Origin of the sequence: Pseudomonas soli (assembly GCF_021283165.2) — a bacterium.
GTDB lineage: Bacteria > Pseudomonadota > Gammaproteobacteria > Pseudomonadales > Pseudomonadaceae > Aquipseudomonas > Aquipseudomonas soli.
This window is the reverse complement of record NZ_CP128543.1, coordinates 2,200,639-2,313,835: the sequence shown is the minus strand read 5'-3', so window position 1 is coordinate 2,313,835 and position 113,197 is coordinate 2,200,639. Positions and strand designations below refer to the sequence as shown.

General features: G+C 64.3%; 103 protein-coding genes, 4 tRNA genes and 3 pseudogenes (2 of these 110 running past the window's edge). 67 read left to right on the top strand and 43 right to left on the bottom strand.

Annotated elements, in window-relative coordinates:
* Nucleotides 1–109, bottom strand: partial view of a hypothetical protein gene (locus LU688_RS10820; RefSeq protein ID WP_094010444.1) — the start only. Its footprint begins 722 nt before the window's first position; the window shows 109 of its 831 coding nt (coding positions 1–109); the start codon lies at nt 107–109; its stop codon lies off the left edge, out of view.
* 49 nt (nt 110–158) lie between these two features.
* Nucleotides 159–1,331: an MFS transporter gene (locus tag LU688_RS10815; RefSeq protein WP_038705829.1), complete on the bottom strand. Its 1,173-nt coding sequence runs from the start codon at nt 1,329–1,331 to the stop codon at nt 159–161.
* A 94-nt stretch (nt 1,332–1,425) separates the two neighbouring features.
* On the opposite strand from LU688_RS10815, the gene LU688_RS10810 reads away from it, so the two are divergent.
* Nucleotides 1,426–2,334, top strand: coding sequence for a LysR family transcriptional regulator (locus LU688_RS10810; protein WP_160290569.1), 909 nt, complete (start codon nt 1,426–1,428; stop codon nt 2,332–2,334).
* 48 nt (nt 2,335–2,382) lie between these two features.
* Here the strand turns inward: LU688_RS10810 and preA are convergent, their stop codons facing one another.
* The 3 genes from preA to hydA form a co-directional block, all read right to left on the bottom strand.
* Complete coding sequence (gene preA, locus LU688_RS10805; protein ID WP_094010446.1) at nt 2,383–3,657, bottom strand: NAD-dependent dihydropyrimidine dehydrogenase subunit PreA; 1,275 nt, start codon at nt 3,655–3,657, stop codon at nt 2,383–2,385.
* The gene (locus tag LU688_RS10800; protein WP_094010447.1) at nt 3,658–5,025 is read right to left on the bottom strand and encodes an NAD(P)-dependent oxidoreductase; all 1,368 of its coding nucleotides are present in this window, start codon (nt 5,023–5,025) and stop codon (nt 3,658–3,660) included.
* Nucleotides 5,026–5,188: 163 nt separating this feature from the next.
* Nucleotides 5,189–6,628, bottom strand: a complete 1,440-nt coding sequence (hydA, locus tag LU688_RS10795; protein WP_038705825.1) for a dihydropyrimidinase — start codon at nt 6,626–6,628, stop codon at nt 5,189–5,191.
* A 613-nt stretch (nt 6,629–7,241) separates the two neighbouring features.
* On the opposite strand from hydA, the gene LU688_RS10790 reads away from it, so the two are divergent.
* The 7 genes from LU688_RS10790 (at nt 7,242) to csrA (ending at nt 14,329) form a co-directional block, all read left to right on the top strand.
* A complete protein-coding gene (locus LU688_RS10790; protein WP_094010449.1) occupies nt 7,242–8,732 on the top strand; it encodes an NCS1 family nucleobase:cation symporter-1 in 1,491 nt (496 codons plus the stop codon).
* Between the two features lie 65 nt (nt 8,733–8,797).
* A complete protein-coding gene (locus LU688_RS10785; RefSeq protein ID WP_094010450.1) occupies nt 8,798–10,084 on the top strand; it encodes a Zn-dependent hydrolase in 1,287 nt (428 codons plus the stop codon).
* 186 nt (nt 10,085–10,270) lie between these two features.
* Nucleotides 10,271–11,029 carry a molybdate ABC transporter substrate-binding protein gene (gene modA, locus LU688_RS10780; protein ID WP_023631638.1) on the top strand — a complete coding sequence of 253 codons (759 nt, stop codon included), beginning with the start codon at nt 10,271–10,273 and terminating at the stop codon, nt 11,027–11,029.
* Nucleotides 11,029–11,709, top strand: coding sequence for a molybdate ABC transporter permease subunit (gene modB, locus LU688_RS10775; RefSeq protein ID WP_160290565.1), 681 nt, complete (start codon nt 11,029–11,031; stop codon nt 11,707–11,709). The genes modA and modB overlap by 1 nt, the downstream gene beginning before the upstream one ends.
* Nucleotide 11,710: 1 nt before the next feature.
* Nucleotides 11,711–12,802: a molybdenum ABC transporter ATP-binding protein gene (modC, locus tag LU688_RS10770; RefSeq protein WP_094010452.1), complete on the top strand. Its 1,092-nt coding sequence runs from the start codon at nt 11,711–11,713 to the stop codon at nt 12,800–12,802.
* A 58-nt stretch (nt 12,803–12,860) separates the two neighbouring features.
* Nucleotides 12,861–13,883 carry a DNA topoisomerase IB gene (locus LU688_RS10765; protein ID WP_094010453.1) on the top strand — a complete coding sequence of 341 codons (1,023 nt, stop codon included), beginning with the start codon at nt 12,861–12,863 and terminating at the stop codon, nt 13,881–13,883.
* Between the two features lie 251 nt (nt 13,884–14,134).
* Nucleotides 14,135–14,329 carry a carbon storage regulator CsrA gene (gene csrA / locus LU688_RS10760; RefSeq protein WP_023628788.1) on the top strand — a complete coding sequence of 65 codons (195 nt, stop codon included), beginning with the start codon at nt 14,135–14,137 and terminating at the stop codon, nt 14,327–14,329.
* A 77-nt stretch (nt 14,330–14,406) separates the two neighbouring features.
* Here csrA and LU688_RS10755 read toward each other — a convergent pair whose 3' ends face one another.
* The 4 genes from LU688_RS10755 to LU688_RS10740 all read right to left on the bottom strand — a co-directional run bounded on the left by LU688_RS10755 (nt 14,407) and on the right by LU688_RS10740 (nt 17,748).
* Complete coding sequence (locus LU688_RS10755) at nt 14,407–14,766, bottom strand: response regulator (RefSeq protein ID WP_094010454.1); 360 nt, start codon at nt 14,764–14,766, stop codon at nt 14,407–14,409.
* A gap of 4 nt (nt 14,767–14,770) precedes the next feature.
* Nucleotides 14,771–16,216, bottom strand: a complete 1,446-nt coding sequence (locus LU688_RS10750; RefSeq protein WP_160290566.1) for an ATPase domain-containing protein — start codon at nt 16,214–16,216, stop codon at nt 14,771–14,773.
* 6 nt (nt 16,217–16,222) lie between these two features.
* Nucleotides 16,223–17,383 (bottom strand): two-component system sensor histidine kinase NtrB, encoded by a 1,161-nt coding sequence (locus LU688_RS10745; protein ID WP_023628791.1) that lies wholly within the window; start codon nt 17,381–17,383, stop codon nt 16,223–16,225.
* Between the two features lie 80 nt (nt 17,384–17,463).
* On the bottom strand, nt 17,464–17,748 hold the full coding sequence (locus tag LU688_RS10740) for a hypothetical protein (RefSeq protein ID WP_031314446.1): 285 nt from the start codon (nt 17,746–17,748) through the stop codon (nt 17,464–17,466).
* A gap of 101 nt (nt 17,749–17,849) precedes the next feature.
* On the opposite strand from LU688_RS10740, the gene LU688_RS10735 reads away from it, so the two are divergent.
* The 3 genes from LU688_RS10735 to LU688_RS10725 all read left to right on the top strand — a co-directional run bounded on the left by LU688_RS10735 (nt 17,850) and on the right by LU688_RS10725 (nt 18,757).
* Complete coding sequence (locus LU688_RS10735; RefSeq protein WP_023628792.1) at nt 17,850–18,062, top strand: hypothetical protein; 213 nt, start codon at nt 17,850–17,852, stop codon at nt 18,060–18,062.
* Between the two features lie 91 nt (nt 18,063–18,153).
* Nucleotides 18,154–18,238 (top strand) — tRNA-Leu (locus tag LU688_RS10730).
* A 105-nt stretch (nt 18,239–18,343) separates the two neighbouring features.
* Complete coding sequence (locus LU688_RS10725; RefSeq protein WP_023628793.1) at nt 18,344–18,757, top strand: DoxX family protein; 414 nt, start codon at nt 18,344–18,346, stop codon at nt 18,755–18,757.
* Between the two features lie 15 nt (nt 18,758–18,772).
* On the opposite strand, the gene LU688_RS10720 is transcribed toward LU688_RS10725, so the two are convergent.
* Nucleotides 18,773–18,961: a hypothetical protein gene (locus tag LU688_RS10720; RefSeq protein WP_023628794.1), complete on the bottom strand. Its 189-nt coding sequence runs from the start codon at nt 18,959–18,961 to the stop codon at nt 18,773–18,775.
* 242 nt (nt 18,962–19,203) lie between these two features.
* Between LU688_RS10720 and LU688_RS10715 the strand changes: the two genes are divergently transcribed.
* Complete coding sequence (locus LU688_RS10715) at nt 19,204–19,896, top strand: polysaccharide lyase family 7 protein (protein ID WP_104444162.1); 693 nt, start codon at nt 19,204–19,206, stop codon at nt 19,894–19,896.
* Nucleotides 19,897–19,994: 98 nt separating this feature from the next.
* The gene (locus LU688_RS10710; protein WP_094010459.1) at nt 19,995–20,426 is read left to right on the top strand and encodes a hypothetical protein; all 432 of its coding nucleotides are present in this window, start codon (nt 19,995–19,997) and stop codon (nt 20,424–20,426) included.
* Nucleotides 20,427–20,656: 230 nt separating this feature from the next.
* On the opposite strand, the pseudogene LU688_RS10705 reads toward LU688_RS10710, so the two are convergent.
* Nucleotides 20,657–20,842 (bottom strand): annotated as a pseudogene (locus tag LU688_RS10705) (anti-virulence regulator CigR family protein); the annotation flags it as partial.
* A 244-nt stretch (nt 20,843–21,086) separates the two neighbouring features.
* On the opposite strand from LU688_RS10705, the gene LU688_RS10700 reads away from it, so the two are divergent.
* Nucleotides 21,087–21,896, top strand: a complete 810-nt coding sequence (locus LU688_RS10700) for an META and DUF4377 domain-containing protein (RefSeq protein ID WP_023628799.1) — start codon at nt 21,087–21,089, stop codon at nt 21,894–21,896.
* 66 nt (nt 21,897–21,962) lie between these two features.
* Here the strand turns inward: LU688_RS10700 and LU688_RS10695 are convergent, their stop codons facing one another.
* Both LU688_RS10695 and LU688_RS10690 read right to left on the bottom strand, forming a co-directional pair.
* Complete coding sequence (locus tag LU688_RS10695; protein WP_023628800.1) at nt 21,963–22,355, bottom strand: nuclear transport factor 2 family protein; 393 nt, start codon at nt 22,353–22,355, stop codon at nt 21,963–21,965.
* Nucleotides 22,352–23,002 (bottom strand): DsbA family protein, encoded by a 651-nt coding sequence (locus LU688_RS10690; RefSeq protein ID WP_094010460.1) that lies wholly within the window; start codon nt 23,000–23,002, stop codon nt 22,352–22,354. The genes LU688_RS10695 and LU688_RS10690 overlap by 4 nt, the downstream gene beginning before the upstream one ends.
* Nucleotides 23,003–23,113: 111 nt before the next feature.
* Between LU688_RS10690 and LU688_RS10685 the strand changes: the two genes are divergently transcribed.
* Nucleotides 23,114–24,007 (top strand): LysR family transcriptional regulator, encoded by an 894-nt coding sequence (locus LU688_RS10685; protein WP_201754832.1) that lies wholly within the window; start codon nt 23,114–23,116, stop codon nt 24,005–24,007.
* A gap of 23 nt (nt 24,008–24,030) precedes the next feature.
* Here LU688_RS10685 and LU688_RS10680 read toward each other — a convergent pair whose 3' ends face one another.
* From LU688_RS10680 to LU688_RS10670, 3 genes are all read right to left on the bottom strand, one after another.
* Nucleotides 24,031–24,246, bottom strand: a complete 216-nt coding sequence (locus LU688_RS10680) for a hypothetical protein (RefSeq protein WP_094010461.1) — start codon at nt 24,244–24,246, stop codon at nt 24,031–24,033.
* 162 nt (nt 24,247–24,408) lie between these two features.
* Nucleotides 24,409–24,846 (bottom strand): hypothetical protein, encoded by a 438-nt coding sequence (locus LU688_RS10675; RefSeq protein ID WP_143067521.1) that lies wholly within the window; start codon nt 24,844–24,846, stop codon nt 24,409–24,411.
* A gap of 197 nt (nt 24,847–25,043) precedes the next feature.
* Nucleotides 25,044–26,006, bottom strand: a complete 963-nt coding sequence (locus LU688_RS10670) for a DUF6242 domain-containing protein (protein ID WP_094010463.1) — start codon at nt 26,004–26,006, stop codon at nt 25,044–25,046.
* Nucleotides 26,007–26,804: 798 nt separating this feature from the next.
* Here LU688_RS10670 and LU688_RS10665 point away from each other — a divergent pair.
* Nucleotides 26,805–27,065, top strand: a pseudogene (locus LU688_RS10665) (site-specific integrase); the annotation flags it as partial.
* Between the two features lie 96 nt (nt 27,066–27,161).
* Here the strand turns inward: LU688_RS10665 and LU688_RS10660 are convergent.
* Both LU688_RS10660 and sohB read right to left on the bottom strand, forming a co-directional pair.
* Nucleotides 27,162–27,235: transfer RNA gene (locus tag LU688_RS10660), tRNA-Cys, on the bottom strand.
* 144 nt (nt 27,236–27,379) lie between these two features.
* Nucleotides 27,380–28,396, bottom strand: coding sequence for a protease SohB (gene sohB / locus LU688_RS10655; protein WP_094010465.1), 1,017 nt, complete (start codon nt 28,394–28,396; stop codon nt 27,380–27,382).
* A 199-nt stretch (nt 28,397–28,595) separates the two neighbouring features.
* Between sohB and LU688_RS10650 the strand changes: the two genes are divergently transcribed.
* From LU688_RS10650 to LU688_RS10635, 4 genes are all read left to right on the top strand, one after another.
* Nucleotides 28,596–29,309: a histidine phosphatase family protein gene (locus LU688_RS10650; protein WP_038705820.1), complete on the top strand. Its 714-nt coding sequence runs from the start codon at nt 28,596–28,598 to the stop codon at nt 29,307–29,309.
* 54 nt (nt 29,310–29,363) lie between these two features.
* Nucleotides 29,364–29,681: an SCP2 sterol-binding domain-containing protein gene (locus LU688_RS10645; RefSeq protein ID WP_023630010.1), complete on the top strand. Its 318-nt coding sequence runs from the start codon at nt 29,364–29,366 to the stop codon at nt 29,679–29,681.
* Between the two features lie 197 nt (nt 29,682–29,878).
* Nucleotides 29,879–30,946, top strand: coding sequence for a phosphotransferase family protein (locus LU688_RS10640; RefSeq protein WP_094010466.1), 1,068 nt, complete (start codon nt 29,879–29,881; stop codon nt 30,944–30,946).
* Between the two features lie 26 nt (nt 30,947–30,972).
* Complete coding sequence (locus LU688_RS10635) at nt 30,973–31,740, top strand: SDR family oxidoreductase (protein ID WP_046856224.1); 768 nt, start codon at nt 30,973–30,975, stop codon at nt 31,738–31,740.
* 58 nt (nt 31,741–31,798) lie between these two features.
* Here the strand turns inward: LU688_RS10635 and LU688_RS10630 are convergent, their stop codons facing one another.
* Entirely contained in the window at nt 31,799–32,620 is an 822-nt protein-coding gene (locus LU688_RS10630) for a class I SAM-dependent methyltransferase (protein ID WP_094010748.1), read from the bottom strand.
* A 135-nt stretch (nt 32,621–32,755) separates the two neighbouring features.
* On the opposite strand from LU688_RS10630, the gene LU688_RS10625 reads away from it, so the two are divergent.
* Nucleotides 32,756–33,796, top strand: coding sequence for a helix-turn-helix domain-containing protein (locus LU688_RS10625; RefSeq protein ID WP_160290568.1), 1,041 nt, complete (start codon nt 32,756–32,758; stop codon nt 33,794–33,796).
* A gap of 39 nt (nt 33,797–33,835) precedes the next feature.
* Here LU688_RS10625 and LU688_RS10620 read toward each other — a convergent pair whose 3' ends face one another.
* The 3 genes from LU688_RS10620 to LU688_RS10610 form a co-directional block, all read right to left on the bottom strand.
* The gene (locus LU688_RS10620; RefSeq protein ID WP_038705819.1) at nt 33,836–34,405 is read right to left on the bottom strand and encodes an SPOR domain-containing protein; all 570 of its coding nucleotides are present in this window, start codon (nt 34,403–34,405) and stop codon (nt 33,836–33,838) included.
* A gap of 154 nt (nt 34,406–34,559) precedes the next feature.
* A tRNA-Val gene (locus tag LU688_RS10615) sits at nt 34,560–34,636 on the bottom strand.
* 202 nt (nt 34,637–34,838) lie between these two features.
* Nucleotides 34,839–34,915, bottom strand: a tRNA-Val gene (locus LU688_RS10610).
* A gap of 202 nt (nt 34,916–35,117) precedes the next feature.
* Between LU688_RS10610 and LU688_RS10605 the strand changes: the two genes are divergently transcribed.
* Nucleotides 35,118–36,401, top strand: a complete 1,284-nt coding sequence (locus LU688_RS10605) for an NAD(P)/FAD-dependent oxidoreductase (protein WP_094010468.1) — start codon at nt 35,118–35,120, stop codon at nt 36,399–36,401.
* A 79-nt stretch (nt 36,402–36,480) separates the two neighbouring features.
* Here the strand turns inward: LU688_RS10605 and LU688_RS10600 are convergent, their stop codons facing one another.
* On the bottom strand, nt 36,481–37,224 hold the full coding sequence (locus LU688_RS10600) for a peptidase C39 family protein (RefSeq protein ID WP_094010469.1): 744 nt from the start codon (nt 37,222–37,224) through the stop codon (nt 36,481–36,483).
* Between the two features lie 328 nt (nt 37,225–37,552).
* Here LU688_RS10600 and LU688_RS10595 point away from each other — a divergent pair, with 328 nt between their 5' ends.
* Nucleotides 37,553–37,732, top strand: coding sequence for a hypothetical protein (locus LU688_RS10595; protein WP_081941225.1), 180 nt, complete (start codon nt 37,553–37,555; stop codon nt 37,730–37,732).
* Between the two features lie 96 nt (nt 37,733–37,828).
* Here the strand turns inward: LU688_RS10595 and LU688_RS10590 are convergent, their stop codons facing one another.
* Complete coding sequence (locus LU688_RS10590) at nt 37,829–38,581, bottom strand: TerC family protein (RefSeq protein ID WP_038705807.1); 753 nt, start codon at nt 38,579–38,581, stop codon at nt 37,829–37,831.
* Nucleotides 38,582–38,596: 15 nt separating this feature from the next.
* Complete coding sequence (locus tag LU688_RS10585; protein ID WP_023632245.1) at nt 38,597–38,836, bottom strand: hypothetical protein; 240 nt, start codon at nt 38,834–38,836, stop codon at nt 38,597–38,599.
* Between the two features lie 131 nt (nt 38,837–38,967).
* Here LU688_RS10585 and nhaR point away from each other — a divergent pair, with 131 nt between their 5' ends.
* The 3 genes from nhaR (at nt 38,968) to LU688_RS10570 (ending at nt 41,908) form a co-directional block, all read left to right on the top strand.
* Complete coding sequence (gene nhaR / locus LU688_RS10580; RefSeq protein WP_104444164.1) at nt 38,968–39,861, top strand: transcriptional activator NhaR; 894 nt, start codon at nt 38,968–38,970, stop codon at nt 39,859–39,861.
* A 72-nt stretch (nt 39,862–39,933) separates the two neighbouring features.
* Complete coding sequence (gene sstT / locus LU688_RS10575; RefSeq protein WP_160290867.1) at nt 39,934–41,145, top strand: serine/threonine transporter SstT; 1,212 nt, start codon at nt 39,934–39,936, stop codon at nt 41,143–41,145.
* 124 nt (nt 41,146–41,269) lie between these two features.
* A complete protein-coding gene (locus LU688_RS10570) occupies nt 41,270–41,908 on the top strand; it encodes a YceH family protein (RefSeq protein WP_038705805.1) in 639 nt (212 codons plus the stop codon).
* Between the two features lies 1 nt (nt 41,909).
* Here LU688_RS10570 and LU688_RS10565 read toward each other — a convergent pair whose 3' ends face one another.
* Nucleotides 41,910–42,101 (bottom strand): hypothetical protein, encoded by a 192-nt coding sequence (locus LU688_RS10565; RefSeq protein WP_023631521.1) that lies wholly within the window; start codon nt 42,099–42,101, stop codon nt 41,910–41,912.
* Between the two features lie 179 nt (nt 42,102–42,280).
* Between LU688_RS10565 and LU688_RS10560 the strand changes: the two genes are divergently transcribed.
* From LU688_RS10560 to LU688_RS10530, 7 genes are all read left to right on the top strand, one after another.
* Nucleotides 42,281–42,745, top strand: a complete 465-nt coding sequence (locus tag LU688_RS10560) for a nuclear transport factor 2 family protein (protein WP_046856235.1) — start codon at nt 42,281–42,283, stop codon at nt 42,743–42,745.
* A gap of 222 nt (nt 42,746–42,967) precedes the next feature.
* Nucleotides 42,968–43,246: a hypothetical protein gene (locus LU688_RS10555; protein ID WP_023631519.1), complete on the top strand. Its 279-nt coding sequence runs from the start codon at nt 42,968–42,970 to the stop codon at nt 43,244–43,246.
* The gene (locus tag LU688_RS10550; protein WP_104444165.1) at nt 43,218–43,976 is read left to right on the top strand and encodes an ATPase; all 759 of its coding nucleotides are present in this window, start codon (nt 43,218–43,220) and stop codon (nt 43,974–43,976) included. The genes LU688_RS10555 and LU688_RS10550 overlap by 29 nt, the downstream gene beginning before the upstream one ends.
* 78 nt (nt 43,977–44,054) lie before the next feature.
* A complete protein-coding gene (locus tag LU688_RS10545) occupies nt 44,055–44,660 on the top strand; it encodes a hypothetical protein (RefSeq protein WP_160290866.1) in 606 nt (201 codons plus the stop codon).
* 180 nt (nt 44,661–44,840) lie between these two features.
* Nucleotides 44,841–45,221, top strand: a complete 381-nt coding sequence (locus LU688_RS10540; protein WP_094010472.1) for a hypothetical protein — start codon at nt 44,841–44,843, stop codon at nt 45,219–45,221.
* A gap of 167 nt (nt 45,222–45,388) precedes the next feature.
* A complete protein-coding gene (locus LU688_RS10535) occupies nt 45,389–46,204 on the top strand; it encodes an isocitrate lyase/PEP mutase family protein (protein WP_038705803.1) in 816 nt (271 codons plus the stop codon).
* Nucleotides 46,205–46,431: 227 nt separating this feature from the next.
* The gene (locus LU688_RS10530) at nt 46,432–47,295 is read left to right on the top strand and encodes a sensor domain-containing diguanylate cyclase (protein WP_094010474.1); all 864 of its coding nucleotides are present in this window, start codon (nt 46,432–46,434) and stop codon (nt 47,293–47,295) included.
* Between the two features lie 61 nt (nt 47,296–47,356).
* On the opposite strand, the gene bla is transcribed toward LU688_RS10530, so the two are convergent.
* A complete protein-coding gene (gene bla, locus LU688_RS10525) occupies nt 47,357–48,232 on the bottom strand; it encodes a class A beta-lactamase (protein ID WP_081941224.1) in 876 nt (291 codons plus the stop codon).
* Between the two features lie 226 nt (nt 48,233–48,458).
* Here bla and LU688_RS10520 point away from each other — a divergent pair, with 226 nt between their 5' ends.
* From LU688_RS10520 to LU688_RS10505, 4 genes are all read left to right on the top strand, one after another.
* Nucleotides 48,459–48,776, top strand: coding sequence for a hypothetical protein (locus tag LU688_RS10520; protein WP_160290865.1), 318 nt, complete (start codon nt 48,459–48,461; stop codon nt 48,774–48,776).
* 96 nt (nt 48,777–48,872) lie between these two features.
* Nucleotides 48,873–49,256, top strand: coding sequence for a tautomerase family protein (locus LU688_RS10515; RefSeq protein ID WP_232887977.1), 384 nt, complete (start codon nt 48,873–48,875; stop codon nt 49,254–49,256).
* Nucleotides 49,257–49,390: 134 nt separating this feature from the next.
* A complete protein-coding gene (locus tag LU688_RS27945) occupies nt 49,391–49,684 on the top strand; it encodes a hypothetical protein (protein ID WP_371041473.1) in 294 nt (97 codons plus the stop codon).
* A gap of 174 nt (nt 49,685–49,858) precedes the next feature.
* Nucleotides 49,859–50,512 carry an HD domain-containing protein gene (locus tag LU688_RS10505; RefSeq protein WP_023632459.1) on the top strand — a complete coding sequence of 218 codons (654 nt, stop codon included), beginning with the start codon at nt 49,859–49,861 and terminating at the stop codon, nt 50,510–50,512.
* Nucleotides 50,513–50,519: 7 nt separating this feature from the next.
* Here the strand turns inward: LU688_RS10505 and LU688_RS10500 are convergent, their stop codons facing one another.
* A complete protein-coding gene (locus LU688_RS10500; RefSeq protein WP_023632458.1) occupies nt 50,520–50,981 on the bottom strand; it encodes an Lrp/AsnC family transcriptional regulator in 462 nt (153 codons plus the stop codon).
* Nucleotides 50,982–51,112: 131 nt separating this feature from the next.
* Between LU688_RS10500 and LU688_RS10495 the strand changes: the two genes are divergently transcribed.
* The 5 genes and pseudogenes from LU688_RS10495 (at nt 51,113) to glsB (ending at nt 55,825) form a co-directional block, all read left to right on the top strand.
* A complete protein-coding gene (locus LU688_RS10495; protein ID WP_094010477.1) occupies nt 51,113–52,348 on the top strand; it encodes a Zn-dependent hydrolase in 1,236 nt (411 codons plus the stop codon).
* Nucleotides 52,349–52,382: 34 nt separating this feature from the next.
* Nucleotides 52,383–53,588 carry a diaminopropionate ammonia-lyase gene (locus LU688_RS10490; RefSeq protein ID WP_160290863.1) on the top strand — a complete coding sequence of 402 codons (1,206 nt, stop codon included), beginning with the start codon at nt 52,383–52,385 and terminating at the stop codon, nt 53,586–53,588.
* Between the two features lie 96 nt (nt 53,589–53,684).
* Nucleotides 53,685–54,242: pseudogene (locus LU688_RS10485) on the top strand (HD domain-containing protein); the annotation flags it as partial.
* Between the two features lie 9 nt (nt 54,243–54,251).
* Nucleotides 54,252–54,758, top strand: coding sequence for a GNAT family N-acetyltransferase (locus tag LU688_RS10480; RefSeq protein WP_232887990.1), 507 nt, complete (start codon nt 54,252–54,254; stop codon nt 54,756–54,758).
* A 149-nt stretch (nt 54,759–54,907) separates the two neighbouring features.
* Nucleotides 54,908–55,825: a glutaminase B gene (glsB, locus tag LU688_RS10475; RefSeq protein ID WP_160290861.1), complete on the top strand. Its 918-nt coding sequence runs from the start codon at nt 54,908–54,910 to the stop codon at nt 55,823–55,825.
* Between the two features lie 95 nt (nt 55,826–55,920).
* On the opposite strand, the gene LU688_RS10470 is transcribed toward glsB, so the two are convergent.
* From LU688_RS10470 to LU688_RS10445, 6 genes are all read right to left on the bottom strand, one after another.
* Nucleotides 55,921–56,979: a ComEC/Rec2 family competence protein gene (locus tag LU688_RS10470; protein WP_094010479.1), complete on the bottom strand. Its 1,059-nt coding sequence runs from the start codon at nt 56,977–56,979 to the stop codon at nt 55,921–55,923.
* Between the two features lie 2 nt (nt 56,980–56,981).
* Nucleotides 56,982–59,702 (bottom strand): hypothetical protein, encoded by a 2,721-nt coding sequence (locus LU688_RS10465; protein WP_094010480.1) that lies wholly within the window; start codon nt 59,700–59,702, stop codon nt 56,982–56,984.
* A gap of 206 nt (nt 59,703–59,908) precedes the next feature.
* Complete coding sequence (locus tag LU688_RS10460) at nt 59,909–64,129, bottom strand: hemagglutinin repeat-containing protein (protein WP_232887978.1); 4,221 nt, start codon at nt 64,127–64,129, stop codon at nt 59,909–59,911.
* Between the two features lie 38 nt (nt 64,130–64,167).
* Nucleotides 64,168–65,877 carry a ShlB/FhaC/HecB family hemolysin secretion/activation protein gene (locus LU688_RS10455; RefSeq protein ID WP_094010482.1) on the bottom strand — a complete coding sequence of 570 codons (1,710 nt, stop codon included), beginning with the start codon at nt 65,875–65,877 and terminating at the stop codon, nt 64,168–64,170.
* Nucleotides 65,878–66,296: 419 nt separating this feature from the next.
* On the bottom strand, nt 66,297–66,989 hold the full coding sequence (locus tag LU688_RS10450) for a hypothetical protein (protein WP_104444169.1): 693 nt from the start codon (nt 66,987–66,989) through the stop codon (nt 66,297–66,299).
* Between the two features lie 12 nt (nt 66,990–67,001).
* A complete protein-coding gene (locus tag LU688_RS10445; protein ID WP_094010484.1) occupies nt 67,002–67,577 on the bottom strand; it encodes a hypothetical protein in 576 nt (191 codons plus the stop codon).
* A 154-nt stretch (nt 67,578–67,731) separates the two neighbouring features.
* Between LU688_RS10445 and LU688_RS10440 the strand changes: the two genes are divergently transcribed.
* The 6 genes from LU688_RS10440 (at nt 67,732) to LU688_RS10415 (ending at nt 75,119) form a co-directional block, all read left to right on the top strand.
* A complete protein-coding gene (locus LU688_RS10440; RefSeq protein WP_094010485.1) occupies nt 67,732–68,190 on the top strand; it encodes a GNAT family N-acetyltransferase in 459 nt (152 codons plus the stop codon).
* A gap of 169 nt (nt 68,191–68,359) precedes the next feature.
* Nucleotides 68,360–69,862 carry a glycine betaine/L-proline transporter ProP gene (gene proP, locus LU688_RS10435; RefSeq protein ID WP_023631310.1) on the top strand — a complete coding sequence of 501 codons (1,503 nt, stop codon included), beginning with the start codon at nt 68,360–68,362 and terminating at the stop codon, nt 69,860–69,862.
* A gap of 148 nt (nt 69,863–70,010) precedes the next feature.
* Nucleotides 70,011–70,466 (top strand): (2Fe-2S)-binding protein, encoded by a 456-nt coding sequence (locus LU688_RS10430; protein WP_023631311.1) that lies wholly within the window; start codon nt 70,011–70,013, stop codon nt 70,464–70,466.
* Complete coding sequence (locus tag LU688_RS10425; RefSeq protein WP_232887979.1) at nt 70,466–72,712, top strand: xanthine dehydrogenase family protein molybdopterin-binding subunit; 2,247 nt, start codon at nt 70,466–70,468, stop codon at nt 72,710–72,712. The genes LU688_RS10430 and LU688_RS10425 overlap by 1 nt, the downstream gene beginning before the upstream one ends.
* A 17-nt stretch (nt 72,713–72,729) precedes the next feature.
* Nucleotides 72,730–74,064, top strand: a complete 1,335-nt coding sequence (locus LU688_RS10420) for a c-type cytochrome (protein ID WP_094010487.1) — start codon at nt 72,730–72,732, stop codon at nt 74,062–74,064.
* Nucleotides 74,065–74,105: 41 nt separating this feature from the next.
* Nucleotides 74,106–75,119 (top strand): XdhC family protein, encoded by a 1,014-nt coding sequence (locus LU688_RS10415; protein ID WP_038705794.1) that lies wholly within the window; start codon nt 74,106–74,108, stop codon nt 75,117–75,119.
* Here the strand turns inward: LU688_RS10415 and LU688_RS10410 are convergent.
* The 3 genes from LU688_RS10410 to LU688_RS10400 are packed head-to-tail and all read right to left on the bottom strand — an operon-like array spanning nt 75,116 to nt 78,806.
* The gene (locus LU688_RS10410; protein WP_094010489.1) at nt 75,116–77,314 is read right to left on the bottom strand and encodes a xanthine dehydrogenase family protein molybdopterin-binding subunit; all 2,199 of its coding nucleotides are present in this window, start codon (nt 77,312–77,314) and stop codon (nt 75,116–75,118) included. The genes LU688_RS10415 and LU688_RS10410 overlap by 4 nt on opposite strands.
* Nucleotides 77,311–78,297: an FAD binding domain-containing protein gene (locus LU688_RS10405; protein WP_038705792.1), complete on the bottom strand. Its 987-nt coding sequence runs from the start codon at nt 78,295–78,297 to the stop codon at nt 77,311–77,313. Before LU688_RS10405 ends, LU688_RS10410 begins: the two co-directional genes overlap by 4 nt.
* Nucleotides 78,294–78,806 (bottom strand): (2Fe-2S)-binding protein, encoded by a 513-nt coding sequence (locus LU688_RS10400; protein ID WP_023629408.1) that lies wholly within the window; start codon nt 78,804–78,806, stop codon nt 78,294–78,296. The genes LU688_RS10405 and LU688_RS10400 overlap by 4 nt, the downstream gene beginning before the upstream one ends.
* 190 nt (nt 78,807–78,996) lie before the next feature.
* On the opposite strand from LU688_RS10400, the gene LU688_RS10395 reads away from it, so the two are divergent.
* The 6 genes from LU688_RS10395 to glpT all read left to right on the top strand — a co-directional run bounded on the left by LU688_RS10395 (nt 78,997) and on the right by glpT (nt 84,009).
* Nucleotides 78,997–79,584 carry a hypothetical protein gene (locus tag LU688_RS10395; RefSeq protein ID WP_023629409.1) on the top strand — a complete coding sequence of 196 codons (588 nt, stop codon included), beginning with the start codon at nt 78,997–78,999 and terminating at the stop codon, nt 79,582–79,584.
* A gap of 63 nt (nt 79,585–79,647) precedes the next feature.
* A complete protein-coding gene (locus LU688_RS10390; protein ID WP_023629410.1) occupies nt 79,648–80,202 on the top strand; it encodes a lipocalin family protein in 555 nt (184 codons plus the stop codon).
* 129 nt (nt 80,203–80,331) lie between these two features.
* Nucleotides 80,332–80,637, top strand: coding sequence for an NIPSNAP family protein (locus tag LU688_RS10385; protein ID WP_104444172.1), 306 nt, complete (start codon nt 80,332–80,334; stop codon nt 80,635–80,637).
* Nucleotides 80,638–80,774: 137 nt separating this feature from the next.
* Nucleotides 80,775–81,197: a DUF2231 domain-containing protein gene (locus tag LU688_RS10380; protein ID WP_023629411.1), complete on the top strand. Its 423-nt coding sequence runs from the start codon at nt 80,775–80,777 to the stop codon at nt 81,195–81,197.
* Nucleotides 81,194–82,480 carry a PQQ-dependent sugar dehydrogenase gene (locus LU688_RS10375; RefSeq protein WP_104444173.1) on the top strand — a complete coding sequence of 429 codons (1,287 nt, stop codon included), beginning with the start codon at nt 81,194–81,196 and terminating at the stop codon, nt 82,478–82,480. The genes LU688_RS10380 and LU688_RS10375 overlap by 4 nt, the downstream gene beginning before the upstream one ends.
* A 176-nt stretch (nt 82,481–82,656) precedes the next feature.
* On the top strand, nt 82,657–84,009 hold the full coding sequence (gene glpT / locus LU688_RS10370; RefSeq protein ID WP_023631748.1) for a glycerol-3-phosphate transporter: 1,353 nt from the start codon (nt 82,657–82,659) through the stop codon (nt 84,007–84,009).
* A gap of 141 nt (nt 84,010–84,150) precedes the next feature.
* Here the strand turns inward: glpT and LU688_RS10365 are convergent, their stop codons facing one another.
* On the bottom strand, nt 84,151–85,950 hold the full coding sequence (locus LU688_RS10365; RefSeq protein WP_094010495.1) for a glycoside hydrolase family 15 protein: 1,800 nt from the start codon (nt 85,948–85,950) through the stop codon (nt 84,151–84,153).
* Between the two features lie 243 nt (nt 85,951–86,193).
* Between LU688_RS10365 and LU688_RS10360 the strand changes: the two genes are divergently transcribed.
* Entirely contained in the window at nt 86,194–87,243 is a 1,050-nt protein-coding gene (locus LU688_RS10360) for a 3-oxoacyl-[acyl-carrier-protein] synthase III C-terminal domain-containing protein (protein ID WP_023630065.1), read from the top strand.
* Nucleotides 87,244–87,289: 46 nt separating this feature from the next.
* Here the strand turns inward: LU688_RS10360 and zwf are convergent, their stop codons facing one another.
* A complete protein-coding gene (zwf, locus tag LU688_RS10355) occupies nt 87,290–88,798 on the bottom strand; it encodes a glucose-6-phosphate dehydrogenase (protein WP_023630066.1) in 1,509 nt (502 codons plus the stop codon).
* On the bottom strand, nt 88,799–89,818 hold the full coding sequence (gene gnd / locus LU688_RS10350) for a phosphogluconate dehydrogenase (NAD(+)-dependent, decarboxylating) (protein ID WP_267302229.1): 1,020 nt from the start codon (nt 89,816–89,818) through the stop codon (nt 88,799–88,801).
* 161 nt (nt 89,819–89,979) lie between these two features.
* Between gnd and LU688_RS10345 the strand changes: the two genes are divergently transcribed.
* From LU688_RS10345 to LU688_RS10305, 9 genes are all read left to right on the top strand, one after another.
* Nucleotides 89,980–90,147 carry a DUF6026 family protein gene (locus LU688_RS10345; protein WP_023632543.1) on the top strand — a complete coding sequence of 56 codons (168 nt, stop codon included), beginning with the start codon at nt 89,980–89,982 and terminating at the stop codon, nt 90,145–90,147.
* 490 nt (nt 90,148–90,637) lie between these two features.
* A complete protein-coding gene (gene glgA / locus LU688_RS10340) occupies nt 90,638–92,197 on the top strand; it encodes a glycogen synthase GlgA (protein WP_094010496.1) in 1,560 nt (519 codons plus the stop codon).
* 14 nt (nt 92,198–92,211) lie between these two features.
* Nucleotides 92,212–93,954, top strand: coding sequence for a malto-oligosyltrehalose trehalohydrolase (gene treZ / locus LU688_RS10335; protein WP_038705787.1), 1,743 nt, complete (start codon nt 92,212–92,214; stop codon nt 93,952–93,954).
* A complete protein-coding gene (malQ, locus tag LU688_RS10330) occupies nt 93,951–96,020 on the top strand; it encodes a 4-alpha-glucanotransferase (protein WP_094010497.1) in 2,070 nt (689 codons plus the stop codon). The genes treZ and malQ overlap by 4 nt, the downstream gene beginning before the upstream one ends.
* Nucleotides 96,017–98,791, top strand: a complete 2,775-nt coding sequence (locus LU688_RS10325) for a malto-oligosyltrehalose synthase (protein WP_232887980.1) — start codon at nt 96,017–96,019, stop codon at nt 98,789–98,791. Before malQ ends, LU688_RS10325 begins: the two co-directional genes overlap by 4 nt.
* Nucleotides 98,792–98,808: 17 nt before the next feature.
* Nucleotides 98,809–99,078 (top strand): DUF2934 domain-containing protein, encoded by a 270-nt coding sequence (locus LU688_RS10320; RefSeq protein WP_038705784.1) that lies wholly within the window; start codon nt 98,809–98,811, stop codon nt 99,076–99,078.
* Between the two features lie 155 nt (nt 99,079–99,233).
* The gene (gene glgX / locus LU688_RS10315) at nt 99,234–101,387 is read left to right on the top strand and encodes a glycogen debranching protein GlgX (RefSeq protein WP_023632104.1); all 2,154 of its coding nucleotides are present in this window, start codon (nt 99,234–99,236) and stop codon (nt 101,385–101,387) included.
* 86 nt (nt 101,388–101,473) lie between these two features.
* Nucleotides 101,474–102,268 (top strand): endonuclease/exonuclease/phosphatase family protein, encoded by a 795-nt coding sequence (locus LU688_RS10310; RefSeq protein ID WP_104444179.1) that lies wholly within the window; start codon nt 101,474–101,476, stop codon nt 102,266–102,268.
* Nucleotides 102,269–102,588: 320 nt separating this feature from the next.
* Nucleotides 102,589–103,665 carry an autotransporter domain-containing protein gene (locus LU688_RS10305; protein WP_094010500.1) on the top strand — a complete coding sequence of 359 codons (1,077 nt, stop codon included), beginning with the start codon at nt 102,589–102,591 and terminating at the stop codon, nt 103,663–103,665.
* A gap of 100 nt (nt 103,666–103,765) precedes the next feature.
* Here the strand turns inward: LU688_RS10305 and glgB are convergent, their stop codons facing one another.
* The 3 genes from glgB to LU688_RS10290 are packed head-to-tail and all read right to left on the bottom strand — an operon-like array spanning nt 103,766 to nt 111,361.
* The gene (gene glgB, locus LU688_RS10300) at nt 103,766–105,976 is read right to left on the bottom strand and encodes a 1,4-alpha-glucan branching protein GlgB (protein WP_094010501.1); all 2,211 of its coding nucleotides are present in this window, start codon (nt 105,974–105,976) and stop codon (nt 103,766–103,768) included.
* The gene (gene treS / locus LU688_RS10295) at nt 105,977–109,294 is read right to left on the bottom strand and encodes a maltose alpha-D-glucosyltransferase (protein WP_094010502.1); all 3,318 of its coding nucleotides are present in this window, start codon (nt 109,292–109,294) and stop codon (nt 105,977–105,979) included.
* Nucleotides 109,295–109,342: 48 nt separating this feature from the next.
* On the bottom strand, nt 109,343–111,361 hold the full coding sequence (locus tag LU688_RS10290) for an alpha-1,4-glucan--maltose-1-phosphate maltosyltransferase (RefSeq protein ID WP_094010503.1): 2,019 nt from the start codon (nt 111,359–111,361) through the stop codon (nt 109,343–109,345).
* Nucleotides 111,362–111,500: 139 nt separating this feature from the next.
* Between LU688_RS10290 and LU688_RS10285 the strand changes: the two genes are divergently transcribed.
* The 3 genes from LU688_RS10285 to LU688_RS10275 all read left to right on the top strand — a co-directional run.
* Nucleotides 111,501–111,662 (top strand): hypothetical protein, encoded by a 162-nt coding sequence (locus tag LU688_RS10285; protein ID WP_167388392.1) that lies wholly within the window; start codon nt 111,501–111,503, stop codon nt 111,660–111,662.
* Nucleotides 111,663–111,823: 161 nt separating this feature from the next.
* A complete protein-coding gene (locus LU688_RS10280; protein ID WP_094010504.1) occupies nt 111,824–112,090 on the top strand; it encodes an acyl carrier protein in 267 nt (88 codons plus the stop codon).
* 97 nt (nt 112,091–112,187) lie between these two features.
* Nucleotides 112,188–113,197, top strand: partial view of a hypothetical protein gene (locus LU688_RS10275; RefSeq protein ID WP_232887981.1) — the 5' portion only. The gene runs 1,054 nt beyond the window's last position; 1,010 of the gene's 2,064 nt are visible here — the first part of the coding sequence; the start codon lies at nt 112,188–112,190; its stop codon lies beyond the right edge, outside the window.

Below are 113,197 nucleotides of genomic sequence, written 5' to 3'. Positions count from 1 at the left end.
ACTCATCCCATAGCGCCTGTTTCAGCACGCCGGCAGGCATCTCCTGCAACACCGGTTCAATCACACTCAGCAACTGGCTGTGCACGGTCGGCAAGTTACTCACGGTCATCTCACTCTTTTCCTTGTTGGATGATGATGTAGCGCGTTGAGGAAACGATTCATTGCAATGGCTGGACCGCCGGCCCGCGGACCGGCGCCACCCGCCAGCTGCCCCGCGCGATCAGCAGCGGCAGCAGCTGGAACACCACGATCAGGGCGACGCAGCCGCCCCAGCCCCAGCGTTCCCACAGGCCGCCGGGCACGAAGGCGCCGAAGCTGCCGCCAAGGTAGTAGCAGCTCAGGTACAGACCGACCGCGGCGGATTTCTGCCGTGGTGCCTGGGCGGTGATGAAGGCATTGGCAGCGGCCTGGGCGAGAAACACGCCGGTGGAGCTGAGCGCCAGGCCCAGCACGATCAACCATAGCGACGGGGAAAGGGTCAGGGCCGAGCCGGCGATGCCCAGGTATCCGGCCACCCGCACCAGGTCGGCATGGGGTCGCGCCTTGCTCAGGCGTCCGGCCAGCGGCACCACCACAAGCGCCAGCAGGAACACTGCGTAGATGGCACCCAGCGCTGCAGTGCCCAGGGCGAACGGGGCCTCGCTCAGGTGCAGGCCCACATAGGTGAAAGTCGCGACCTGGGCGAACAAGACACAGAACCCCACGGCATAGGCCCCCAGCAGCGGCCTGCTGGCAAGCTCGCCAAGCGCCAGCGGCTCACGCCGGGCCGCTGGCGGATTGCGCGGCAACAGCAGCGCGATGCCCAGCGCAACCGCCAGGCTGAGCCCTGCCTGGACCGTCAATGCCACACGCCAGTCGGCAAGCTCGGTGACCAGGCCGGTGAGGAAACGCCCGCAGAAACCGCCGAAGATCGTGCCGGCAACATAGACGCTGGTCATTTCGGTCACGGCACCGCCCTGCCAGCGCACGCCGATGTAGGCCACGCTGGTGGCGAACACCATCGGGATGAACAACCCCTGCACCGAACGCCACAGCAGGAATTCACCAAAGCTGCCCGCCCACGCCGCCAACAACGCCGGCAGCGCCAGCAACAGCGCCGCCCCGGCGATGACCCGATGCTGTTCACCCCGAGCCGTCAGCCAGCCGACAAAAGGCGCGGTCAAGGCCACGACCAGGATCGTCACGGTGATGCTCCAGCTGGCCTGTCGCAGCGTGACCGCAAAGGCACGGGTCAATTCAGTAAGCAGGCCTTGGGTGGAATACAGGTTTAGAAATGCGGCACATCCGCCAAGAAATAGGGCAATCCGGGGGAAGTCGGCGGAAAAACGCATGCAAACACTCGTAAAAAATTTTTACATGTTTATAAGGTAGGACGAATTTTGGATCCAATACCTATTGCCGACCGATTGATACTCAAGGAAGAACATCATGGATTTGCGCCGACTGCGCTGTTTCCTGGTTGTGAGCGAGGAATTGCATTTCGGCCGTGCGGCTGCGCGCCTGCACATGGCCCAGCCGCCGCTGACGCGACAGATATCGGCACTGGAGACTGAGCTTGGGTTTCGCCTGTTCGACCGCAGCACCCGCAATGTCAGCCTGACCACCGCGGGCCGTCACCTGCTGCCCTACGCTCGCGGCGTGCTCGAGCAGGTCGACCTGACCACAGCGATCACCAGCAAGCTGGCGGCGGGCTCGGCCGGCCAACTGACGGTGGGCTACGCCAGTTCGATCGCCCTCTCGGACACCTTCAGCCATACCATCCAGGCGTTCTGCTCGAAGTACCCGGATGTGCAGTTGAATGTGGAGGAAGGTGCTTCCAGCACCCAGTGGACGCAACTAATCGAAGGCCGCCTGGATATCGGCATGAGCCGTATGCACCCGCCGGGCGACAACCCTCAGGTCCAGGCCATCTGCCTGGACAACGAGCCGCTGGTCGCGGCCGTTCCCAGCGACAGCCCCCTCGCCGGGCAGTTGCAGGTCAACCTGGCCGAGCTCGGCGAACTGCCGCTGATCACCTTCCCCGCGGATTACGGCTCGGGCTTGAACGAAATCATCCTCGGCCTGTACCGCCGCCACGGGCTGACGCCACGGCCGGCTCCGAGCGGCCGGCAGATCACCTCGATCATCGCCCTGGTCGCTGCGGGCCGCGGCGTCGCGGTGGTACCGCAGTGCACCCGGTCCTTGGTCAGGCGTGGCGTGTCCTACCTGCCGTTGGCCGAGCCCGGCGCCTGCGCGCCGCTGCTGGTACTGACGCGCAGGCACGAGCGCAGTCCGCTGGTGCGGGCGTTCGTCGAGGTGATCGAGCAGACCTTGCGCAGTGGTCAGAGTGGTTAGATCAAATCTCCCACGAGAGACCTGCGTGAGGTCTGCGTCCCAGCGACCTCAACCCGCCTCGCGATAGGGGTTGCGCGGATCCTGCGTCCAGTTCATGTACGGCTTGCCGGTGTCCTGCGCCTGCATGTCGATGCAACCTTGCACCGGGCAGGTGATCTGGCACAGGTTGCAGCCCACGCACTCGGCCTCGATCACACTGTAGGCGTGGGTGCCGTCGGCCTTCAGGGTGCTGGCGATGGCCTGGTGCGAGGTGTCCTCGCAGGCGATGTGGCAGCGCCCGCAGCCAATGCAGGCGTCCTGGTCGATATGCGCCACCGACTTGTAGTTGATATCCAGGTACTTCCAGTCGGTGGTATGCCCAACGGCCTGGCCACGAAACGCCTCGAGGCTCCGGTGGCCATGCTGGTCCATCCAGCGCGCCAGGCCGTCCTGCATGTCTTCGACGATGCGAAAGCCATGCAGCATCGCTGCGGTGCAGACCTGCACCGCGCCGCTGCCCAGGGCAATGAACTCGGCGGCGTCACGCCAGGTGCCGATACCGCCGATGCCGCAGATCGGCAGCCCGCGGGTCTCAGGGTCGCGGGCAATCTCGGCGACCATGTTCAGGGCGATCGGCTTGACCGCCGAGCCGCAGTAGCCGCCGTGGGTGCTCTGGTCGCCGACGATGGGGTGGGCAACCATGCGGTCCAGGTCGACACTGGTGATCGAGTTGATGGTGTTGATCAACGACACCGCGTCCGCCCCGCCCCGGTGGGCAGCGCGCGCCGACTGGCGGATGTCGGTGATATTGGGGGTGAGCTTGACGATCACCGGCAGCGTGCAATGGGTCTTGCACCAGCGGGTGACCATTTCCACATACTCGGGCACCTGGCCGACGGCGGCGCCCATGCCGCGCTCGGGCATGCCGTGGGGGCAGCCGAAGTTGAGTTCGATGCCGTCGGCGCCGGTGGCTTCCACCAGCGGCAGGATGAACTTCCAGGATTCTTCGACGCACGGCACCATCAGCGACACGATCAGCGCACGATCGGGCCAGTCCTTCTTCACCTGGGTGATCTCGCGCAGGTTGATCTCCAGCGAACGGTCGGTGATCAGCTCGATGTTATTGATGCCCTGCACCTGGCGGTTGGCGCCGTAGTGCGCCGAGTAGCGCGACGACACGTTGACCGCCGCCGGGTCCTCGCCCAGGGTCTTCCATACCACACCACCCCAGCCGGCCTCGAAGGCGCGGACCACGTTGTAGGCCTTGTCAGTGGGTGGTGCGGAGGCCAACCAGAATGGATTGGGTGCCTTGATGCCGGCGAATACGATGGACAGGTCGGCCATTTACGCAGCCTCCACATTGAGCATGAGTTGGGCATGGATGGCTTCGGCGGCCAGCTTGCCATGTTGCACCGCCTGGACGGTGAGGTCCTGGCCCAGGGCGGTGCAGTCGCCGCCGGCGTAGATGCCGGGGATGGAGGTGCGCATGTGCGCGTCCACCTGGATGCGCTCGCCGTCGCGGGCCAGTTGCGCCGCCAGCGGATCGCCGAGGCCTTGCTCATCGAAGCGCTGGCCGATGGCCTTGAAGATCGCGTCGGCAGCCAGCTCGAAGGTTTCGCCGGTATCGCCCAGGCGTCCGTCGATCAATTGCGTGCGCGCAAAGCGCATGCCGCGCACGCGCCCGGCATCATCCAGCAGCACGGCATCGGGCCGGGCCCAGGTGTGCAGGCGTACCTGGTTGTGCTTGGCAATTTCCTGCTCATGGCCGGTGGCGCCCATGTCGGCTTCGCCGCGGCGATACACCAGGTTGACGTCGCGGGCGCCCAGGCGGCTCATCTGCACGGCCATGTCGATGGCGGTGTTGCCAGCGCCGAGCACCAGGCAGCGGTCGGCCAGCGGCAGCTGGGCGAGGTCGTCAGCCTGGCGCAATTCACGGATATAGTCGGTGGCGGCAAGCAGGCCCGGCGCGTCTTCGTCCGCCAGGCCCAGCTGGCGCACGGCCCCCAGGCCCAGGCCGAGGAACACCGCGTCGTACTGGCCATGCAGCTCGGCCAACGACAGGTTGCCGCCCAGGCGCTGGCCATGGCGGATCTCGATTCCGCCAATGCCCAGCAGGAACTCCACTTCACGCTGGGCGTAGTCGTCCACCAGCTTGTAGCGGGCGATACCGTATTCGTTGAGACCGCCGGCCTTTTCCCGCGCCTCGAAGATCACCACGTCGTGGCCGTGCATGGCCAGCCGGTGCGCGCAGGACAACCCGGCGGGGCCGGCGCCGACCACGGCGATGCGCTTGCCGCTGGCCGGCGAACGCTGGAACGGATGCTCGGTGAAGTCGGCATGATCCAGAGCGTAGCGCTGCAATTGACCGATCAGCACCGGAGCGCACTCCTGGGCGTTGTTGCGCACGCAGGCTTGCTGGCAAAGGATCTCGGTGGGGCAAACCCGGGCACAGCTGCCGCCGAGGATGTTGGCCGAGAGAATGCGCTCGGCGGCGCCTTGCAGGTTCTCGTCGCTGATACGGTGGATGAACGAAGGGATGTCGATCTCGCTGGGGCACGCATTGACGCACGGCGCGTCGTAGCAGTACAGGCAGCGTGCACTCTCGACTGCGGCCTGACGGGCGGTGAGTGGGGGCGCGAGGTCGCTGAAGGCCTCGGCCAGCTGGTCGGCGCCGGCGCGGGGGCGCGGCAAGTGGTTCAGGGCATCGATCACGGTTGTAGCCTCTCTCGTTTTTATTGGAGGCGGCGGTGGTCAGGCGCCGGTCCGTTCTGGGGGGATGGCAGTCAACAGGAACATGTGTGTGGTTATCAGGGGGCGCCTTGCGCCCGTATCGCCGGCTTGCCGGCGATAGAGCTGCGCAGCAGCCCCAACTGCTTCAGCGCTGAACCGGCGTCGGTTTCTGCCGTTCGGCACGCCGCTCCAGCACCTCGTACACCGACGGATAGGCTGGGCGCTCCACGTAACGCCCCGCGCCCGGCTCGGCGCGCAGGTCGCCATCGGCCCAGAGCACCTTGCCCTGGCTGATGGTGTGGCTGGGGATGCCGCGCACTGTGCGGCCTTCGAAGATGTTGAAATCGACCCGCTGGTGGTGAGTCTGGGCGCTGATGGTACGGCTGCCCTGCGGATCCCACAGCACCAGATCGGCGTCGGCGCCGACACGGATCGCGCCCTTGCGCGGGAACAGATTGAAGATCTTCGCGGTGTTGGTGGAAGTCAGCGCGACGAATTCGTGCATCGACAGGCGCCCGCTGTTCACCCCGGCGTCCCACAGCACCGCCATGCGGTCCTCGATGCCGGCGGTGCCGTTGGGGATCCGGCTGAAGTCATTGCGGCCCATGGCCTTCTGCTCGGCGCAGAAGCAGCAGTGATCGGTGGCCGTGGTGTGCAGGTTGCCCGACTGCAGGCCACCCCACAGCGCGTCCTGGTGCTCGCGCGGGCGGAATGGCGGGCTCATCACATAGCCGGCGGCGGTGGCCCAGTCCGGATCACGGTAAACGCTGTCGTCGAGCAGCAGATGCCCCGGGAGCACCTCGCCGTACACCGGCTGGCCCTTGGCCCGGGCATAGGTGATCTCATCCAGCGCCTCGCGGCTGGAGACATGCACCAGATACAGAGGCGTGCCCAGGGTTTCGGCGATACGGATGGCGCGGCTGGCGGCCTCCCCTTCGACCTGGGACGGACGCGACAGCGGGTGTGCCTCGGGGCCGGTCAGGCCCTGGGCGAGCAATTTTTGCTGCAGGTGATAGACCAGCTCGCCGTTTTCGGCGTGCACCGTGGGCACCGCGCCCAGTTGCAGGCAGCGTTCGAAGCTGGCCACCAGGGTGTCGTCGGCGGCCATGATCGCGTTCTTGTAGGCCATGAAGTGCTTGAAGCTGTTCACCCCATGCTGGGCGACCAGCTCGCCCATCTCCTCGGCGACCTGTTCGCTCCACCAGGTGATGGCGACGTGGAAGCCGTAGTCGCTGGCGCTCTTTTGCGCCCAGCCGCGCCAGGTGTGGAAGGCCTCGAGCAGCGACTGCTGCGGGTTGGGGATGACGAAGTCGATGATCGAGGTGGTGCCGCCGGCCAGGCCAGCGGCAGTGCCGCTGAAGAAGTCCTCGCTGGCCACCGTGCCCATGAACGGCAGCTGCATGTGGGTGTGCGGGTCGATGCCGCCAGGCATCAGGTACTGGCCACTGCCGTCGAGGATCTCGCAGTCGGTGGGGGCTTCGAGGTCTTTGCCGATGGCACGGATCAAGCCATCGGCACACAGGACATCGGCGGGGTAGCTCTCTTCATGGGTAACCACAGTGGCGCCACGGATCAACAGGGACATGCCGTCTTCCTCGCAGGCTGACCGGTCTTCTGGCCGGTTCTTGGAATTGTGTTGGCCGGGCGCTGGAGGTGAGTTCATCAATCCTGTCAGGCCTGACAAGAATCGAGGCTAGTATCTGATCGGATATTGATCAAGAAAAAATATATGCAACCATTAAAAACACTAAATAACTGATTTTTAATGGTTTATTTAACAAATCACCAAAAAGTTACACCCCCTCACCATTTTGACGCACTTGACAGGAAGCCAAATTGGTCAAGATTTTCTACGCAAAATCAGGTGTTTGTTTCCTGGCTGGATGGCGCAGGCCGCGCCGGTGGTTTTCCAGGTTGCACCCGTTTGAATCACGCGGGTGATGGACCGGCCAGACAGACGGCATGCGCGGGCGCTCCCGCTTCGCCTGCCGTGTTGATGAATGCCTTTGCAGGTCAGTGAGTTACCTCCGGTCGGCGGCGGCCCGCCGGGAAGGCGCGGGCTTTCCCGGCACGTTTGTTGAAAACGCAGGCCATAACCGCCTGGCCGGGCCGGAGGTGCAGTACTGGTGGTGTGTGTACTCCGGCCATCGCGTCAGCCCGATGAGCGACAACTACAAGAAAAAGACCTGGAGAACCCCATGCAACAGAGCAGATCACATGTGGTCGAGCAGCATGGCCTGTACGAGCTCGACGCCGGCAGCGACGTCCTCGACAGCCCCCGCTACAACCACGACATCGCCCCGACCAAGGTGCACCAGCGCACCTGGAACAAGTGGCACATCACCGCGTTGTGGGTGGGCATGTCCATCTGCGTGCCCACCTACACCCTCGGTGGCGTGCTCACCGCCTACTTCGGCCTGAGTGTCGGCGAGGCGCTGCTGGCGATCCTGCTGGCCAACCTCATCGTGCTCATCCCGCTGACCCTCAACGCCTTCCCCGGCACCAAGTACGGCATCCCGTTCCCGGTGCTGCTACGCGCCTCGTTCGGCGTTTTCGGCTCCAACGTGCCATGCCTGATCCGCGCCGTGGTGGCCTGCGGCTGGTTCGGCATCCAGACGATGTTCGGCGGGCTGGCCATCCACCTGTTCCTCGGTTCGCTGTTCCCCGAGTGGAAAGCACTGGGCGGCACTGGCGAGGTGATCGGTTTCATGCTGTTCTGGTCGCTGAACCTCTGGGTGGTGCTGCGCGGCGCCGAGTCGATCAAGTGGCTGGAGACGCTCTCTGCCCCCCTGCTGGTGGCGGTCGGTGTCGGCCTGTTGTTCTGGGCGCTGCCGCACATGTCGATGAGCGAGCTGCTCGCGCAGCCGCCCAAACGCCCCGAGGGCGCCAGCGTGGTCAGCTACTTCTGCGCCGGGCTCACCGCCATGGTCGGTTTCTGGGCCACGCTGTCGCTGAACATCCCCGATTTCAGCCGCTATGCGAAAAGCCAGAAGGACCAGATTCTCGGGCAGATCTTCGGCCTGCCGCTGACCATGTTCCTGTTCGCCGCCCTGGGCGTGATCATGACCGCCGCCTCCGCCTCGCTGGTGGGCCAGACGGTGTCCGACCCGGTGAGCCTGATCGGCCATATCCAGAGCCCCGGCTGGGTGGCCCTGGCCATGGCGCTGATCATCATCGCGACGCTGTCGACCAACACCGCGGCCAACATCGTCTCGCCCACCAACGACTTCCAGAACATCGCCCCGCGCCTGATCGGGCGCAGCCGCGCGGTCTGGCTGACCGGTTTCATCGGCCTGGCGCTGATGGGCCACGAGCTGCTCAAGAAGCTCGGCTGGATCGTCTCCGACCTGAGCCTGGAGAGCGTGTACTCCAACTGGCTGCTGGGCTATTCCAGCCTGCTCGGGCCGATCGCCGGGATCATGGTGGTGGACTACTTCCTGGTCCGCCGCCAGCAGCTGGACCTCGCCGGGCTGTACCGCGACGACGTGTATCCGGCGTGGAACTGGGCCGGGTTCATCGCCTTCGGCGTACCGGTGGCGCTGACCGTGATGGCCATCGGCAACAGCAGTTTCAGCTGGTTCTACGACTACGGCTGGTTCACCGGCTCGCTGCTCGGCGGCGGGCTCTACTACGCCCTCGGCGGCATCGCGGTGCGCGGCCCGGCGCGGCTGGCCAAGCCGCTGCCCTGATGCGCCGCATCGCGGGGCAAGCCCGCCCACGTGATGGTAAAAATAACAGCCTGAGGAGACACCCCATGACCATCCCCGCCAAGGAAATCCTGCAATCCAGCCAACGCCACATCGACAGTAACCGCCTGTGGCAATCGCTGATGGAGCTGGCCCGCCTCGGCGCCACGCCCAAGGGCGGCGTATGCCGCCTGGCGCTGACCGATCTCGATCGCCAGGCCCGCGACTTGTTCGTGCAGTGGTGCGAAGCAGCCGGTTGCACGGTGAGCATCGACGCGGTCGGCAACATCTTCGCCCGCCGCCCCGGGCGCAACGCCAAGCTGCCGCCAGTGATGACCGGCAGCCATATCGACACCCAGCCCACCGGCGGCAAGTTCGACGGCTGCTTCGGCGTGATGGCCGGGCTGGAGGTGATCCGCACCCTCAATGATCTCGGCGTGGAAACCGAAGCGCCGCTGGAGGTGGTGGTGTGGACCAACGAGGAAGGCTCGCGCTTCGCCCCGTGCATGATGGGTTCGGGGGTGTTCGCCAACAAGTTCACCCTCGAGCAGACCCTGGCCAAGCGCGACGCCCAGGGCGTGAGCGTCGGCGAGGCATTGAACGCCATCGGCTACGCCGGCAGCCGCGCCGTGTCCGGCCACCCGGTCGGCGCCTACTTCGAGGCGCATATCGAACAGGGCCCGATCCTCGAAGACCAGCACAAGACCATCGGCGTGGTGCTCGGCGCCCTCGGCCAGAAGTGGTTCGACCTGACCCTGCGCGGCGTCGAGGCCCACGCCGGCCCCACCCCGATGCATCTGCGCAAGGACGCCCTGGTCGGTGCCGCCGCCGTGGTCGAGGCGGTCAACAGCAGCGCCCTCGCCCACCAGCCCCATGCCTGCGGCACCGTCGGTTGCCTGCAGGCCTACCCCGGCTCGCGCAACGTGATCCCCGGCGAAGTGCGCATGACCCTGGACTTCCGTCACCTGGAAGGCCAGCGACTGGAGTCGATGATCGCCGAGGTGCGCCAGGTGATCGAGGCCACCACGGCCAAGCACGGGCTGGAATACGACCTGGTGCCCACCGCCGACTTCCCGGCCCTGTACTTCGACAAAGGCTGCGTCGAGGCGGTGCGTGATTCGGCGCGCAACCTGGGCTTGGCGCACATGGACATCGTCAGCGGCGCCGGGCACGACGCAATCTTCCTCGCGGAACTGGGCCCGGCCGGGATGATCTTCGTGCCGTGCGAGGGCGGGATCAGTCACAACGAAATCGAGAACGCCGCCCCCGAGGACCTCGCGGCCGGCTGCGCGGTACTGCTGCGGGCAATGCTGGCGGCGTCGGAGGCGATTGCCGGCGGGCGGTTGGCGGCGTAGCGATGATCGCGGAACTGCGCGCGGCCGCTAGCGTTCAGCATCATCTGCGTGGGAGCGGCCGTGCGCCGCTGCCACGCAGCGCCACGACAAGGCTTGCCCCACGGTGAATCATGCCAGCCCCTTCCCGAAAGACGGCTTATCGCTATATATTTCGCAACATAACGATAATCCCCAGGAGCCGTCTTCATGCGTATTCGCTTGTCCCATATGGCCGCCAGCGCCCTTGCCAGCCTGATCTGCCTCAACAGCGCCTGGGCCGATGAAGTCCAGGTCGCCGTCGCGGCCAACTTCACAGCGCCCATCCAGGCCATCGCCAAGGATTTCGAGAAGGACACCGGCCACAAGCTGGTCGCTGCCTACGGCGCCACCGGCCAGTTCTACGCACAGATCAAGAACGGCGCGCCATTCGAGGTATTCCTCGCCGCCGACGACAGCACCCCGGCCAAGCTGGAACAGGAAAAGGAAATCGTTGCAGGCTCGCGCTTCACCTATGCCATCGGCACCCTGGCGCTGTGGTCGGCCAAGCCAGGCTATGTCGACGCCAAGGGTGACGTGCTGAAGAAGAACGAGTACAAGCACCTGTCCATCGCCAACCCCAAGGCCGCGCCCTATGGCCTGGCAGCCACCCAGGTGCTGGACAAGCTGAAGCTGACCGAAGCGACCAAGGCCAAGATCGTCGAGGGCCAGAACATCACCCAGGCCTTCCAGTTCGTCTCCACCGGCAATGCCGAGCTGGGCTTCGTCGCGCTGTCGCAGATCTACAAGGACGGCAAGGTCAGCGAAGGCTCGGCCTGGATCGTGCCCGCCGAGCTGCATGACCCGATCCGCCAGGATGCGGTGATCCTCAACAAAGGCAAGGACAACCCGGCCGCCAAGGCCTTGGTCGATTACCTCAAGGGCCCGAAGGCCGCCGCGGTGATCAAGTCCTATGGCTATGAGCTCTGATGCCCCTCGACGCCAGTGACCTGGGTGCCATCTGGCTGACCATCAAGCTGGCCAGCCTCACCACCGCCATCCTCCTGGTGCTGGGCACGCCCATCGCCTGGTGGCTGGCGCGTACCCGCTCATGGCTGCGCGGGCCGATCGGCGCGGTGGTGGCCCTGCCCCTGGTGCTGCCGCCGACGGTAATCGGCTTCTACCTGCTGCTGGCCCTCGGCCCCCATGGCTGGATCGGCCAGGCCACCCAGGCCCTCGGCCTGGGCAGCGTGGTGTTCAGCTTCAGCGGGCTGGTGATCGGCTCGGTGGTGTATTCGATGCCCTTCGTGGTGCAGCCACTGCAGAACGCCTTCGGCACCATCGGCCAGCGCCCCCTGGAAGTGGCCGCGACGCTGCGCGCCAGCCCGTGGGACACCTTCGTCAACGTGGTGCTGCCCCTGGCTCGCCCCGGCTTCATTACCGCCAGCATCCTCGGTTTCGCCCATACCGTCGGCGAGTTCGGCGTGGTGCTGATGATTGGTGGCAACATTCCCGACAAGACCCGCGTGGTCTCGGTGCAGATCTTCGATCACGTCGAGGCCATGGAATACAGCCAGGCCCACTGGCTGGCCGGGGCCATGCTGGTGTTCTCGTTCCTGGTGCTGCTGATGCTCTATGCCGGCCGCCGTGGCAAACCAGGCTGGAGCTGAAATGAGCGCATCGATAAAGGCACGCCTGAAGCTCGCGCGTGACGATTTCACCCTCGACGTCGACCTGAAGCTGCCCGGTCGCGGCATCAGTGCCTTGTTCGGTCACTCCGGCTCAGGCAAGACCTCGTGCCTGCGCTGCCTGGCCGGCCTGGAACGGGCCGCCAGCGCGTACATCGAAATCAATGGCGAGGTCTGGGAGGACAGCAGCCGCGGGCGCTTCATCCCACCACACCAACGCCCGGTCGGCTATGTGTTCCAGGAGGCCAGCCTGTTCCCGCACCTGTCGGTGCAAGGCAACCTGGAGTTTGGCTGGCGCCGGATTGCTCCCCAGGCCCGTAAAATCAGCCAGGAACAGGCATGCCAGTTGCTGGGTATCAGCCACCTGCTGGCGCGCAAGCCGGCCACGCTGTCCGGCGGCGAGGCACAACGGGTCGGCATCGCCCGAGCCTTGCTCAGCAGCCCGCGACTGTTGCTGATGGACGAGCCTCTGGCGGCCCTCGACAGCGCGCGCAAGCGCGAAATCCTTCCGTATCTGGAGCGCCTGCACAACGAGCTGGATATCCCGCTGATCTATGTCAGCCATGCCCAGGACGAAGTCGCGCGCCTGGCCGACCACCTGGTCCTGCTCGAGCAGGGCAAGGCGCTGGCCAGCGGGCCAATCGGCGAGACTTTGGCCCGCCTGGACCTGCCGTTGGCCCAGGGCGAGGATGCCGGAGTGGTGCTCGAAGGTGTGGTGGTGGGCCACGACCCGCACTACGGGCTTTTTGACCTGCGCCTGCCAGGCGCGGACGGGCAACTGCTGCGGATCGCCCACCCCGCCTTGCAGGTGGGGAGCACCCTGCGCCTGAAGGTCCAGGCCCGGGATGTCAGCCTGGCATTGGCTGCGCAGGGGGCCTCGAGCATTCTCAACCGCCTGCCGGTCCGGGTACGCGAATGCCACCCGGCGGAAAACCCGGCCCATGTGCTGATCAGCCTGGATGCCTCTGGCACTGCGCTGCTGGCGCGCATCACGCGCTATTCGGCGGACCAGCTCGATGTACGCCCAGGCCAGTTGCTGTGTGCGCAGATAAAGTCGGTGGCGCTGTTGGGCTGAGCAATGTCGCGGCCAATGCTGTCCATTGCAGCAAGAGTGTTCTCGATGGACTGCGCCGATGCCCGATTGCCCGTTGCCTGCCGCCCTGCATTATGTCGATGACAGCCAACCCGGCCTGACCCGCCGACGCTGGCGCGACCGCTTTCACTATTTCGACGCCGGGAACCAGCGGGTGCGCGATGAAGAAACCCTGGCGCGCATCGCCGCCCTGGTGATCCCTCCGGCCTACACCGACGTGTGGATCTGCGCCGACCCCCAAGGACATCTGCAGGCCACCGGCCGCGATGCCCGAGGGCGCAAGCAGTACCGCTACCACGCGCAATGGCGCGAAGTGCGCGATCAGCATAAATATGCACGCATGCTGGCTTTTGCCGAGGTACTGCCGAGGCTGCGCAAGCAACTGGACGCCCACCTGGCTTGCCCCGGCCTGGGGCGAGAGAAGGTCATGGCGCTGGTGATCAGCCTGCTCGACACCACGCTGATCCGCATTGGCAACCGCCAGTACCTGCGGCAGAACCGCTCCTACGGGCTGACTACCCTCGACACCCGCCATGTGCAGGTCAAGGGCAGCCGTATCCGCTTCCAGTTCCGCGGCAAACGCGGCGTCGAGCACAACGTCACCCTCACCGACCGGCGCCTGGCCGGCCTGGTCAAGCGCTGCATGGAGTTGCCCGGCCAGGCCTTGTTTCAGTACCTGGACGAACAGGGGCAGCGCCATGGCATCGGGTCCACCGAGGTGAACCAGTTCCTCCAGCAGTTGACCGGTGCCGATTTCACGGCCAAGGACTACCGCACCTGGGCCGGCAGCAGCCTGGCGCTGAACCTGCTCCAGCCGCTAGCCTGGGAACCCGATAGCGAGGCTCGCCGCCAGGTCGCCGCCATCGTCCGCCAAGTGTCCACGCGCCTGGGCAACACGCCAGCGGTCTGCCGACGCTGCTACATCCATCCCGCAGTCCTCGAGCATTTCCACCTTGGGCGCCTGTCTGCCTTGCCCCGCGCACGCCCACGCAAGGGGCTGGAAATCGAAGAAGTGGCATTACTGCGTTTCCTGCAGATGCTCGAGCGCCAAGACGAACATTGACGGTCACTATTTACTTCATCGAATAGAGAAATTTCCCATATGGCACCAAGCACCCTATCCTTGCCATCGAGCACCTTGCCGCGGGGTTGTGCCGCAGCCCCACTGGCGCCTGCAACTAAAGATCGACGACAGAATTTGTCTGGCGGGGAATTACTATCCGCCGAAAGCGTCTTTAATGAGAAGGAAGAGGGACAGGCTCCCACCGCAGAGCACCTGGCTCGGCGGTTTTCTACATCACCAAGGAGAACTACATGCTGATACTCACCCGCAAGGTTGGCGAAAGCATCGTCATCGACGATGACATCAAAGTCACCATTCTGGGCGTCAAGGGGATGCAAGTGAGGATCGGTATCGATGCACCGAAAGATGTCCAGGTGCACCGTGAAGAGATCTACAAGCGTATCCAGGCCGGTAGCCCCGCGCCCGAAAAAAGCAACGACGAGTAACCCGCAAGCCAACCGCATCATGCCGCACGGATGCGCCTGATCGATTGCCCGCCCATGCGGGGAGCCTCTCCTGAATCTCAGGTGCCCAGCAATTCGCGCACCGTGGCGATCATCCGGTCCATGTCGAATGGCTTGTCGAACACGGCCGCGAACTTCCCGGGGCAGGCCCGGCCCTGGCTGGCCTGGGCGCCGCTCATGAGAATGACCGGCAGGTCCGCCAGTTCCAGCTCTTCACGTATGGCCTGCAGCAGTTCTTCGCCATTGAGCACCGGCATCATGTAGTCGGTGATTACCAGGTCCACGCGCTTTTCCTTCAAGGCATCCAGGGCCTTGCGCCCGTTGCTCGCCTTTTCAACCAGATAACCCTCATCCTCCAGGGCAAAACCGAGGATGTCGGCAATCAGGTACTCGTCATCGACGACCAGGATAGTGTTCACCCCATCACCGATCTCCCGGCGGTGTCGCCGAACCACTGAGCACGCCACTGGCACCATCGAACGCTCGCGCGAGGCTGATGCCATTCGGTCCAAGACTCAACGCCTGCAGGGCAGGGTCGTGATCGCTGTCACGCACCTTGATGACCGACAGGGCCCTGTGCAGTTGCGCGTCAAGCTCGGCGAAGCGCATCAGGATCAGGTTGTCGACGATGCTCGACAGGTCGGGGGCCGGCGCGGTGATCTCCGAACCGAAGATGTCACGCATCTCCCAGGTCAGCAGCACTGTCACACCACGGGCACGCAATTCGCCGGTCAGCGCGCGGAAAAAGCCATTCAGACGGGCGGGCTCAAGGGCCAGTCGGCCGAACGCTCCCAAGCTGTCGACCACCACACGCCTGGCCCCGAGCGCCTCGACCTGCGCCAACAGCTGGGCGCCGAGTTGGTCCAGCAGGCCTTCGGTGGTCGATTGCCAGCTCAGTTGCACGCTGCCTTCACGCTCGAGTGCCGCCAGGTCGAAGCCCAGCGCGCAAGCCTTCAAGCGCAACCGCGCCGGCGTCTCGTAGAAACCGAAGTGCAGCCCCGGCGCAGCCTTGGTCGAAGCGGCCAGGAACGCGATGCCCAGCGCTGTCTTGCCCACGCCTGATGGCCCCATCAGCAGGGTCACCGACGCCTCGGCCAGTCCGCCACCGAGCATGGCATCGAGGTCGGCAACACCCGTGGCGACCCGGCTCAGGGTTTGCGCCCCTGCCTGGCTGGGGCGACTGTACAGCGACTCCAGGCGCGGGTAGACCTGCAACCCCGCCTCCGTGATCAGGCATTCGTGGCGCCCGGACAACGCGCCACTGCCACGCGTCTTGCGCAACTGGACATGGCGCACCGCCGTGCTGCCGACCAGGTGCTCGCCAAGTTCGATAACGCCATCGACCATGGTGTGCTCGGGGCTACCCTCGTCCAGCCGCGCACTGGTCAGCAGCAGCAACGTGCAGCCGGCAAACGCCGCATGCCCCTGCAGTTCGGAGACGAATTTCTTGGTGTCGAGGCTGGTTTCCGCCCTGGAGCGGGCATTAAGCAGCCCGTCGACGATCAGCAGGGTGGCCTGCTGCCGGGCAATTTCCTGGCGCAACAGCCTGACCACCGCGTCCAGGCCGTCCTGCTCGAGGGTGTCGAATGCGCTGACGAACTGGATGGTGTCGCCTACAAGCGCCGCGTCGAAGAAGCTCAGGGTCGACAGATACTGGAACAACCGTTCATGGGACTCGCTGAGCAACGTCGCCACCAGGACCCGACCACCCTCACGCACATGGTTGCACGCCAGCTGGTTGGCCAGGATGGTCTTGCCCGAGCCGGGATGCCCCTGAACGATATAAGAGGCGCCGACCACCAGCCCATCCTTGAGCAGCGCATCGAGCCCCTCGATGCCCGTGGCCAGTCGCTTCAGTTGCTCTACCATGGCTGTCTATCCGTCGGTCGAAAGCGAATCGGGGCCCGTCCTGGCTGGCAGGTACAAGCTCATACAGGTGCCCTCGCCAAGCCGGCTGGACACCTCGATCATGCCATTGCTCTGCCGGGCGAAGCCATAGGCCTGACTCAGGCCAAGGCCAGTGCCCTTGCCGAAGGCCTTGGTGGTGAAGAATGGCTCGAAGATCCGAGGCAGCACCTGCGGGTCGATGCCCTGGCCGTCATCACGCACATCGAAGCGCACGAACTGCCCGTACAACCCATCCACCTCCCCGGACAACTGCACACTTTCGACCACCAGACGGATCTGCCCGGTGGCGGCAATGGCGTCGCGGGCGTTGAACACCAGGTTCAGCAAGACCATCTGCAACTGCCCGGCGTCCACCTCGATCAGCGGCAAGTCAGGCTGTACCTGGGGTAGCAGTTCGATCTCCCGGGGCAATGCGTGCTCCGCCAGCCCACATATGATATCGATCGCCTCGGCCGGCACGATGCGCGTGATGCTGAGTTGCCGATGCCGGGCAAAGCTGAGCAGTTGCTGAGTCAACTGGGTGCCGCGCTGGCCGGCATCGAGGATATGCTCGAGCAAGCGCCTCACGCGTGCCGGATCCTGGCTGCTGCTGGCAAGCCGCGCAGAGCTGAGGATGATGGTCAGCAGGTTGTTGAAGTCATGGGCCAGGCCCCCGGTGAGTTGCCCCAGGGCCTCGAGCTTTTGCGCCTGGAACAGTTGCGCACGCATGCCATCGAGCTGCAGGGCCGACTCGCGGCGATCAGTGATGTCGCGGGTGACCTTGGCCAGGCCGATGACCTCGCCTTGTGCGTCGCGAATCACATCCAACGCCGCCAGCGCCCAGAACTGCGTGCCGTCCTTGCGCACGCGCCAGCCTTCGTCCTGCGCCTTGCCTTCTTCGAGTGCCTGGCGCAGCAAGCGTTGCGGGCGGCCGTCGGCACAATCCTGGGCGGTGAAGAACAGCGAGAAATGCTGGCCGATGATCTCATCGGCATCGTAGCCCTTGATCCGCTGCGCGCCAGCGTTCCAGGACACCACATGGCCGGTTGGGTCGAGCATATAGATGGCGTAGTCCACCACCGCCTGGACCAACTGCTCGTAGCGTGCCTCTGACATCACCGAATGGGTGGGGCGGTCTGTCGAAACCATGCGAGCTCCACAAGCACCGCGAAAGGACATATTGAGCGTAGTCAAAAGTCCAGCCTGTACTGCCCCTTATACGACGATCGTCAGCGCTCGCGTTCCACCACGGTCGGCACCAGCTTGCGCGGCATCGCCACCTTGAGCAGCCACCCCCCCACCAACAGGATCAGCGCTGCGCCTGCAAAGGCGAGCAAGCGCCTGGGCTGGGCAGCCTCCTGGTCGAAGCCGAGCATCAGCAGGTAACCACCCAGGCTGATGAAGCCCGCATACAGGAACGCCGCCAGCAGGCAGACCAGCAGGAATAGCAGGCGCCAGAACAACTTCGGGCGGATACGCCGCGTTGCGTCCGGGCCAGGGGAAAGCGATGACATGGCAACAGGCCTGGTTGGATCCAATGCGCGACAGTGGCGCAATGGCAGCATCCTGTCAATTGAACTATAGTGCCCGCGCCCCGGATCCCACAGGAACCATCATGACCTTTAACCTTCGCATGCAAGGGCTGCAGGACGACCTGATGCGCAGCGCCAGCGAACTCGATGAACTGAGCCAGGCGCTGGACGGCCATGTCCGTTACCTGCGTCATTCGATTCATCAAGCCGATGCGCACGCCATGGGTGGGCACGTCGATGACCTGCGCCATAGCGCCTGTGAGATGCGCGATATCGCGCGTGCTATCGAACCCTGAACATTAGGCTGGTTGACGCTTCTATAACAATGGGTTATAAAGCGCGCCTGATTGCCTGGGCCTTGCTGCCATGAAGCGCGCCAGCAATCGTGCGAGTGTGGTGGAATTGGTATACACAGCAGACTTAAAATCTGTCGGCGTGAGCCTTGCGGGTTCGAGTCCCGCCACTCGCACCATCTTCTGTCGATGAAGGCGCCCTTGCGGCGCCTTTTTCGTACACGCCGGAAATCCGCCGCGCAGCTGCTAGAGTGGAACCTGTCCCTGTTCACTGGAGCGCCGCCATGCGCTATAGCCTGCTCGACGGTCAACGCGACTTCATTCTGCTGCTCGCCCGCATCCTGCTGATGATCCTGTTCGTGCTCTCCGGCTGGAGCAAGCTGACCGGGTTCGAAGGCACGGTGGGCTACATGACCTCACTGGGTGCCCCCGCGCCGATGCTGGCTGCGGCGATCGCCGTGATCATGGAGCTGCTGGTCGGCATCCTGTTGATCCTGGGGTTCTACACCCGTCCCCTGGCCTTGCTGTTCGCCCTCTTCGTGCTCGGCACCGCACTGATCGGTCATCCGTTCTGGAACATGGTCGAACCTGAGCGCAGCGCCAACATGACCCAGTTCCTGAAGAACCTCAGCATCATTGGCGGTTTGCTGCTGCTGGCCGTCAGCGGTCCCGGACGGTTCTCCCTCGACCGCCGCTGAGGACTCGCGTCGACATCAGTCGTCGCAGTCGTCATGCCAGGCCGGGTGGTCCTCTTCCTCATCGAAGTCGTCGAGTGACTCTTCGTCCTCCTCGACTTCATCAAGAGCCCCGTAGGCATCCGCCTCGGGGTCGTAGCCCTCGTGGAATTCTGGGTCGAGCAAATGGTCGTGCTCAGGTTCGTGCAGATCGTCTTCGTCGTGCATTACAGGCTCCGGTAACAACGGCAGGCCTGTATAGGCGTATCGGCTCACCGGGTCAATCCTCATGGCACTTAACCCCGGCTTAACCGACCAGGCGCACAGTGCAGGCTCTCCCTTCAAAAACGTTCTTTGCCCGCCGCCCTGGCGGGCATTTTTTTGCCTGGGCCTCCCTCGCCCGATGAACCGAGTGCCCTTTCAGAGCTCGCATGCGGTACAGGATCTATATCATCAAGGAGGTTTTCAGCATGATCGTGAACATCGACAACCTGATCATCACTACCCCAGTGGCGAAGTCATCCAGCAACCCAGTGGCGCTGGAATTGACCGGCGTCCAGGCACTCGCCAGCCTGCCCCAGGTGATCAGCCGCCTGGCCGATGGCGCCGTGCGCATGAACGCACCGACCAAAGGGGCGGCGAGCAAGAGCACCCATCGCACCCGCTGCGAGTGGAAGGAAGCGGTCTACTGGACGCTGGCCAGCGCCGGCCGGCATGTCAATCACCAACGCATGGTGCTGGAGCGGGTCAACTCGGCACAGAAGGTGGTGATCGCGCAAATGCATGTAAAAGATGACGACAGCCCGGCGATCAAGGTGTTCTGGAACAAAGGGAAGATCACCCTCGGTTTTCGCCAGGACTTCAATCAGGTGACACCGACCAGCAGCACCGTCCTGGCCGATGTGCCGTTGGGCATGCCTTTCGACATCACCATCGAGGTCACTGCGACAGGCGCCGCTACGGTGTCGGCCGCCTGCACCGGCCGCACCGGCAGCAGCGGGATGCTGAAAATGGCCGCGAGCTGGAGTGAGCGAACATTCAACTTCCATGGCGGCGTCTATAACCAGGTGGATTTCAGTGACAGCACGCCCCCAACGGACGCTTCGACCTGTGTGATCAGCCAGCTCGATTTATTTCACCGCCAGGTCGATACATTCATCTGAATGCAATAAATCAAGGCATAGTGCCATCATCTCAGGTAGGATTCCGCCGCCTTGCCTTGGACTGCGAGGTAAATCACTGAAACGCCTAGGAATCCGCAATGCAATTTGCTCGTCATCTGATCGCCGCCAGCCTCATCGCCCTGACCACCGGGTGCGCCAGCGGCCTGAACTCCGTGCAGGAACAGGAGCTCGGCTACTACCGTGCGCAGAATCTCGAAGTGAGGGAGAAAAGCCCAGGTGCCGCAGCAGCCCTGGGCCTGCTGCCCGGTGGTGGTTCATTCTACGGCCGTGCCTATGGCTATGGCGTCGCCAACCTGCTGCTGTGGCCTGTCTCGATCTTCTGGGACCCAGTCAGTGGCTACAACGCGGCCGAATCGATCAACTACCAGGCCACCCGTGCCCATGTTTCACGCATGAAGAAAAGCCAGATGGATGCGCTCGACACCAGGTTGATCTCTGAAGAAATCGATCCCAAGCATTACGCCTTGGAAAGACGCAAGATTGATGAAAAATTCAGTAACGGTTACTAAGCCCCTCCAACCTGTGGCCTTCACGAAATTCTGACAATCGAGAAGGCAGACTGGCTTGGCTTCGATACGTTCTGTTCAACCCGCCGGTCTGGCGGGTTTTCTTTTTTCTGGGCCTTCATCAGCGCCCTGTTCGTTCGTTGACAACATTTTCACTTCCGCTGTGCCAAGGTGGAGCCTCATCCGTGAAACATCCTTGGCCCGCACTCCCCAGCGGGCCTTTCTTTGCCCGCTCAGTCGAAGGCACCCTTGAGCAGTTCGTGAATCTCGCCTGGGGCAACGGTTACCAGGATCAGGTCCTCACCCGCCTGCATCCACTCGTAGCCGTCAGAGTGCGGCAGCTGGTCCAGAAGCCGAGCATCGAGCGTCTTGGCAATACCCGGAGGAAGCGGCTTGCCACGGGCCAGATTCTGCTGGATTTCGGTTATCCGCATTGGTGCGCGAAGCCATGACCATGGCGCAAGATCTCGTAACATTTATTATTCGCCCGGTTTATGAACCCAGGTCGGGTCAATGCTGTCCGATTGCCATCGGTTACCGCCGAGGTCGTGAGCGCCATTAATGGTAGTGGCCTGAATCGACCTCGAACCCCGGTTCAACTGGCGCGCGCCTCCCTCTTTCGAGGACGGCGCCCTCATTTTTTCAAGGCTGAAAGAGCGCATCATGAAACATAACATCCTCCTCGTCGCCGTCTGTGCCGCCCTGCTCCAGGCATGTGCCCCGGCTTCCACCTCCCATGAAGGGACGCCTTCCATGCCGGCCACCACCTCGTCTGCCGCAACCCAGCCTGAGCTCTCGGCCTACTACTGGAACCTGGCATCGGCCAGCGATGCAGCCGGCAAGCCTATCGCAGCCCTGGCCACAAGCAACGAGCGCAAGTTGCGCCTGAATTTCGGTGACCAGCGCCTGAACATCAGCGGTGGCTGCAACAACCAGTTCGGTGGCTACAGCTACCAGAACGGTGTCCTGAAGGTGCAGCAACTGGCTTCGACCATGATGGCCTGCGACAAGCGCCTGATGGACCTGGATGCCGAGATCGGACGCCAGTTGAAAGGTGATCTGCGTGCAGCCTTCAGCGGCGAAACTCATGCACCTGTGCTGCAATTGACCACCCAGGACGGCTCGGTGCTGAAGTTCCAAGGCGAACCCACTCCGGAGACCCGCTATGGCAGCAAAGGTGAGACCAAGTTCCTGGAAGTTGCCGCCAAGACCGTCAAGTGCAGCCATCCGCTGATCCCCAACTATCAGTGCCTGCAAGTGCGCGAGCGCCGTTATGACGACGCTGGCCTGCAACTGCCGACCCAGGACAACTGGCACCCGCTGTACCAGTCCATCGAGGGCTACGAGCACCGTGATGGCGTGCGTACCGTGGTGCGTGTGAAGCAATACGAATGGAAGAACCCGCCGGCCGACGCTTCGTCGCAGGTCTATGTGCTGGACCTGGTGGTCGAGCAGGACGCTTCGGGCAAATAATTGTCTGTCAGCGCAGGCCGCCCTGCAGCGGCCTGCGCCTGGAGCCGACGGCGACCGTGAAACGGCTCAGGTAAGCGCCGCGTTGACCTGCGCACTGTCCACGTATTGCTCCATGCTGACGATCTTGCCGTTGTTCAGCCGGTACAGATGGGCAAAGCTAGCAGTCATCGCCTTCCCGGTCTTGCGATAGGTGCCCGAGTAGACGCCAAAGGCGGCGACGCGGTCGTCCTCGGCCAGATAGGTATGCACCTTGGCCTGGTAGCCATCCCATTCGGTGGCCAGACGATGAAACACACCCTCCATGATCGCCTGGGGGCCGACATAGGTACCGGCATAAGGGAAGCCAGCCGCCTCGGTCCAGGTCACGTCCGCAGCCAGTGCTGCCAGAAGATTACGGCCATTCTGTTCGGCTGAGCCTTCGTACGAGGCTCGAATGATGTCCAGGTTGCTCCTGCTCATGGATTTACCCCCACGTTCAGCTCGCGAATGAAAGCCTGCGGATCTGAAAAGATAGCGCTGGCAGGTAACAACTGCATGGCGCTGTCCGCTTGTTGCAGAACGAATGTCGGCACGCCTCGACCGCCCACGCGACGCAACAAGGCACGCCCCTGCCCCACACGATCATCGTTGGCCTGCAGCAAGCCCGAATCCGGACACGTCAGCCGCTGCGCGGCGGCATCCAGACCCAAGTCCTCCAGCACTGCTGTCAACGTCTCCAGTCGAGTCACGTCCAGGCCATCGACATAGCGCGCCGCCTGAATCGCCTTGAGCGCTTCGAACTCGTGCTCAGGCGAAGTCAGGCTCACTGCGCTGAGCGCCAGGGTAGACGGAGCACTGTCGAACCCCTGAAGACGGTCGGCGAGTATCTGGTCACGATAGCGTTCACTGAAGACCTGCCCGGTCAGGCGCTCGATACGCTGGTCGTTGCTCCAGGCGTAGGCCGCAAAGTCATCATCCATGGCGCGAGCACCGCTGCCAGAAAACAGCCCCGTCGGTATCAGGCGCAACGCAATGCCCGTGGATTCGAGAACCTGAGGCAGCGGTCCCCCTGCACCGTAGCACCAGCCGCACAGTGGATCGTAGAGGTAAACCAGGGTCTTGTTCATAGTGACGCGCCTTGAATGGAATGCCTCGAATCTTATAGCGCGCGAATTGACATTTAAACGCATACAAAATAAACACACTGTATGTTATTGGCATACATCAAGGGTAAATCAATGACCGGCGCTTCCAGCCTGAACAGGCTTGCGTACTTCACCGCGGTGGTCGAAACCGGCTCCTTCACCGCCGCTGCCGAGCGCCTCGGCATCACCAAGGCCGTGGTCAGCCAGCAGGTGGCGCGACTGGAAAGCGACTGTCGCACCACACTGCTGGTTCGCAGCACGCGGAAAGTCCGCACCACCGAGGCGGGTCAACAGTTCTATCACCGCTGTGCATTGATCCTCAAGGAGGCTGAAGAGGCTTTCGAGGAATTGTCCGAAACGGCCAGCGAGCCGACGGGCACCCTACGCCTGACCGCCCCTTTCGATTACGGCATCGGTGTCGTGGTGCCGGCCATCACCGCATTCTCGCAGCGATATCCGCAGTGCAAGGTCGAGGCACACTTCAGCGACCAGACCCTGGATCTGGGCGCCAACGACCTGGACCTTTCCATTCGCGTTGGCTGGATTACCGAGCAACATCTGCAGGCCCGGCGAATCGGCGAGTTTGCGCAACGGTTGGTGGCCGGCCCTCAGTGGCAAGCGCGAGTGGACAAACTGCAGGCCCCGGCGGATCTGGCCGACTTACCGATCGTGGCGAACCTGGCGCTGCGAGAACCGACCCGGTGGGTATTTGCCAAGGACGCCTCGCAGCGCGAAACAGTGGAGATGAAAGCCAGCCTGTCGCTCAACGCCACCTTGGCAGTGCGCGAAGCCACGCTACTCGGGGCCGGGCTATCGATCCTTCCGGACTATGTGGCTGAACCTGACCTGCAAGCAGGCCGGCTGATCGAAGTGCTGCCGCAGTGGTCGCTGCCCCGAGGCGAGATCCATGCGGTCTTTCCAACGGCTCGCTTTCGACCGGTCAAGGTGCGGGCGTTTATCGAGCTTCTGGCAAGCCGCCTGGCTTAATGACTGCTAGCCGGCAGCCAACTTCAGGATTGGCTCTTTTTAGCATGGAACGGCGCGAAGGTCATACCGAAGAACCAGCCGCCGATCATTGCCAGCCAGATCGATTTGTATCCCTCTACGTTGTAGGCGCACCAATAGTTGATTGCCGTTATCACAACGAACATCGAGAAAAACTGCTTGCGAGAGTACCTGTTCAGGTAACGGGTGGCGGCTGCGTCCAGTTCTTTGAGTTTCTTCATTGCGTTTCATCCTTGAATAACCAAAACCGCAGACCTGGATCTGCGGGGTTTTGAATGGTGGAGACCGAGACCGGAATCCAACCGACGTAAACGGACTTTGCTTTTAATGGCTCGAAGAGATCAAGTTTTCACAGAGTCTGCGAAGGCGCCTTTCCAGGTAGCTCAAGGCTGGAATCGCGTGGCGCACGCGTGGCATAGCCATGTGCGGCGCCATTCTTCCAGCTTGTCGTACTGCGCAACGTTGAACTTCCAGTGGCGCACAAATCCGATCACACCGATGGTGGCGAGCGTGGCTCCGATGAAGAACCTGGTCCAATCGACACCCCAGTAAGTGTTAATCAGCTTGAGACCATCGTAGAGGATGATGATACCTACTCCGGTCATGATCACAGGACCCAACAGGCGTTTGCCCGGGGGCGGACCTACGCTAGCAGCCAAATCGGTCTGATGCCGACCAGTTGTTTCTATCGTGACAGGACCATAGCTGGAGTTGGTCTGGTGAGTTGCTTGAATGCGAGTGGTACCAGCAGCGTGAATCACGGATAGCAGCTGGACATTTTGGCCTTGGCAATGCGGGCAGCAGATGGCGTTGTTGCTCACCACGTAATCATTCCTTTGAGGGGTGAAAAGCGGCCATTCTAAGGCAATTGCATACAGCAGGGCACTCAAAAAAGGGATCACCGAGCGCGTTTACCGTCGCGTCGGCGCAATCGCCACCCTGGCTGTGGCGAGCCTGAATCAGAAATGAAAAAAGCCCAGCGCGACGGCTGGGCTCTATTACGCAAGGAGATAGAAGATCATGGAGTCCAGTAAGCAATCTTGCCGGCTGCACCAACAGCTACAAAATTGCCGTTACCGTAGGCGACGCTGCGGATATCGGTTCCTGCGAAAGTGTTGGCTTGCTGAACCCAGCCGATCCCATCCTCGGAAACGGCTGTCTTGCCGCCGTCGCCGACAGCTACATACTTGCCATTACCGTAAGCAATGTCGCGGATGATGGTTCCACCGAAACTGGTATCTTCAACAGCAGTCCAGGTAAGCCCATCGGATGAATATGCCATCTTGCCATCCGCACCAACGATAAACATTTTCCCGTTGCAAAGCTTCATGGAAAGGATGGTGCTAGTGCCGAAGGTGCTGGTTCTGGTCGCGAATGATTGCGGATTACCCGTTGGCATCTTCACAGCGCTAAGCAGCTTCCCATTCGATCCCGCAATCAACACAAAAACGCCAATGACGTTGACGCAGTACACAGTCTCGCTAGAAGTGAAGGTCGTAGTGCGCTCCACCGTGCCTGACCAATCCTCATAACGGGAAAAGACTTTACCGTTAGACCCAACCAGTATCCAGGTCGCGATGTCGCCGTAAATTGGCTGATAATACACAATGCCATGCAAGTCTACATACGCGCGAGCAGCTGCCGTAAGGTCTGTCCAATCCCTTAAAGGGCGTGCAATGCTGCCCTGGACCACATTGCCGGATTGAGAAAGGCCTTGAAGCGTTGTCCCAAGACCGTTCCAGTACAGCTCGTTGAGGACCTTTCCGCTATCAGAGGTGACGGCGCCCTTGAGCTTGGTCCACGCTGTACCAGTTGCGTCTCCAGTGACAAGCTGAGTGGTTGTGGGAAGACCGTTGCCACCAGCCGCATAAAACTTGCCTTGCGCAAAAACCACGCGCCTAAGCATGCCGGTGTTCTCCACCGGGTCTACTTGAGTCCAAAGATCTTGCAAGGTTTGAGACGCCGAGTTTGCGTTATCCATTTTAAACTCCGTTACTGAGCTGATTTAAGTTCAGGCCTCTGTATTGGGCGTATGGCGCTCATGGGCGATGGTTCGAGACTCGAGGTCTTCTGGCGAAGATCAGGGGTGACGAGGTTTCACCAACCTCAGACCTGTCGCTGATGTAGGAAATTATGCCACACGAGCACTGTATATTCAACCAGTATTCTGAAGTTTTTATTCACTGAACTTCGACGCATCCACCGCGTTTGAGTGGATTCACATGCCTCAAAAACGCGAAAGCCCGACGTAGTAGCCGGGCTTTTGGCGCCACTCCTCAACACGCGCAGGAATGACAGGATCGGGATAATTTCGCTCAATCGCTCAGTGGTGTCAAGCCTAACGATACATTCGACCAGCAACCATTGCTCGACCTACCATCGTATTCAACCTGTCAGCTAGTTCGTCATTATTTCGATAAAATACAATTGGCTTTGATTGGACATCGAATGGCACTTGTGAATCGCTTTGAGCAAGAAGAACCACTTTTCATTTATCTCCAGCCTCCATCGACGGCGCGTGGACTCCGGCGTAGCACAAAGATCCCAGGTGTTCATGTCGTAGAAGCTCCGGCAGGGTGATCACACCCTCTTCAAGCGCCTCGATGCGCTTCTTCGCAGCCTGTCCTGCCGCAACCGCAGCTCTCACTGTGGCCTCACGGCGCCAAGCCGATGCACCCAACGGGACCTCCACTGTGTAGTGGTCAACTCATCCCGGACACGGTTTCGAGTTTTCCTTCAGCTTTCGCTGGAGCTAGTCCATCGTTGAATTGGTGGGGTCGGGAAGCGCATGAGCTGGGGGATGCTTCGCAACCGATGGGCAGAAGCAAGAGAGGCAGCCAGAGTGAAGGCTGAACTGGAGAAGAAACCCGACCTGGTCAACCGGATAGCGCAGTTCCAGTTCAGGGGCATCCGACCGAAGGCGGCGTCGGAGATCAACGATCTGAGCGATGCAAGTGTGCTGTTGGGCCACTCGAAAGAGGGAATCACCGAGCGCGTTTATCGTCGAGTCGGAGCGATCGCCAAGCCTTCAAAAGGCTAAAGTTTCGGAACTCCATGCCTTTTGTTTCGGAACTCTTGGCGTTTCTTGCGTACAAAGAAAAACCCCGCAGACCTAGATCTGCGGGGTTTCGAATAGTGGAGGCCGAGGTCGGAATCGAACCGGCGTAGACGGATTTGCAATCCGGAGCATAACCACTTTGCTACTCGGCCTCAAAGTCGGAGTCAGCTTTCGCTATCTCCTTGAAACCGCTGGGCTTTTTCAAGTCAGCTGCGTTTCGATGGAGGCCATTATGTCGGCATTCGATGGACCTTGCAACCCCCTTGAAGAAAAAAATCTTCAAGGGGTTCAAGGTGTTAGCGCAGACGCCCGAGTTTGCTCCACAAGCCAACCAGGGTGTTCTCCACTGCCCCGCTGGCAGCCACGCCGATGCGCTCCTGCAGGCTCTTGCGCTCGGCGAAGCGCAGGTGGAACACGTTGGCCTCGCGGGCGCTGCGGCTCAGGTATTCGTCACTGGTGCCCAGCTCGTCGACCAGCTGGCGATTGAGCGCAGCGATGCCGAGCCAGACCTCGCCGGTCGCCACTTCGTCTATATGAAGCTGCGGGCGGTAGCGGGCGACGAAATCCTTGAACAGCTGGTGGGTGATGTCCAGGTCTTCCTGAAACTTCTCCCGACCCTTCTCGGTGTTCTCGCCGAACACGGTCAGGGTGCGCTTGTATTCGCCGGCGGTGAGCACTTCGAAATCGATGTCATGCTTCTTCAACAGACGATTGAGGTTGGGCATCTGCGCCACCACGCCAATGGAACCGAGCACGGCAAACGGCGCGCTGACGATCTTCTCGCCGATACAGGCCATCATGTAGCCACCGCTGGCGGCGACCTTGTCGATGCAGATGGTCAGCGGGATACCGGCCTCGCGGATGCGCGCCAGCTGCGAGGCCGCCAGGCCATAGCTGTGCACCATGCCACCGCCACTCTCCAGGCGCAGCACCACCTCGTCACGTGGGGTGGCCAGGGTCAGCAGCGCGGTGATCTCGTTGCGCAGGCTCTCGGTGGCCGAGGCCTTGATGTCGCCGTCGAAATCGAGGACGAACACCCGGCGCTTGTCCTCAGGCTTTTTCTTCTGCTGTTTTTCCGCCTTGGCCTGCTGCTTGCGCACAGCCTTGAGCTGGGCCTTGTCGAGCAGGCCCGACTCCAGGCGCTCGCGCAGTTCCTTGTAGAACTCGTTGAGGCGGGTGACCTGCAGTTGCCCGCCCGGCTTGCGCCGCCCTTTGCCACGCAGGCCGGCGATGGCCGACAGCACCACAAGGATAGCGATCACCAGGGTGGCGGTTTTGGCGAGAAAGCTTGCGTATTCGGCAAGAAACTCCACATTGACTCCTTGATAAACCAGCGCCGCAAGGGCGCGAACTGGATGCAAGCATACCGGGGCGCCAGAGGCGCTGCCAGCGGGTGAAAATGCTGGCAACACAGTTCAAACGACCTTTTCAAACACTTGTATGTTTTTTCGTTGACAGCCCGCCTGGGGCAACCTAACCTCGCAACAACCTCCAACCGGGCCGGACTTCAACGTGGGAAACCTCTACCTGATCCGACATGGCCAAGCCTCCTTTGGTGCCGCCGACTACGACGTGCTGTCGCCCGTGGGCGAACGTCAGAGCCAGGCGCTGGGTGAACACCTCGCCCAACTGGGCCTGCGCCTGGACCGCTGCGTGGCGGGTACCTTGCGCCGCCAGCAGGATACCGCCCGCCTGGCCCTGGACGCGCTGCATGCCCATGGCAACCCGGTGCCGGCCATTGAGACCGATGCAGCCTTCAACGAGTTCGACGCCGATGGCGTGATTCGCGCCCTGCTCCCGCGCCTGCTGCCTGAAGAGCCCGAAGCCCTGCATGTACTGCGCAACGGTGCCCAGCACCGCAGCGAGTTCCAGCGCCTGTTCGCGCTGATGGTGCAGCGCTGGCACGATGGCGACCACGACCACGACGACCGCCTGGAAACCTGGCAGTCCTTCACTGGCCGGGTCGGCGACGGCCTGGAGCGCCTGCTCGACAGCGCCGCCAGCGGCGACAACATCGCCCTGTTCACTTCCGGCGGCACCATCGCCGCCCTGCTCCACCTGGTAAGCGGAATCACGCCGGCTCAGGCATTCACCCTGAACTGGCAGATCATCAACACGTCGCTCAGCCACCTGAAGTTCCGTGGCCGCGACGTCACCCTGGCTTCCTTCAACAGCCAAGCCCATGTGCGGCTGTTGCGGTTGCCGGAGCTCGTCACCTACCGATGAGCCCGGTCTGTTGTGTCCTTGCGGACGCGAATATCACTTAACAAGGAATACACCATGAGCGATGTAGCTAAAGCCGTCGAGGCGATGAAGGCAAAATTCAACCCTGCAGCTGCCGCCGGCCTGGACCTGGTGTTCGGCTTCAACATCACCGACGAAGACAAGCACTACGCCCTGCTGGTCAAGGACGGTACCTGCGAGATCCAGGAAGGCGAGAACGCCGACGCCAACTGCACCCTGGTAATGGACAGCGAAACCCTCAAGGGCATCGTCAGCGGTGACACCGACGGCATGCAGGCCTTCATGGGCGGCAAGCTGCGCGTCGAAGGCGACATGATGCTGTCGATGAAGCTCAGCGAGCTGTTCCCGGCCTGATTGGCGCGGTAGATCGCGAATGAAAAAGACCGAAGCCTGATGCGCTTCGGTTTTTTTTCGCCCGCGCAACGCCGGTCCATCAGGGCCATTGATCGGCCGGCAACACCCAGGCCAATAAGCGCCTGGCACGCTTGTACCAGCTTCGACAGGAAATTAGATTAGCCAATAGTCCTTGCTATCGATCATAAGGAAATCGCATGACGCTCACCGACCAGTCCACCCAGGTACGCCCCGGCGAAGAACTCGACGCGGCCGTCATCGATCCGTACCTCAAGGGTCATATACCTGGCCTGCAGGGCAGCCCGACCATCAGCCAGTTTCCCGGTGGCGCCTCGAACCTGACCTACCTGGTGGCCTACCCGGGCAAGGAATTCGTCCTGCGCCGCCCACCGTTCGGCCACAAAGCCAAGTCGGCCCACGACATGGGCCGCGAGTTCCGTATCCTCAACCAGCTCAACGCCGGTTTCCCCTATTGCCCCAAGGCCCACGTGCACTGCACCGATGAAGCCCTGATCGGCGGCGAGTTCTACGTGATGGAGCGGGTCAACGGCATCATCCTGCGTTCGGACATCCCCGCCGAACTCGACCTGGACGCCGGTCGGACCGAGGCACTGTGCAAGAGCTTCATCGATCGCCTGGTCGAGCTGCACCAGGTGGACTACCAGGCATGCGGCCTGGCCGACCTGGGCAAGCCGGAAGGTTATGTGCAGCGCCAGATCGAAGGCTGGGCCAGCCGCTATGAAAAAGCCCTGACCCCCGACGCGCCACGCTGGGAACAGGTGATCGCCTGGCTGCGCGAGAAAATGCCCGCCGACCACCCGCGCCCGGGCATCGTGCATAACGACTACCGCTTCGACAATGTCATCCTCGACAGCACCAACCCGATGCGCATCATCGGCGTGCTGGACTGGGAAATGGCCACCATCGGCGATCCGCTGATGGACCTGGGCAACAGCCTGGCCTACTGGATCGAGGCCGGCGACCCAGCGCCAGTACAGCTGATGCGTCGCCAGCCGAGCAATGCGCCGGGCATGCTGACCCGCCAGCAGTTTGTCGACTACTACGCCGAGCGCGCCGGCATCCGTATCGACAACTTCGACTTCTATTACTGCTACGGCCTGTTCCGCCTGGCCGGCATCGTCCAGCAGATCTACTACCGCTTCTTCCACGGCCAGACCCAGGACAAACGCTTCGCCCAGTTCATCCACATGAACAAGCTGCTGGAGCACATGAGCCTGCAACTGATCGGCAAATCCAGCCTGTAACCCGGCCCACAACAAGGAATACCCGAATGTCCAAGACCCACCTGTTCGACCTCGACGGCAAGATCGCCTTCGTTTCCGGTGCCAGCCGTGGCATCGGTGAAGCCATCGCCCACCTGCTGGCCCAGCAGGGCGCCCATGTGATCGTCTCCAGCCGCAAGCTCGACGGCTGCCAGCAAGTGGCCGAGGCGATCGTAGCCGCCGGCGGCAAGGCAACCGCGGTGGCCTGCCATATCGGTGAGATGGAGCAGATCCAGCAGGTGTTCGCCGGCATCCGCGAACAGTTCGGGCGCCTCGACATCCTGGTCAACAACGCCGCCACCAACCCGCAGTTCTGCAACGTGCTGGATACCGACCTGGGCGCTTTCCAGAAGACCGTCGACGTCAATATCCGCGGTTACTTCTTCATGTCGGTGGAAGCCGGCAAGCTGATGCGCGAGCACGGCGGTGGCAGCATCATCAACGTGGCCTCGATCAACGGAGTGTCACCGGGGCTGTTCCAGGGCATCTACTCGGTGACCAAGGCGGCCGTGATCAACATGACCAAGGTGTTTGCCAAGGAGTGCGCGCAGTTCGGCATCCGCTGCAACGCCCTGCTGCCGGGCCTGACCGACACCAAGTTCGCCTCGGCGCTGGTGAAGAACGACAGCATCCGCAATGCCGCGTTGCAGCAGATCCCGCTCAAGCGCGTGGCCGACCCGAGCGAGATGGCCGGGGCGGTGCTGTACCTGGCCAGCGACGCCTCCAGCTATACCACCGGTACCGCGCTCAATGTGGACGGCGGGTTCTTGTCCTGACGGTGCACCAGGCCTGACTGGCTTGTGGGAGCGGGCTTGCTCCCACAAAGCTTGCGGCCTAGACCTTTATTGCCTGCAACGTGTAGCTCAGCGGTAGCCGCCATGGCGCCTCGACCAGGCGCCACTCGCCGTCATCACCCAACGCCATCTGCCCAGGCAAGGCCTCCCAGGGAATGCTCTGGTGCTCGTCCAGGGCAGTGATGCGTAGGCCGTTGCGCAACAGCGCGGTGATCACCTCGCCGAGGCCATGGTTCCACTCATGGGTTTCAGTCTGCGTCAGGGCCTGGTCGGTGTCGACGTAGGTCTGGTCGCTGATCCACACAGTGGGCGCCTCGCGCTCGAAGTACGGATACTCCAGTTGCAAACGGTCCGCATGGTCTTCGTTGACCGCCATCAGCATCGGGTGGCCGTCGCGCAGAAACAGGCGTCCGCCCGGCTTGAGCAATGCCGCCACTGCCTGCGCCCAGCGCTCGATACTCGGCAGCCAGCACAACGCGCCGATACCGGTGTAGACCAGATCGAAACTATCGGCAGGCAGCACCTGTGCCGCCTGGTAGACGTCCGCTTCGACATAGGCAATACCAGCGCCGCACCGTTCGGCCAGGTCACGCGCCTGGGTCAGCGAGGCGGCAGAGAAGTCCAGGCCACAGACATCCGCACCCAGGCGCGCCAGCGACAAGGTGTCGGTACCGATATGGCATTGCAGGTGCACCGCGCGCAGGCCATGGATATCGCCCAGGCGCGGCAGGTCGAAACGCACCACCTCGGACAGATGGCCGGGTTCGGCGACAAAGCGTTCGACCTCGTAGTCCTTCGAGGCAGCGTGCAGTGGCGCCCGTTCATTCCAACTGGCGCGGTTGAGTTCCAGTGATCGGCTCATGCGGTGCATCCCTGTCCTGAATAGGTCAGGCGCCACGTTAACTGGCGCCGTCGGGCGCGGCAACCGCTCTGTCAACCTGAGGTTGACAGCTCAGGTATACTGAGCGCCTCGTCCATGCCCAAGGATCCAGCACCCATGACGGAAAACAGCTTCGCCTTTCGCCTCAAGGAACTGCTCGAACACCACAAGCTGACCCTGCAGGCGGTGGGCACGGCCCTTGGAATCTCGCGCACGGCGGTGCACAAGTGGACCCGCGGTGGCGAGATCGACTACGCCAACCTGCGCAAACTGGCCGAGTTGCTCAAGGTCAACTGGATCTGGCTGCGCTACGGCGAGGAGGCCCTGCACAGCGTGCAGCAGGCCGAGGTGGTCGAGCTGCCGATGACCGACGTGCGCCGACGCTACACCGCCGAAATCATGGAGAGCGAGACACGCATGAAGCTGGCGCAGGAGGGTGCGCGCATCGTCACCTGGGAGTGGAACCTGGTCACCGACGACGTGACCTACTCGCCCAATGTCGAGGCGGTATATGGCTGGCCACTACGGCGCAACGAGGACTTCTGGGAGCACATCCACCCCGAGGACGCCAGCCACATGCAGGGCATGTATGCCCAGGCCGTGGCCGACGGTACAGGCTGCGAGTGCGACTTCCGCATCACCCGCCCCGACGGCGGTCAACGCTGGATCGCCTCGCGCGCGACGGTGCTGGGCGACAGCGCCGGCCGCCCGGTGAAAATGGTTGGCATCAGCATGGACAATACCGAGCGCAAGGTGGCTGAAGAAGAGTTGCGCCAGAGCGAGGCGCGCTTTCGCACCATATTCGAACTGGCCTGGGGCGCGCTGGCCTACATTGACCCGGATGGCAGCTGGCAGCGGGTCAACGGCAGCCTTTGCGAACTGCTGGGTTACCGTGAGGACGAGCTGTACGGAACGACGTTCCAGCAACTCACCCACCCCGAGGACCTGCCGGACAACCTGGCGCTACTGCGGCGCCTGCTGGCCGGCGAGATCGAGCGATACGAAGTACAGAAGCGTGTTCGCCATAAAGACGGGCACTACCTCTGGGTGCGGGCACGCACCTCGCTGGAGCGCCGCGCCGACGGGCAGCCGGAACATCTGATCAGCGTGTTCGAGGAGATCGGCACCGAACGCGAGGCAAGCACGCGTCCTAACTGACACCTGCCCAGCGTCGAACCTGATAGGTACAGGTGACAGTCAGCGTTTGACGCCGTGCTGGATGACGATCGAGTCGGTGCCCAGCTTGGCCATCACCTCGGCCTTGCGCGCGTCCGCCTCGGCCTTGGCCGGGAACGGCCCCATCAGTACCACCGGCTTGCCGTCGCGGTATTCGACCCAGGACGGAATGCCCTTTTCGATCAGGCGTGCGGTCATGTCGGTCAGGGCGCCCATGTTCGGCCCCTGGATCACCTCGACATCCCAACCTTCCGGCGCCGGCTGGTCGGCCAGCGCCTCGGCGCGGCGCTGCAGGTCGGCGCCACCGCAGACTTCGCGGATTCGCAGGTTGTTGCCGGTCTCGTCGATGAGGATCTCGTACTGGCCATCGTGCTTGATCGCCACATAGCTGCGGTAAGGCTCGTACTGACCGGCATCATCCTTGCCGCGCACCTGGCCGCAGATGGAGCCCTGGGTGTCGAAACGCACGTTGGCGAACTTGGCCGTCTTGGGGTTGTTCAGGTGCTCGGCCACCTGCTTGTGCACGCCTTCGACCTCGTTGTTACAGCCCGCCAGGGCCAACACCGCCATTACCACCGCCAGTTTGCGCACGCCTGTACCTCCAGATTCGAAGGAGCGGATTCTAGCATGAGCGAACCGCTCGGCCGCAGGGATGAGGCGAAGGTGGAAAGTTGCAGCGTGTGTCGGCGGCCAGGAACGGCGGAAAGCAAAAAGGGCGATCCTTTCGGATCGCCCTCTTCTGATTTGGTAGGCACAATTGGACTCGAACCAACGACCCCCACCATGTCAAGGTGGTGCTCTAACCAACTGAGCTATGTGCCTGTCGTGTGGGGCGCATATTAGTGATCGACTGCGCGCCTGTAAAGCGTTTTTTTCAAAAAAATCAAAAACTTTGCGAAATTCATCCGAACCGCCCCGGCGACCTGCGGAAAAGGCTTTTACCGGCCGAGCTCGCATCTGGTTCGCCCGCTGGACGCGACCAAAAGCAAAAAGGGCGATCCTTGCGGATCGCCCTCTTCTGATTTGGTAGGCACAATTGGACTCGAACCAACGACCCCCACCATGTCAAGGTGGTGCTCTAACCAACTGAGCTATGTGCCTGTCGTGTGGGGCGCATTCTACGCGATCCAGATACCCTGTCAACTGTTTTTTTCACGCTAAGCTACTGAATCTTAAACTATTTATAGAAAGGCCGAGCTTCAGGGGGGCGTAAAGGATTTTCACCGGACGACTAGCGGGTGTTTATTATTATTGATAGCATCGGTACATTCGTTAAAAATATAAAACACGAGGTTCCTCGAGCATGGCTAACACCCCCTACCCCCAGTCCTACTACGCCGCCTCGGCCAACCCGGTGCCGCCACGTCCGGCGCTGCAGGGTGAGGTGGAAACCGATGTGTGCATCATCGGTGCCGGCTACACCGGCCTGTCCAGCGCCCTGTTCCTGCTGGAGAACGGCTTCAAGGTGAGCATCGTCGAGGCCGCCAAGGTCGGTTTCGGCGCCTCGGGCCGCAACGGTGGCCAGATCGTCAACAGCTATAGCCGCGACATCGATGTCATCGAGCGCACCGTCGGCCCCAAGCAGGCGCAACTGCTCGGCCAGATGGCCTTCGAGGGCGGGCGTATCATCCGTGAGCGCGTGGCCAAGTATGACATCCAGTGCGACCTGAAGGACGGCGGCGTGTTCGCCGCGCTGACCAGTAAGCAGATGGGCCACCTGGAATCGCAAAAACGCCTGTGGGAACGCTTTGGCCATACTCAGCTGGAGCTGATGGACCAGAAGCGTATCCGCGAAGTGGTGGCCTGCGACAACTATATTGGCGGCATGCTCGACATGAGTGGCGGCCATATCCACCCGCTGAACCTGGCCCTGGGCGAAGCCGCCGCGGTCGAGTCGCTGGGTGGCATCATCTATGAGCAAACCCCGGCCGTGCGCATCGAACGTGGCGCCAACCCTGTGGTACACACCCCGCAGGGCAAAGTGCGAGCCAAGTTCATCATCGTCGCCGGCAATGCCTACCTGGGCAACCTGGTACCGGAGCTGGCTGCCAAGTCGATGCCCTGCGGCACCCAGGTGATCACCACCGAGCCGCTGGGCGAGGAACTGGCCCGCACCTTGCTGCCGCAAGACTACTGCGTCGAGGACTGCAACTACCTGCTCGACTACTACCGCCTGACCAGCGACAAGCGCCTTATCTTCGGCGGCGGCGTGGTATACGGTGCGCGCGACCCGGCAAACATCGAGGCAATCATCCGTCCGAAGATGCTCAAGGCTTTCCCGCAGCTCAAGAATGTCAAGATTGACTACGCCTGGACCGGCAACTTCCTGCTGACCCTGTCGCGCCTGCCCCAGGTCGGCCGCATCGGTGACAACATCTACTACTCGCAGGGTTGCTCGGGCCACGGCGTGACCTACACCCACCTGGCGGGCAAAGTGCTGGCCGAAGCCCTGCGCGGCCAGGCCGAGCGCTTCGACGCGTTCGCCGGCCTGCCGCACTACCCGTTCCCGGGTGGCCAGATGCTCCGTGTGCCGTTCAGCGCCATCGGCGCCTGGTACTACAGCCTGCGCGATCGCCTGGGCTTCTGATGTAAAGCCATCGCGGGGCAAGCCCGCTCCCACAAGGCCAATCTTGTGGGAGCGGGCTTGCCCCGCGATCATTTCAGCCTCAGCGTCCGAGGCTGGTGACAGCCTGCCTCGCCGCGATCTCCTGCCCCGAACGGGCCAGTTCATCCGCCGCCTGCAACCAGCGCTGGCGATCCACCTGGGCCGGCAATTGCCGTGGTGATTGCAGCAACACCGCCCAGTTACCCTCCTTGGCCCACGCCGACTCGAAATCATCGAAGGCCATCAACTGGCGCCGATGCATGCCCGAGCGCAGCAATACCCGCTGTTTGTAGCGGTCATAGCCGATCAGCACCGCATAGCGCGGCTCGCTCCACCACGCCGAACCTTCCTGATAACGCAGCAACACCGGGTAGCCCGCCGCCACCTGGGCAAGCAAGGCATCCAGATGTTTGTCCAGCGGGTAGACGACCCGGCCGTATTCACGGGCAACCCGAGGAATGCCGGTTTCCAGGGACTCGGCGGCGGCAGGCAGGCCCAGCGACTTGTCGAGCAGGCCCGGCGTGATCGGCGCGCCCTGCTGCGACAACACGGCGGCCAGGGCCATCGAGCCACTGTGGTTGGCGTTGCCGCCGTAGAAGGGAACCCTGCTGATCTCGACCCGCTGCGGCAGGCCCTTGAGCGCGGCCGGTGGCGCGCTGGCACAACCCGACAACGTGGCCGCCACCAGGCAGGCGGCCAACAGGCGACGTGGGCCCAGGGCCCGGGACGTGATGAGTTTTTGCAACATGGACACTCGCATGATCCAGCGCCAGGCAGGCGGTGCCCGGCCATGAGTGCCGATCATAGGGCGCGGGCGGCTTTGGGTATAGCCCGACGCGGGCTTGGAACGAAACGGCCCGAGCACGTGGGTTTGTATGAAAAGTAGCCGAGCGGCGATCAGGCAAGGCCAAAACAGGCGAGGAACGACCGGGGTCGCGCCCGACTTGACTGGTTGTCAATGAGCATTCCGACCGGGCTGGCGCACCAGACTGTTTTCTACGCAGCATGATCGTCGCGCAGGCACTTTTCGTACAAAGCCTAGACCTTCGGTCAATGGAACGTCACAGGTAAAAGGCTAGACTAAAGCAGTGTCTGGATGGCGGGCCTGGCTCGCCAGAGAGAAGGAGGCACACATGAGCCTGACAATGGCAATTCTAATGCTGGTTGGCATGTGGCTGAGCGTCGCAGCCGCCATGCTCTGGGGCGTACTGCGCATCGTGCGCCGCCATGCGCACCCACATCACCTACCCCCTCAAGCCCTGGTCAAACCACAACCTGTGCGCCGTGCGCGTCGGCATGCCGGGGCGCATTGAGCTGAAGCTTTCCTGAAACGCATCGCGGGGCCAGCCCGCCGCCACAAGCTACATGTCTTGTGGCGGCGGGCTGGCCCCGCGATGGTTCACGCCAGGTCAGCCCTCGGTCGCCTCACGTTTCAAGCGCGCCCGGCGGGCCATGATGTTGAGGATCTCGATCGCGGTCGAGAACGCCATGGCAGCGTATACGTAGCCTTTCGGCACATGGGCGCCGAAGCCTTCGGCGATCAGGGTCATGCCGATCATGATCAGGAAGCCCAGGGCCAGCATCACCACGGTCGGGTTGTCGTTGATGAACTTGGCCAGCGGGTCGGCGGCCACCAGCATCACGATCACGGCACTGATCACGGCGATGATCATGATCGGCAGGTGCTCGGTCATGCCCACGGCGGTAATGATGCTGTCGATCGAGAAGACGATGTCCAGCAGCAGGATCTGGAAGATCGCCGCGGTGAAGCCGATAGTCACGACGTTGCCGGCCTTGGACTCTTCCTTGGCGCCATGAGGGTCGACACTTTCATGGATCTCCTTGGTCGCCTTCCACAGCAGGAACAGGCCACCGGCAATGAGGATCATGTCCTTCCACGAGAACGTGTGGCCGAAGACTTCGATCACCGGCTCGGTCAGCTGGACAATCCAGGCCACCGTACTGAGCAGCGCCAGGCGCATGACCAGAGCCATGCTGATACCGATGCGCCGCGCCTTGGAACGATAGGCCTCGGGCAGCTTGTTGGTAAGGATGGAGATGAAGATCAGGTTGTCGATGCCGAGCACGACCTCCATGGCCACCAGGGTGGCAAGCGCTACCCAGGCGGTGGGGCTTGCGGCGAGTTCCAGCAAATATTCCATTGGTCAGTCCTGCTCTCAGATGTCCTGGGTGTCTTTCTTGTCGTCTTCGGTCTTGGCTTTCCCGCCATCGCCACCGATGGCGTCGCTCAAGGCCTGCTGGGCGGCGTCATTGGTCTTGTCGATGGCCTGCTTGGCCGATTCGGCGGCCTGGTCAAGCATCTGCTGGGCGGATTTTTCGGCCTGGTCGCAGCCAGACATGGCGAACAGGGCCAGGGCCAGCACCAGCGGTGTGCCAATGGATTTGAGTTGTAGCATGAGGTCCTCGCTTGTCGAATTCCGGGCGGCGCTTCATGCGCCTGATGGGGTGGCATTCTAGTGGGGCTGAAACATCCGGAAAATTCGTATTTTCAGCGTATATACTTCGGTTTTCCCGAATCGAGAAACGCATGCTCAACTATCGCCAGCTTCACTATTTCTGGGCGGTGGCCAAGACCGGCAGCATCGCCCGCGCCAGCGAACAGCTCAACCTCACCCCGCAGACCATCAGCGGCCAGATCAGCCTGTTCGAGCAGACCTGGAACCTGGAGCTGTTCCAGCGCGTCGGGCGCCAGCTGGAACTGACCGAGACCGGGCGCCAGGCCCTGGCCTACGCCGAGCAGATGTTCCAGATCGGCGGCGAACTGGAGGCCATGCTGCGGGCCGGACCGCAGGAGCAGATCCTGTTTCGCGTGGGCGTGGCCGATGTGGTGCCCAAGTCCATCGTCTACCGCCTGCTGGCGCCAACCATGGAATTGGACGAGGTACTGCGTATCAACTGCCGCGAGGACAAGCTCGAGCGCCTGCTGGCGGACTTGGCAATCCAGCGCCTGGACCTGGTGATCTCCGACAGCCCCATGCCCAGCCACCTGGACATCAAGGGCTACAGCCAGAAGCTCGGCGAGTGCGGCCTGAGCTTCTTCGCTACACCGGAATTGGCCGAGCGCCTGGTTCGGCCCTTCCCCGCCTGCCTGGACGATGCGCCACTGTTGATCCCGGGCCAGGAAACCGTGCTGCGCAGCCGGCTGCTACGCTGGCTGGCCGAGCAGCAGGTACAACCGCGAATCGTCGGCGAGTTCGACGACAGCGCACTCATGCAAGCCTTCGGTCAATCGGGCAGCGGCATTTTCGTCGCCCCCAGCGTCATCGCCGAAGAGGTCTGCCGCCAGTACGGCGTGCGCCTGATCGGCCAGACCGAGGCGGTGAACGAGTCGTTCTACGCCATATCGGTGGAGCGCAAGGTCAAGCACCCGGGGATCCTGGCGATCACCGAGGGCGCGCGGCGCGAGCTGTTTCACTGGTAGGACCGTGCCTACAGGCGCCAGCGTGGTCTGTGGTAAAGTCGCGCGCTTTCACGTAACTGGATTGCGCTGCACATGACCCCCATCCTCCGCCTCATCAACCGCACCGGCCTGGTGACGCAGATCTGCATCGGCCTGGTGGCCGGCATCGCCCTGGCCCTGCTCGCCCCCGACGTGGCCCGCGACCTGGGGTTCCTCGGCAAGGTCTTCGTCAGCGCCTTGAAGGCCGTGGCGCCGATCCTGGTGTTCATTTTGGTGATGGCCTCGATCGCCAACCACCGCCATGGCCAGGAAACCCACATCCGCCCGATCCTCTGGCTGTACCTGCTGGGCACCTTCGCCGCCGCGGTGGTGGCCGTGGTGGCCAGCATGCTGTTCCCCTCGAACCTGGTGCTGAGCACCGGCGAGGCCACGCTGAGCGCCCCCGGCGGCATCACCGAGGTGATGCAGAACCTGTTGCTCAGCGCCGTGGACAACCCGGTCAACGCATTGCTCAAAGCCAACTTCATCGGCGTGCTGACCTGGGCCGTCGGCCTGGGCGTGGCCCTGCGCCATGCCGGTGACACCACCCGCACCGTGGTCGAGGACCTGTCCAACGGCGTGACCCTGATCGTGCGCATGGTGATCCGCTTCGCCCCGCTGGGCATCTTCGGCCTGGTCAGCGCCACCCTGGCGCAGTCGGGGCTGGACGCACTGCTCGGCTACCTGCACCTGCTGGCCGTGCTGATGGGCTGCATGCTGTTCGTGGCCCTGGTGATGAACCCGTTGATCGTTTACTGGAAGATCCGCCGCAATCCCTATCCACTGACCTTGCTGTGCCTGCGCGAAAGCGGCATTACCGCGTTCTTCACCCGCAGCTCGGCGGCCAACATCCCGGTCAACCTGGCGCTGTCGGAGAAGCTTGGCCTGCACGAAGACACCTATTCGGTGTCGATCCCGCTGGGCGCGACCATCAACATGGCCGGCGCGGCAATCACTATTACCGTGCTGACCCTGGCCGCCGTGCACACCCTGGGCATCCCGGTCGACCTGCCGACCGCGGTGCTGCTCAGCGTGGTGGCGGCGGTCTGCGCTTGCGGCGCCTCGGGCGTGGCCGGTGGCTCGCTGCTGCTGATCCCGCTGGCCTGCAGCCTGTTCGGCGTGCCCAGCGAGATCGCCATGCAGGTGGTGGCGGTCGGTTTCATCATCGGCGTACTGCAGGACTCGGCCGAGACTGCTCTGAACTCCTCGACCGACGTGCTGTTCACCGCCGCGGCCTGCCAGGCCATGGAGCGGCCCAGCAGCTGAAACCCCGGCCGTGCCAGCTCCAACGCCACAGGGGAGCTGGCTTGGCCGGCGACGCCAGCAGTGATTGCTTAAGCCCGGCGCTTTACCTAGGCTAGTGGCCTTTTCCTCGCAATGAGACAGGGCCATGTCAGAACACGAAAGCACCCGCGAAGGCCGTTTCAACAGCATCGAGATCCGCGTGCTCGGCTCACTGATCGAGAAACAGGCCACCAGCCCGGAAACCTACCCCCTGACCCTCAATGCCCTGGTCCTGGCCTGCAACCAGAAGACCAGCCGCGAACCGGTGATGAACCTCTCCCCCGGCCAGGTTGGCCAGGCCCTGCGCGCCCTGGAGAACCAGGGGATGGCTCGCCTGCAGATGGGCAGCCGCGCCGACCGTTGGGAACAGCGGGTGGATAAAGGCCTGGAGCTGGTACCGGCGCAGCTGGTGCTGATGGGCCTGATGTTCCTGCGTGGCCCGCAGACCCTCAGCGAACTGCTGACGCGCAGCAACCGCCTGCATGAGTTCGAGGATGTCGATCAGGTCCAGCACCAGCTCGAGCGCCTGGTCTCGCGGGGCCTGGCCTTGCACCTGCCGCGCCAGGCCGGCCAGCGCGAAGACCGCTACACCCACGCCCTGGGCGACCCGGCCGAGATCGAGGCGATCCTCGCTGCCCGCCAGCAGGAAGGCGGCACGCGCGCCAGCGCGGCGGACGAGCGCATCGAGGCGCTGGAAGCACGGGTCGCTGCGCTGGAGGCGCGCCTGGCCCAGCTCGAAGGTTGACTCAGGGCTTTTCGGCGTCGGGGAAGTTACGGCAACTCTTGCGTTCGGCCAGCTCCCGCTCACTGGGGCGCTGGTCGACGAACACGGTGCGGCCGTCGGCGTAGATTTCCAGGTAGCCCCAGTGCAGGTCTTGCTCGGTCTGCCCGGGCTTGGGCGGGACGAGCCACCAGGGTTCGCGGCTGATCAGGGTCATGGCGGGCTCCAGCGAATGTCTGGGGTAACTATAGAAGACAGACGGGCCCGACTAACCAGACGGGGATTGTTCCGCAAAGAGCAATTATGAAGTGCCGAGAGCACCGATTCTCCCCACCTGCCGAACGGACTAATCTCGATCCTGCAAACCAAGCCCACCGACCTTGAGGATTGACCACGATGTCCCGCCCACCACTGCCCCCCTTCACCCGTGAAACCGCCATCGAGAAAGTCCGCCTTGCCGAAGACGGCTGGAACAGCCGCGACGCCGCCAAAGTGGCCCTGGCCTACACCACCGACACCCACTGGCGCAATCGCGCCGAGTTCTGCAGCAGCCGCGAAGAGGCCCAGGCCTTCCTCACCCGCAAGTGGAACCGCGAGCTCGAATACCGCCTGATCAAGGAGCTCTGGGCCTTCACCGACAACCGCATCGCCGTGCGCTACGCCTATGAGTACCGCGACGACAGCGGCCAGTGGTACCGCGCCTACGGCAACGAGAACTGGGAGTTCGCCGAGGACGGCCTGATGCGCAATCGCCACGCCAGCATCAACGAACAACCCATCAGCGAAGCCGAGCGCAAGTTCCGCTGGCCCCTGGGGCGCCGTCCGGACGATCACCCGGGCCTGAGCGACTTCGGCTTCTGAAGACCGACACCGGATCAGCGGGGCCGCTCGACGGCCCCGTTTCAGGTTTGGGAAACGGACTACGCGGCCTGGAGAAACAGTGAGCGCAGCGCTGTGCCAGACTTTGCGGCGAATCCACTTCAGGACAGCCCGATGACCCTCCTTGATGCCTTTTTACAGCGTCGACGCTATGATGCCTCCCATGTGCGCAAGCGGTTTCACATTGCGCGGAGGTGTCCAGCGATGGCAGCAAAAGCGAAGAAGGTCTCCGAACGGGACCTCGATACCCTTGAACAACAGATTCCCCTGCACGCCAGCGAGGCTACGCATTCGGCCTACCTGCGTGCCCTGCAGGCCAGCCAGCGCGGCGTGCTGTGTGTCGATGACGGTGAACTGGTGCGCGTCGGTGCCGATGGTGCCCGGACCGTGCTGGGCCAAGCCAGCCCCCGGCGCAAGGTCCGGGTCGGTGAAATAATCAGTGTACGCAGGGTCGATGACCAGACGGCCGGCGGGCGTGCCTAGGCTGCGTGTTTTTGCGGGCCCCAACGGCTCGGGCAAGAGCACCATCAAGGCAAGCCTGCCTGCGGCGCTGACACGCCTTTTCGTCAATGCCGACGAACTCGAGCAAGAGGCAAAGGACAGCGGCTTCGTCGACCTCGCCCCGTTTGGTATTCAGGCCACTCAGGCCGAACTGCTGACGTTCCATCTCGATCATCATCTGATTGCCTCCCGGCAACTGGCCATGCACGCCCGGCAACTGCAAGTGCTCGACAACCGGATCGACTACCGTGCAGTGCCAGTGGACTCGTACTTCGCCTCGGTGATCGCCGACTTCATTCGCCAGCGCCTGCTGGAGGCGAAGCAGAGTTTCACCTTCGAAAGCGTCATGTCGCACCCGAGCAAGATCGAATTCATGCGCCTGGCACAAACCCAGGGCTATCGCACCTACCTCTATTTCGTCTCGACCGAAAACCCGCGGATCAATATCGAGCGGGTCGCCATTCGCGTGCGCGCGGGCGGCCATCCCGTCAGGGACGATCTGGTGCGCAGCCGCTACGAGCGCTCCCTCGACCTGCTCCCGGAGGCCATCGCCGCCAGCCATCGTGCCTATGTGTTCGACAACTCCGGGCAGAGCGCGGTGTGGCTGGCGGAAATCACCGATGGCGTGCAACTGGAGTACCGCAACGAAGATATACCCGACTGGTTTTTCGAAGCCTACGTGGATGAAGTGGAGCAGCCAGCAGAGACCTAGGTTGAGATAGAGCCCCGCGACATCTGCCCACAGTTTGGCGATACTGCGCAGCCCTCATCCATGAAAAGGACTTCGCTGATGAAGCCACTGCTTACCCTCGCCCTCCTCACCCTGGCCATCGCCGGCTGCGACAAGGCCGAACAGACCGCTGCAGTGTCTGGCCAATGCGCCAAGGACACCGACTGCAAAGGTGAGCGCATCTGTGAAAGTGGACAGTGCATCAACCCCCAGCCGCAACCCGCGCTGCTGGCCAAACCGGCCAGCGCGCCACTGGCGCCGAGCATCGCCTACGAGCCGCTGCCAGTCGGCGACGAAGGCGCCGGGCCGTTCACCGTGCAAGGCATGGAACTGGGCACCGCGCTGAACTACCAGTCCCGGGCGGGCGTGACGAACGTCATGGAGGCCGTCGTCGCCGATGCCGAAAGCACCGGCTACGTTGCCATCGAAAAGGCCTATACGTTCGGCCCCAACCGCTATGTACTCGTTGTGTCCACGGGCGAAGGCGGCAATGCCTGCCCGGCGTCCACCTATGTCTTCAGCTTCGACACCGCCAGCGAGCATGTGGACGGCAAGGCGGAGGTGGACGGCTGCTCGGAAATGGTCGAAAGCATGGCCGAGGGCAACAAGCTGACCATCAAGAAGGACGGCGCCGCGACCGTGGTGTACAACGGCCAGGTGAAGTGATCAAGGGCGATCAGGTGGCCCGGCTCGCGCCAGGCGCAACGCACTGAAGTCGTTGATGATTCCGCCATGGGCCCGGCAGAACTTTTTCCGTTTTGCCGGTCTATTGGGTGAGTGCGCCACGCGGCTGTCCGGGCATCCGCTGGCCACACGCTCAATTGCCCACAGAGGTTGTCTTCACTGATGAAAATCCCTGCCCCATGCATGCTGCTCGTTGGCCTGTTCGCACTCGCGGCCGCAGGCTCGGCATCCGCCGCACCGATGAAGACTGTTGTACCTTCCGCCCTGGTCCTCGACGCGGCGAGCCATCCCGCAGCCGAACACCCCTGGCCCAGCCTGGCAAGCGCGCCATCGGCAGCGCTGCTGGCCCATGACGACCGCTACCGCCACGACGAGCGCTGGCATGACCACCGCGACGACTGGCGCCGAGAGCAGTGGCGCCGCGAACAATGGCGCCGGGAGCAGCACCGCCGGGCAATGGAGCGGCAACGCTACTGGGACCGCCACCATGATCGCGCCCTGCACCATCGCTATGACGACGAGCGTCGTTACTATCGCCGCTGATCAGCACCCCTTGTATTCAGCTCCGCGCTGAAGCTCCACTGGGGGCTGGAGTCCACCGCAACGCTTCGCTGGAATATCTTGAAAAATCGTGCAGGCCCGACCTGTTGAATGGCAATCTAGGGCGCGCAGCAAACCCTCTTCAGGATATTCGACGGAGTCATGCACTCATGGCAGCAATGGATCGCGTTTTTCATGACCTTCACCGGCAAGGGCTGTTGCTGCTGGCCAATGTGGCGGACGCCGGCGGTGCACGCCTGGTCGAGCGCCAGGGCAGCAAGGCAGTTGCCACCAGCAGCGCCGCCGTGGCCTGGTCCCATGGTTACCAGGATGGTGACAAGCTGCCCTTGGCGCTGCTGGCCGGCACCGTCGAGTCGATGGCAAGGGTACTCAACGTGCCGCTGACCGTTGATATAGAAGGCGGCTACTCGGACGCTCCCGAACAGGTCGCCAAGGTCGTCGAGACCGTCATCGCCGCCGGCGCGGTGGGCATCAACATCGAGGACGGCACCCAACCCCCCGAACAGCTCCTGCGCAAGCTCGACGCCGCCAGAAACGCCGCCAGCCAGCGCGGGGTCGACCTGTTCATCAACGTGCGCAGCGATGTCTACCTGAAGCACCTGCTGCCCGCCGAGCAACGCCTCGAAGAGCTCCTGCGTCGCGCCACGCAGTATGCCGCCGGTGGCGCAAACGGGCTGTTCGCCGCCGGCGTGGTCGAGCCCGGCGAGATCGCCACGCTGTGCCGGGAGGTGACGTTGCCGGTCAACCTACTCTGGCGCGCAGGCTTGCCCAGCTCTGCCGAATTGCAACGGCTTGGCGTTCGCCGCCTGAGCGCCGGTTCGAGCATCGCCGAGTTTCTCTACGGTGCCATGAGCGGCCTGACCCAGCGCTTCCTGGAAAACGGACAGCTCGACACCAGCGGGTTGAAGGCCCACAGCTATGCAGAACTCAACGCACTGATGGCCACCAAGGCTGATAACACCTGAACGAAGCAAAGGCTGCACGTGCAGAAGCTGAGGCTGCACGTGCAAACCTTCGCGGCTCCACGCGCCGGGTCGCAACACATGAACGTCATACCGGTAGTGCCCCGCCCCCGACCCTGTGTATGCTGCTCGGGCGCGGCAAGCTGCCCACGGCGGCTTGCAGGACATCGCGCGGCCGCCCTGCGTGATCGGACCATGACCGGGCTACCCGTATCGGACACCCCCGCCCTATGCCCGTCGACCTGCAAGCGCTCTACCCCAGGCTGATCCACCTGATGCTGGACACCGTGTTCGTGGTCGACCGGGAGGACACCATCGTGTTCGTGAGCGATGCCTGCGAGGCCTTGCTCGGCTACCGCGCCGACGAGCTCACCGGCACCCCGATCACCCGCTACATGCACCCGGATGACCTGGAGGCCACCCGCGCCTCGATCGTGCGGGTGATGAACGGCAACGCCCACTGCGACTTTCGCAACCGCTATGTGCGCAAGGATGGCGAGATCGTGCACATTCTCTGGGCGGCCTCCTGGTCCGATGAAGTAGGCGCGCGGATCGGTGTGGCCCGCAACGTCACCGCCCTCACCCAGGCCGAGCAGGAACTACGCTTCCTCGCCCATCACGACCCGCTGACCAAATTGACCAACCGCTCGCTGTTCAACGATCGCCTCGCCACGGCCCTGCGCATGGCTCGCCAGCAGCGCCGACGGCTGGCCTTGCTGTTTCTCGACGTCAATGATTTCAAGGGCATCAATGATGTGCATGGCCATGCTGCTGGCGACCGCGTGCTGTGCACCATCGCCCGCCGGCTGCAGGACAGTGTGCAGGCGGCGGACACCGTGGCGCGGATCGGCGGCGACGAGTTCATCGTGCTGCTGACTGACGTGCCCTCGGAGGATGCCGTGTACGAGATGGTCGAGCAGATCGCCAAGGTCATGGAGCAACCGCTCGGCGCCGAGTTCGGCGAGGTCCTGATGCCTTCCTGCAGCATCGGCGTGGCCTGCTACCCCAGCGATGGCGAGGATGCCGACACCTTGCTCAGCCATGCCGATGGCCAGATGTACCTCAAGAAACGGCGGCGCGTACGCGTAGGGTGAGCCGACCTCATCGCGGGGCAAGCCCACTCCCACGCGTTCGGGTAATGGTCCAAGCGATTGCTCAGCCCTTCCAGGCCTCCACGACCACCCGCGTGGCTGCCGCGATCGTCTCGCTGTTCCATGGCGCATCCGCCTTGGTTCCACGGCTGAACACCACCACGATCCACGGCGCCCGGCCTTTGGGCCAGATGACCGCGACATCGTTGGCCACACCGTAGTCACCCGACCCGGTCTTGTCACCCACCACCCAATCCTTCGGCACACCGGCGCGGATGCGGGCATCGCCCGTGGTGTTGCCCTTGAGCCAATCCTGCAGCTGTTGGCGCTCGGCAGCAGCCAGGCCGTCGCCCAGCAACAGACGCTGCAGGGTCACCCCCATCGCCAGGGGTGTGGTGGTGTCACGCGGATCGCCCGGCAAGGCGGTGTTGAGGGTCGGTTCGTTGCGGTCGAGGCGGAACGTCGGGTCACCCAGGCTGCGGGTAAACGCCGTAAGACCCGACGGGCCACCGACCAGCTCAAGCAACAGGTTGCCGGCAGTGTTGTCGCTGTACTGCACCGCGGCGGCGCAGAGCCCGGCGACGGTCATGCCGGCGCCCACGTGCTTTTCGGTGACCGGGGAATACACCACCAGCTGTTCGGCGCCGTAGGCGATACGCCGCTCCAGCAATCCCGGCTCGGCCTGGCTGCGGTGCAGGATGGCGCCGGCGAGGATGGCCTTGAAGGTGCTGCAGAACGCGAAGCGCTCCTCGGCGCGCCAGGCGAGTTGCTGGCCGCTGCCGGTGTCCAGGGCCCACAGGCCGATCGTGCTGCCGGTTGTGGCCTCCAGTTGCTGCAATGCTTTGCGCAGCGGGTCATCCGCCCAGGTTGGCAGGGCCAGCAGGGCCGAGCAGCCGAGCGCGCCCTGGAGCACGCGACGGCGGCTGAGGGTGGGAGTCATGCGGGTGTTCCTTACGGCAATGAGCAAAACGCAAAGGCTAGAACGTTTTAGCATGCGCGCCAAGCAGAGGATGTGCCCAGGGCGGCCAGCGGGGCGCATGACACGTGCTTCTCCCGGGACCGTGCCAGGACAATTCTTTTCGCGCCACCGCCCTGGCCACCCTTGCGCTGACTGGCAAAAGGCACGAAAGTAACCGGGTATTCCCGCAAAGAAACGGAGATTCGCCTTGACTACCGATCGCCTGAGCCTGCTCGAGTACGAGAAGCTCAGCATGAAGCCCGCCGCAGCCGAGCAGTTTGGTCGCTCGTTGGAGGAGCTTAAACAGCTGACACTCCTCGACAGCTACGCCTCTCGCGCAGCCCACTACCTCGGCGACATGGCCGAAGCGGAGAACAGCCAGCAACTGGCGGTCGCCAAGGACCAGGGCATCGGTTTCACCGAGGGCCTGCTCACCGCTGCGGCAATCGAACACGCACTGGCGAAAAGACTGATCGAGGTCTTCAATAACGCCAGCGAACGCGCCCAAAAGCTGTTGCCTCAGTAATGCCTTCTAGAGCCCGGCCACATGCCGGGCTCTGCCCTGCCCCGACCCTGTCCTACCAGCTTCTGCGTCTCGCCTGGCATAGCCCAAGGAGTCCACATGCCCCTGGTACGCATCGACATCAAGCGCCACCCCGACCCGACCCACCTGCGCACGCTTGGCCAGATCGTCTACGACTGCCTGCGGCGCACGATCAATGTCCCCGAGCACGACAACTTCCAGGTCCTGACCGAGCACGACGGTGATCGCCTGGTGTTCGACCCGCAGTACCTGGGCATCCAGCGCTCCGACGGCCAGGTGTTCATCCAGATCACCCTCAGCGAAGGCCGCACCCTGGAGCAGAAGAAAGCGCTGTACCAGGCGATCGCCGAAGGCTTCGAACGCGAGGCCGGGGTCCGCCCGCAGGACGTGTTCATCAACCTGGTCGAAGTGCGCAAGGAGAACTGGTCGTTCGGCAACGGTATCGCCCAGTACGCGCTCTGAGGTAAAACGATCACCTGTCGCAGAGGACCTGCGTCCACCCCGGCATGACACGCACCCATTCAAGGAAGAAAAGAGATTGAAAACAGTTTTCGGCGCACTGTTGTGGGCTTGCCTGACGACGCTTGCCTTTGCCGATGAGAACGCCCATCGGCTTCCAATCCTCCACACTGCAGGATTCGCACACTGGCCGCCCACTGCAGATGGTGGTCTGGTACCCGACCGCAGCGACCACCACCGCGCAACTGATCGCCGACAATGCGTGCAAGCCTGGCGCACAGTCATTGCTCGAAGCGCAAGTGCCCGGCGATGGCATCTTTTGCCTGGACGGCGATAACGGCCGCGCCCGCGAGGTGATCCAGCAGCAGGTCACTTCACTGATAACAGCATTTCTCGCCCAGCCAGCCGGCAGAACAACAGGCAGTCTTTGAACTTGCGGTATTGACCGCGAGCTCACGCCCGCTCAATACCGACAACTGTCGTCATCGCGGTGGTTGCCTGTGTTGCCGCTGACCGCACGCCCTGCCCGAAGCAGCGACGATTGGTATACCGTTGCCGCGCCGAAACAATGTTCAACCCCTCCCCTGATTGATGGAGCACACGCGATGGCCAACGCGCCGTTCTTTCCCCTGCAGCACCTGGCGGACGAACTGCTGCCCTGCCTGCCCGTTGCCAGCACCGACGGCTCCCACGACCTCGCCCATGTGCAGCGGGTGTGGAGCAACGTCCGGCGCATCCAGGCCAAGGAAGGTGGCGACCTTGAACTGCTGCTCGCCGCCACCGTGCTGCACGATTGCGTGGCGGTGGAGAAGAACTCGCCTCTGCGCAGCCAGGCCTCGACACTGTCGGCCGAACGGGCCGCCGCGATCCTCACTGACATGGGCTGGCCATCGGCACGCGTCGAACAAGCGGCCCATGCTGTGCAGACCCACAGTTTCTCGGCGGGCATCGCGCCGCTGAGCCTGGAGGCGAAGATCCTCCAGGACAGCGACCGCCTCGATGCCCTCGGCGCGGTGGGCGTCGCCCGTTGTTTTTATGTCGCAGGCCGCATGGGCTCGTCACTGTACGACTTCGAAAACCCCACCGCCGAAGGGCGAGACCACCAGGACAACCGGTACGCCATCGAGCATTTCCACACCAAGCTGCTCAAGCTCGCCTCGGGGTTCCAGACAACCGCGGGGGCTCGCCTGGCCATGCTGCGGCATGAACGGCTGGCGTCGTTCCTGGACGACTTCATGGATGAGATCGGCGTGGCCTGAGCTCGTCTCAGGTCGCCGGCACCTGCAAGCCGGTCTTCACATTGCTCATCGACACCAGCGTCTTGAAGCGCTTCACATTGTTGCTCTGGAAGAACAGCTCCCGCGTCAACTGGGTGTACTGCGCCATGTCCCGCACCAGCATGATCAACACGAAGTCGCATGCTCCCGCCACGTAGTAGCACTGCTGCACCTGCGGGCAGGCCATGAAGGTGCGCTTCATGGCGTCGAGCAGGTCGAGCCGCTCGTTCTCCACCTCCACTTCGGTGATCACCGTCAGCGTGTAACCCAGCGCCAGCGGATCGACCTGGGCCACGGTGCGCTGAATCACGCCGTCTTGGGTGAGTTTCTTCAGCCGGCGGTTAACCGCAGCCGACGACAGGTTCACCTGCACGCCTAGGTCGATCTGGGAAGTGCTGGCATCACGCTGCACGGCGTCGAGCAGTGCGCGGTCGAAGGGGTCAAGGCTCATGTAGGTGGGGTCCTGGCAGGCGTATGCACCCGTAATGAAATTACGCTTTTGGCCTGAAAATCAATCTTTCAGTTCAGCACAAGCAAATATCATTTCGCCCACACCGCTTGAACGAGGCCCTGGAGAAACGCATGATCAAACTGCACCTGAACGGCCCGAAACTGCTGGAACAGATCCGTGCACTGGGCGAGATCGGCGCCGATGCGCAGAACGGAGGCCGCACGCGCATCGCCCTCACCGACACGGACAAGGCCGGCCGCGACCGACTGGTTGCCTGGATGCGCGAGCTCGAACTGGAAGTCGCTATCGATCGCATCGGCAATATCTTCGGCACGCTGCGCGCCCCCGGCGATGCCGCACCGCTGATGATCGGTTCGCATATCGACAGCGTTACCAATGCCGGCGCCCTGGACGGCTGCTATGGCGTACTGGCCGGGCTCGCGGTACAGCGGGCCTACCGCGAGGCCGGCGTGACGCCCGCACGCTCGATTACCGTGGCGGCCTTCAGCAACGAGGAAGGCGTGCGCTACCAGCCGGACATGATGGGCTCGCTGGTGCATGCCGGCGGGCTCGCGCTGCAGACGGCGCTGGATACTCTCGGCACCGATGGCACCCGCCTGGGTGACGAGCTGCAACGCATCGGCTACGCCGGCGATATGGAACCTGGCGCGATCATGCCCCACGAGTACCTCGAGCTGCATATCGAACAGGGGCCGCTACTGGAAGCCGAGCAGACGCAGATCGGGGTGGTCGAAGATCTGCAAGGGATCTCCTGGCAGCAGGTGACGGTAACAGGCAACGCCAACCACGCCGGCACCACCCCGACCCGCTTGCGCCACGACGCAGGCTTCGTCGCCTGCGCCGCGGTCACCGAGCTGCGGCGCCTGGCCCGGGATAGCGGCACGACACTGGCCACCACCGGCTGCATGCGTTTCGAGCCCGACGTGATCAACGTGATCCCACGCCGCGCCACCTTTACTGTCGACCTGCGCGACCCGGATGAACAGCGCCTGCAACAGGCCGAGGCGCACCTGGCGCGGATACTCCGGGCGCTTGCCGAAGCCGAAGGGGTCACCCTCGAAACCGAACAGTTGGTGCGTTTCCAGCCGGTGACATTCGACGCCACGCTGGCCAACACCATCGAGGCCAGCGCCCGGCGCCTGGGCCTGAGCCATCGGCGCATGACCTCAGGCGCCGGGCACGACGCGCAGATGATCGCGCGTATCGCCCCGGCGGCGATGATCTTCGTGCCCAGCCAGGGCGGTATCAGCCATAACCCCCGCGAGCATACCGACGACGCCCAGTTGCTCGACGGCGCGCGGGTGTTGCTGGACGTGGTCACCACGCGGCTGAACCCCACACGCTGATCCCGCCCTGTTGCTCTACCTATTGGAGAATCACATGCTTTTCGCCAACCCCAACGCCACCCGCACGCCCTACCCTCGCGCCCTGCAAGCCCTGATGAACATCCGCCAGGCAAACGAGAGCCGCCAATGGCTGGCGCACTGGCCGCAACTGCGTGCCACGGGCACGCCACTCTACGACCTGCCGGACCTGGCCGCCGAACTGGGTGTCGGCCAGGTGCGGGTCAAGGACGAATCGGTGCGCTCACCCCTGGGCAGTTTCAAGGCATTGGGGGCGCCCATCGCCCTGGTGCGCCTGATCCTGCGCACCTTCCCCGGGCACGGTTTCACCGCCGCCGACCTGTTCGCCGGGCGGTACGCCAGCCAGCTGGCCGGTTTCAGCGTAGTCAGCGCCACCGACGGCAACCATGGTCGCGCCCTGGCCGCCGCCGCGCAAAGCGTGGGATGTCGCTGCGTCATCGTCCTGCACGCCCACGTCAGCATGGAGCGCGAACAGGCCATTGCCGCCTACGGCGCGCAGATCGTACGGGTCGAGGGCAACTACGACGCCTCGGTGGCGCACGCCGCGGGCTTGGCCCAGGCCCACGGCTGGCAGGTCGTTTCAGACACGTCCTACGATGGCTACGAACAGATTCCCGGCGATGTGATGCAGGGTTACGGAACCCTCGCCGCCGAACTGGTCGAGGCCAGAGGACAAGACCCGGCCTTCACCCATGTGTTCCTGCAAGGAGGCGTGGGTGGCTTGGCGGCGGGCATCGTCAGCTACCTGTGGGAGCTGATGGGTGAGCAGCGTCCGACCTTCATCGTGGTCGAACCCGAGCAGGCCGACTGCCTGCTGCAAAGCGCCATGGCTGGCCAGCCCGGTGCCGCCAGCGGCTCGGTGGACTCGTTGATGGCCGGGCTGGCCTGCGGGGAAACCTCACCACTGGCATGGCGGTTCCTGCAGCCGAGCGTCGATTTCTTCATGACCCTGGGTGACTGCGATGCCATCGCGGCGATGCGCCGTCTGGCGCAAGGCAGTGCCCGGGACATTCCGTTGCTGGCGGGTGAGTCGGCGGTGGCCGGGCTGGCAGGGTTGGCGCGGTTGATGGCGGTGCCTGCGCTGGCGGCCCGGGTGGGCCTCGGGCGCGCTTCGAGGGTGTTGCTGATCAGCACCGAAGGGGCCACCGCGCCAGCCCTGTATACCGAGTTGGTGGGGGAAACGCCGGCATCGGTGCTGGCACGGCAGCAGGCGTGGGATTGAGTACCCCGAACATGCAAGCGTCAGATCCATGAAAGCCGACAGGCGTCTGGGGTTATCATGCCGACACGCTGAACCGCCCCAGGACATGGAGTGACCATGAACATCGAAAAGCTGCAGAACCGCCTGGACTTCCTGCGCCAGGCCGAACAACTCAAGAGCGTGCTGCGCAGCGCCCATACCTCCAGCGGCCGTGCCGAAAGCACCGCCGAGCACACCTGGCGGCTGTGCCTGATGGCCATCACCTTCGCCGACGAACTGGGCGACCTCGACCTGCTCAAGGTCCTGAAGATGTGCCTGGTCCACGACCTCGGCGAGGCCATCAGCGGCGACGTGCCCGCCGTCAGCAAGCAGGGTTTCCCCGACAAGAGCCAGCAGGAGCGCGACGACCTGCTGCAACTGATGGCGAGCCTGGATGCGCCCCTGCGCGAGGAGATCATGGGGCTGTGGGAAGACTATGAAGCCGCGACGTCCGCCGAGGCCCAGGCGGTCAAGGCCCTGGACAAACTGGAGACCCTGTTGCAGCACAACCAGGGCCGCAACCCTCCGGGCTTCGACTACGCCTTCAACCTCAACTACGGCAAGCGCTACACCGCCGCCACTCCGCTGTTTGAGGCCCTGCGCGGCCTGATCGACGCCGACACGCGCAGACACCTGGACAATGGCATCGCCCTGCGCGACGAACGCCCCGAAGACATCGACGCCATCGGCCAATTGACCGAAGCCGCCTTCGCCGACGCCGAGCACAGCAGCCACACCGAGCAGTTCATCGTCACGGCGTTGCGTCGGGCGGGGCAGCTCACTGTCTCGCTGGTGGCAGTGGAAGCCGGCACCGTCGTCGGCCATGTGGCGACTTCCCCGGTCACCCTGGCGTCGGGCGCCAGCGGCTGGTTCGGCCTCGGGCCGGTGTCGGTGTCGCCGGCGCGCCAGGGGCAAGGCATAGGCTCGGCGCTGATCAATGCCGCGCTGGCCCGGCTGCATGGGCTTGGCGGCCAGGGCTGCGTGGTGCTGGGCGACCCGCGCTACTATGCCCGCTTCGGCTTCAAGGCCCAGCCGGGCCTGACCTTGCCAGGGGTGCCTGCCGAGTACTTCCAGGCCCTGGCCTTCAGCGGTGATGTGCCGAAGGGCAGTGTGCAGTACGCCACGGCGTTCGAGGCAACCTCCAACGCGTAAAGCATGGTCGCTGCAGGCGCGGGGCAAGCCGGCGCCTGCAGGTAACGCATCATCACAAGAGTCGACGCGGGCAGATGTGCTCCACAGCCAGCGACCATCGTCTACCTGAACGTTTTCCACCGCGTCTTTCCTCCGCACCAGGTTTTCCGATGCAAGCACTCCTGCAAGAGATCCTCGACCACGTCCGCCCCCTGCTCGTCCAGGGCCAGGTGGCGCAGTACATTCCCGCCCTCGCCCAGGTCGACCCCAACCAGCTGGGCATCGCCGTGCAGAGCCTGGACGGCCAGTTGCACTGCGCCGGGGATGCGCGCACGCCGTTCTCGATCCAGAGCATCTCCAAAGTGTTCAGCCTGGTGCAGGCGATCAATCACAGCGGCGAGGACATCTGGTCGCGGCTGGGCTACGAACCTTCGGGGCAGGCGTTCAACTCGCTGGTGCAGCTGGAGGTGGAAAAGGGCCGCCCGCGCAACCCGTTCATCAATGCCGGGGCGCTGGTGATCTGCGACATCAACCAATCGCGCTATGCCACACCGACCCTGTCGATGCGCGACTTCGTCCGCCGCCTGGCGGCCAACCCGCGTATCGTCAGCGACACGGTGGTGGCCGAGTCGGAGTACCAGCACCGCGCACGCAATGCGGCCATGGCCTACCTGATGCAGGCCTTCGGCAACCTCCACAACGATGTCGACGCGGTGCTGCGCAGCTACTTCCACCACTGCGCGCTGTCGATGAGCTGCGCCGACGTCGCCCGTGGCTTCGCCTTCCTGGCCAACAGCGGCTACTGCCCGCACAGCGGCGAGCAGGTGCTCAGCCCACGCCAGGCGCAGCAGGTGAACGCGATCATGGCCACCAGCGGGCTGTATGACGAGGCGGGCAATTTCGCCTACCGGGTCGGCCTGCCGGGCAAGAGCGGCGTGGGCGGCGGTATCGTCGCGGTGGTGCCGGGGCGCTACAGCATCTGCGTGTGGTCGCCTGCGCTGAACGCCTCGGGCAACTCGCTGGCGGGGTTGCGGGTTCTGGAGCTGTTGAGCGAACGGATTACCGGGTCGGTGTTTTCGGCGGTCTGAGCGAGGGCGTTGCAGGCAAGGGCCTGGTTGCACACATGACCTGCGATGACGTCATGCCTAGGGCTCGCCCCGCCCAGCGCTTGTTCGTACAAAGCCTAGAGTTCAATGTCCACAAACAGATCGTTAGACCGAGGAAAGACAGCGTTAAACCGCCAGCTGGGCGGCTTGTTTCGCCACTCTCCAGGCCAATGGCCCTTGCCATAATTGAAAATGATGTCTGGACAGTTGTTTCTGCTCAGCAACAAAGCAATCAGATCAAAGTCAGGGTGTTTATGCTTCGCGCCACTCGTGCTGATCAAGAATCGCCGACAGTTGATCCTGTCCAGCAAATCCCGATCTGTGTTGCGCTTGCTGCCATGGTGGGAAACCTTCAAAAGATCAATGGGTCTGATATCGGGCAGATGCATCTTGAGACCGCTGGTGACCACTGAAGCTAACGCATCGGCCGCCAGCAATACCCGCTTGTTGTCGAAGGTCAGAAGCAAAGCAATGCTACTTCGATTGGGCGTCGATCCATCAGCGGTGAACCCCCCGATGCGGTAGTCACGATAGTCATTCAGCGGCCAGCGATCATTCGGGCCTAAACTATCACCGTGCACTACGCCTTCATCGGGCGGCGGTGATTGAGGGTTCGTCCATACTCTGGCGAGCGCTTTCAAACCTGGCTCATCGGGAGAAAGCACACGCACTTCAAGCCCTCCTGGCAGGGTTACTGGCAAGACGCCCTGGTGGATCGCCCCTCCTTCGCCACCCGCCCTGTCATTTGGGAAAGATGCATTCCAGGGTAATCCAAGGGATCGAATCAACCTGCTCAACTTATCGCCCTGCGCAGGGCCAAGTTTGTCCACGGGCTGCAGGTGCTCGTAACCGTTGAACCAGACATCACCGATCTCAAGCCAGGACGGTTTCTGCTGCAACAGTTCGATCACGCCTTCGATGTGGTCAAGGTCATAATGCGTGACAACCAGTGCCTCAAGGCGAAGCCGGCCATTCACACCTTCTTCCCCGAGTACCTTGTTCAGCACCTTCTGCAAGGTTTTAGAGGGATTTGCCGGACCACCGTCCACGAGAAGATGACGGACATGGCCATCGCTCGTGTAGCTGACCAGCAGCGAATCACCGTGGTCAACCTGTATAGACCTGACTCTGAACATGCTCACCTGCCATCCTTGCCCAGGGCGATATCGGCATCACCGAAGGCGACCACGGCAAGCCCCAGCGCCACGCCTTCGATCAACAACTGGCGGCGCAACGCACTGATGATCTCTCCAATATGAACGGTGCCCCATGCGCTGGCCGCCTGACGCAAGTGCTTGGCCAGATCACGGGCCACGCGGTTGGCATGGCGGCCGAGTACGCTGGTCATGGCCGCGATCACTACACTCGCTCCACAGTTGCGCAAAATTGCCGGCAAACTGCTCCCGGGCATTTCGCCCAACCCAGTCGAACACCCAATTGCGATCACCAGGGGAGCACCGCCTACATGCTGCTCGCTCATGCCGCCAAGTGAGAGTGAATCTTCCGCCCCTGTGTACAGCCAGTTTTTGTCCTTGTGCAGAATCATGAGCAACATCGAAGGTGATTCCAGTTCCAGCCTGTAAGTCCAATCCTCCCACGTTGCCACCCGCTTGACCGCAAGTGCTGTTTCAATCGTGTGGAGCCGCACGACCTCTTGTTCGACATCACCGTCCCAGAACACATCGGCCCGGTCACTGGCGGTAAAGACCACCTTCGACAGGTCATCGATCCGATGCCTTCCGGGCTGTTCAACGGGCGGTCTGTTCCATAGGTTCGGCGCTTGTCCCGGCGTCCAGGTATGCCGCTCAATGATGCCCGATATACCCAGGAACCCCATTGGGCATAGTTGCTCACGGGCCTTTCGGATTCCACAGCCCGGCTCGGCACTTCCTCGTTTGAGGCACGTCACGCGTTGACTACACAGCGGAGCCTTTCTGGACGGTGGGATCGGCCCATCGTATAGATACTCGATCGGAAAGAATGCGTGATCTTGCGAAACCAGCTGCAAACGCCCTTCACTGCCCGGCCACTGCGGTTCGCGCTCTGTCAAAAATCGCTGAAGCAGCGCGCCGTCGTTTGCCAGGTCCATCATCAGCGGGGCCAGATCTGCCTCGGGGTTATTCACCGCACTCTGCAGCGTAAATAGCAGTTCTTTACGGGCCTCTGCGATTTCATCATTGCCCAACGGAACGAATATCGGTTTCCCTGCCTGGGTAATGATAGAAACGCTGGGCTGGTTACCCAGACTGTCGTTGACCAGCAGGGCAAGGTCGAACGTCTTCTTTTCACGATGCAGCGGTGTGACCACATTCTCGATAAAGAAACTGATGGTTTCATTCGGCTTAGCCTGCAACCGGGCGGTTTGAAGGATTTGCGCACCGTCGCTTACCACAAAGCGCAGGTCGACCTCGCCACATCTCCCCTCCCGGATAAAGGTAACGACTCCTGACCCATCAGTCTTTGGCAAGTACAGCGGACGAGTCACGGGGGCTTGCCCAAACTCGAACAAGTGGATCTGCAGCCCCTTGTAATCATCTACCCACTCGATTCTGTCCTCCGGGAATGTCGGGGTGCCGGATTGCAACGGCGTCTTTACCACAATCGCAAGATCCAACTCGACCTGGCCTGTTGTCGGCCAGTAATCGACTGGGTTCTGGCCCTGTCGGGCCGATGCAGTCAGCACCCTTTCGATCGGCGGGGACGGCCTCGGCTTCACTGGACGCCGAGGCCGAGAAACGGCCTCCCTAGAGGGAGAAGGCGGCCGAGTATCAGGCATTGGGCGCAAAACAGGAACGCGGTAATCCTCGACTGGCCGCTCTGTAATCTCCGGCGGCAACACCTTTGGCGGGGGCTCCTTGGGCGGCACGATGGACGGCGTCTCCTTGACGAGCTCTTTCGATACGGAATCGATAACCCCAGGCGTAAGTCGATCCGGTCCTGGATCGCGGCGTACAGGGTCAGGAACCCTCCGTGCCTTGATCATTGAGTCTTCGGGAAAACCCCCACGAACATTCAAGAAGGATTGCGTGGAAGAAAGGACGTGGAACTGCAGACCACGCTCATCCGTTGCCTGCCTGACTGCCTGGACGAAGGTCATGCCTGCATAGGACCACAACCACAGCACATTATGTAGCCAATGAATGACGCCGTGGTTAGCAGCGTTAATCTGCAACACACACTGTGCACTCAGGTCATCACGCAAACGGCTGACCTGTGCGAGCACGCTACCCAGTGGATTGCCCTGAACGATGACCAGTTTTGCAGCAGCGACCGCGCGTAAGGACTCGAGGTTGCTGACTACCAGAATGTCGACCACATCGTCACGACGCGTGGCCAGCTCCCAGGACAGTTGCTCCGACTCCCCCACCAATAGATTCTCTAAGGGTAAATCAGGGCCAGCGGCCACATAGGATCGTGGTCGCTCCTTGTGGATCCGCGGAAAGCGAGGTTTGGCATTACGCTGCCATTCTGGAAAGACATAACCCGGCCCCACCAGCAGGGAAAGCTCGCTTAAAACCGAGGCGATGGTATCGGCTCCCCCCTCCCAATCCCATACCGATCTTGAAAGCTTGATCGCTGGCATCTCTCGCCATGACAAACTCTCAAAGGCCCGCCCAAGCGCGATGGCGCGCAGAGGATCGACCCACTGCTCTGCATCGAGCACGCTGGCATCCCCCCCCCAACTGACCGGCCCGTTGCGCCAAACAGCTTTCTCCAGGTGGACCGGTATCAGCGCTCGAGCATCCCACCACGCCCACTCACCGCGCTCCAGCAGGATACCCAATGCCGCACGTACTGCAGGCCCAAGCGAGGCGTACTCCTCACCCAACCACAGGATGTCTTTTTCCTTTCGATTCATTCCTGGCGTCCTTCCATTCGACGCAACGCCGTGCCGTATCGAGTCGGCGTGGGTCGCAAAAGCAAAATTGGAGGGGAAGATAACGCTTAACGCTGGCCTAAAGCCATCTCTGCATCATTGATCGGACTACAGGCACCGCGCCCCAATGCAAACCAACAAAAAGGGGCGCAAAGCGCCCCGGACCTCATTGGTGTGAGGGCAGATGCTCAGCCATCGACATGACCTTCGACCGTCACCGGCCCGACCTTCAGCTTGCCGTCATCCAGCGATACGCTGGGCAGGCCGGCTTCAGGCAGCTTGGGCAGGTCGAGGGTAGCCTTGACCTGGTAACCGAGCGGTTTCACCTCGGCCCCGACCGTGTTACCGCCCTGCTCCACGCCCTTGACCTGCAGCCCCAGCTCGCGCTGCGCCGTGATCTGCGACGTTTCCTGGACCCCGGCCTTGCGCACGAACTCGCCCTGGGCATTGAACGACGGCGTGTAGCCGAAGGCGGGCTTGGCTTCGCCCTCCTTGGCCTCGCCCGGCTTGCCGACCAGGCCGGCGCCCAGGTCGAGACGCACCGAGGTGGTGGTGTCCTGACGCTCCTGGATGCTGAGCCCGCCGTCGAGCTTGCCGCCGATGTGCTGGCCTTCGACACGGGCGCCGCTCAGTTGCGCCGCGCCCGTGCTGTTCAACGCCACCGTGTCGGCGGCGATCCGGCTGTTCTGCTGGGTGGTGCCCTGCAGATGATCCACATGCACCTTGCCGCCGAGGTCGAAATCATGGGACGCAGTGGCCTGCTGGCCGGCGTCGACCGGGGTATTGCGGCTCAGGTTGCCGCCGGCCTTCAGCTCGACGCCCCAGTTGTTGCGGCTCTGGGTGGACTGCGCCGATTCCAGCGCCAGGCCACCCTCGCCTGCGCCGACGTTGACGCCCCTAGCTGCGACCTGCGTGCCCTGCAGATGCACCGACTGGCCAGCCAGGTCCACATTGGCGTGGCTGTTCAGCTGGCCGCCGCTCAGGGTCTGCGAGCGTTCGTTGGTCTGGCCCACATTGAAGTTGCCGCCCAGCTTGCCGCTCAGGTCGCGGCCCTGCTCGCCGGTGGCTGCCTTGCCGCCGAGGTTGAGGCCGCCGCCCAGGTGGCTGCCGCTGACGGTCCGGGTGTCGCTGGCGGCCTGCAGGTCAAGAGCGCCACCGGTCTTGAGTTCGGCCGGGCCCGCCGCGTCGATGCGCGTACCTTGCAAGGTCTGGTCGCCACCGCTGCCCAGCCGCACCGGGCCGCTGCCGCTGATGCTCGCCACCTGGGCCTTGCTGTCGGCGCTGTGTGCGCCGGCATGGTCGAGTTGCAGCCCCGCGCCCAGGTCGACCTTGTCGCCCACCGGCAAGGTACCCACGGTCAGCGAAGCGCTGCCAGCGAGGCTGCTGGTGTCGCGACGCTCATGGTTGCTGGCCTGCTGCAGGGCCAGCTTGCCGCCAGTGTTGACGGCCACCGCGCCCTGGCCACCGTCGAGGCGGCTGCCTTCGAAGCGGGCATCGCCGCCGACCTGGATGTTCAGGCCCTGATTGCCAGTGAAGGTGCCGACCACGGCAGTGGAACGGTCTTCGGCCAGGCTCTTGCTCCCCCCCGAACCACTGGCGGTTACATTCAGGTCCTCGCCGGTCTTGGTGTAGACCCGGGCGGATACATCGGCATTCACCTGCTGCTCGCTGCGGCTGTGGGTGTTGCTGGCGGCGTCGGCCTGCAACGCGCCGGCCTTGATGTTCAGCGCGCCGCCGTTGGCGTTGTACTGGGTCCCCTGGTCCTTCAGCGCACCGGCCACGTCCAGCTGGACGCCCTGGCCGTTGAACTGGCTGACCACCGCGGTGCCGGCCTGCTCGCCCTGCTGCTGGCTGGCATGGCCCACGGCCAGGTCGACGCCCAGGTTCGGCGTGCCGAGCTTGCCCAAGGCGTCGGTCAACGTGGTATTGCCGGCAAGCACGTCCTTGACATCGCCCAGCGGCAGCTTGCCGTCGAGCGCGTCCTTCACCGATACCTTGCCGCCCACCACATCCTTGACCACCCCGGCGATCGGCCGGGCGATGTCCTTGTACTCGACATTGACGCCGACATCCGCCGTCCAGTTGCTCTGCTGGTGGCTGCTGCTGCTGGTGTCGCGAGCCGCGCGGTTGTCCACCTGGTTGGCGCTGACGCTGAGGGTGCCGGCGCTGTTGACCTGCGCGCCTTCACTGGCCAGGGTGTCGGCCTTGATGGTCAAGCTGCCGGCGCTGTCGATGCCGGTGGTCTTGGCAGTGCTGCTGTTCGAGGTGTCCTGCTGGGTGCCATGGGCGAATTCGACCCCGGCGCCGGCACGGTCGAGGCCGGCGGTGAGGTAGACGCCACCCCCGGTGTGGCTGCTGTCGCGGGACTCGCTGCGGCTGTCCTGCTCGGCCAGCAACGACACCTGCTTGCCGGTCAGGGTGGTATCGCCTGCGGTGGACTTCACCGCTGCGCCCTTGACGGTCAGGTCAGCGCCGGCGGTCAGCTGAACCTCGCTGCCGCTGAGGCTGGAACCCTGCTGGCTGACCTGGCTGCCAGTGGCGCTCTGGCGATCGCTCGCATAGCCGACGCCAGCGCGATACTGCCCCGAGCCCGACGCGGTCTCCTTGGCCGAGGCCACGAAACCACGGCTGCTGCTGGCGCTGCCATGCTCGCGGGTGTCCTGGGCCGAGGCGACTTTCAGGTCGCCCGCCGCGTCAGCGTTCAACGCGCCGGTGGCCTTGACCGTGGAGCCGACCACCTCGATGCTTTCGGCGCTGTTCAGGCCGACACTGCCACCGGCCACCAGCTCGCTGCGCACGGCGGTGCTTTCCCGGCTGTTCTGCTTGGCTTCGTTGTGGCTGACGCCGAAGAACTTGCTCTGCTGGTTCTGACTGTCGCGCTGGTCGGTGCGCGAGGCGTTGCTGATCTGCACCTGCTTGCCGGCGATGCGGATGTCCTGGCCGCTGGTCAGCTGGGCACCTTCAGCCAGCACCGAAGCCTTGGCCCGCAGTTCGATATCGCCGCCCTTGAGCTGGCTGGTGACGCTGCGCTGGGTTTCGCTGCGGTTGTCCCAGTCGGCCTTCCAGAAGCCCTTGGTGTGCTTGCCCTGGTCGCTGTTGACCTGGCGTTCGGTGGCGGCGGTCAGGCGCAGGTCGCCACCGCTGTTCAGACTCAGTTGGCCGGGCGCCTCGATGCTGGTGGCATTGACGGTGAGATCCTGGCCGGCGTTCGCCCGTACATCACGTTGGGCCACGACCTGCACCCCATGCTCGCGGGTATCACTGTCGGTCTGGGTGCGTTGGTAGGTTTCCCAATCGATGCCCAACGCGCCGCTGCGCCAGTTCTCGCGTTTTTCCTGAAGCTTGCGGCTTTGCACGGTGCTCAGGGTGAGGTTGCGCCCTGCGTCGAGCTTGACGTCGCGCCCGGCCACGTCGGCGGCTGCCAGGGTCAGGTCCTGGGCACCACGCAGTTGCACATTGCCCTGGCTGCTGCGCACGCCCGCGCGGGTCGCTTGCAGCGAGTCGGCCACGGCGGCGCCGCTGATGTTCAGGTCACCCGCCGAGTCGATGCGCACGCCGTCGCGGCCTTCGATCTGCTCCGGCCCGACCCGCACCCCGGCACCCTGCGCGGTGCTGACGATATTGATGCGCCCGGCCTGCATCGCGCCGAACAGGCTGGCGTCGATACGCTGCTCGCCGCTGGCCGCGCCCCCGTCAAGCACCTTGACCTGGCCGCTAGTGTAATCCACCTGGTTGCGGCCCACGGTGAGGTTGAGCTGGTCCCGGGCATCCAGGCGGCCCTGGCTGTCGATGCGCGGGGCGATCAGGTTGACCGAACCGCCGTCGTTGCGCAGGCCAGCGCCCTGCACCTGCAACCGGCCGTTGGCGTCCTGGGTGCCCAGGGCCTTGAGCCGGCCCGCTTCCAGCTCGGGCCGGCCCACCACCAGGCTGGCGTTGGGCGCGTTGATGAAGCTGGCGCCGTTGACCGAGATGCCGTTGGGGTTGGCCAGCACGTAGTCGGCGGCACGGCCGAAGATTTCCTGGGCGCCATTGATGGCGGAGGCATTGCGGCTGACCACTTCATTGAGGATCACGCTCGCCGCCTGGCCCTGGAACTGCGGGTTGGCCGCCAGCTCGCCGGCCAGCTGCGAGTGCCCGGCCTGCAGGGCGTTGTTCAGTACCAGGCCCTGGCGGTCGACGTTGTAGTCGAGGAACTGGTTATGCGACAGGCCCGCGCCGTTGGGGGCGACGATATTGACGATGGGCACGCCGCCCTGGGTCTGCAGTTGCGCCGTGCCCCCGGGCCCGGGGGCGACCACCACGCCGCCGGCCAGCGCCTGGGGCAGGCTGGTGGCCAGCAGCAGGCTGGCGATCGCCCAGCGCAGCTTGCCTTGCGGGGACAAATTGAAGGTAAAGGGGGTCTTGGGCATAGGTCACTCTCCATGTAGGTACTGCTGAATCGGTGCGCTCAAATCTGCACGGCGGCCCGCAACAGCCAGACTTCGGGCTCGCGCTGGTAACCGCGGGGAGTGTTGAGGCTGCGCTGGTAGTCGATGTCCAGCTGCAGCGCCTTCCAGCCCAGGTTCACGCCCAGGCTCGCGCCGCTCAGGCGCTGGCTGGCGGCGCCGTAGTCGGCCTTGATCCAGCCGTGGTCCAGGCCCAGCCGTGGCGTGACGCTCAACGGCCCCTGCGCCCGCAACGGCAGGCGCAGGGTGTTGCGCCATACCGCCCCACTGGCGCCGGACAGGCTGCTGATGCGGTAGCCGCGCACGGCCGAATCGTCGGTGCCGAGCAACTGCTCGATGGCCGGCAGCGGGTCGGGGCTGTACTGCAGGTTGAGCTGGCTCTGCCACTGCCAGGCCTGACCCAGCAGCTGGCCATTGCGCCACTGGCTGAGCCCGGCGCGGTACTTGTGGAACTGCGCCCTGGGCAGGTCGGGCACCGGGCGATCGGCGTCATCGTCGGCCCCGAACCAGTGCAGCCCCTGGGCGTAGTTGAGGTCCAGGTTCCACACCGCGCGGTCGAGCCAGAACAGGTTGAGCCCGGCCTCGGCCACGGTCAGTGTCGGGCTCTGCACGTCCAGGCGGACCTTGGCGAACTCGCTGTCGACATCCTTGTGCGCCAGTTGCAGGCTGGCGCTCAGTTGATGGCGCTGGTCGCGCCACAGCACGCGCTCGCCGCGCAGGCTGAGCTGGTCGGTGATGCCGCGGCTATGCAGGGTCAGCCTGCTGAGCTTGACCGGCGAGCGGTACTCGGCATGGCTGGCGAACAGGCTGAAGGTCCAGTAGCCATAGGGGATCGCGTAGTACAGGCTGGCGTTGCGGCTGTAACGGTCGCCCTGGTTGAGGGTATCGCTGGCCGACAGGCTGAGCAGGTCGTTGAGTGCCAGCGGGTTGTCCAGGCCCAGGCTGAGCACGCGACGGTCGCGCCCGGTGCTGGCGCTGCCGAGGTTGTCCAGGCCCAGGCCCACGGCCACCCGTGGCTGGCCGGCGCTGCGCGGGCGCAGGATGATCCGCGAGGCGCCCGGCTGGCTGCCGGGGGCGATGTCGGCGGTCAGGTCGACCGAGCGCAGGCGGTTGAGCTGGTCCAGGCCCTGCTCCAGGTCACGCAGGTTCAGCGGCTCGCCGAGCATGCCGGGGAAGGCCCCGGCCAGGGACACCGGCAGGCGCTGGTCGGCCAGTTCGATGGCCTCCAGGTAGCCTTCGTCCACCAGGATGTCCAGCGACTGCCCGGCCGCCGGGGCGCTGGTCAGATACGGTCGGCTGGCGATATAGCCCTTTTCCAGATAGAGCGCGGTGATACTCGCCAGCAGCTGGTTGATCTGCCCCACGCCCATGCACGCCGCCACCAGCGGGTCGATGCGCGCATCGAGGGCGGCACGGTCGATCAGGGTGACGCCGCCCACCCGCACTCCGGCCAGCGGCCAGCAGTGCGTGTCCGGGGCCGCGGCCTGGGGGACCTGCGCGGAAGTATCGGGCCCTGTGAACGCACCGCGCTGCAATTGGCGGCGGCGTTGTTCCAGTTGCAGTTGCTGCAGGTCCTGTTGTTGCTGTTGCTGTTGGCGCAACACTTCCTGGCCGGGCACGAACGTCTCGGCACGCACGTTGCCCAGGGACAGGCAAGCCAGTACGACACACAGCGATACGCGACGGCAATCAATAGCAGACAGGTACGACATACAACACCCATTCGCAGGCAAAGGCACAGCGAGAATCGCAGCACTTGGAACTTCCCGGCACGGTTACCGAGAGTTATCGGCACACGTGCAATAACTTTAGAAAGTTGAGCGTTATTCACTGGAACGCTCACGGAAAAGTTAATGACTGGCAATTACCACCCGAAGCCTGGCATGACCACCTGGTCACCCGACACCCCGTATTGCAGAGGCTAGAGGGACTGACGCGCTAGATTGTCCAACAATCAAACTTGCCGACTGTTTGAGCCAACGGTACTTCTAGACACGAGCGGGAGACACCGGACTTTAGTCGTACGCGGCCTGCTGGTTCAACTTCCCGGTTTGCGGGCAGAAGGAAAACCTGGCGAACATCGATTAAAAACCAAACATCGCGTCACTGATCAAGTGTTCTGTGCCCCGGGTTATTCGAGCAGATAAAGGGGATGAGTATCACACAAGGGCTGCGCGCTATTCAGCACCCGCTCGAGCAAGCAACGTTCTAATTCGGTAGAATACGTCGCGCCGAAATCGAAAAAGGTCCCGGCGGGATTTCGCTGTACGTGAAACAAGCCGACTAGATTATCGCCATCACGTTCTAAAATCAGTTCAAGATGCGACTCGGCCCGCGTATTACCGACAAGATAAATGTACCCTGCTACCTCTGCCCGACCGCACCAGTTCAGTTCTGCCCAGAGCTGCAGACTGCCATCCCCGGCTGCTGCTTGAGGCAACGACCATGCCCCGGTACCGTTTGCCCACCCACGCAAGGCCGGTAGCAATCGCTCGAGGGACAAAACCTCAAGCATGTGCCCACGCAAACCGAAATGCGCAGCGTTGATTGTCGATTCAGGAGCAGCATCCAGTGCGACCACCCTGGCCTGCAGCACATGGCTGAAGGCGATTTCAGAAGGTTGCTCACTCCAGCCATTGAGATCAGAAACACTTGGGCACCAGATGAGCCGTACGGTTTCATCAATCTGAATGCGCTCATGACGCTCGAAATAGGCAAGCGTGACCGTCCCTACGACCGGCAACAGCGCATCGAGACGCACCTGCGGCGCGCTGTGATCGACCTTGCTGCTATTGGGCCAGAACAGTGGCCAGTAAGTCTGCATCAGAGCAAATCCTCAACCGCCCATGCGCTTGGTCAACGCTTCGCTACCCTTGGGCGGGTAGACCACCTCCTGGGTATCGAGGTCGCGAATCTCGGAGGTAATAGTGATGGTCATCGTCTCTCGCCCAGGTGGGCCATTGATGGCATCAACCGTATCAAAGTCGACGATGTAGCGCTTGCCTGCACGAAACTCGACGTCACGCGCGGTGAAACCGCATTTGCCGCCACCGGTTCCCAGCGCATTCATCGAGGCCCAGCACCAACTCAGCGAGTGCTTGCCCGGCGTCAGGCGCAGCGCCTGCTTGCCTGCAATATCGAGAATCGACCGGCGCCCGGCCCCTTCGAGCAACTGGTCATCGACATGGGTGGCCAGCAGTAGCCGATGGAACGGCACGCCCAAGGCTCGGTAACGGACAGTGGCGAAGTACACGACCGGTGCGTCGGCCTGGTTACCGGACAGATCATGGGGCGCCATCGTTTCCGGCGCCCAGTCGCCCTGGTATTCCTTGTAGTGGTAGTTGGAGCAGGCGCCGAGCAGGCCGGCAAGTGACAGGGCGACAACCGATTTGAAGCAGGACGACAGACGCATGGTTCTTCCTTGATAAATGCAGGCGCAAGGATAGCGGCTGCGCCCCCTGAAAATCAAAATGCCATCACCCTTATGATTCACGCCCCGCGGTGTATGCTTCGCGCAAAGGCCAGCAGCCACCTGCGGCCTCCCTGCCCCTGAAAAGGACATCGTCATGCCCCGCCTGGACTGGCTTGAACACCACATGGCCCACAGCGATACCCTCGCCCAGTGGCTGCACCAACAGTTCCACTACGAGTACGCGGACGTGCCGCTTAGCGACTGGCAACGCGAGTTCGCCGAGGGCCAGCGCAACGGCCAATGGCGATGCCTGGTCGCCCTCGACGGCGACCGCCTGCTGGGCAGCGCCGCCCTGGCCAGCGACGACCTGCCCGGGCGCGGCGACCTTGGTCCGTGGCTGGCCTGCGTGTTCGTCACCCCGCAAGCACGAGGGCAAGGCCTGGCGGAGCAACTGATCGCAGGCATCTGCGACCATGCACGCAGCAGCGGGGTCTCCACGCTCTACCTGCACACCCACGACCAGAGCGCCTACTACGCCAAGCGTGGCTGGGTGCCGCTGGAACCCTTCGAGGCCTGGGGGCAGCAGCACTGGCTGATGTCACGCACGCTCTGATCGCTTGCCCGATGGCCTATGTAGAAGCGGGCTTGCCCCGCGTCAGAGCCATCCGTGCCTCACACAAATGATCCAGCAGGGAATTATTTAGCGCGCCGTTGTATCTGACCCTAGGTACAAGGCTGGCCAAACCATGGCCATGCCCCCAAGCCTTCAAGGACAACGGCCCATGAAATCACGCAGAAAACCCGTCAAGCCCATCGGCCTGAAGGACATCACCATCGTCGACGACGCCAAGATGCGCAAGGCCATCACCGCCGCCGCGCTGGGCAACGCGATGGAATGGTTCGACTTTGGCGTCTACGGCTTCGTCGCCTATGCCCTGGGCAAGGTGTTCTTCCCCAACGCCAGCCCCGGCGTGCAGATGATCGCGGCGCTGGCCACCTTCTCCGTGCCCTTCCTGATCCGCCCGCTGGGCGGGCTGTTCTTCGGCGCCCTGGGCGACCGCTACGGGCGCCAGAAAGTGCTGGCCGCGACCATCGTGATCATGTCCCTGAGCACCTTCGCCATCGGCCTGATCCCCTCCTACGCCAGCATCGGCATCTGGGCGCCGATCCTGCTGTTGCTGGCGAAGATGGCCCAGGGCTTCTCGGTGGGCGGTGAATACACCGGGGCCTCGATCTTCGTCGCCGAGTACGCCCCGGACCGCAAGCGCGGCTTCCTCGGCAGCTGGCTGGACTTCGGTTCGATCGCCGGCTTCGTCCTCGGCGCTGGCGTGGTGGTGCTGATCTCGACGCTCCTCGGCGAGGAACAGTTCCTCGAATGGGGCTGGCGCCTGCCGTTCTTCCTGGCCCTGCCGCTGGGCCTGATCGGCCTGTACCTGCGCCACGCGCTGGAAGAAACCCCGGCCTTCCAGCAACACGTCGAAAAACTCGAGCAAGGTGACCGCGAAGGCCTGGCCAGCGGGCCGAAAGTATCGTTCAAGGAGGTGGCGACCCAGCACTGGCGCAGCCTGCTGACCTGCATCGGCGTGGTGATCGCCACCAACGTCACCTACTACATGCTGCTCACCTACATGCCCAGCTACCTCTCGCACAACCTGCACTACAGCGAAGACCACGGCGTGCTGATCATCATCGCGATCATGGTCGGCATGCTGTTCGTGCAGCCGATCATCGGCCTGCTCAGCGACAAGTGGGGGCGCAAGCCATTCATCATCATCGGCAGCGTCGGCCTGTTCGCCCTGGCGATCCCGGCGTTCATGCTGATCACCAGCGGCAAGCTGGCGGTGATCTTCGCCGGCCTGTTGATCCTCGCCGTGCTGCTGAACTTCTTCATCGGCGTGATGGCCTCGACCCTGCCGGCGATGTTCCCCACCCACATCCGCTACAGCGCCCTGGCCAGCGCCTTCAACATCTCGGTGCTGATCGCCGGCCTGACCCCGACCCTCGCCGCCTGGCTGGTGGAAACCACCGACAACCTGTACATGCCGGCCTATTACCTGATGGTGATCGCCGTGATCGGCCTGCTCACCGGCCTGACCATGAAGGAGACCGCCAACCGTCCGTTGCGCGGCGCCGCCCCGGCCGCCTCGGATATCGACGAAGCCCGCGAACTGCTGCAGGAGCACCACGACAACATCGAACAGAAGATCGAGGACATCGACGCGCAGATCGCCGAGCTGGAGGCCAAGCGCAAGACCCTGGCCCAGCAGCACCCACGCATCGATTGAGGAGGCTTGCGCATTCCGCCGGATTGCTTGCCTGATCCTCTGAACCTGCGGGGTGCATCGATTGCGCAACGGGGCCATGTGCTAGCGTTTCTGGATTGGGGAACAGCGTATTCCCCGCTTCCAGAACCGATGATCAGCAGGTGAGCCCATGGAACTAAGAATCAACCAGCAGACCTACCAGGTCGAGGCCGACGCCGACACGCCCTTGCTCTGGGTAATCCGCGACGACCTCGGCCTGACCGGCACCAAGTATGGTTGCGGCCTGGCCCAATGCGGCGCCTGCTCGGTGCTGGTGGACGGCAATGTGGTGCGCGCCTGCGTCACCCCGGTGGCCGGCGTGGTCGGTCGTGAAGTCACCACCATCGAGGCCATCGAAGCCGACGCCGTAGGCAAGCGCGTGGTCGCCGCCTGGGTCGAGCACCAGGTGGCCCAGTGCGGCTACTGCCAGTCCGGCCAGGTGATGGCGGCCACCGCGCTGCTCAAGCACACCCCCAAGCCCAGCACCGAACAGATCGACGCGGCCATGGTCAACCTGTGCCGCTGCGGCACCTACAACGCCATCCATGCCGCCGTGCACGAACTGGCCCAAGGGGAGAACGCCTGATGAACGCGCGTATCGACACCCCCGACGACCTGGCACGGCTGCGCAGCGGCGAAACGGTCAACCTGTCACGCCGGCGTTTTCTTGCCGGTAGCGCCATCGGCGCCCTGGTGCTGGGCTTCGGCCTGCCGCTGGGCTCGGCGCGGGTGCAGGCCGCCACCGCGAACACCGAGCGCGGCACCCAGGTGCCAGCCTTCCTGGAAATCCGCCCCGACGGCAGCGTGCACCTGCTCAGCCCGTTCATGGAGGGCGGGCAAGGCGTCAACACGGCCATGGCGCAGATCATCGGCGAAGAACTGGACGCCGACCCGGCCACCTTCGTGGTCGAAAGCGCGCCGGCGGGCGAGGCCTACGTGGTGATGGAGAGCGGCCTGCGCATCACCGGCGGCAGCATGTCGGTGCGCATGAGCTACCCGACCATGCGCCGCCTCGGCGCCCTGGCCCGCGCCATGCTGCTGCAGGCCGGCGCCGAGCAGTTGGGGGTGCCAGTGGGTGAACTGAGCACCGAGCCTGGCAAGGTGGTGCACGCGGCCTCGGGCCGTGCGCTGGGCTACGGCGAACTGGCCGCCAAGGCCATGGACCTGCCTGTGCCTGACCCTGCCAGCGTCAAGCTGCGCGCCCCCAGCCAGTTCCGCTGGATCGGCAAGCCGGTGCAGCGCCTCGACGCCTACGACAAGTCCACCGGCAAGGCCGTCTACAGCATCGACGTCAAGGTCGACGGCATGCTCCACGCCGCCGTGCAGCATGCCCCGCGCCTGGGCATGACCGTAGGCAACCTGCGCAACGAGGAACAGGTCAAGGCGATGAAGGGCGTGCACTCGGTGCATCAACTGCCCGGTGCGGTCGCCGTGGTCGCCGAACGCTGGTGGCACGCCAAGCGTGCGGTGGAAGCGCTGCAGGTGGACTGGAAGGAAGTGGCAGCCGACAGCCAGGTGCGGCCTATGCCTGCCGATTTCTCCAGCGATGGCTGGCGCGAACACCTGGCCGCCCAGACCGGGCCAAGCCGCGACGAGGAAAACCACGGCGATGTCGCCGGCGCCCTGGCCGCGGCCAAGACCAAGGTCGAGGCCACCTACCACAACCAGTTCCTCAACCACGCGCAGTTGGAACCGTCCTCCGCCACCGCCCGTTTCAACCCCGACGGCTCGCTGGAAGTGTGGCTGCCCAACCAGGCCCAGGACATGTTCCGCGACGACATCGCCAAGCGCACCGGCCTGGACCCGGCGCGGATCACCCTGCATTCGCCACTGCTCGGCGGTTTCTTCGGTCGGCACTTCCTGTACGACTCGGCCAACCCCTACCCGCAGGCCATCGCCCTGGCCAAGGCGGTCGGCAGGCCGGTGAAACTGATCTGGAGCCGCGAGGAGGAGTTCCTGCGCGATGCCATGCGCCCCATGGCTGTGGTCAAGTTCCGCGCCGCGCTGGACGAAAAAGGCCTGCCGGTGGCCATCGAGGCGATCAGCGCCACCGAAGGCCCGACTGAAGCCATTGCCGGCAAGCAGGGCGACACGGTAGACCCCACCGCCCTCGAAGGGCTGTCGGGCAAGGCCTACGCCATCGCCAACAAGCGCATCGCGCAGATCTATGTCAAAGGCCCGGCCATGCTCGGCTACTGGCGCTCGGTGGGCAATTCGCTGAACGACTTCTTCTACGAGTCGTTCCTCGACGAGCTGGCCGACAAGGGCGGCCACGATCCCTTCGAGCTGCGCCTGCAACTGCTGCGGGACAACCCGCGCCTGACCACCCTGCTGCAGGCGGTGGGCGAGCTGTCCGGCGGCTGGAAGCGCGGCCCGTTCACCGCCGAGGACGGCAGCAAGCGCGCCCGTGGCGTGGCCATGGCCTCGCCGTTCGGCTCGGAGGCGGCGGTCATCGCCGAAGTGTCGCTGGAGGGCGGCCAGGTCAAGGTGCACGACATCTGGCAGGCCATCGACCCGGGCAGCATCGTCAACCCGGCGATCATCGAGGCCCAGGTCAACGGCGCGGTATCCCTGGGTCTGTCCCAGGTGCTGCTGGAAGAATCGGTGTGGCTGAACGGCATGCCACGGGCGCGCAACTACGACCTCTACCCGGTGCTGCCGCCGTCGCGCATGGCCCGGGTGCATGTGCGCATCGTCGAGAGCGGGGCAAAGATGGGCGGCATCGGTGAACCGCCGCTGCCGGCGGTGGCGCCTGCGGTGGCCAACGCCGTGGCGCAGCTCACCGGCCAGCGCGTGCGCAGCATGCCCCTGAGCCGCCATACCTTCAGCTGACACGACAAGGACAGCCCATGAACAACAGCCGATTCGCAAGAACCGCAGGCTGGCTGGCCTTGCCGTGCCTGGTCGCGGCAGGCCTGCTGGCCTGGTACGTCACCCGCGAGCCTGCCACGCCCTTCAGCGCCTCGGACAGCGCCAACGCCGCCCTGGTCAGCCGCGGTGAATACGTCGCCCGCCTCAGCGACTGCGTGGCCTGCCACAGCCTGCCGGGCAAGGCGCCCTTTGCCGGAGGCCTGGAAATGGCCACGCCGCTGGGGGCGATCCATGCCACCAACATCACCGCGGACCGCGAGCACGGCATCGGCGCCTACAGCCTGGCCGACTTCGACCGCGCCGTGCGCCAGGGTGTCGCGCCAGGAGGTCGACGGCTATACCCGGCCATGCCCTACCCGTCCTATGCCAAGCTCAGCGACGACGATGTGCGGGCGCTCTATGCGTTCTTCATGAAGGGCGTGCAACCGGCAGCCGAAGCCAATATTCCCAGCAGCATTCCCTGGCCATTGAACCTGCGCTGGCCCATAGCCCTGTGGAACGGCCTCTTCGCGCCGACCACCGCCTATGCGCAGAAACCCGACCAGGATCCGCTGTGGAATCGCGGCGCCTACATCGTCCAGGGCCCCGGCCACTGCGGCAGTTGCCATACGCCTCGGGGCCTGGCCTTCAACGAGAAAGCCCTGGACGAAAGCGGCGCGCCGTTCCTCGCCGGGGCCCTGCTCGATGGCTGGTACGCGCCGAGCCTGCGCCAGGACCACAACACCGGGCTCGGGCGCTGGAGCGAAGCCGAGATCGTGCAGTTCCTCAAGACCGGGCGCAATCGCCATGCAGTGGTGTACGGTTCGATGACCGAGGCGTTCAACAACTCCACGCAGTTCATGAGCGACGACGACCTGAGCGCGATCGCCCGCTACCTCAAGGCATTGCCCGGTGAACCTCGGCGTGATGGTGCGCCCTGGCAGTACCAGGCGACGGCCGCAGCGCCTGATGCGCCCGGCGCGCACACCTACGCGACCCGTTGCGCCAGCTGCCATGGCGCCGATGGCAAGGGCCAGGCCGAGTGGATGCCGCCGCTGGCGGGAGCCACCTCGATGCTGGCCGCAGAGAATGCCTCGGCGATCAACATCACCCTCAACGGCTCGCAGCGCATCGTCGCCGCGGGGGTGCCGGACGCCTACCGCATGCCGGCGTTCCGTGAGCAGCTGTCGGACCGGGAGATCGCCGAGGTGCTGAGTTTCGCCCGCAGTGCCTGGGGCAATCAGGGTGGCGCGGTACAGGCCAAGGCGGTGGGCGAGCTGCGCGGGCATACCGACCCTGCCAGCAGTAGCCCGATCATCCTGCATATGCGCTGATACAACATTCTCAGCGTGGGCCACAGACAACCGAGGACACCATGGAAAGCATCGACCTGCTGGTCCTGCGTACCACCCACGACTGGCTCCAGGCCGGGCACCGCGTGCTGCTCGCCACTGTCGCCCGCACCTGGGGCTCCTCCCCTCGCCCGGTCGGCTCGATGATGGCCCTGCGCAACGATGGCCGGGTGGTCGGCAGCGTGTCCGGCGGCTGCATCGAGGACGACCTGATCCATCGCTACACCACCGCCCATGGCGGCCCCGGCCTGCCCCTGGGCAGGCCCGAGGTGATCCGCTATGGCGTCAGCGCCGACGAGGCCCACCGCTTCGGCCTGCCCTGCGGTGGCACCCTGGAACTGATCCTGGAATTCGAACCGGCCGAGCTGCCCCTGCAGCAACTGCTGGATCACCTCGACCAGGGCCGGCTGATGCGCCGCCAACTGACCCTGCACAGTGGCGCGGTGAGCCTGGCCGCCACTGCCACCCCCGAGCAGTTCAGCTTCGATGGCCGACACATGATCAACACCCTCGGCCCCGGCTACCGCATGCTGCTGATCGGCGCCGGCGCGCTGGCCGAATACCTGGCGACCATGGCCTTGTTCAACGGTTTTCGCGTGGCGGTGTGCGACCCTCGCCCCGAACACATGGCGACCTGGGCGGTGGCCGGTGTCGAGCACCTCAAGGGCATGCCGGACGATGCGGTGCGCGCCTTCAACGCAGACCTGCGCACCTGCATCATTGCCGTCAGCCACGACCCCAAGCTCGACGACCTGGCGCTGCTCGAGGCCCTGCACAGCCCGGCGTTCTATATCGGCGCCATCGGTTCGCGGCGCAACAGCCAACTGCGCCGCGAGCGATTGATCGAGCACTTCGGCGAAACCGAACAGTCCCTTGAGCGCCTGCATGGCCCCATCGGCATCTACATCGGCAGCAAGACCCCAGCAGAAATCGCGGTGAGCGTGATGGCCGAGGTCCTGGCCGCCAAGAATGCGGTCGACCTGCCACGCACTGTCAGCGTTTCCACTGCCAAGGCGTGGCAACTGCCGATGGCTTAATCGGCCAGCAGCTTGTCCACGGTCAGCGGGAAGTCGCGCATGCGCCGGCCCGTGGCGTGCTGCACGGCATTGGCTACCGCTGCAGCGACACCAATGATGCCGATCTCGCCCACACCCTTGGAGCCCAGTTCATTGACGATGTCGTCCGGCTCGTCAACGAAGATAACCTCGATGTCACCGATATCGGCGTTCACCGGCATGTGATACTCCGCCAGGTTGTGGTTCATGAAGCGCCCGAGGCCATGGTCGGTCTGGGTATGTTCTTGCAAGGCCATGCCCAGCCCCCAGACCACTCCACCAAGAATCTGGCTGCGGGCAGTCTTGGGGTTGATTACCCGCCCAGCGGCAATGGCGCTGACCACGCGCGTTACCCTTACCGTGCCCAGCGCCTCGTCCACCCGCACCTCGACGAACACCGCTGAATGGGTGGCAGTGGCGAAACCCTGGCGACGCGCGGACGGCTCGGCGTCCACCTTCACCTCCAGCGCATGCCCCTGCAGGATCGTGTCCAGGGCGTAGCCGCTGTCACCGACCCACAGCTTGCCCTCGCGCACCACGAAGCGTTCCGGCGCTTCGCCAGCCAGCGCCGGATACTGCGCCTTGGCCGCCTTGACCAAGGCCCCGCGCAGCAGTTGGCACACCTGGCGCACCGCCGAGCCGACCGAGGACACGGTGAACGAGCCCCCTTGCAACGGCGCGGTCGGCAGCGCGCTGTCGCCCAGTTCGAAGGTCACGTCCGACACCGCCATAGAGGCAGCATCGGCAGCGATCTGCGTCATCACGGTGTAGGTGCCCGTCCCGATATCGGTCGTCGCGCTGCCCACCCACAGGTGGCCTTCACTGTCGAGTCGGGCCCGCGCACTGGCTTTCATCTGCATCGCCTCCCAGGCGCCGCCAGCCATCCCCCAGCCAATCAGCTCATGGCCCTCGCAGCGGCAGCGCGGCCGGGCTTCGCGCCTGTGCCAACCGAAAACGGCGGCACCCTGGTCGTAGCAAGCCAGCAGCGCCTTGCTGGAATAGGGCTTGCCCTCGTTGCCATTGATGTCGGTGAAATTGACCCGGCGCAAGGCCAGCGGATCCATACCGACTTGCCGCGCCAGTTCATCCATGGCGCACTCCAGGCCGATCAAGCCCAGCGCGGCTCCGGGGGCGCGCATGTCCAGCGGCGTGTAGACATCCAGCGGCACCAGCTTGTAGGCCATAGCCACGTTGTCGCAGCGATAGAGCATGCCGCTCCACTCCACCACGTGCTCGGTGAAATCCTCGAAGCGTGAAGTCTGGGCAATGGCCTCATGATGGATCGCCTGCAACCGGCCCTGGGCATCGGCGGCCAGGCGCAGGCGCTGCACGGTCCGGGGCCGGTAGCCAAAGGTGAACATCTGCTGACGGGTCAGGCTGACCCTGACCGACCGCTTGAGGTTCAGCGCGGCCATCGTCGCCAGCACCAGCTGGTACTGCGGTCGGAGGCCGGAACCGAACGCACCGCCGACGTAGGCGGCGCGTACCCGTACACGGTCCTTGGGCAAGTTGAACACCTGTACCAGGTAGTCCTGGCTGTTTTGCGTGCCCTGGGTCTTGTCATGCACCAGCAGGCTACCATCGTCTTGGTAGATCACCGTCGAGGCATGCGGCTCCATGGGGTTGTGGTGCTCCACCGGAGTGCTGTAGGTGGCATCGACCTTGAACGGCGCCTGGGCATATGCCGAGGCGAAATCGCCACGGGGCTTGGGCAACTCAACCGGCGCATCATGAGCCTGGTCGAAAGCGCAGAGCAAATCGGTCTGGTGGGGCTGTTCATCGATCTCGATCCGCACCAGGGTGCCAGCGTACCTGGCCAGTTCCAGTGTTTGCGCGACGACCAGCGCCAGCGGCTGACCGCTGTACAGCACCTGGTCGTTGAACAGGGGGCGAAACGGCTGGCCATCGGCAGCATCGGCGTCCTGGTAGGGCGCGTCGTCGCCGGCCATGGGTGGACGGTTCTGGTGATGCAGCACGGCGATCACGCCCGGTACTGCCAGCGCCGCAGAACAGTCGATGGCCCGCACGCTACCGCGCGCAATCGGGCTGCCGACCACGCTGCCATGCAGCAGGCCAGGCGCGGGATATTCGCCCGCATAGCGCGCCGTCCCTGTTACCTTGGCGGGCCCGTCGATGCGGTCCAGAGGTTGGCCGTTTGAAGGTTGTGGCAGGTTCATTGGCATTTCCCTCGTTGGGCCTGGATCAGGGCGCGGACGATGGCGTTGCGCGCAAGGCGAACCTTGAAGACGTTGCCTGGCAAGGGCCGGGCAGCACGCAACAGTGAGTCGGCGAAATGGGTATAGGTGTCTGCGGTGGCCGGCTGGCCAACGACCTGTCGCTCGAGCGCGGCATCGCGCCAGGGCTTATGGGCCACCCCTCCCAGCGCCACGTGCAGTGTACGGATGGCGCTGCCGTCGAGCTCCAGCGCCGCGGCCACGGACACCAGCGCAAAGGCATAGGAGGCGCGATCCCGGACCTTCAGGTAATGGCTGTACGCGGCGAAACGCGGCGCCGGCAGCTCGATGGCCAGGATCAACTCATCGTCGGCCAGGGTATTGTCACGTTCCGGCGTATCCCCAGGTAGCCGGTGAAAATCGGCAAAGGCCACGCATCGCTCGCCACTCCGTCCGCGGACGATCACCCGGGCCTCAAGGGCGGCCAGGGCGACGCACATATCCGATGGATGAACCGCCACGCACAGAGGGCTGGCGCCCAGAATCGCATGATTGCGGTTGAGACCGTCACGAGCCGGGCAACCGCTGCCAGGTGCCCGTTTGTTGCACGGTGTCGCCGTGTCGTAGAAGTAGAGGCAGCGGGTGCGCTGCAGCAGATTGCCGCCAGTGCTGGCCATGTTGCGCAACTGCGGGGAGGCACCGGCCAGGATCGCCTGGGCGAGCAACGGATAGCCCTGTTCAACGAGCGGGTTCCAGGCCAGCTCGGCATTGCTGACCAACGCGCCGATGCGCAGCCCACCGTCAGGAGTGGGGGAAATATCACGCAGCGGCAGGTCATTGATGTCGATCAACTGAGCGGGGCGGGCGACATTCTCTTTCATCAGATCGAGCAGGTTGGTGCCACCGGCGATAAAACGTGCGCCCGGCCCTGCGAGCTGCACAGCCTGGTCGATGCTGGAGGGTTTGGCGTAGGTAAAAGGCGTCATGGCCTGCAACCTCCCTGCCCATTCATCAGCGGCAACGCTTCCTCCACCGCTGCGGTGATGTTGGAGTAGGCGCCGCAGCGGCACAAATTGCCGCTCATGCCCTCACGAATCTCATCACGCGTATGCGCCCTGCCCTCACTCGCCAGGCCCAGCGCCGAACAGATCTGCCCTGGCGTGCAGTAGCCGCACTGGAAAGCATCATGGCGAATGAACGCCTGCTGCAACGGGTGCAGCGTGCCCCCTTGGGCCACACCTTCGATGGTGGTCAACGTATCACCGTCGCACATGACAGCCAGGGTCAGACAGGCATTGACCCGCCGACCATTGCGCAACACCGTGCACGCCCCGCATTGGCCGTGGTCGCAACCTTTGCGGGTGCCCACCAGGTCGAGCTGGTCACGCAACAGGTCGAGCAAAGTCAGCCAGGGCGGCAGTTGCAACAGGTGATGCTGGCCATTGACGGTCAGTTGGATGGGCAGCAATGCTGCCAGGGGTTCGCAATCGCTCATGATCAAGGCCTCACGGTGGGTTCAGGCAGCAGCAGCGACGGCTGCTTTTTCAGGTGCGACCCAGGGTGGAGTCCGGCCGTTCAAAGCGATTGCCAGGAACGTGACACTGGGTAGCGTGCACATCGCAAGCCAATGACTATGCTTCACCTCGCAACCCCACCCTGGTATCGACCACAAGGAAGACAGGCCAATGACGCCAACCCGCTACTTCGCACGCGCTGTCGCTTTCGCCTCATTAGTGTCCGCCGCCAGCCTCAGCGCCCACGCAGCCGAACTGCCCATCGCCAGCGAGGCGCTGGAAAGCCATATCACCACCGAAGTGACCAAGATCGACCTGCCCAACCGCCAAGTCACGGTCAAGGGCCCCCACGACAAGGACGTGACCTTCCAGCTCACCGAACAGGCCAAGGCTCTGCCCAACCTCAAGGTCGGCGACCAGGTCGACATCAAAGTCACCCGTGCCATCGCCTATGTCCTGAACACCAATGTCGGCGGCGCGCCCAAGGCCTCCGAGGAATCGGGCACCATCCGCGCCACCGCGGCCAACCCAAACCCTGGTGGCGAGGCTTTCCGCCAGGTCAAGGTCACCTCGCAGATCAAGAAGATCGACCTCAACACGCATGAAGTCACCCTGCTGCCGCCCGAAGGCAAACTGCAGGTGGTCAAGGTCGAGAATCCCGAGCTGCAGGCACGCATGAAAAACCTCAAGGTCGACCAGACCGTCGAAGCCATCTTTACCGAAGTACTGAGCGTGGAAACTTCCCGCCCAGCCCAGTAAAACCTTTGGCCGGCCCGCGCATCGAAAGCCATGCGAGCCTTTCCCCCCTTCAGGAGGTTTCCCATGTCGATGCGCCTGGCCGTGCCGTTTTGCTGCTGTCTCACCCTCGTGCTCACGGGCTGCACCAGCGCCCGCGACGAGCAGCCACCACCCACCACGCAACAGGTCGAGCTCCAGCGCTACCAGGGCACCTGGTACGAACTGGCGCGCCTGCCGATGTTCTTCCAGCGCAACTGCGTGCAGTCCGAGGCCCGTTATGGCCTGCGCGAGGACGGGCGCATCGACGTCACCAACCGCTGCCTGGAAAACGACGGCCAATGGAACCAGGCCAACGGCATCGCCGAGGCGCAGGTGCCCGGCCGTACCGACAAGCTCTGGGTACGCTTCGACAACTGGTTCAGCCGCCTGGCACCGGACCTGACCAAGGGCGAGTACTGGGTGCTGTATCACGACGCGGATTACCGCGTGGCCGTGGTCGGACACCCGAACCGCGAATACCTGTGGCTGCTGTCGCGCACCCCCACCGTCAGTGACCAGACCCGTGACCAGCTACTGGCGCTGGCGCGCAAGCAGGGTTATCCCACCGAGCAATTGATCTGGCGCCAGGCCATGCCCTAGTGTGGTGTTTCACAAATAACGACCATAACTCGCGGCGATTTCTGGTCGTAATTGCAAAACACCACACTAGCTGCCCACACCCACGCCCTGTAAGGTGAGCCAGCCGGCTCACCCAAAGGATCGCGTGCAATGATCACCTGCCACCTCAAGTACATCATCGACCCCTACCAGGTCCCCGCCTTCGAAGCCTACGGCAAGCTGTGGATCGGCCTGGTCAACCGCATGGGCGGCAGCCACCATGGCTACTTCCTGCCCAGCGAAGGCGCCAACAACGTCGCCTACGCGCTGTTCAGCTTCCCCAGCCTGGCGACCTACGAGGAGTACCGCAACGCCTCGGAAACCGACCCGGAGTGCATCGCCGCCTTCGCCCTGGCTACCGAGCAGCGTTTCATCCTCAGCTATGAACGAAGCTTCCTGCGACCCGTGCTCGACTGAATTTCCCAGGCAAGACCCAGGCTCCTGCAGGCGCCGGTAAAGCCAACGGCAAACGCCACTGAACTATTGCGCCTCGATCACGATCCTCATCTAAGCACCCTCGACCCAGGATCGTCGATCGACAAGGAGCCTAGCCAGTGACCACCACCACCCTCCCCCGTAGCACCCCAGGGCCGCTGCACGCGACCCTGCTCGCCGGCAGCGTGCCGCTGTTTCTAGGCGCCCTGCTCAGCGACATCGCCTACTACCAGAGCTACCAGATCCAGTGGAGCAACTTCGCCGCCTGGCTGATCGCCGGGGCCCTGCTATCCAGCGGCCTGGCGCTGCTGTTCGCCCTGGCCAACCTGATCCGTGCGCCACGCAAGGCCGGTCGCCCGCTGCTGTATGTGCTGTTGCTGCTTGTCACTTGGGTACTGGGCCTGGTCAACGCCTTCGAGCACGCCAAGGACGCCTGGGCCGTGATGCCCGCAGGCCTGGTGCTGTCAGTGGTGGTCACGATGCTGGCCATCCTCGCCACCTGGGCCGGCCTGACCCGCCTGCGCACGGAGGGCGAAGCATGAAGCACGCATTGAGCGCCCTGAGCATGGCCCTGCTGCTCAGCGCCTGTGGCGGCGATGGCGAGAAGACCCAGGCCCATGGCCCGGACCCAAAATTGCCGGCCCCCGAACGCGGGCTGCTGCCAAGCATGAAGATCGCCCAGCCGGCCGCCTGGGGTGAGCAAAAACCCCAAGTGCCCCAGGGCTACCGCGTCAGCGCCATCGCCACAGACCTGAAGATCCCGCGCCAGATCCTGGTGCTGCCCAATGGCGACATCCTCGTTGCCGAGGGGCGTGGCGGCAACGCCGCCAAACTCAAGCCCAAGGATGTGATCGCCAGCCAGATCAAGGCCAAGGGCAACACCCAGGTCAAGGGCGGCAACCGCCTTACCCTGCTGCGCGACGCCGACGGCGATGGCCGCTACGAACTACAGACGGTGTTCGCCGAACACCTCAATGCGCCCTATGGCCTGGCCTATGCCGACGGCAAGCTGTACGTGGCCAACCAGGACGCGCTGGTGCGCTTCGATTACCAGGACGGCCAGACCCAGGCCGGTGGCCCGCCGACCAAGGTCACCGACCTGCCCGCCGAGATCAACCACCACTGGACCAAGTCGTTGGCCATCAGCCCCGACGGTCGCTACCTGTACGTCGGCATCGGCTCCAACAGCAACATCACCGAGCGTGGCATGGAAGCGGAGGTCGACCGCGCGATGGTCTGGCAGGTCGATGCCGCGAGCGGCGCCCACCGGCCTTATGCCACCGGCCTGCGCAACCCGACCGCGCTAGCCATCCAACCGGGGGACGGCCAACTGTGGGCAGTGGTCAACGAGCGCGACGAACTGGGCCCGGACCTGGTCCCGGACTACCTGACCTCGGTGCGCGAAGGTGCGTTCTACGGCTGGCCGTACAGCTACTGGGGGCAGAACGTCGATGAGCGCGTGCGCCCGCAGAACCTGGACAAGGTGAAAGCCGCGATCAAGCCCGACTACAGCCTCGGCTCGCATGTGGCGGCGCTGGGCGTGGCCTTCTCCAACCCGGCCATGGGCGGAACCTTCGCCGACGGCGTGTTCGTGGGTGAACACGGCAGTTGGAACCGGCCCAACCCGGTGGGCTACAAAGTGATCTTCGTGCCGTTCCGTGACGGCAAGCCGGCCGGCGAGCCGGTGGATTTCGCCACCGGTTTCCTCGGTGAGGACGGCAAGACCCGTGGGCGCCCGGTGGGGGTCACGGTCGATCCGAAAGGCGCGCTAATCATCGCCGACGACCTGGCCAACACGGTTTGGCGGGTTACACGCAATCAGTAAGCGCCTGACGCTGAACAGCCCCTCTTGCGCGAAAGTCGCGCGGGAGAGGGCTCGGGTGCGGATAGCGCTGGCCAAGGTTCACAAAACAACAGTACTTCCCAGCAAAACCGGTATTTTTTCTGTAACGAAAATGTAAAATTCGTTTTCGCATACCTATAACAAGCTGGGAGCTTCACATGTTTGCCTTCTTCCGCCCTGCCGCGCACCAGGCGCCGCTGCCCGACGAGCGCGTCGACAGCACCTATCGCCGCCTACGTTGGCAAATCTTCGCCGGGATTTTCTTCGGCTATGCCGGCTACTATCTGCTGCGCAAGAACTTCTCCCTGGCCATGCCCTACCTCATCGAGGAAGAGGGCTACACCCGCGGCCAGCTGGGCCTGGCGATCTCCGCCATCGCCATCGCCTACGGTTTGTCCAAGTTCCTCATGGGCCTGGTCTCGGACCGCTCCAACCCACGCTACTTCCTGCCCTTCGGCCTGCTGATCTCGGCCGGGGTGATGTTCATTTTCGGTTTCGCGCATTGGGCCACGTCCAGCGTGACGATCATGTTCGTGCTGCTGTTCATCAACGGCTGGGCCCAGGGCATGGGCTGGCCGCCAAGCGGGCGGACCATGGTGCACTGGTGGTCGCAGAAAGAGCGCGGCAGCGTGGTGTCGGTATGGAACGTCGCCCATAACGTCGGCGGCGGCCTGATCGGCCCGCTGTTCCTGCTGGGCCTGGCCTGGACCAACGACTGGCACGCGGCCTTCTATGTGCCCGCCACGGTTGCCGTGCTGGTGGCCGTGTTCGCCTTCGCCACCATGCGCGACACCCCGCAATCGGTCGGCCTGCCGCCGGTCGAGCAGTACAAGAACGACTACCCCCAAGGCTACGATGAGAGCCACGAGCAGGAGTTCAGCGCCAAGCAGATCTTCGTCCAGTACGTGCTGTGCAACAAACTGCTGTGGTACATCGCCCTGGCCAACGTGTTCGTCTACCTGCTGCGCTACGGCGTGCTGGACTGGGCGCCGACCTACCTGAAGGAAGCCAAGCATTTCAGCGTCGACACCACCTCGTGGGCCTACTTCTTCTACGAGTGGGCCGGCATCCCCGGCACCCTGCTGTGCGGCTGGATGTCCGACAAGATCTTCCGCGGCAACCGTGGCCTGACCGGCATCGTGTTCATGGCCCTGGTGACCGTGGCCACCCTGGTGTACTGGCTCAACCCGCCGGGCAACCCGACCATCGACATGATCGCGTTGTTCGCCATCGGCTTCCTGATCTACGGACCAGTGATGCTGATCGGCCTGCAGGCGCTGGAACTGGCGCCGAAGAAAGCCGCTGGTACCGCAGCCGGCTTCACCGGGTTGTTCGGCTACCTGGGCGGCTCGGTCGCGGCCAGCGCCGCGATGGGCTACACCGTCGACCACTTCGGTTGGGACGGTGGCTTCGTGATGCTGGTCAGCGCGTGCGTGCTGGCGATCGCGTTCCTGATTCCGACCTTGCGCCATACCAAGGTGGCCAGTGCCGGTCGTGAGGCAGTGGCCTGACAGCCTCGGCTGACGCTCAAGTAAAAGCCCGGGGCCTGCACCTCGGGCTTTTTTTCAAGCGGCTTGATGCAACCGCGTGATCACCGGTTGCGCTGGTGATCGCGGCCGAGCCCGCTCCTACCAAGATCAAACCACCTGACCTCAGTCACCGCACCGTGCCCGTTCCCGCACCGGACACTGCGCCCGGTGCAGGTTCAACGCCGTATTGATGATGCCAATATGGCTGAACGCCTGCGGGAAATTCCCCAGCATCCGTTTGCCCACCGGATCGTACTGCTCGGCCAGCAATCCCACGTCATTGCACAAGGCCGTGAGCCGCTCATAAAGCGCCTGCGCCTCCTCCTGCCGCCCCAGCAGCACGTAGACATCCGCCAACCAGAACGAACACACCAGGAACGTCCCCTCCCCTGGCGTCAGGCCGTCGCTGCAACTGTCACTGTCGTAGCGCAGCAGCAGGCCGTTGCGCAGCAGGCGGGTTTCGATCTGTTCGAGGGTGCGCAGGAAACGTGGATCGTCGGCCGGCAGAAAGCCGGTCAGGGCGATCTGCAGCAGGCTCGCGTCCAGCTCGGTCGAGCCGTAGGCCTGAACGAAGTGACGCCCGTCGGCATCCAGCCCGCGACGGCAGACCTCGTCACGGATCTGGTCCGCCACCTGGCGGTAATGTCGCCCCCGTTCACGCCCTTCCTCGGTGGTGTCGGCCAGGCTCGCCGAGCGGTCGAAGGCAACCCAGGCCATGACCTTGGAGTGCACGAAGTGCTGACGACCGCCACGTACCTCCCACAGCCCCTCGTCCGGCTCGCGCCAGATGCTTTCGAGGTACGGCAGGATCGAGCGGGCGATGGCGGCGCTGCGCGGATGACGCGGCAGCCCACCCTTGATGGCCTGCGTCATGGCGTCGGCCAGTTCGCCGTAGATATCCAGCTGCAACTGCTCGGACGCGGCATTGCCGACCCGCACCGGCTGCGAATGCTCGTAACCGGGCAGCCAGGGCAGGCTGAACTCCGGCAGGTCGCGCTCGCCGGCCAGCCCGTACATGATCTGCATCTGCTCGGGGTTGCCCGCCACCGAGCGCAGCAGCCACTCGCGCCAGGCCTGGGCCTCGTCGAAGTAGCCGAGGTTCATCAGCGCCAGCAAGGTCATGGTGGCGTCGCGCAGCCAGCAGTAGCGGTAGTCCCAGTTGCGCTCGCCACCGACGCGCTCGGGCAGCGAGGTAGTGACGGCGGCGACCATGCCCCCGGTGGGCGCGTAGGTCATGGCCTTGAGGGTCAGCAGCGAACGGCGTACCCGCTCGGTGTATGGGCCGACGTCGGGGCAGCGGGCGGCGAAGGCCTGCCATTGGTTGATGGTCTGCTCGAGGTCGTGGTCGACATCGCAACCGGGCTGCACAGGCAGGTGCGAGGGCTGATGGCAAAGGCTGAACACCTGACGCTCACCGGCGCGCACGCGAAACCGGGCAACGCTGTGGTGGTCCCGGCCATGGGTCTCGGTGCTGCTGCGCAGGATAAGGCGATCGGGGCCGGCCACCGCGCTCAGGGTCAGCGGGTCGAGCTTCTCCACCCAGGGCACGCTGCGGCCATAGTCGAAGCGCAGCACCAGGTCCATCTCGAACGCCGTCTCGCCGGCCAGGCCCTCGACAATACGCAAAACCGCATTGGCCTCGCCCAGGGGCATGCAGTCGAGTACGCGGGCGCGGCCGCTGGCGGTGGTCCAGGTGGTTTCCAGTACCAGGGTGTCGTCGAGGTAGCGGCGCGCGCTGTGCTCGACCGGGTCGCTGGGGGCGATGCGCCAACGGCCGTTTTCCTCGTTGCCCAGCAACGCGGCGAACACTGCGGGGGCGTCGAAGCGCGGCAGGCACAACCAGTCGATGGCGCCGTCGCGGTTGATCAGGGCGGCGCTGCGGCAGTTGCCGATGAGGGCGTAGTCTTCGATCAGGGCGGGCATCTCGGATCCTCAGGCGGTGGGCGTGAGTTTGGATGCCGAAGCGCGATTGCCGGTTCCGTTGAGATGTACTTGGCGCAGGTTGCCGAGGCGTTGGAATCGATGCGCAGGAACATTGATCCACGGCACTGATTCACTGTTGCGCTGTGTTAGAAATACCGCGCCAGTGGTTGCTTATCAGGATGATTAAGCTTCTGCCCGTGCGCAACCATTGCGCTGAGTCACTACTTTCAACAAGGACGTTTTATGAAGATTGTCGGATTATCCGGAATACTGCCCTCACGCTGCGTCAGCAACCAGGACGTTATCAACCTGGTGGAAGAACACTCCCGCAACACTTTCCAGGAAGACTTGCCGAAAACACTGAAGACCATCGGCAAGTTGCTGGAAAAAAGCGGTAGCGACACCCGCCATTGGCTGGCGGCTGACGAGACGCCGATGCAATTGATGGAAGCGGCCTTCGACGCGGCGCTGGCCCAGGCCAATATCAGCAAGGCCGACCTGGACCTGCTGATCTACCCCAACGTCACCCGTGGCTTCATCGAGCCGGCCAACAGTACCTTCATAGCCAAGGCACTGGGGCTGAACTGCCGCAACTTCGATGTGGTCGACGCCTGCAACGGCTGGGTGACGGCGATGGACGTCATCAACAGCAAGATGCAGGCGGGTGAAATCCGCTACGCCGCCATCGTCAACATGGAGTTCGGCATGTCGGCGGGCGGGCCGGTGATGCCCAAGAACTTCTCGCTGCAGTCGCCGGCCGAACTGGCCTACAAGTTCCCGAGCTTTACCATCGGTGAAGCCGCCGTTGTCACCATCCTCAGTAATGAAGCAACGGACAACTTCAAGTTCTCGTACATCAACCGACCCGACCTGAGTGACTTGTCAACCATCTCGTTGCCGGATTGGAAACTGTTCTGCAACGAGGCGGATATCGCCAAGATCGAACCCACCGGTGGCCAATATCAATTCAACTCCTATGCCGCCGCCCTGCACGAAGATGGTCGTAACGAAGCGATCAAAGTCTTCAACCTGCAAAAACTCACCGCGGACGACGTGCACAAAGTGTTCATCCATACCGGCTCGCCAAAGATGTGGGAACATATTGGCCAGATGATCGGCGTCGATCACAAGTTGCATCACGTCGGGCACAAGACCGGCAACATCATTACCGCGTCGATTCCCTTCGGCATCTTTGATGCGATGAGCCGGGGCGAAGCCGAGCAAGGCCAGTTCTGCATGGGCTGGGCGGGCAGTGGCGGGATGGTGTTCTCGGCGCTGTCGTTCACTTTGTAGGGCATATTTGCGCGCCTACCGCCAACGGCGGTAGGTTGCTGCAGGCTCACCCCAGCGTATGCCACTCGCGCTTGTCCCGCGCCAGCAACTCATCACCGGCCTCGGGGCCATCCTCTCCCGCCGCATACTCATGCACCTCGCCACCCTCGGCCGCCCAGGCATCGAGGAACGGCTGCACGGCACGCCAACCGTTCTCGATATTGTCGGCGCGCTGGAACAGGGTCTGGTCGCCGGTAAGGCAGTCGTAGATCAACGTCTCGTAGCCGGTCGCCGGGGTCATCTTGAAGAAGTCCTTGTAGGCGAAACCCAGCTCGACATTCTCCATCACCAGCTCCGGCCCCGGGCGCTTGGCCTGCAGGTCGAACCACATGCCTTCGTTGGGCTGAATCTGGATCTTCAGGTAGTTGGGCTTGGGCCGCTCCAGTTCGCTTTCGCGGAACTGCGCGTAGGGCGCCGGTTTGAAGCAGATGGCGATCTCGGTGTCGCGCACGCTCATGCGCTTGCCGGTGCGCAGGTAGAACGGCACCCCCGCCCAGCGCCAGTTGTCGATCATCACCTTGAGCGCGACATAGGTCTCGGTCTGGCTGTGCGGGGCGACATTGGCTTCTTCGCGGTAGCCGGGCAGTTTCTTGCGTCCCTGCTTGCCGGTGCTGTACTGGCCACGCACGGAATTGCGCAGGGCCATCTTTTGCGACCAGGGACGGATGGCGCCGATCACCTTGGCCTTTTCACCGCGCACGGCATCAGCGCCGAAGGCCGCCGGCGGCTCCATGGCGACCATCGCCAGCAGCTGGAACAGGTGGTTGGGCACCATGTCGCGCAGAGCGCCGGTGTTGTCGTAGAACGCCCCGCGCGTCTCGACGCCGACGGTTTCGGCGGCGGTGATCTGCACGTGGTCGATGTAATGATTGTTCCAGAACGATTCGAACAGGCCGTTGGAGAAACGGCTGACCAGGATGTTCTGCACGGTTTCCTTGCCCAGGTAATGGTCGATGCGGTAGATCTGCCGCTCGTTCATCACCTTGAGCAGGCAAGCGTTGAGCGCTTCGGCGCTGGCAAGGTCAGTACCGAAGGGTTTCTCCACCACCACCCGGCGAAAGCCGCCGCCCGACTCGTCGAGCAGGCCGGCGTCGCCCAGGCGCTGGGCCACCTCGGGGAAGAAGCGTGGCGAGGTGGCCAGGTAGAAAATGGCATTGCCATGGCCGGTTTTAGCGATGCGCCGAGCCAGGGCCTGGTAAGTCTCGGGGTCGAGGAAGTCGCCGGTCTGATAGTCCAGGCGCTTGGCCAGGCGCGCCCAGAGCTTTTCGTCCAGGCACTTGGCACTCCCTTCCGCGCCCTTGTCCCGCGCCTGCATGAAGGCATGCAGGCGCGCGGCAAAGTCCTCGGCCGTGGCCGGGTTGTGGTCGACCCCAACGATACGCAGGTTGCGGTCGAGCAGGCCGTCACGGCTGAGGTTGTACAGCGCCGGCATCAGCAGGCGCTTGACCAGGTCGCCGTTGGCGCCGAACAGGAACAAGGTGCATGGCGGCGCCGCGGGGATGGTCGGTTTAGTCATTTAGTCCTTCTTTTTCTCGACGTGGCCGCCGAAGCCCAGGCGCATGGCGGAGAGGATCTTGTCACCGTAGGTGCCCTGCTGCTGGCGCGAGCGGAAACGGGCGAACAGCGCGCTGGACAGTACCGGCACCGGCACGGCCTGTTCGACGGCGGCGTCGATGGTCCAGCGCCCTTCGCCGCTGTCGGACACCGAGCCACTGAATTCGGTCAGTTGCGGGTCGGCCACCAGCGCGTCGGCGGTCAGGTCCAGCAGCCAGGAGGTGACCACGCTGCCGCGGCGCCAAACTTCGGCGATCTCGGCCACATTGAGGTCAAAGCGCTGCTCTTGCGGCAACTCCGGGCCACCCTTGCTGCGCAGCAGGTCGAAACCTTCGGCGTAGGCCTGCATCAGGCCGTACTCGATGCCGTTGTGCACCATCTTCACGTAGTGACCGGCGCCGGGCGGGCCAGCGTGGATGTAACCGTGTTCGGCGCGCTCGTGCTCGCCGCTGCGGCCCTGGGTGCGCGGAATGTCACCGACGCCCGGGGCGAGCGCCTTGAACAGCGGTTCCAGGCGCTCGAACACTTCTTTCTCGCCGCCGATCATCATGCAGTAGCCACGGTCCAGGCCCCACACGCCGCCGGAGGTGCCGACGTCGAGGTAGTGCAGGCCACGCTTGCCCAGCTCGGCGGCGCGGCGCACGTCGTCCTTGTAGAAGGTATTGCCACCATCGATGATCGCATCGCCCGGCTCGAGCAGGTCGGCCAGTTGCGCGATGGTCTGCTCGGTGATTTCGCCGGCGGGCAGCATGACCCACACCGCGCGCGGCGCCTTGAGTTTCTGCACCAGCGCCCCGAGGTCGTGGGCGCCGACGGCCCCTTCACTTTCCAGGGTAGTGATGGCTTCGCGGTTGCGATCGTGGACCACAGTGCTGTGACCTGCGCGCATCAGGCGCCTTGCGATATTGCCGCCCATGCGGCCAAGCCCGATGATTCCCAGTTGCATGTGCCGACGCTCCCGTTGGTTTTGCTTTACAACAATTGAAGATTTCAGATTAGTCCAGCGTTCTGGCGTAGGGTTCACCGACGAACGGGGCGACAACGATAAACAAAAAAGTTCCCAAGGGCCTGCAAAGAATTCAGAATGCGCGCCGCGTGAAGCGTCTACGCTTCAAAATGTCACCAGCCATGCGAGGTGTGTCCATGGGTACCCTGATGCCTGCCACTCCCACCCAGACCCTCTATGTCACCGTGCGCCGCGACGAGCTGCGCCAGTTGAAGGATGAGCGCGATGACCTGCGCCAGCAGGTCGCCGAGCTGAACCTGCTGCTTGAACAGGCCCGCCTGCAAGGCAAGGCCGCCGGCCTCTGAATCAACGCCCCATCTGCGTGGGAGCTGCCAGGCTCCCACCTCTTCACAGTTTCCCGCTGTGCTCACCTTGTGCCGCGCCTGTGGCGAATCCGGATCGCCTACGCCGTCTACCCTCATATTTTGCAACAACTCGCCAACGTTTGCGCGGGCAAAGCATCGCCACAAAAATGACCAATGGGTCACTTTCATACCGCTTCGTCTCCTACACTCCAGTTTCGGCCCGCGTTTTGCTCGGAAAAAGTCAGGTAAAAAAGTCGAACTTTCCAAAACCCGGGCAGGTCAGGAATTAAGTAGGGCCGAAGCAAAAGGACTGCCTCACGCCAGGCCCACACCCCCAACCAGTCCATACGTTTTTCGGCGGGAATGCCGAGCGTGCCGTGCCTGCGCGCACGAATCTGGGGCAAGGAACGCACTACGAAGATGCAACAACGATCAGAGAGCAGACCCACGAGCCAACGCCAAGTACACAGAACAAGGGACGGAGAGAAGTATGATCAGTGCCGCTGTCGAACCTCACGTAGAGTCATTCAACCCGGATAACCGCGAGCCGCTGCCTGCGGCCCTCGCCCCGACAGGCAAGGCACCCGGCGCGCAGCGCCAGCATAACCCGAACAAGCGCAAGGTGTTGTTCGTCACCTCGGAGATCGCCGACCTGGTCAAGACCGGCGGACTGGGCGACGTGTCCGCTGCCCTGCCCCGTGCCCTGGCGCACCTGCACGATGTGCGCGTGCTGATCCCCGGTTACCGCCAGGTGGTCGAGAGCGACAACCCCATTCACATTGTCGGCGAACTGGGCGGCCACGCCGCGCTGCCGCCGTGCAAGATCGGCCGCATGGATCTGGCCGACGGCCTGGTTATCTATGTGCTGATCTGCCCCGAGCTGTACCAGCGCGACGGCACGCCCTACGGCGCCAACAACGGTCGCGACTGGCCCGACAATCACATTCGTTTCGCCCGCCTGGGCCTGGCGGCTGCAGAAATAGCCGCCGGCGAAGGAATGGCCCACTGGCGCCCCGACCTGGTGCACGCCCACGACTGGCCGGCCGGGCTGGCCCCGGCCTACATGCACTGGCGCGGCCTGAGCACCCCGACCCTGTTCACCATCCACAACCTGGCCTACCAGGGCGTGTACAGCCGTGGCTGCAGCCCGGAGCTGGCGATCCCAGACCACGCCATGCAGCAGGAAGGCATGGAGTTCTACGGCAAGCTGTCGTTCCTCAAGGCCGGGCTTGCATACGCCAGCCAGATCACCACGGTCAGCGCCACCTACGCCAAGGAAATCACCACACCCGAGTTCGGCTGTGGCCTGGACGGTTTTCTTGCCAGCAAAGCCCAGCAAGGCCTGCTCGGCGGCATCCCCAACGGTATCGACGAAAGCTGGGACTCGGCCACCGACCAGCACCTGGACTACAACTTCAGCATCAACGACTGGGAGGGCAAGGCACGCAATGCCGACCAGGTCCGTGCGCTGTTCGGCCTGGAAGCGAGCGAGGGACCACTGTTTGCCGTGGTTTCGCGACTGGTCTACCAGAAAGGCCTGGACCTGACCCTGGGCGTGGCCGACTACATCGTCGAGCAAGGCGGCCAGATCGCCATCATCGGCCGTGGTGAACCCGAGGAAGAACAGGCCATGCGCGACCTGGCCCTGCGTCACCCCGGCCGCATCGGCGTGCGCATCGGCTTCAACGAGACCGACGCCCGGCGCATGTTCGCAGGCAGCGACTTCCTGCTCATGCCATCGCGCTACGAGCCCTGCGGCCTGAGCCAGATGTACGCCCAGCGTTTTGGCTCGTTGCCGGTGGCACGCAATACGGGCGGCTTGGCCGACACCATCGAGAACGGCGTGACCGGCTTCCTGTTCGACGACTCCACCGTGGACAGCTACCGCGAGGCCCTGAGCCGCGCTTTCTACGTGTATGGCAAGAAGCACCTGCTCAATGCCATGCGCTGCCTGTCGATGACCCAGCCATTCAACTGGTGCCAGGCGGTGGAACCTTACGCGCGGCTGTACGAAGACCTGGTGAAGCAGACCCAGCACGCCTACTACTGAGCGGAGAGCCGACGATGCACAAGCATGGCGCACAGTTACTGGACGCCACGTCGGCGCGCTTCGCCCTGTGGGCGCCGGATGCGCGCAGCGTGAGCGTGACGATCGGGGAGCGGCCACCTGTGGCACTGCTGCCCGACGACGAGGGCTGGTATACCGGCGTCGCCCCCTGCCAAGCGGGCGAACGCTATCGGTTTCTGATCGACGATGAACTGCCGGTGGCCGACCCGGCCTCGCGCTGCCAGCCGGAGGGGGTACAGGGCCCCAGCGAACTGGTGGACCTGAGCGGTTATCCCTGGCGCCATCCCTGGCAGGGGCGGCCTTGGCACGAGGCAGTGATCCAGGAGCTGCACGTAGGCCTGCTCGATGGCTACGCCGGCGTGGCCCAGCAGCTGCCGCGCCTGGCCGAGCTGGGCATCAGCGCCATCGAGCTGATGCCCCTGGGGCAGTTCCCAGGTGAGCGCAACTGGGGCTACGACGGGGTGCTGCCATTCGCCCCGCAGCACAGCTATGGCCGCCCACAAGACCTGTGCGCGCTGGTCGACGCCGCCCACGCCGAGCGTCTGATGGTGCTGGTGGACGTGGTGTACAACCATTTCGGCCCGGACGGCAATTACCTGCACCGCTACGCCAGCCCGTTTTTCCGTGAAGACCGCCAGACACCTTGGGGCGCGGCCATCGACTTCCGTCGCGCCGAGGTGCGCGAGTTTTTCATACAGAACGCCCTGATGTGGCTGTGCGACTACCGCTGCGACGGCCTGCGCCTGGACGCGGTGCACGCCATCGACCAGCCGGACTTTCTCGTCGAACTGGCCCAGCGCGTACGCGCCACGGTCGAGCCCGGGCGGCAGGTCTGGCTGGTTCTGGAGAACGAGCACAACCAGGCGACGCTGCTCGAGCAAGGCTTCGACGCGCAGTGGAACGACGACGGCCACAACGCCCTGCACGTACTGCTGACAGGCGAAACCGAAGGCTACTACGCCGATTACAAGGACCGGCCGATCGAGCAGCTGGCGCGCTGCCTGGCCGAGGGCTTCGTGTTCCAGGGCCAGCCCGACCGCCACGGCAGGCCGCGCGGCGAGCCCAGCGGCCACCTGCCGCCCAGCGCGTTCGTGCTGTTCCTGCAAAACCACGACCAGGTCGGCAACCGCGCCCTGGGCGAACGGCTGTCCCGGCTCTGCCCGCCGCAGGCACTGAAGGCCGCCACCACCCTGCTGCTGCTGGCGCCGATGATCCCGCTGCTGTTCATGGGCGACGACGACGGCAGCCGCAAGCCGTTCCTGTTCTTCACCGACTTCCACGACGCGCTGGCCGATGCCGTGCGTGAAGGCCGGCGTGGCGAGTTCGCCCATTTCGAGGCCTTCGCCGACCCGCAGAAGCGCGAGCAGATACCCGACCCCAACGCCGAGACCACCTTCGAGACCTCCAAACCTAGGCAACAGGAGGTGCTGGCCGGATGGCACGGTTTGTACCAGCAACTGCTCGAACTGCGCAGGCGCCATGTCATCCCGCACCTGCCCGGCACCCGCGCCGAGGGCTGCGAGGTACTCGGCGCCAAGGCGCTGACCGCCCGCTGGCGCCTGGGCGACGGCCAGCAGCTGCGCATCGACCTGAACCTCGAGGCCCAGCCCCAGCCGGTCACCCTGCCGGCCCTGCCCCGCCGCCTGTTCGACAGCAGCGACAACGCCCACCCCGACTCGATGCTAGCCGCGCACAGCTGCGTGGTGAGCCTGCTGCCCCCCGACCAGGAGATGCCATGAGCGCAGAGCCCCTTCACCGCCTGGCCGCCCGGGTGGGCCTGGCCCGCGACTGGATCGATGCCAACAACCGCCCGCAGCAGGTCAGCGATGACGTGCTGCGCCAGGTGCTCGCCGGCCTTGGCCACCCGGCCGGCAACGCTGCCGAGATCGACGCCAGCCTGCGCGCCGTGGAGCAGGCCGAAGACAGCGAGCACCTGCCACCGCTGCTGACCGTCGACATCGACCAGCCCCTGGACCTGCAGCGTTACTTCAGCGCCGCCAGCCAGGTCCGCTGCAGTCTGGAAGACGGCAGCCAGCGCAGTCTGACCCTGGACGCCCAGGCGCGGCTGCCGGCCGGCTTGCCCCTGGGCTATCACCGCCTGGATATCGATGGCCGGACCTGTACCGTGGCCGTGGCACCGGCGCGTTGCCATGCCCTGCAAGACTGCGTGGAGCAACCCCCGCCCCGTTGCTGGGGCCTTGCCGTGCAGCTGTACAGCCTGCGGCGCCCCGGCGACGGCGGCTTTGGCGACTGTCTGGCGCTGGAACAACTGGCGCGCCACGCCGCCGAGCGCGGTGCCGATGCCCTGGCGATCAGCCCGATCCACACCCTGTCGGCCTTCGACCAGCACCACTACAGCCCTTATTCGCCGTCCAGCCGCCTGCTGCTCAATGTGCTCTATGCCAGCCCCGGCGTGGTCTTCGGCGAACGCGAAGTGCGCATGGCCACCGAGGCCTGTGAACTGGAGGCGACCCTCGAAGCGCTGGAGCAGCACACGCTGGTGGACTGGCCCAGGGCCGCCGAGGCCCGGCTGCGCCTGCTCGAAGCGCTCTACCGACATTTCAGCCAGGGCGAGCACCCCCTGCGCGCAGACTTCGACAGTTTCCGCGCCAACGCCGGCGAGCAACTGGAACACCACTGCCGCTTCGAAGTGCTGCAGGCCGAGGCGGTGAGCAGCGGCCTGGGCGCGGACTGGCGCAACTGGCCCAAGGCCTGGCACGACCCCTACGATCCCGAGGTCGAAGCCTTCGCCAACGCCTATCCGGCGCGGGTCGAGTTCCATGCCTTCTGCCAGTGGCTGGCCGAGCGCAGCCTGCAGCGGGCCCAGGACGCGGCACGCGGCAACGGCATGGCCGTGGGCCTGATCGCCGACCTGGCAGTGGGCGCGGACGGTGCCGGCAGCCAGGCCTGGAGCCGCCAGGACGAACTGCTGGCGGAACTCAACGTCGGCGCGCCGCCCGACATACTCAATCGCGCCGGGCAAGACTGGGGCATCTGCGCGTTCTCCGCCGAAGGCCTGCGACGCAACGGCTACCGCGCCTTCATCGAGATGCTGAGGGCCAACCTGGCCCATGCCGGCGGCCTGCGCATCGATCACGTGATGGGCCTGCGCCGCCTGTGGCTGATCCCGCGTGGCGCCAAGCCCAGCGAAGGCGCCTACCTGGAGTATCCACTGGACGACCTGCTGCGCTTGCTGGCGCTGGAGTCGGCGCGGCACCAGGCGATCATCCTCGGCGAGGACCTGGGTACCGTGCCCGAGGGCCTGCGCGAACGCCTGGCCGACAAGGCCGTGCTGGGCATGCGGGTGCTGCCATTCGAGCAGCAGCCCCCCGGACGCTTCACACCGATCCTCGACTGGCCGGACAACGCCCTGGCCACCACCGGCACCCATGACCTGGCCCCACTCGCCGGCTGGCTGAGCGGCCGTGATATCGACTGGAGCCACCGCCTGCAATTGATCGATGCCGCCACCGAGCTGCACTGGCGCCATACCCGGGCGCTGGAGCGCGACGGCCTGCGCCGCACCCTGGAACAGAACTACGGGCCACTGCGCGACGATTCGGCACTGATCGACGCAGCGATCCGCTTTGTCGGCCATACCCGCGCGCCGCTGGTACTGGTGCCCCTGGAAGACCTGCTGGGCAACGACGAGCAACCCAACCTGCCCGGCACCACCACCGGCCATCCCAATTGGCGCCGCCGCTTCAAGGCGTCGGTGCGCGAACTGCTGGACGACGAGGACGCCGCCCGGCGTCTGGAACTGCTGGCCCAGGCCCGCGAACAAGCCTGGGAGCGTGACCGATGAAACCCTTGACCGCCACTCTGCGCCTGCAACTGCACAGCGACTTCACCCTCGACCACGCGGTGCCGCTGGTACCTTATTTTGCCCGGCTGGGAATCAGCCACTTGTACGCCTCGCCGATCCTCACTGCCCGCGCAGGCTCGCGCCATGGCTATGACGTGGTCGACCCGACCCGGGTCAATCCCGAACTCGGCGGCGAGGCAGCGCTCGAACGCCTGGTAGCGGCCTTGCGCCAGCATGGCATGGGGCTCATCGTCGACACGGTTTCCAACCACATGGCTGTAGGCGGCGCCGACAACCCCTGGTGGCAGAGCCTGCTGGCCTGGGGCCGGCGCAGCCCCTACGCGGAGTTCTTCGATATCCAATGGCACTCCAGCGATCCGTTGCTGGCCGGGCAACTGTTGCTGCCGTTCCTGGGCAGCGACTATGGCGCCGCCCTGCACAACGGCGAGATTCCGCTAACCTTCGATGCGCACCACGGGCGCTTCGAAGTTGCCCACCATGAGCACCGTTTCCCGATCTGCCCCCTGGACTATCCCCGAATTCTCGGCCAGGCCGAGGACCCGCGCCTGCAAGCGCTGGCGGCGCATTTCAGCGCCCTCGGCGAAGCGGCAGAGCCGTTGCGCGAAGTCCAGCCCCTGCACCGTGAACTGGCGCGCCTGGCCGCTGCCGGCGCGGATCCGCAATCAGCCCTCGCCGCCTTCGACAGCCGCGCAGAAGCAGGCTTCAAGCGCTTGCACCTACTCCTCGAGCGCCAGACCTACCGCCTGGCCAGCTGGCGCACCGCCGCCGACGACATCAACTGGCGGCGCTTCTTCGACATCAACGAACTCGGCGGCTTGCGCGTGGAGCGTGCCGTGGTGTTCGAGGCCACCCACGCCAAGCTGTTCGAGCTGATCGAGCGCGGCCTGGTCGATGGCCTGCGCATCGACCATATCGACGGCCTGGCCGATCCACGCCGCTACTGCCGCAACCTGCGCCGCCGAGTCGACTCGCTCTTGGCGCGACGCCCCGTCGATGCCGCGTTGGCGCACTTCCCCATCTACGTCGAGAAAATCCTTGGCACGGACGAGCACTTGCACCGTGACTGGCTCACCGACGGCACCACCGGCTACGAGTTCATGAACCAGGTGTCGCTGCTGCAGCACGACCCTGCGGGCGAGCTCACCTTGGAGGAACTATGGCGCAGTACCAGCGAGCGTCCCGAATTCCCCGAGGAGGTTCGCAATGCCAGACTCCTGGTGCTCAACGCCAGCCTGGCCGGCGACTGCGAATCGGTGGCCCAGGCCCTGCTGCAAGTGGCCCGCGACGACTTGATGACCCGCGACCTCACCCTCGGCGCGATTCGCCGGGCGTTGCAGGCGCTGGTCGAGTACTACCCGGTGTACCGCACTTACATCAACGCCTGCGGCCGGCCCGCCGAGGACGAGGCGTTCTTCCAGCAGGCGCTGGCCGGGGCGCGCCAGTCGCTGGGTGAAGCCGACTGGCCGCTGCTCGAGCAACTCGAACGCTGGCTCGGCGGCCAACCCTGGCGGCACCTGCCGCCAGGCCGCCCGCGCAAGCATCTGCGCCACGCCTGTGTGCGCTTCCAGCAACTGACCGCCCCCAGCGCCGCCAAGGCCGTGGAAGACACCGCGTTCTATCGATCCGCCCGGCTGCTGTCGCGCAACGACGTGGGCTTCGACGCTGAGCGTTTCAGCGCCGACGCCGCCTGGTTCCACAACGAAGCACAGCGCCGCCTGCGCGACTTTCCCGACAACCTGCTGGCGACCGCCACCCATGACCACAAGCGCGGCGAAGACTGCCGCGCGCGGCTGGCCGTGCTCAGCGAACGCGCGCCCTGGCTGGCCAGCCGCGTCGAGCACTGGCGCGAGCTGGCCGCGCCGTTGCGCGAAACACTGGACGATGGGCAGGCGCCAAGCCCCGGCGACGAGCTGCTGCTGTTGCAGACGCTGCTCGGCAGCTGGCCGCTGGAGCTCGACCTGGAGGATGCGCAAGGCCTGCAGCGCTACGCCGAGCGTATTCGCCAATGGCAATGCAAGGCGCTGCGCGAGGCCAAGCTGCGCAGTAGCTGGGCGGCGCCCAATGAACGCTACGAGGCGGCTTGCGCGGCCTATGTCGACGGCCTGCTGCTGGCCGAGGAAAACCAGCAGCTGCGCCAGTCCCTGCATGAGGCCGCGCAGCGCCTGGCCTGTCCCGGCGCCTTGAATGGCCTGGTGCAGTGCCTGCTGCGCATGACCACCCCCGGCGTGCCGGATTTGTACCAAGGCAACGAATACTGGGACCTCTCGCTGGTCGACCCGGACAACCGCCGCCCGGTGGACTACCCGGCCAGGCGCGCCAGCCTCGACGACGGTACGCCACTCGCCGAGCTGCTCGCCCACTGGCGCGATGGCCGCATCAAGCAGGTCCTGGTGGCCCGCGTGCTGGACGCCCGCCAGGCCCATCCCGAGCTGTTCCAGCGCGGCGCCTACCTGCCACTGACCGTGCAGGGCCGCCACGCCGACCAGGTGCTGGCCTTTGCCCGCCTCGGCCAGGGCGAGCGCGCCGTCATCGTCGTGCCACGGCTGGCCAGCGCCCTGCTGGGCGCGGCCGCCACTCCGTTGATCCCGGCACAGAACTGGGACGATACCCGGCTTGTACTGCCGTTTGCCCTGTCGCCTGCCAACTGTTCGGGACTTTTCGGCGGCGGTGCGGTCAGCCCTTCAAGGGAGCTGATGTTAAGCACCGTGCTGGCGGAGTTTCCGGTCAATGTGTTGATTGATCATGCCTAACTGTATTCAGGAGCGTCGTGATGAGTGTCGATGAAAAGCGTATTCGCGAGTTCGCCTATCAGATCTGGGAATCGGAGGGTAAGCCGGAGGGTCGCGAGGAGGAACATTGGGACAAGGCGCGCAAGCTGGCCGAAGCCGAGGCGCTGGCCCCCAAGGCCCCCCCGCGCAAAAAGGCAGCGGCCAAGCCCAAGCCGCCTGCAGACCCCAAAGTGGCGGCGTTGCCGGGTGTGAAGCCGGCTGCGGCGGCTAAAAAACCGCGAGCGGCGAAGAAACCTGCCGCTGGTTGAGCCTTCTGCAGCCTGTACCGCCCTCATCGCGGGGCAAGTCGCATCGGCGCACCGCCGCTCCCACGCCTCAGTCACTGAGTGCTCGTGGGTGTGAGCGGGCGTGCCCCGCGATCCCTCTGTTCACGCATTCTCTGTTCACGCACTAAAGGAACGCCATGAGCCCCCGCACCCCGAAGAAAACCCGCTCCGTCGCCCCATCGCGCATCCGCGAAGGCCTGCCTTTCCCCCTCGGCGCCACCTGGGACGGCCTTGGGGTCAACTTCGCCCTGTTCTCAGCCAACGCCACCAAGGTCGAGCTGTGCCTGTTCGACGCCAGCGGCGAAACCGAGCTTGAGCGCATCGAGTTGCCCGAATACACCGATGAGATCTATCACGGCTACCTGCCCGACGCCCACCCTGGCCTGGTCTACGGCTATCGGGTGCACGGTCCCTACGAGCCGGAGAACGGCCACCGCTTCAACCCCAACAAGCTGCTGATCGACCCTTACGCCAAGCAATTGGTGGGCACGCTGAAATGGTCCGAGGCGTTGTTCGGCTACACCATCGGCCACCCCGACGGCGACCTGTCGTTCGACGAGCGCGACAGCGCGGCGTTCGTGCCCAAGTGCAAGGTCATCGACCCCGCCTTCACCTGGGGCCGCGACCAGCGCGTGTCGATCCCATGGGAGCGCACCATCATCTACGAGGCCCACACCCGCGGCATCAGCATGCGCCATCCGGCGGTGCCCGAGCACCTGCGCGGCACTTTCGCGGGCCTGGCCAACGACGAGCTGCTGGGCCATATCAAGGAGCTGGGCGTGTCGAGCATCGAGCTGCTGCCGATCCACGCCTTCGTCAATGATCAGCATCTGCTGGACAAGGGCCTGAACAACTACTGGGGCTACAACAGCATCGCCTTCTTTGCCCCCCACCCGCGCTATCTGGCCAGCGGCAAGATCGCCGAATTCAAGGAGATGGTCGCGCACCTGCACGACGCAGGCCTGGAGGTGATCCTTGACGTGGTCTACAACCACACCGCCGAAGGCAACGAACGCGGCCCGACCCTGTCGATGCGCGGTATCGACAACGCCTCGTACTACCGCCTGATGCCCGACGACCGGCGCTTTTACATCAACGATTCCGGTACCGGCAACACCCTAGACATGAGCCATCCACGTGTCCTGCAACTGGTCACCGACTCGCTGCGCTACTGGGCCGGAGAGATGCACGTGGATGGTTTTCGCTTCGACCTGGCGACCATCCTTGGCCGCTACCACGACGGCTACAGCGAGCGCCATGGCTTCCTTGTGGCCTGTCGCCAGGACCCGATGCTCAGCCAGACCAAACTGATCGCCGAACCCTGGGACTGCGGCCCGGGCGGCTACCAGGTGGGCAACTTCGCCCCAGGCTGGGCAGAGTGGAACGACCGCTTCCGCGACACGGTGCGCAGTTTCTGGAAAGGCGACGAAGGCATGCTCGCCGATTTCGCCGCGCGCATCACCGCCTCGGGCGACCTGTTCAACAACCGCGGCCGGCGCCCCTACGCTTCGGTCAACTTCGTCACTGCCCACGACGGCTTCACGCTACGTGACCTGGTGTCGTACAACGACAAGCACAACGAGGACAATGACGAGAACAACCAGGACGGCACCGACAACAACCTGTCGTGGAACTGCGGCGTCGAAGGGCCCACCGACGACCCGGCAATCAACGCCCTGCGCATGCGCCAGATGCGTAACTTCTTCGCGACACTGCTGCTGGCGCAGGGCACGCCAATGATCGTCGCCGGGGACGAATTCAGCCGCACCCAGCACGGCAACAACAACGCCTACTGCCAGGACAGCGAGATCGGCTGGGTGAACTGGGACTTGGATGAAGACGGTCTGGCGCTGATGGCCTTCGTCAAGCGCCTGACCCGGCTGCGCCTGGCCTATCCGATCCTGCGGCGTTCGCGCTTCCTGGTCGGCGACTACAACGAGGCGATCGGCGTCAAGGACGTCACCTGGCTGGCTCCGGACGCCAGCGAGATGACCGTCGAGCAGTGGGAGGATCCGCACGGGCGTTGCCTGGGCATGCTGATGGATGGCCGCGCCCAGGTCAGTGGCATCGCCCGCCCAGGCGCCGAGGCAACCATGCTGCTGATCGTCAACGCCTACCACGACGTCGTGCCATTCACCCTGCCGGCGGTGCCGGAGGGCGACTACTGGAGCTGCCTGGTCGACACCGACCGGCCCGAGCTGCGCAAGGCGCAGCACCTGGCGTTCGACACCGTGTTCGAGGTCAAGGGGCGGTCGTTGCTGCTGATGGTGTTGCAGCGGGAGGAGGACTGAACCCGAAACAGGAAGTCCTGTCCTAGACTGTGTCGAGCCAGTTGAACCTGGGGCTGCTGCGCAGCCCTCATTGAACAGGAGCGGTCGTGAACCTCGAAGCCGGCAGTCCAGGTTTCGCCAGCGTCAGCCAGGCCCCGGCCGTGCACCGGGTCAAGGTGCTGACGGTCAACACCCACAAGGGCTTCACCGCCTTCAACCGGCGCTTCATCCTGCCGGAGCTGCGCGAGGCGGTGCGCAGCACCGGGGCTGACATCGTGTTCCTCCAGGAGGTGCTCGGCAGCCACGACCGCCACGCCGCGCGCTACCCCGGCTGGCCCCAGACTTCGCAGTACGAATTCCTCGCCGACAGCATGTGGAGCGACTTCGCCTACGGCCGCAACGCGGTTTATCCCGACGGCCACCACGGCAACGCGCTGCTGTCCAAGTACCCGATCATCGAGCATCGCAACCTCGACGTGTCGATCACCGGCCCCGAGCGCCGCGGCCTGTTGCACTGCGTGCTGGACGTACCCGGCCAGCGCCAGGTGCATGCGATCTGCGTGCACCTGTCATTGCTCGAACGGCACCGGCAGAAGCAGCTGCATCTGCTGCGCCAACTGCTCGACGCCCTGCCCGCCGGCGCCCCGGTGATCATCGCCGGCGACTTCAACGACTGGCAACTGCGCGGCAACCGGACCCTGCGCCTGCACCGCGACCTGCACGAGGCGTTCGAGCGCCACCACGGCCTGCTCGCCCGCACCTATCCCGCCCGCCTGCCCCTGCTGCGCCTGGACCGCGTGTACCTGCGCAATGCCGACAGCCATGCGCCGAGAATCCTCGGCAACAAGCCCTGGACCCACCTGTCCGATCACCTCCCGCTGGCGGTGGAAGTGCGGTTGTAGCAACGATTCGGCATAGCCACGCGACGGGAAATCACCATTGTCGATATACCGAATTGAAACTTGTCATTATTCAACAAGTTAAATAGACAAACAGGCATTTCTCGATTATTTCACGCTTTCTTGACGCAACCGCCGTCCTCTCCTTAGCTGAACAGTAATCACCAGATGGAAAATCTCGTGCCGGGCCTCTAGCTCGCGCCCTCGTGCGCGTTCCAAGAAGCTGGCGCGCTGGTTTGGGTCGCCCCTGTTCTTGTCGTACAGCTCGTGACATCAGGCCAGGTATCGGGCTGTTCAATTCACACGTCAACAGGAGATCCGCCATGAAAAGCACCTCGAATCCCTCGCGCTTCGACGCTTTTTTCTGTGCGGTTTCCACGTCGCTGCTCCTGGCAACCCCGGTGGAAACCTTCGCCTTCGAACTGCAGGAGGGCGAGCCCTTCGCCCCCTACCTGGCGCAACCGGAGGTGCCGCGATTATCGCTCGACCCGGTCAGCGCTGGCGGCCTGAGCCAGGGTATGCTCAGCGCCTTTTCCGAGCGCATGGGTGAACGCCACGGCCAGCTTGACAGCAACCACATCGCCAGCCAGTGGGCGCAGTTCTTTCCCGGCGGGCCGCGCCCAGGTGCCCAGCCGCCGGCGCAAGTGGAAGCGCCGAGCCAGCAGATGATGATCGGCCCGGACTTGTTCGTGCGTGAAACCAGCGCCGGCAACGTCCACCGCGCCGGCATCTTCGTCGGCCACAACAACCTGCAGAGCAGTTTCAACGGCATGCGCCCGCTGCTCGGCGACAAACAGCGTGACGCGGTCAACCTCAGCGGCGAGAGCCTGGGCGTGTACTGGAGCATGACCCACGCGCAGGGTTGGCACGTGGACGCCGTGGCGATGGGCACGCGCATCGACGTCAATGGCCGCTCCCAGGCGGGCCAGCGCCTGGACGACAGCGGCCACGCGATGACTTTCTCAGTAGAGGGTGGCTATCCCATTGGCCTGGGCGCGGGCTGGGTGATCGAGCCTCAGGCACAGTTGATCAACCAGCAGTTTTTCCCTGGCAGCCAGGTGCAGGAAGAGACCTTGCAGGCATTCGACAGCCAGCCCAGCTGGAGTGGCCGGGTCGGCGCCAAGCTGTCGGCGCGTTACGAGGTGCGTGGCATGCCCATCGAACCCTATGTGCGTACCAACGTCTGGTATGACTTCAGCAACGCTGACCCGGTAAAGCTGGATCAGGTGGACAAGATCTCCAGCTCGCGCAGCGCCGCGACGGTTGAACTGGGGTTGGGTCTGGTAGCCCGGGTAACGCCGAGCGTGGCGCTGTTCGTCAGCGCCGACTACAGCTCCGATGTGGATGACAATGACCTCAATGGGCTGATCGGCAGCCTTGGAGTGCGGATGCGCTGGTAGCCGGGTAACCCATTGCGGGGCAAGCCCGCTCCCACGCCGAGGGCTAGGTAAAGGCGTGGGAGCGGGCTTGCCCCGCGATAGCGTCGGTACAGCCCCCGCCTCAGGCCGGTTTCATCACCAATACCCCCAGCGGCGGCAGGTTCAGCGCCAGCGACAATGGCTGGCCATGGCTGGCGACCTCATCGGCGACCACCGCCCCGAGATTGCCCACGTTCGACCCTGCATACAGTTCGGCATCGCTGTTGAGCAGTTCCACCCAGTGCTCGCCGAACGGCACGCCGATGCGGTAGCCCTCGCGCGGCACCGGGGTGAAGTTGGCCACCACCAGCAACGGTTCGCCCTGGCTGCTCCAGCGCAACCAGGCATACACGCTGTTGTGCGCATCGTCGCCGATCAGCCACTGGAAGCCCTGGGGCTGGCAGTCCTGCTCGTGCAGCGCGGGCAGGTCGCGGTACAGGCGGTTGAGGTCGGCCACCAGCTTCTGCACGCCCTGATGCTCGGGATACTGCAGCAGGTACCAGTCCAGTTGCTGGTCGTGGTTCCATTCGCGCCACTGACCGAACTCGCAGCCCATGAACAGCAGCTTCTTACCTGGATGCATCCACATGAAAGCCAGGTAGGCGCGCAGGTTGGCGAACTTCTGCCAGCGGTCGCCGGGCATCTTGTCAATCAGCGAATGTTTGCCATGCACCACTTCGTCGTGGGAGATCGGCAGGATGAAATGCTCGGAGTAGGCATAGATCAGCCCGAAGCTCATCTCGTTGTGGTGGTAGGTGCGGTGGATTGGGTCGTTCTGGATGTAATGCAGGGTGTCATGCATCCAGCCCATGTTCCACTTGTAGGCAAAGCCCAGCCCGCCCTGCTGCACCGGCTGGCTGACCCCAGGCCAGGCGGTGGACTCCTCGGCGATGATCAGCGCGCCCGGCGCCTCATGGGCGGCGACGCTGTTGAGGTGGCGGACGAAGTCGATGGCCTCGAGGTTCTCGCGCCCGCCATGGCGGTTGGGCACCCATTCGCCGGCCTTGCGCGAATAGTCGCGGTAAAGCATCGAAGCCACCGCGTCCACGCGCAGGCCATCAATGTGGAAGTGCTTGAGCCAGTGCAGCGCCGAGGCCAGCATGAAACCGCGCACCTCGTTGCGCCCGAGGTTGTAGATCAGCGTGTTCCAGTCCTGGTGGAAACCTTCCAACGGGTTGTCGTATTCGTACAAGGCGGTGCCGTCGAAGCGCGCCAGGCCATGCTCGTCGGTGGGGAAATGCGCCGGCACCCAGTCGAGGATCACGCCGATGCCGCCCTGGTGGCAGGCGTCGATGAAGAAGGCGAAGTCCTCGGCGCTGCCGTAGCGCGAGGTCGGGGCGAACAGCGACAGCGGCTGGTAGCCCCAGGAGCCGCCGAAGGGGTGCTCCATGATCGGCATCAGCTCGATATGGGTAAAGCCCAGTTCCTGCACGTAAGGCACCAGGCGCTCGGCCAGTTCACGCCAGTTGTAGTAGCGCGCGACCTCGCCGGCGTCGTCCAGCTCGCAGCGCCAGGAGCCGGCGTGCAGCTCGTAGATCGACAGCGGCGCGCTGTAGGCGTGGCGCTGGGCCCTGTGTTCCAGCCACTGGCCATCGCGCCATTCGTGGGCCAGGGCGCCGGCCACCTTGGAGGCGGTGCTCGGCGGCAGTTCGGTCGCGCGGGCCAGGGGGTCGGCCTTGAGGGGCAGCACGCCGTCCTGGCCGAGCACTTCGAACTTGTAGGTCTCGCCCACGCCGAGGCGCGGCACGAACAGCTCCCACACCCCGGCGCCATGGCGCAGGCGCATGGGGTGGCGACGACCATCCCAGTTGTTGAATTCGCCCACCACCGACACCCGTCGGGCATTCGGCGCCCAAACCGAGAAGCACACCCCGGCAACCCCATCCACTTCGGTCGGCTGGGCGCCGAAACGCCCGGACAGGTCGCGGTGGTTGCCCTCGGCGAACAGGTACATGTCCATCTCGCCCAACTGCGGGCCGAAGCTGTAGGGGTCCTCGGTGACCTGCTCGCCGCCGGCCCAGCCGATCTGCAGCAGATACGGGCCAGCCTGGTCCAGGTGCGCGGTGAACAGGCCGGGCACGCCACCCTGGCGCATCTCGGCGAGTACCCGGCCGTCGTCGCGGGCCAGCACGCGCACGCTCAGGGCACTGGGCAGGAAGGCCCGGATGAACTGGCCGCCCGCACCATCGGGGTGCGGGCCGAGTACGGCGAACGGGTCGGCGTGCTCGGCGCGGGCCAGGGCATCGAGGTCCCGTTGCCGAAGGCCGCCGTTGTCACGCGTGGTTGCATTCATCTATGACTCTCCCCAGGTACTGATCAATCCATGCAGGCCATGCAAAGGCACGGCCAGCCAACTTGGCCGGTTCTCGGCTTCATAGGTAATTTCGTAGGCGGCCTTCTCCAGGCAAAACAGCTCCAGCGCGGCGCGCTCGCCCTCGGCCTGCTGCCAGGCGTGGGGCATGGCGGCGGTGGCCAACCCGTAGGCTTCGACGAAGGCATGGCGCGACTGGTGCAGGTACTGCCGGGCGACCCGCTGCCGGGCCTGGCGCGCCGCCTCGGAGAGGTCTACCGCCGAGGCGCTGCGCAGGATCATCGCAGCAGCATAGTCGAAGGATCGCAGCACACCGCTGACATCCTTGTACGGGCTGTGTTTGGCCCGGCGTTCGTCCAGCGGCCGCGCCGGCTCGCCCTCGAAATCGATCAGGTAGGCGTCGCCCTGTACCACCAGTACCTGGCCCAGGTGCAGGTCGCCGTGCACCCGCATCAGCAGCCCGCCCTGGGCTTGGCGCGCGAGATTGTCGACATGCTGTTGCAGCCCTTCGCGCTGTTGCTGCAGGTCGTCGACCAGAGCCTGGCTGTCACTGTCGAGGGTGTCACGGTGTTGGGCGAGCAGGTCGAGGGCATGGCTCAGCTCGGCACTGATCTGGCGGCTCCAACGCTCGCTGTCGCGGGCGTCGCTCGGGCGTGAACGGAACGCTTCGTCGTCGCTCGGCGCGGCCAGCAGCAGGTGCATCTCGCCCAGGCGCTGGCCGAGCAAGGCGGCAAAACCGGTCAGCTCGGCCAGGGCATCGGTGTGCGCCTCCTGCTCAGTGCTGGCGGGTTCCATCTGGTCGCGGATCGCCCGTTCCAGGGTGTTCTGCGTCCAGTCCCAGGCATCGCCCTGGTTGCTCAGGTAGCCTTGGGCGATCATCAGCAGGTGCGACTGCTCGCTGTCGTCCACGCGACTGACCCAGGCCAGCAACGGTGAGATATTGGCAAAGCCGGCGGCGGTCAGGTAGGCGCTCATCTCCAGCTCCGGGTGAATACCCGGATTGACCCGGCGAATCAATTTGAGCACCAGGCTGCCGCCCACCACTACCGAGCTGTTGGACTGCTCGGCGCTCAGGTAGCGCACCTCGCTCTGCTCATCGAGCTGCAGCGCGGCCAACTGCTCGGTGCTGTGGAAGCGCAACTCGCCCAGGCCATCGCCACAGGCCAGCCGCAGGCCGTCCTGGCAGCCCTGGAGCACGGCGCGAATGAAGGGTTCGAGCACGAAGGCATCGGTGATCAGCCCCACCTGGCGGCCACGGCGTACCCGCGACAGCGCCAGCTGCTGCGGCAGCGCGGCATTGATCTGCTCCTCCGGCAACAGGCCGAAGGGCAGCTGGTAGTGGGTGACCACGCCTTCGCTGTGCACCTCCAGCTCGCCAAGCAGCACCGGCAACGCCGAGGTGGCCATGCGCACGCCATAGCGCAGGCGGACTTGGTCGATCGGCCCTTCCTTGCCGGCGAACCAGCGCCGCTTGGGCAGATACTGCGGCAGGATAGCGGTCTGCAATGCCTCGCGCGCCGGTGACTCGAGCAGTTCTTCCATGCGCTTGCGCAGCACCAGGGTGGTCAGCTCGGGCAGCCCCTCGCTGGGCTGGATATGCCAGCTGGGCATGCGGTCGTGGCTGGCCAGCAGGAACCAGTAGAAGCCATAGGGCGGCAACGTCAGCAGGAACGGCAGCTGGCCGATGGGCGGGAAGGCGCTGCCGCCTAGCATCTCCACCGGCACCTTGTCGGCATACTGCGACAGCTCCAGCTCGGCGGCCTGGGCGGCCCGCGAGACGTTGGCCACGCACAGCACGATCTCGACGTTGCCCTCGGCATCGGTGTATTCGCGGGTATAGGCCAGCACCCGCCGGTTGCTCGGCGTGAGCATCTTCAGGCTGCCGCGACCGAAGGCCTTCTGCTGCTTGCGCACCGCCAGCAGCCGCCGGTTCCAGTTGAGCAGCGAATGCGGGTCGTGGGCCTGGGCCTCGACGTTGATCGTCTGGTAGCCGTACAGCGGATCCATGATCGGCGGCAGCACCAGGCGCTGCGGGTCGGCGCGGGAAAAGCCTCCATTGCGGTCCGGCGACCACTGCATGGGAGTGCGCACGCCATCGCGGTCACCCAGGTAGATGTTGTCGCCCATGCCCAGTTCGTCACCGTAGTACAGCGTCGGCGTGCCGGGCATCGACAGCAGCAGGCTGGTGAGCAGCTCGATACGCCGCCGGTCGCGTTGCAGCAGCGGCGCCAGGCGCCGGCGAATCCCCAGGTTGATGCGGGCGCGGCGGTCCTCGGCGTAGTAGTTCCACAGGTAGTCGCGCTCGCGGTCGGTGACCATCTCCAGGGTCAGTTCATCATGGTTGCGCAGGAAGATCGCCCACTGGCAGTTGGCCGGGATCTCCGGGGTCTGGCGCAGGATGTCGGTGATCGGGAAGCGGTCTTCCATGGCCAGGGCCATGTACATGCGCGGCATCAGCGGGAAGTGGAAGGCCATGTGGCATTCGTCGCCATCGCCCTCGCCGAAGTACGGGCGGGTGTCCTCGGGCCACTGGTTGGCCTCGGCCAAGAGCATGCGGTCGGGGTAGTTGGCGTCGATTTCGGCGCGGATCGCCTTGAGCACCACATGGGTCTCGGGGAGATTCTCGTTGTTGGTGCCGTCGCGCTCGATCAGGTAGGGGATGGCGTCCAGGCGCAGGCCGTCAACGCCGATATCGAGCCAGAAGCGCATCACCCCGATCACCGCCTTGAGCACCTGCGGGTTGTCGAAGTTGAGGTCCGGCTGGTGCGAGTAGAAGCGGTGCCAGAAGTACTGGCCGGCCACCGGGTCCCAGGTCCAGTTGGACTTCTCGGTATCGAGGAAGATGATCCGCGTGCCGTCGTACTTCTGGTCATCGTCCGACCACACGTAGAAGTCCCGGGCCTTGCTGCCGGGCTTGGCATGCCGGGCGCGCTGGAACCAGGGGTGCTGGTCGGAGGTGTGGTTGATGACCAGCTCGGTGATCACCCGCAGGCCGCGCTTGTGCGCCTCGGCGATGAAGCGCCTGGCGTCGGCCATGCTGCCGTAGTCCGGGTGCACGGCCTTGTACTCGGCAATGTCGTATCCGTCGTCGCGCCGTGGCGAGGGGTAGAACGGCAGCAACCAGAGGGTGTTGACGCCCAGTTCGGCGATATAGTCGAGCTTGCCGATCAAGCCCGCGAAATCGCCGATGCCGTCGTTGTTCGCATCGAAGAACGATTTCACGTGCAGTTGGTAGATCACCGCGTCCTTGTACCACAGCGGATCGTCGATGAAGGCTGCCGGGCGGGAACGCTTGGCCATTGGGGACTCCTTTGTGTCCGAGGGTTCAGCTTGAAGCCCATCGCGGGGCTAGCGCGATTTCTCGATGCGCCAGATACCGAACGGCTGGTGCCACGGCTCGATGCGCATCCACTGGGTCTTGCCATGCCAGGTCCAGCGCTGGCCGTTCATCAGGTCCTCGCCTTGCGTATCGGCGCTGTCGTCCAGCCCCAGTTCCCATAGCGGCAACTCGAAGCTGGCCTCCTGGGCGTTGTGCGGGTCGAGGCTGATGGCAACGAGGATGAAGTTGTCGCGCTCGGGGGTGCGCTTGGCGAAGTACAGAATGTTGTCGTTCCAGCAATTGAGGAACACCACCCCCAGATGGGTCTGCAGGGCGCGGTTCTGCCGACGGATGCGGTTGAGCTGGGCGATCTCGGCAACGATGTTGCCGGGCTGGGTGAAGTCCCGGGGGCGGATCTCGTATTTCTCCGAGTCCAGGTACTCCTCCTTGCCCGGCAGCGGCGTGCCCTCGCACAGTTCGAAGCCCGAGTACATGCCCCACAATCCCGAACCCATGGTCGCCAGCGCAGCGCGGATCAGGAAGCCCGCTCGCCCGGACGTCTGCAGGAAGAAGGGGTTGATGTCCGGAGTGTTGACGAAGAAATTGGGTCGATAGCACTGGCTCCACGGCGGCTGGTTGAGCTCCTCGAAGTATTCGCGCAGCTCTTGCTTGGTATTGCGCCAGGTGAAGTAGGTATAGCTCTGCGCGTAGCCGACCTTGCCCAGGCGCGCCATCATCGCCGGGCGTGTGAAGGCTTCGGCGAGGAAGATCACCTCGGGGTGCTGGCTGCGCACATTGGCGATCAGCCATTGCCAGAACGGCAGCGGCTTGGTGTGCGGGTTGTCGACGCGGAACGTCTTCACCCCCTCCTCGACCCAGCCGACAACCACGTCGCGCAGCGCCAGCCAAAGGCTGGGCACCGCCTCGGGGGCATAGAAGTCGACGTTGACGATGTCCTGGTATTTCTTCGGTGGGTTTTCCGCGTAGCGGATGGTGCCGTCAGGGCGCCAGCTGAACCAGCCGGGGTGCTCCTGCAGCCAGGGATGGTCCTGGGAGCACTGGATGGCGAAGTCCAGGGCGATTTCCAGGCCGTGCTCGGCGGCGGCGGCGACCAGGCGGCGGAAGTCCTCGCGGCTGCCCAGCTGCGGGTGGATGGCATCGTGCCCACCTTCGGGGCTGCCGATGGCATAAGGGCTGCCGGGGTCGCCGGGGTCGGCCTGCAAGGCGTTGTTGCGGCCCTTGCGGTGCTTCATGCCGATGGGGTGGATCGGCGGGAAATACAGCACGTCGAAGCCCATGTCGCGGATCATCGGCAAGCGCTGGTGCACATCATCGAAGGTACCGTGGCGCTCGGGGTCGTCGGTGACCGAGCGCGGGAACAGCTCATACCAGCTGGCGAACTGGGCCGCCTCGCGGTCGACGTCCAGCGGGAATTCGCGGCTGCGGGTGAGGTAGCTGCGATGTTCCGCCTCCCCCATCAGGCGTGCGGCGTCGGGGTGCAGCAACAATTTCACCTGTTCATCCACCGGCAAGCCAGGCAAGCGCTGTTGCAACTGCGCCAGTTGCTCGCGCAGCAGGCCGTCGCTGCGTTCGATGCCCTTGCCCAGCAGCAGGCGGCCCTCCTCCAGCTCCAGCTTCACCTCCACGCCGGCGGCATACTTCTTCTCCAGGTCGTGGCAATAGGTGGCCCAGGGGTCGATCCAGGCCTCGATGCTGAACAGGTGCAGGCCCAGCTCGGCAGGCGTGAAGTCGGCCAGCCACAGGTCGTTGCCCGGCGAATGCATGGCCACGCAGTGCCAGCGCCGGCTGTGGGCCTGGCGCCAGTGCAGGGTCACGGCCAGGCGATCGTGACCGTCGGTGTAGACCTTGGCGCCCACTTCGACCTTGTGACCGCGCACGGCCTTGGCGGCGAAGGTGCCGCCGTCGAGCACCGGGCTTGCGTCCTCGATCACGATACGCGGCGCCAGCAGGGCCTGGGACAGGCTGATGGCCTGGTCCGGGTGATCACCTGCCATCGGCACGCTTTCGAACGGCTCGTTACCAGACATCGACCTTGCTCCCCTGGGCTGGTGGCGGTAAGGGTTCAGAGCCGTGCGCAAGCGCGAGGGTTCAAAAAAAATGAGCGCAAGGCGCAGGCCCGGGTCAAAGCCTGCGACACCTCTTCATTCATCCCGCGAGGCCAGGCCTATGAACATTCCCATTCCACCGGAGACACCCGACCCGAACATCGACGACCCGACCTTGCCGCCGCCGGTGCCCGAGGAGGACCCGGACGAGCTGCCGATCAAGCCGACCGTGCCGCCAACCGTAGGCGACCCGCCGAGCCAGGAGCCGCCGGTGAAAGCTTGAGGATAGACAAGGCCGCGGAAATCTGACCACCTGGGCCGGCCCTGTCGTGGGGCCGGCACTGACAGCACAAAGCTGACGAAACCGCACCTGGCATTTCTACCAGTAGCACCTGCCCGCAAAGCCACGTACAGAGAGGCCTCACCCTCTGACGATCCTCTGGCATGCGCTCACGCCTCTACATCGCCTTCCACCTGCAATGGCTCCTCGCCTGCTTCCTGGAACAGAGCCTGCACAACATCCGCCCCGGCGCCGCCCTGGACGAACTGGGCGCCGACAGCTTCGACGTGGTCGAACTGCAGGCTATCGTCGAAGAGACGTTCAACATCCTCATTCCCCAGCCAATTCGCACCTACACCACCTTTGCCGAGCTGGTGGAGCTGGTGTACCGCTTGCTGCCGCCCCAGGGCAAAGCCCCATCGACCAGCTGAATTGCTCCTGCCGTACCTGGCATTTCTGCCAGTTGTGGGCGCTGACGGCACATTTTAAAAAGTAACTTCAAGACCCTTACGCATGGAGCAAAACGCAATGGCTGCCAAATCTTCCGTTGACCTCAAGCCAGCCGCGGATACCAACACCTTCCCGGTGCCCTACCAGATCAGCAACCAACCAGATGGTAGCCTGCCCGACATGCAGGACTTCGGCCTGGAGCGGGTGGGCAGCGTCGAAGGCGGATGGTACAGCCTGTGCCCGATCAAGGCCGGTCGTGCCCTGACCAAGGGCGAAACCATCAGCGCGTGCCTGGTGCACCGTCGCACCGGCGAACTGACTCGGGTCGACTACACAGCGACAGCCGACAAGCTGGACGCTACAAAGTGGCTCGCAGACTTCGCCGAACAGGTCGCCAAAGCCGGCAAGCCGATCACTGCGGGGGGCTGGAGCGACGATAATGAGTTTTCCAGCAGCCACGAGGCGCCGCGCCTGTGGTGCCAGGCCGACTACCGAGCGTTCAGCACTGCGCCGTTCAGCAGCAACATCGTCCAGGTGCTGGCCTGTGACGACAGTTTCTCGCTGGCCAAGGGCAAGACCCTGAGCCTGCAAGTGCGCGACCTCAAGACCCAGGCGCTGCACGAACAGCACTTCTTCACCGCCAAAGAGGACAGCGGCTGGAGCAAGGCCCTGTGCAAGCAGATCAACACTGGCAGCCACCTGTTGCGGGCTGGCGTGCTGGACGCGGCAACCTGCGCCGTGACACCCGGCGACAAAGGCAATGCCTTCTGGGGGCCGCAGCACGCCGAGCTGTGCGTGACCATCACCGAGGTAGACTGGTGGGCCAGCGATACGCTCGACGGCACCGCAGTACCCAGTGGCGGCACATTGCATGCCTGGGTCTACGACGCGTTCTCCCAGCGCCTGCTCGGGCACCATGCCTGGACCCCGGCCAAGGCGCAGCGAGCCAGTGGCAAATGGCTGGAGCCTTGGTCCACAGCGCTGGCAGGATCTGACGTTGCCCCCTACCTGCGCATCGATACCACCACGGCGTTGCTCGAACAGCGCGGCGACGGCCTGCGCATCTTCGCCACGCTGCCGGGTGATGA

Excerpts from the sequence above, each read along its gene's own strand:
- LU688_RS10815 (WP_038705829.1), bottom strand. The coding sequence starts at position 1,331 with ATGCGTTTTTCCGCCGACTTCCCCCGGATTGCCCTATTTCTTGGCGGA.
- preA (WP_094010446.1), bottom strand. The coding sequence starts at position 3,657 with ATGGCCGACCTGTCCATCGTATTCGCCGGCATCAAGGCACCCAATCCA.
- hydA (WP_038705825.1), bottom strand. The coding sequence starts at position 6,628 with ATGTCCCTGTTGATCCGTGGCGCCACTGTGGTTACCCATGAAGAGAGC.
- LU688_RS10790 (WP_094010449.1), top strand. The coding sequence starts at position 7,242 with ATGCAACAGAGCAGATCACATGTGGTCGAGCAGCATGGCCTGTACGAG.
- LU688_RS10785 (WP_094010450.1), top strand. The coding sequence starts at position 8,798 with ATGACCATCCCCGCCAAGGAAATCCTGCAATCCAGCCAACGCCACATC.
- modA (WP_023631638.1), top strand. The coding sequence starts at position 10,271 with ATGCGTATTCGCTTGTCCCATATGGCCGCCAGCGCCCTTGCCAGCCTG.
- modB (WP_160290565.1), top strand. The coding sequence starts at position 11,029 with ATGCCCCTCGACGCCAGTGACCTGGGTGCCATCTGGCTGACCATCAAG.
- modC (WP_094010452.1), top strand. The coding sequence starts at position 11,711 with ATGAGCGCATCGATAAAGGCACGCCTGAAGCTCGCGCGTGACGATTTC.
- LU688_RS10765 (WP_094010453.1), top strand. The coding sequence starts at position 12,861 with ATGCCCGATTGCCCGTTGCCTGCCGCCCTGCATTATGTCGATGACAGC.
- csrA (WP_023628788.1), top strand. The coding sequence starts at position 14,135 with ATGCTGATACTCACCCGCAAGGTTGGCGAAAGCATCGTCATCGACGAT.
- LU688_RS10750 (WP_160290566.1), bottom strand. The coding sequence starts at position 16,216 with ATGGTAGAGCAACTGAAGCGACTGGCCACGGGCATCGAGGGGCTCGAT.
- LU688_RS10745 (WP_023628791.1), bottom strand. The coding sequence starts at position 17,383 with ATGGTTTCGACAGACCGCCCCACCCATTCGGTGATGTCAGAGGCACGC.
- LU688_RS10740 (WP_031314446.1), bottom strand. The coding sequence starts at position 17,748 with ATGTCATCGCTTTCCCCTGGCCCGGACGCAACGCGGCGTATCCGCCCG.
- LU688_RS10735 (WP_023628792.1), top strand. The coding sequence starts at position 17,850 with ATGACCTTTAACCTTCGCATGCAAGGGCTGCAGGACGACCTGATGCGC.
- LU688_RS10725 (WP_023628793.1), top strand. The coding sequence starts at position 18,344 with ATGCGCTATAGCCTGCTCGACGGTCAACGCGACTTCATTCTGCTGCTC.
- LU688_RS10720 (WP_023628794.1), bottom strand. The coding sequence starts at position 18,961 with ATGCACGACGAAGACGATCTGCACGAACCTGAGCACGACCATTTGCTC.
- LU688_RS10715 (WP_104444162.1), top strand. The coding sequence starts at position 19,204 with ATGATCGTGAACATCGACAACCTGATCATCACTACCCCAGTGGCGAAG.
- LU688_RS10710 (WP_094010459.1), top strand. The coding sequence starts at position 19,995 with ATGCAATTTGCTCGTCATCTGATCGCCGCCAGCCTCATCGCCCTGACC.
- LU688_RS10700 (WP_023628799.1), top strand. The coding sequence starts at position 21,087 with ATGAAACATAACATCCTCCTCGTCGCCGTCTGTGCCGCCCTGCTCCAG.
- LU688_RS10695 (WP_023628800.1), bottom strand. The coding sequence starts at position 22,355 with ATGAGCAGGAGCAACCTGGACATCATTCGAGCCTCGTACGAAGGCTCA.
- LU688_RS10690 (WP_094010460.1), bottom strand. The coding sequence starts at position 23,002 with ATGAACAAGACCCTGGTTTACCTCTACGATCCACTGTGCGGCTGGTGC.
- LU688_RS10685 (WP_201754832.1), top strand. The coding sequence starts at position 23,114 with ATGACCGGCGCTTCCAGCCTGAACAGGCTTGCGTACTTCACCGCGGTG.
- LU688_RS10680 (WP_094010461.1), bottom strand. The coding sequence starts at position 24,246 with ATGAAGAAACTCAAAGAACTGGACGCAGCCGCCACCCGTTACCTGAAC.
- LU688_RS10670 (WP_094010463.1), bottom strand. The coding sequence starts at position 26,006 with ATGGATAACGCAAACTCGGCGTCTCAAACCTTGCAAGATCTTTGGACT.
- LU688_RS10645 (WP_023630010.1), top strand. The coding sequence starts at position 29,364 with ATGAGCGATGTAGCTAAAGCCGTCGAGGCGATGAAGGCAAAATTCAAC.
- LU688_RS10640 (WP_094010466.1), top strand. The coding sequence starts at position 29,879 with ATGACGCTCACCGACCAGTCCACCCAGGTACGCCCCGGCGAAGAACTC.
- LU688_RS10635 (WP_046856224.1), top strand. The coding sequence starts at position 30,973 with ATGTCCAAGACCCACCTGTTCGACCTCGACGGCAAGATCGCCTTCGTT.
- LU688_RS10630 (WP_094010748.1), bottom strand. The coding sequence starts at position 32,620 with ATGAGCCGATCACTGGAACTCAACCGCGCCAGTTGGAATGAACGGGCG.
- LU688_RS10625 (WP_160290568.1), top strand. The coding sequence starts at position 32,756 with ATGACGGAAAACAGCTTCGCCTTTCGCCTCAAGGAACTGCTCGAACAC.
- LU688_RS10605 (WP_094010468.1), top strand. The coding sequence starts at position 35,118 with ATGGCTAACACCCCCTACCCCCAGTCCTACTACGCCGCCTCGGCCAAC.
- LU688_RS10600 (WP_094010469.1), bottom strand. The coding sequence starts at position 37,224 with ATGATCGGCACTCATGGCCGGGCACCGCCTGCCTGGCGCTGGATCATG.
- LU688_RS10595 (WP_081941225.1), top strand. The coding sequence starts at position 37,553 with ATGAGCCTGACAATGGCAATTCTAATGCTGGTTGGCATGTGGCTGAGC.
- LU688_RS10590 (WP_038705807.1), bottom strand. The coding sequence starts at position 38,581 with ATGGAATATTTGCTGGAACTCGCCGCAAGCCCCACCGCCTGGGTAGCG.
- LU688_RS10585 (WP_023632245.1), bottom strand. The coding sequence starts at position 38,836 with ATGCTACAACTCAAATCCATTGGCACACCGCTGGTGCTGGCCCTGGCC.
- nhaR (WP_104444164.1), top strand. The coding sequence starts at position 38,968 with ATGCTCAACTATCGCCAGCTTCACTATTTCTGGGCGGTGGCCAAGACC.
- sstT (WP_160290867.1), top strand. The coding sequence starts at position 39,934 with ATGACCCCCATCCTCCGCCTCATCAACCGCACCGGCCTGGTGACGCAG.
- LU688_RS10570 (WP_038705805.1), top strand. The coding sequence starts at position 41,270 with ATGTCAGAACACGAAAGCACCCGCGAAGGCCGTTTCAACAGCATCGAG.
- LU688_RS10565 (WP_023631521.1), bottom strand. The coding sequence starts at position 42,101 with ATGACCCTGATCAGCCGCGAACCCTGGTGGCTCGTCCCGCCCAAGCCC.
- LU688_RS10560 (WP_046856235.1), top strand. The coding sequence starts at position 42,281 with ATGTCCCGCCCACCACTGCCCCCCTTCACCCGTGAAACCGCCATCGAG.
- LU688_RS10555 (WP_023631519.1), top strand. The coding sequence starts at position 42,968 with ATGGCAGCAAAAGCGAAGAAGGTCTCCGAACGGGACCTCGATACCCTT.
- LU688_RS10550 (WP_104444165.1), top strand. The coding sequence starts at position 43,218 with ATGACCAGACGGCCGGCGGGCGTGCCTAGGCTGCGTGTTTTTGCGGGC.
- LU688_RS10545 (WP_160290866.1), top strand. The coding sequence starts at position 44,055 with ATGAAGCCACTGCTTACCCTCGCCCTCCTCACCCTGGCCATCGCCGGC.
- LU688_RS10540 (WP_094010472.1), top strand. The coding sequence starts at position 44,841 with ATGAAAATCCCTGCCCCATGCATGCTGCTCGTTGGCCTGTTCGCACTC.
- LU688_RS10535 (WP_038705803.1), top strand. The coding sequence starts at position 45,389 with ATGGCAGCAATGGATCGCGTTTTTCATGACCTTCACCGGCAAGGGCTG.
- LU688_RS10530 (WP_094010474.1), top strand. The coding sequence starts at position 46,432 with ATGCCCGTCGACCTGCAAGCGCTCTACCCCAGGCTGATCCACCTGATG.
- bla (WP_081941224.1), bottom strand. The coding sequence starts at position 48,232 with ATGACTCCCACCCTCAGCCGCCGTCGCGTGCTCCAGGGCGCGCTCGGC.
- LU688_RS10515 (WP_232887977.1), top strand. The coding sequence starts at position 48,873 with ATGCCCCTGGTACGCATCGACATCAAGCGCCACCCCGACCCGACCCAC.
- LU688_RS27945 (WP_371041473.1), top strand. The coding sequence starts at position 49,391 with ATGAGAACGCCCATCGGCTTCCAATCCTCCACACTGCAGGATTCGCAC.
- LU688_RS10505 (WP_023632459.1), top strand. The coding sequence starts at position 49,859 with ATGGCCAACGCGCCGTTCTTTCCCCTGCAGCACCTGGCGGACGAACTG.
- LU688_RS10500 (WP_023632458.1), bottom strand. The coding sequence starts at position 50,981 with ATGAGCCTTGACCCCTTCGACCGCGCACTGCTCGACGCCGTGCAGCGT.
- LU688_RS10495 (WP_094010477.1), top strand. The coding sequence starts at position 51,113 with ATGATCAAACTGCACCTGAACGGCCCGAAACTGCTGGAACAGATCCGT.
- LU688_RS10490 (WP_160290863.1), top strand. The coding sequence starts at position 52,383 with ATGCTTTTCGCCAACCCCAACGCCACCCGCACGCCCTACCCTCGCGCC.
- glsB (WP_160290861.1), top strand. The coding sequence starts at position 54,908 with ATGCAAGCACTCCTGCAAGAGATCCTCGACCACGTCCGCCCCCTGCTC.
- LU688_RS10470 (WP_094010479.1), bottom strand. The coding sequence starts at position 56,979 with ATGTTCAGAGTCAGGTCTATACAGGTTGACCACGGTGATTCGCTGCTG.
- LU688_RS10465 (WP_094010480.1), bottom strand. The coding sequence starts at position 59,702 with ATGAATCGAAAGGAAAAAGACATCCTGTGGTTGGGTGAGGAGTACGCC.
- LU688_RS10460 (WP_232887978.1), bottom strand. The coding sequence starts at position 64,129 with ATGCCCAAGACCCCCTTTACCTTCAATTTGTCCCCGCAAGGCAAGCTG.
- LU688_RS10455 (WP_094010482.1), bottom strand. The coding sequence starts at position 65,877 with ATGTCGTACCTGTCTGCTATTGATTGCCGTCGCGTATCGCTGTGTGTC.
- LU688_RS10450 (WP_104444169.1), bottom strand. The coding sequence starts at position 66,989 with ATGCAGACTTACTGGCCACTGTTCTGGCCCAATAGCAGCAAGGTCGAT.
- LU688_RS10445 (WP_094010484.1), bottom strand. The coding sequence starts at position 67,577 with ATGCGTCTGTCGTCCTGCTTCAAATCGGTTGTCGCCCTGTCACTTGCC.
- LU688_RS10440 (WP_094010485.1), top strand. The coding sequence starts at position 67,732 with ATGCCCCGCCTGGACTGGCTTGAACACCACATGGCCCACAGCGATACC.
- proP (WP_023631310.1), top strand. The coding sequence starts at position 68,360 with ATGAAATCACGCAGAAAACCCGTCAAGCCCATCGGCCTGAAGGACATC.
- LU688_RS10430 (WP_023631311.1), top strand. The coding sequence starts at position 70,011 with ATGGAACTAAGAATCAACCAGCAGACCTACCAGGTCGAGGCCGACGCC.
- LU688_RS10425 (WP_232887979.1), top strand. The coding sequence starts at position 70,466 with ATGAACGCGCGTATCGACACCCCCGACGACCTGGCACGGCTGCGCAGC.
- LU688_RS10420 (WP_094010487.1), top strand. The coding sequence starts at position 72,730 with ATGAACAACAGCCGATTCGCAAGAACCGCAGGCTGGCTGGCCTTGCCG.
- LU688_RS10415 (WP_038705794.1), top strand. The coding sequence starts at position 74,106 with ATGGAAAGCATCGACCTGCTGGTCCTGCGTACCACCCACGACTGGCTC.
- LU688_RS10410 (WP_094010489.1), bottom strand. The coding sequence starts at position 77,314 with ATGAACCTGCCACAACCTTCAAACGGCCAACCTCTGGACCGCATCGAC.
- LU688_RS10405 (WP_038705792.1), bottom strand. The coding sequence starts at position 78,297 with ATGACGCCTTTTACCTACGCCAAACCCTCCAGCATCGACCAGGCTGTG.
- LU688_RS10400 (WP_023629408.1), bottom strand. The coding sequence starts at position 78,806 with ATGAGCGATTGCGAACCCCTGGCAGCATTGCTGCCCATCCAACTGACC.
- LU688_RS10395 (WP_023629409.1), top strand. The coding sequence starts at position 78,997 with ATGACGCCAACCCGCTACTTCGCACGCGCTGTCGCTTTCGCCTCATTA.
- LU688_RS10390 (WP_023629410.1), top strand. The coding sequence starts at position 79,648 with ATGTCGATGCGCCTGGCCGTGCCGTTTTGCTGCTGTCTCACCCTCGTG.
- LU688_RS10385 (WP_104444172.1), top strand. The coding sequence starts at position 80,332 with ATGATCACCTGCCACCTCAAGTACATCATCGACCCCTACCAGGTCCCC.
- LU688_RS10375 (WP_104444173.1), top strand. The coding sequence starts at position 81,194 with ATGAAGCACGCATTGAGCGCCCTGAGCATGGCCCTGCTGCTCAGCGCC.
- glpT (WP_023631748.1), top strand. The coding sequence starts at position 82,657 with ATGTTTGCCTTCTTCCGCCCTGCCGCGCACCAGGCGCCGCTGCCCGAC.
- LU688_RS10365 (WP_094010495.1), bottom strand. The coding sequence starts at position 85,950 with ATGCCCGCCCTGATCGAAGACTACGCCCTCATCGGCAACTGCCGCAGC.
- LU688_RS10360 (WP_023630065.1), top strand. The coding sequence starts at position 86,194 with ATGAAGATTGTCGGATTATCCGGAATACTGCCCTCACGCTGCGTCAGC.
- zwf (WP_023630066.1), bottom strand. The coding sequence starts at position 88,798 with ATGACTAAACCGACCATCCCCGCGGCGCCGCCATGCACCTTGTTCCTG.
- LU688_RS10345 (WP_023632543.1), top strand. The coding sequence starts at position 89,980 with ATGGGTACCCTGATGCCTGCCACTCCCACCCAGACCCTCTATGTCACC.
- glgA (WP_094010496.1), top strand. The coding sequence starts at position 90,638 with ATGATCAGTGCCGCTGTCGAACCTCACGTAGAGTCATTCAACCCGGAT.
- treZ (WP_038705787.1), top strand. The coding sequence starts at position 92,212 with ATGCACAAGCATGGCGCACAGTTACTGGACGCCACGTCGGCGCGCTTC.
- malQ (WP_094010497.1), top strand. The coding sequence starts at position 93,951 with ATGAGCGCAGAGCCCCTTCACCGCCTGGCCGCCCGGGTGGGCCTGGCC.
- LU688_RS10325 (WP_232887980.1), top strand. The coding sequence starts at position 96,017 with ATGAAACCCTTGACCGCCACTCTGCGCCTGCAACTGCACAGCGACTTC.
- glgX (WP_023632104.1), top strand. The coding sequence starts at position 99,234 with ATGAGCCCCCGCACCCCGAAGAAAACCCGCTCCGTCGCCCCATCGCGC.
- LU688_RS10305 (WP_094010500.1), top strand. The coding sequence starts at position 102,589 with ATGAAAAGCACCTCGAATCCCTCGCGCTTCGACGCTTTTTTCTGTGCG.
- glgB (WP_094010501.1), bottom strand. The coding sequence starts at position 105,976 with ATGAATGCAACCACGCGTGACAACGGCGGCCTTCGGCAACGGGACCTC.
- treS (WP_094010502.1), bottom strand. The coding sequence starts at position 109,294 with ATGGCCAAGCGTTCCCGCCCGGCAGCCTTCATCGACGATCCGCTGTGG.
- LU688_RS10290 (WP_094010503.1), bottom strand. The coding sequence starts at position 111,361 with ATGTCTGGTAACGAGCCGTTCGAAAGCGTGCCGATGGCAGGTGATCAC.
- LU688_RS10285 (WP_167388392.1), top strand. The coding sequence starts at position 111,501 with ATGAACATTCCCATTCCACCGGAGACACCCGACCCGAACATCGACGAC.
- LU688_RS10280 (WP_094010504.1), top strand. The coding sequence starts at position 111,824 with ATGCGCTCACGCCTCTACATCGCCTTCCACCTGCAATGGCTCCTCGCC.